Source organism: Xanthobacter sp. 126 (genome assembly GCF_000526175.1).
Lineage (GTDB): Bacteria > Pseudomonadota > Alphaproteobacteria > Rhizobiales > Xanthobacteraceae > Xanthobacter > Xanthobacter aminoxidans.
Genome location: NZ_JAFO01000001.1, coordinates 4,033,506 through 4,148,848 on the forward strand (window position 1 = coordinate 4,033,506; position 115,343 = coordinate 4,148,848).

General features: G+C 66.8%; 96 protein-coding genes and 9 pseudogenes (2 of these 105 cut by a window edge). 60 read left to right on the forward strand and 45 right to left on the reverse strand.

Annotated features, from left to right (window positions below):
* From XAN126_RS0119195 to XAN126_RS0119250, 12 genes are all read left to right on the forward strand, one after another.
* On the forward strand, positions 1–753 hold the 3' portion of the coding sequence (locus XAN126_RS0119195; protein WP_024280186.1) for an ABC transporter substrate-binding protein. Its footprint begins 474 nt before the window's first position; the window shows 753 of its 1,227 coding nt (coding positions 475–1,227); its start codon lies off the left edge, out of view; it ends in the stop codon at positions 751–753.
* A gap of 50 nt (positions 754–803) precedes the next feature.
* Positions 804–1,787, forward strand: a complete 984-nt coding sequence (locus XAN126_RS0119200; protein ID WP_024280187.1) for an amidohydrolase family protein — start codon at positions 804–806, stop codon at positions 1,785–1,787.
* 30 nt (positions 1,788–1,817) lie between these two features.
* Entirely contained in the window at positions 1,818–3,359 is a 1,542-nt protein-coding gene (locus XAN126_RS0119205; RefSeq protein WP_024280188.1) for an aldehyde dehydrogenase, read from the forward strand.
* A 39-nt stretch (positions 3,360–3,398) separates the two neighbouring features.
* Positions 3,399–4,250: a branched-chain amino acid ABC transporter permease gene (locus tag XAN126_RS0119210; protein WP_024280189.1), complete on the forward strand. Its 852-nt coding sequence runs from the start codon at positions 3,399–3,401 to the stop codon at positions 4,248–4,250.
* Positions 4,247–5,236, forward strand: a complete 990-nt coding sequence (locus XAN126_RS0119215; protein ID WP_245272294.1) for a branched-chain amino acid ABC transporter permease — start codon at positions 4,247–4,249, stop codon at positions 5,234–5,236. The genes XAN126_RS0119210 and XAN126_RS0119215 overlap by 4 nt, the downstream gene beginning before the upstream one ends.
* Positions 5,233–5,970 carry an ABC transporter ATP-binding protein gene (locus XAN126_RS0119220; protein ID WP_024280191.1) on the forward strand — a complete coding sequence of 246 codons (738 nt, stop codon included), beginning with the start codon at positions 5,233–5,235 and terminating at the stop codon, positions 5,968–5,970. Before XAN126_RS0119215 ends, XAN126_RS0119220 begins: the two co-directional genes overlap by 4 nt.
* Positions 5,960–6,682, forward strand: a complete 723-nt coding sequence (locus XAN126_RS0119225) for an ABC transporter ATP-binding protein (protein WP_024280192.1) — start codon at positions 5,960–5,962, stop codon at positions 6,680–6,682. Before XAN126_RS0119220 ends, XAN126_RS0119225 begins: the two co-directional genes overlap by 11 nt.
* 176 nt (positions 6,683–6,858) lie before the next feature.
* Positions 6,859–7,476: a TetR/AcrR family transcriptional regulator gene (locus XAN126_RS0119230; RefSeq protein WP_348550916.1), complete on the forward strand. Its 618-nt coding sequence runs from the start codon at positions 6,859–6,861 to the stop codon at positions 7,474–7,476.
* Positions 7,477–7,715: 239 nt separating this feature from the next.
* Entirely contained in the window at positions 7,716–8,948 is a 1,233-nt protein-coding gene (locus tag XAN126_RS0119235) for an FAD binding domain-containing protein (protein WP_024280194.1), read from the forward strand.
* Positions 8,945–9,301: a DUF485 domain-containing protein gene (locus XAN126_RS0119240; protein WP_024280195.1), complete on the forward strand. Its 357-nt coding sequence runs from the start codon at positions 8,945–8,947 to the stop codon at positions 9,299–9,301. The genes XAN126_RS0119235 and XAN126_RS0119240 overlap by 4 nt, the downstream gene beginning before the upstream one ends.
* Positions 9,298–10,962, forward strand: coding sequence for a cation/acetate symporter ActP (gene actP / locus XAN126_RS0119245; RefSeq protein WP_024280196.1), 1,665 nt, complete (start codon positions 9,298–9,300; stop codon positions 10,960–10,962). Before XAN126_RS0119240 ends, actP begins: the two co-directional genes overlap by 4 nt.
* A gap of 90 nt (positions 10,963–11,052) precedes the next feature.
* Entirely contained in the window at positions 11,053–11,406 is a 354-nt protein-coding gene (locus XAN126_RS0119250) for a hypothetical protein (protein ID WP_197024127.1), read from the forward strand.
* Between the two features lie 97 nt (positions 11,407–11,503).
* On the opposite strand, the gene XAN126_RS0119255 is transcribed toward XAN126_RS0119250, so the two are convergent.
* Both XAN126_RS0119255 and XAN126_RS27305 read right to left on the reverse strand, forming a co-directional pair.
* The gene (locus XAN126_RS0119255; protein WP_024280198.1) at positions 11,504–11,791 is read right to left on the reverse strand and encodes a hypothetical protein; all 288 of its coding nucleotides are present in this window, start codon (positions 11,789–11,791) and stop codon (positions 11,504–11,506) included.
* A 254-nt stretch (positions 11,792–12,045) separates the two neighbouring features.
* Positions 12,046–12,594, reverse strand: coding sequence for a helix-turn-helix domain-containing protein (locus XAN126_RS27305; protein WP_024280199.1), 549 nt, complete (start codon positions 12,592–12,594; stop codon positions 12,046–12,048).
* 434 nt (positions 12,595–13,028) lie between these two features.
* On the opposite strand from XAN126_RS27305, the gene XAN126_RS0119265 reads away from it, so the two are divergent.
* The 4 genes from XAN126_RS0119265 (at position 13,029) to XAN126_RS0119280 (ending at position 16,467) form a co-directional block, all read left to right on the forward strand.
* The gene (locus XAN126_RS0119265; protein ID WP_081762858.1) at positions 13,029–14,528 is read left to right on the forward strand and encodes an ATP-binding protein; all 1,500 of its coding nucleotides are present in this window, start codon (positions 13,029–13,031) and stop codon (positions 14,526–14,528) included.
* 11 nt (positions 14,529–14,539) lie between these two features.
* Positions 14,540–15,178 carry a response regulator transcription factor gene (locus tag XAN126_RS0119270; RefSeq protein ID WP_024280201.1) on the forward strand — a complete coding sequence of 213 codons (639 nt, stop codon included), beginning with the start codon at positions 14,540–14,542 and terminating at the stop codon, positions 15,176–15,178.
* A gap of 105 nt (positions 15,179–15,283) precedes the next feature.
* Entirely contained in the window at positions 15,284–15,664 is a 381-nt protein-coding gene (locus tag XAN126_RS0119275; protein ID WP_024280202.1) for a response regulator, read from the forward strand.
* Between the two features lie 287 nt (positions 15,665–15,951).
* Positions 15,952–16,467 carry a DNA starvation/stationary phase protection protein gene (locus tag XAN126_RS0119280; protein ID WP_024280203.1) on the forward strand — a complete coding sequence of 172 codons (516 nt, stop codon included), beginning with the start codon at positions 15,952–15,954 and terminating at the stop codon, positions 16,465–16,467.
* A 180-nt stretch (positions 16,468–16,647) separates the two neighbouring features.
* Here XAN126_RS0119280 and XAN126_RS0119285 read toward each other — a convergent pair whose 3' ends face one another.
* The 7 genes from XAN126_RS0119285 to XAN126_RS0119315 form a co-directional block, all read right to left on the reverse strand.
* Complete coding sequence (locus XAN126_RS0119285) at positions 16,648–16,935, reverse strand: hypothetical protein (protein WP_024280204.1); 288 nt, start codon at positions 16,933–16,935, stop codon at positions 16,648–16,650.
* 133 nt (positions 16,936–17,068) lie between these two features.
* Complete coding sequence (locus XAN126_RS0119290; RefSeq protein ID WP_024280205.1) at positions 17,069–18,709, reverse strand: Na+/H+ antiporter; 1,641 nt, start codon at positions 18,707–18,709, stop codon at positions 17,069–17,071.
* Between the two features lie 154 nt (positions 18,710–18,863).
* Positions 18,864–19,700, reverse strand: coding sequence for an alpha/beta hydrolase (locus tag XAN126_RS0119295; RefSeq protein WP_024280206.1), 837 nt, complete (start codon positions 19,698–19,700; stop codon positions 18,864–18,866).
* A 191-nt stretch (positions 19,701–19,891) separates the two neighbouring features.
* Positions 19,892–20,410 carry a lipase family protein gene (locus XAN126_RS28775; protein ID WP_051460645.1) on the reverse strand — a complete coding sequence of 173 codons (519 nt, stop codon included), beginning with the start codon at positions 20,408–20,410 and terminating at the stop codon, positions 19,892–19,894.
* 95 nt (positions 20,411–20,505) lie between these two features.
* Positions 20,506–21,642, reverse strand: a complete 1,137-nt coding sequence (locus tag XAN126_RS0119305) for an MFS transporter (protein ID WP_155982457.1) — start codon at positions 21,640–21,642, stop codon at positions 20,506–20,508.
* 129 nt (positions 21,643–21,771) lie between these two features.
* On the reverse strand, positions 21,772–22,317 hold the full coding sequence (locus XAN126_RS0119310; protein ID WP_024280209.1) for a DsbA family protein: 546 nt from the start codon (positions 22,315–22,317) through the stop codon (positions 21,772–21,774).
* On the reverse strand, positions 22,314–22,862 hold the full coding sequence (locus XAN126_RS0119315; protein ID WP_024280210.1) for a peroxiredoxin: 549 nt from the start codon (positions 22,860–22,862) through the stop codon (positions 22,314–22,316). The genes XAN126_RS0119310 and XAN126_RS0119315 overlap by 4 nt, the downstream gene beginning before the upstream one ends.
* A 191-nt stretch (positions 22,863–23,053) precedes the next feature.
* Between XAN126_RS0119315 and XAN126_RS0119320 the strand changes: the two genes are divergently transcribed.
* The 12 genes from XAN126_RS0119320 (at position 23,054) to XAN126_RS0119375 (ending at position 43,165) form a co-directional block, all read left to right on the forward strand.
* A complete protein-coding gene (locus XAN126_RS0119320; protein WP_024280211.1) occupies positions 23,054–24,403 on the forward strand; it encodes a cytochrome c in 1,350 nt (449 codons plus the stop codon).
* Positions 24,400–24,894 (forward strand): (2Fe-2S)-binding protein, encoded by a 495-nt coding sequence (locus XAN126_RS0119325; protein ID WP_024280212.1) that lies wholly within the window; start codon positions 24,400–24,402, stop codon positions 24,892–24,894. The genes XAN126_RS0119320 and XAN126_RS0119325 overlap by 4 nt, the downstream gene beginning before the upstream one ends.
* Positions 24,891–27,134 carry a molybdopterin cofactor-binding domain-containing protein gene (locus XAN126_RS0119330; protein ID WP_024280213.1) on the forward strand — a complete coding sequence of 748 codons (2,244 nt, stop codon included), beginning with the start codon at positions 24,891–24,893 and terminating at the stop codon, positions 27,132–27,134. Before XAN126_RS0119325 ends, XAN126_RS0119330 begins: the two co-directional genes overlap by 4 nt.
* A 54-nt stretch (positions 27,135–27,188) precedes the next feature.
* A complete protein-coding gene (locus tag XAN126_RS0119335; RefSeq protein ID WP_024280214.1) occupies positions 27,189–27,965 on the forward strand; it encodes an SDR family oxidoreductase in 777 nt (258 codons plus the stop codon).
* Between the two features lie 19 nt (positions 27,966–27,984).
* On the forward strand, positions 27,985–29,100 hold the full coding sequence (locus XAN126_RS0119340) for an FAD binding domain-containing protein (protein ID WP_024280215.1): 1,116 nt from the start codon (positions 27,985–27,987) through the stop codon (positions 29,098–29,100).
* 172 nt (positions 29,101–29,272) lie between these two features.
* Positions 29,273–31,252 (forward strand): FUSC family protein, encoded by a 1,980-nt coding sequence (locus tag XAN126_RS0119345; RefSeq protein WP_197024068.1) that lies wholly within the window; start codon positions 29,273–29,275, stop codon positions 31,250–31,252.
* A gap of 24 nt (positions 31,253–31,276) precedes the next feature.
* Positions 31,277–31,483 (forward strand): DUF1656 domain-containing protein, encoded by a 207-nt coding sequence (locus XAN126_RS0119350; protein ID WP_024280217.1) that lies wholly within the window; start codon positions 31,277–31,279, stop codon positions 31,481–31,483.
* Complete coding sequence (locus XAN126_RS0119355) at positions 31,480–32,379, forward strand: HlyD family secretion protein (protein WP_024280218.1); 900 nt, start codon at positions 31,480–31,482, stop codon at positions 32,377–32,379. Before XAN126_RS0119350 ends, XAN126_RS0119355 begins: the two co-directional genes overlap by 4 nt.
* Before the next feature lie 249 nt (positions 32,380–32,628).
* The gene (locus tag XAN126_RS0119360) at positions 32,629–34,926 is read left to right on the forward strand and encodes an FdhF/YdeP family oxidoreductase (RefSeq protein WP_024280219.1); all 2,298 of its coding nucleotides are present in this window, start codon (positions 32,629–32,631) and stop codon (positions 34,924–34,926) included.
* Entirely contained in the window at positions 34,923–36,347 is a 1,425-nt protein-coding gene (locus XAN126_RS0119365; RefSeq protein ID WP_245272295.1) for a cytochrome ubiquinol oxidase subunit I, read from the forward strand. The genes XAN126_RS0119360 and XAN126_RS0119365 overlap by 4 nt, the downstream gene beginning before the upstream one ends.
* 2 nt (positions 36,348–36,349) lie before the next feature.
* Positions 36,350–37,378 carry a cytochrome d ubiquinol oxidase subunit II gene (cydB, locus tag XAN126_RS0119370; protein ID WP_024280221.1) on the forward strand — a complete coding sequence of 343 codons (1,029 nt, stop codon included), beginning with the start codon at positions 36,350–36,352 and terminating at the stop codon, positions 37,376–37,378.
* Between the two features lie 663 nt (positions 37,379–38,041).
* Positions 38,042–43,165 carry an ATP-binding sensor histidine kinase gene (locus tag XAN126_RS0119375; RefSeq protein WP_024280222.1) on the forward strand — a complete coding sequence of 1,708 codons (5,124 nt, stop codon included), beginning with the start codon at positions 38,042–38,044 and terminating at the stop codon, positions 43,163–43,165.
* Positions 43,166–43,231: 66 nt separating this feature from the next.
* Here XAN126_RS0119375 and XAN126_RS0119380 read toward each other — a convergent pair.
* Positions 43,232–43,819, reverse strand: a pseudogene (locus XAN126_RS0119380) (DDE-type integrase/transposase/recombinase); the annotation flags it as partial.
* Positions 43,820–43,840: 21 nt separating this feature from the next.
* On the opposite strand from XAN126_RS0119380, the pseudogene XAN126_RS29180 reads away from it, so the two are divergent.
* From XAN126_RS29180 to XAN126_RS28465, 3 genes and pseudogenes are all read left to right on the forward strand, one after another.
* Positions 43,841–43,987, forward strand: a pseudogene (locus XAN126_RS29180) (ABC transporter substrate-binding protein); the annotation flags it as partial.
* Between the two features lie 344 nt (positions 43,988–44,331).
* Positions 44,332–45,690: a site-specific integrase gene (locus tag XAN126_RS0119385; protein ID WP_024280224.1), complete on the forward strand. Its 1,359-nt coding sequence runs from the start codon at positions 44,332–44,334 to the stop codon at positions 45,688–45,690.
* Between the two features lie 63 nt (positions 45,691–45,753).
* Entirely contained in the window at positions 45,754–45,906 is a 153-nt protein-coding gene (locus XAN126_RS28465; RefSeq protein ID WP_155982356.1) for a hypothetical protein, read from the forward strand.
* 203 nt (positions 45,907–46,109) lie between these two features.
* On the opposite strand, the gene XAN126_RS26540 is transcribed toward XAN126_RS28465, so the two are convergent.
* From XAN126_RS26540 to XAN126_RS0119405, 3 genes are all read right to left on the reverse strand, one after another.
* Positions 46,110–46,331: a DUF2783 domain-containing protein gene (locus tag XAN126_RS26540; RefSeq protein WP_024280225.1), complete on the reverse strand. Its 222-nt coding sequence runs from the start codon at positions 46,329–46,331 to the stop codon at positions 46,110–46,112.
* A gap of 9 nt (positions 46,332–46,340) precedes the next feature.
* A complete protein-coding gene (locus tag XAN126_RS0119400) occupies positions 46,341–47,945 on the reverse strand; it encodes an FAD-dependent oxidoreductase (protein WP_038226580.1) in 1,605 nt (534 codons plus the stop codon).
* 108 nt (positions 47,946–48,053) lie between these two features.
* On the reverse strand, positions 48,054–48,593 hold the full coding sequence (locus XAN126_RS0119405; RefSeq protein WP_024280227.1) for a VOC family protein: 540 nt from the start codon (positions 48,591–48,593) through the stop codon (positions 48,054–48,056).
* 203 nt (positions 48,594–48,796) lie between these two features.
* Here XAN126_RS0119405 and XAN126_RS0119410 point away from each other — a divergent pair, with 203 nt between their 5' ends.
* Positions 48,797–49,261 carry a MarR family transcriptional regulator gene (locus tag XAN126_RS0119410; RefSeq protein WP_024280228.1) on the forward strand — a complete coding sequence of 155 codons (465 nt, stop codon included), beginning with the start codon at positions 48,797–48,799 and terminating at the stop codon, positions 49,259–49,261.
* Between the two features lie 9 nt (positions 49,262–49,270).
* On the opposite strand, the gene XAN126_RS0119415 is transcribed toward XAN126_RS0119410, so the two are convergent.
* Positions 49,271–49,738 (reverse strand): MarR family transcriptional regulator, encoded by a 468-nt coding sequence (locus XAN126_RS0119415; RefSeq protein ID WP_024280229.1) that lies wholly within the window; start codon positions 49,736–49,738, stop codon positions 49,271–49,273.
* A 200-nt stretch (positions 49,739–49,938) separates the two neighbouring features.
* Between XAN126_RS0119415 and XAN126_RS0119420 the strand changes: the two genes are divergently transcribed.
* The 5 genes from XAN126_RS0119420 to maiA all read left to right on the forward strand — a co-directional run bounded on the left by XAN126_RS0119420 (position 49,939) and on the right by maiA (position 55,678).
* Complete coding sequence (locus XAN126_RS0119420) at positions 49,939–50,907, forward strand: MBL fold metallo-hydrolase (protein WP_024280230.1); 969 nt, start codon at positions 49,939–49,941, stop codon at positions 50,905–50,907.
* A 94-nt stretch (positions 50,908–51,001) separates the two neighbouring features.
* Positions 51,002–52,237: an ABC transporter substrate-binding protein gene (locus XAN126_RS0119425; protein WP_051460646.1), complete on the forward strand. Its 1,236-nt coding sequence runs from the start codon at positions 51,002–51,004 to the stop codon at positions 52,235–52,237.
* 28 nt (positions 52,238–52,265) lie between these two features.
* Positions 52,266–53,633 (forward strand): homogentisate 1,2-dioxygenase, encoded by a 1,368-nt coding sequence (gene hmgA / locus XAN126_RS0119430; protein WP_024280232.1) that lies wholly within the window; start codon positions 52,266–52,268, stop codon positions 53,631–53,633.
* An 82-nt stretch (positions 53,634–53,715) separates the two neighbouring features.
* A complete protein-coding gene (gene fahA / locus XAN126_RS0119435) occupies positions 53,716–55,035 on the forward strand; it encodes a fumarylacetoacetase (protein WP_024280233.1) in 1,320 nt (439 codons plus the stop codon).
* Positions 55,036–55,042: 7 nt separating this feature from the next.
* Positions 55,043–55,678: a maleylacetoacetate isomerase gene (gene maiA / locus XAN126_RS0119440; protein ID WP_024280234.1), complete on the forward strand. Its 636-nt coding sequence runs from the start codon at positions 55,043–55,045 to the stop codon at positions 55,676–55,678.
* Positions 55,679–56,265: 587 nt separating this feature from the next.
* Here maiA and XAN126_RS0119450 read toward each other — a convergent pair.
* The 12 genes from XAN126_RS0119450 to XAN126_RS0119505 are packed head-to-tail and all read right to left on the reverse strand — an operon-like array spanning position 56,266 to position 66,139.
* A complete protein-coding gene (locus tag XAN126_RS0119450) occupies positions 56,266–57,489 on the reverse strand; it encodes an acetyl-CoA C-acetyltransferase (protein ID WP_024280236.1) in 1,224 nt (407 codons plus the stop codon).
* Positions 57,490–57,515: 26 nt separating this feature from the next.
* Positions 57,516–58,400: an MBL fold metallo-hydrolase gene (locus XAN126_RS0119455; protein ID WP_024280237.1), complete on the reverse strand. Its 885-nt coding sequence runs from the start codon at positions 58,398–58,400 to the stop codon at positions 57,516–57,518.
* A gap of 50 nt (positions 58,401–58,450) precedes the next feature.
* A complete protein-coding gene (locus XAN126_RS0119460; RefSeq protein ID WP_024280238.1) occupies positions 58,451–59,068 on the reverse strand; it encodes a glutathione S-transferase family protein in 618 nt (205 codons plus the stop codon).
* Between the two features lie 32 nt (positions 59,069–59,100).
* Entirely contained in the window at positions 59,101–59,883 is a 783-nt protein-coding gene (locus XAN126_RS0119465) for an alpha/beta fold hydrolase (protein WP_024280239.1), read from the reverse strand.
* Positions 59,880–60,356, reverse strand: coding sequence for a nuclear transport factor 2 family protein (locus XAN126_RS0119470; RefSeq protein ID WP_024280240.1), 477 nt, complete (start codon positions 60,354–60,356; stop codon positions 59,880–59,882). Before XAN126_RS0119470 ends, XAN126_RS0119465 begins: the two co-directional genes overlap by 4 nt.
* Positions 60,357–60,394: 38 nt before the next feature.
* Positions 60,395–61,144, reverse strand: a complete 750-nt coding sequence (locus XAN126_RS0119475) for an ABC transporter ATP-binding protein (RefSeq protein WP_245272296.1) — start codon at positions 61,142–61,144, stop codon at positions 60,395–60,397.
* A complete protein-coding gene (locus XAN126_RS0119480) occupies positions 61,141–61,893 on the reverse strand; it encodes an ABC transporter ATP-binding protein (protein WP_024280242.1) in 753 nt (250 codons plus the stop codon). The genes XAN126_RS0119475 and XAN126_RS0119480 overlap by 4 nt, the downstream gene beginning before the upstream one ends.
* Positions 61,890–62,768: a branched-chain amino acid ABC transporter permease gene (locus tag XAN126_RS0119485; protein ID WP_024280243.1), complete on the reverse strand. Its 879-nt coding sequence runs from the start codon at positions 62,766–62,768 to the stop codon at positions 61,890–61,892. The genes XAN126_RS0119480 and XAN126_RS0119485 overlap by 4 nt, the downstream gene beginning before the upstream one ends.
* Complete coding sequence (locus XAN126_RS0119490; protein ID WP_024280244.1) at positions 62,765–63,634, reverse strand: branched-chain amino acid ABC transporter permease; 870 nt, start codon at positions 63,632–63,634, stop codon at positions 62,765–62,767. Before XAN126_RS0119490 ends, XAN126_RS0119485 begins: the two co-directional genes overlap by 4 nt.
* A gap of 3 nt (positions 63,635–63,637) precedes the next feature.
* Positions 63,638–64,750, reverse strand: a complete 1,113-nt coding sequence (locus XAN126_RS0119495; protein ID WP_024280245.1) for an ABC transporter substrate-binding protein — start codon at positions 64,748–64,750, stop codon at positions 63,638–63,640.
* Between the two features lie 44 nt (positions 64,751–64,794).
* The gene (locus tag XAN126_RS0119500) at positions 64,795–65,466 is read right to left on the reverse strand and encodes a 3-oxoacid CoA-transferase subunit B (protein ID WP_024280246.1); all 672 of its coding nucleotides are present in this window, start codon (positions 65,464–65,466) and stop codon (positions 64,795–64,797) included.
* Positions 65,459–66,139 (reverse strand): 3-oxoacid CoA-transferase subunit A, encoded by a 681-nt coding sequence (locus tag XAN126_RS0119505; protein WP_024280247.1) that lies wholly within the window; start codon positions 66,137–66,139, stop codon positions 65,459–65,461. Before XAN126_RS0119505 ends, XAN126_RS0119500 begins: the two co-directional genes overlap by 8 nt.
* A gap of 383 nt (positions 66,140–66,522) precedes the next feature.
* Between XAN126_RS0119505 and XAN126_RS0119510 the strand changes: the two genes are divergently transcribed.
* The 6 genes from XAN126_RS0119510 to XAN126_RS0119535 all read left to right on the forward strand — a co-directional run bounded on the left by XAN126_RS0119510 (position 66,523) and on the right by XAN126_RS0119535 (position 72,972).
* Positions 66,523–67,320 carry an IclR family transcriptional regulator C-terminal domain-containing protein gene (locus tag XAN126_RS0119510; RefSeq protein ID WP_024280248.1) on the forward strand — a complete coding sequence of 266 codons (798 nt, stop codon included), beginning with the start codon at positions 66,523–66,525 and terminating at the stop codon, positions 67,318–67,320.
* 278 nt (positions 67,321–67,598) lie between these two features.
* On the forward strand, positions 67,599–68,795 hold the full coding sequence (locus XAN126_RS0119515; protein ID WP_024280249.1) for an acetyl-CoA C-acetyltransferase: 1,197 nt from the start codon (positions 67,599–67,601) through the stop codon (positions 68,793–68,795).
* Between the two features lie 20 nt (positions 68,796–68,815).
* Positions 68,816–70,126, forward strand: a complete 1,311-nt coding sequence (locus XAN126_RS0119520) for an acetyl-CoA hydrolase/transferase C-terminal domain-containing protein (RefSeq protein ID WP_024280250.1) — start codon at positions 68,816–68,818, stop codon at positions 70,124–70,126.
* Positions 70,127–70,130: 4 nt separating this feature from the next.
* A complete protein-coding gene (locus XAN126_RS0119525; protein ID WP_024280251.1) occupies positions 70,131–71,294 on the forward strand; it encodes an acyl-CoA dehydrogenase family protein in 1,164 nt (387 codons plus the stop codon).
* 29 nt (positions 71,295–71,323) lie between these two features.
* Entirely contained in the window at positions 71,324–72,148 is an 825-nt protein-coding gene (locus tag XAN126_RS0119530) for a MaoC family dehydratase N-terminal domain-containing protein (RefSeq protein ID WP_029877451.1), read from the forward strand.
* A complete protein-coding gene (locus XAN126_RS0119535; protein WP_155982357.1) occupies positions 72,148–72,972 on the forward strand; it encodes a CoA ester lyase in 825 nt (274 codons plus the stop codon). The genes XAN126_RS0119530 and XAN126_RS0119535 overlap by 1 nt, the downstream gene beginning before the upstream one ends.
* Before the next feature lie 411 nt (positions 72,973–73,383).
* On the opposite strand, the gene XAN126_RS0119540 is transcribed toward XAN126_RS0119535, so the two are convergent.
* The 5 genes from XAN126_RS0119540 to XAN126_RS0119560 all read right to left on the reverse strand — a co-directional run bounded on the left by XAN126_RS0119540 (position 73,384) and on the right by XAN126_RS0119560 (position 78,718).
* Entirely contained in the window at positions 73,384–74,397 is a 1,014-nt protein-coding gene (locus XAN126_RS0119540; RefSeq protein ID WP_024280254.1) for an IS110 family transposase, read from the reverse strand.
* Between the two features lie 321 nt (positions 74,398–74,718).
* Positions 74,719–75,756: a TRAP transporter substrate-binding protein DctP gene (gene dctP, locus XAN126_RS0119545; RefSeq protein WP_024280255.1), complete on the reverse strand. Its 1,038-nt coding sequence runs from the start codon at positions 75,754–75,756 to the stop codon at positions 74,719–74,721.
* A gap of 21 nt (positions 75,757–75,777) precedes the next feature.
* Positions 75,778–77,064, reverse strand: coding sequence for a TRAP transporter large permease (locus XAN126_RS0119550; protein ID WP_024280256.1), 1,287 nt, complete (start codon positions 77,062–77,064; stop codon positions 75,778–75,780).
* Entirely contained in the window at positions 77,061–77,600 is a 540-nt protein-coding gene (locus XAN126_RS0119555) for a TRAP transporter small permease (RefSeq protein WP_024280257.1), read from the reverse strand. Before XAN126_RS0119555 ends, XAN126_RS0119550 begins: the two co-directional genes overlap by 4 nt.
* A 242-nt stretch (positions 77,601–77,842) precedes the next feature.
* Complete coding sequence (locus XAN126_RS0119560; RefSeq protein WP_029877454.1) at positions 77,843–78,718, reverse strand: LysR substrate-binding domain-containing protein; 876 nt, start codon at positions 78,716–78,718, stop codon at positions 77,843–77,845.
* Between the two features lie 136 nt (positions 78,719–78,854).
* On the opposite strand from XAN126_RS0119560, the gene XAN126_RS0119565 reads away from it, so the two are divergent.
* Positions 78,855–80,054: a CoA transferase gene (locus XAN126_RS0119565; RefSeq protein ID WP_024280259.1), complete on the forward strand. Its 1,200-nt coding sequence runs from the start codon at positions 78,855–78,857 to the stop codon at positions 80,052–80,054.
* The gene (locus XAN126_RS0119570) at positions 80,051–80,857 is read left to right on the forward strand and encodes an enoyl-CoA hydratase-related protein (RefSeq protein ID WP_024280260.1); all 807 of its coding nucleotides are present in this window, start codon (positions 80,051–80,053) and stop codon (positions 80,855–80,857) included. Before XAN126_RS0119565 ends, XAN126_RS0119570 begins: the two co-directional genes overlap by 4 nt.
* A gap of 97 nt (positions 80,858–80,954) precedes the next feature.
* Here the strand turns inward: XAN126_RS0119570 and XAN126_RS0119575 are convergent, their stop codons facing one another.
* On the reverse strand, positions 80,955–81,782 hold the full coding sequence (locus XAN126_RS0119575; protein ID WP_024280261.1) for an oxidoreductase: 828 nt from the start codon (positions 81,780–81,782) through the stop codon (positions 80,955–80,957).
* 76 nt (positions 81,783–81,858) lie between these two features.
* Here XAN126_RS0119575 and XAN126_RS0119580 point away from each other — a divergent pair, with 76 nt between their 5' ends.
* Together XAN126_RS0119580 and XAN126_RS26545 are read left to right on the forward strand one after the other, a co-directional pair.
* A complete protein-coding gene (locus XAN126_RS0119580) occupies positions 81,859–82,794 on the forward strand; it encodes an AraC family transcriptional regulator (protein WP_024280262.1) in 936 nt (311 codons plus the stop codon).
* A gap of 83 nt (positions 82,795–82,877) precedes the next feature.
* Positions 82,878–83,012 (forward strand): annotated as a pseudogene (locus XAN126_RS26545) (transposase); the annotation flags it as partial.
* A gap of 1 nt (position 83,013) precedes the next feature.
* Here the strand turns inward: XAN126_RS26545 and XAN126_RS28780 are convergent.
* Positions 83,014–83,178: pseudogene (locus XAN126_RS28780) on the reverse strand (transposase); the annotation flags it as partial.
* Positions 83,179–83,911: 733 nt separating this feature from the next.
* Between XAN126_RS28780 and XAN126_RS0119590 the strand changes: the two are divergent.
* Positions 83,912–84,679, forward strand: a complete 768-nt coding sequence (locus tag XAN126_RS0119590; protein ID WP_155982358.1) for a helix-turn-helix transcriptional regulator — start codon at positions 83,912–83,914, stop codon at positions 84,677–84,679.
* 221 nt (positions 84,680–84,900) lie between these two features.
* Here XAN126_RS0119590 and XAN126_RS28470 read toward each other — a convergent pair whose 3' ends face one another.
* The gene (locus tag XAN126_RS28470) at positions 84,901–85,311 is read right to left on the reverse strand and encodes a hypothetical protein (protein ID WP_155982359.1); all 411 of its coding nucleotides are present in this window, start codon (positions 85,309–85,311) and stop codon (positions 84,901–84,903) included.
* A 435-nt stretch (positions 85,312–85,746) separates the two neighbouring features.
* Here XAN126_RS28470 and XAN126_RS26550 point away from each other — a divergent pair, with 435 nt between their 5' ends.
* Positions 85,747–90,513 (forward strand): autotransporter domain-containing protein, encoded by a 4,767-nt coding sequence (locus XAN126_RS26550; protein ID WP_024280265.1) that lies wholly within the window; start codon positions 85,747–85,749, stop codon positions 90,511–90,513.
* 340 nt (positions 90,514–90,853) lie between these two features.
* Here XAN126_RS26550 and XAN126_RS0119605 read toward each other — a convergent pair whose 3' ends face one another.
* Positions 90,854–91,498 (reverse strand): TetR/AcrR family transcriptional regulator, encoded by a 645-nt coding sequence (locus tag XAN126_RS0119605; protein WP_024280266.1) that lies wholly within the window; start codon positions 91,496–91,498, stop codon positions 90,854–90,856.
* A 206-nt stretch (positions 91,499–91,704) separates the two neighbouring features.
* On the opposite strand from XAN126_RS0119605, the gene XAN126_RS0119610 reads away from it, so the two are divergent.
* The 4 genes and pseudogenes from XAN126_RS0119610 to XAN126_RS0119625 all read left to right on the forward strand — a co-directional run bounded on the left by XAN126_RS0119610 (position 91,705) and on the right by XAN126_RS0119625 (position 95,982).
* On the forward strand, positions 91,705–92,919 hold the full coding sequence (locus XAN126_RS0119610; RefSeq protein WP_245272297.1) for an efflux RND transporter periplasmic adaptor subunit: 1,215 nt from the start codon (positions 91,705–91,707) through the stop codon (positions 92,917–92,919).
* A 6-nt stretch (positions 92,920–92,925) separates the two neighbouring features.
* Positions 92,926–95,004 (forward strand): annotated as a pseudogene (locus XAN126_RS0119615) (efflux RND transporter permease subunit); the annotation flags it as partial.
* A pseudogene (locus tag XAN126_RS0119620) lies at positions 94,998–95,576 on the forward strand (TolC family protein); the annotation flags it as partial. The pseudogenes XAN126_RS0119615 and XAN126_RS0119620, both read left to right, overlap by 7 nt.
* Positions 95,577–95,709: 133 nt before the next feature.
* Entirely contained in the window at positions 95,710–95,982 is a 273-nt protein-coding gene (locus XAN126_RS0119625) for a hypothetical protein (protein ID WP_024280268.1), read from the forward strand.
* 490 nt (positions 95,983–96,472) lie between these two features.
* On the opposite strand, the gene XAN126_RS0119630 is transcribed toward XAN126_RS0119625, so the two are convergent.
* From XAN126_RS0119630 to bktB, 4 genes are all read right to left on the reverse strand, one after another.
* Positions 96,473–97,696 carry an ABC transporter substrate-binding protein gene (locus tag XAN126_RS0119630; RefSeq protein ID WP_029877459.1) on the reverse strand — a complete coding sequence of 408 codons (1,224 nt, stop codon included), beginning with the start codon at positions 97,694–97,696 and terminating at the stop codon, positions 96,473–96,475.
* A 126-nt stretch (positions 97,697–97,822) separates the two neighbouring features.
* Positions 97,823–98,623 carry an enoyl-CoA hydratase/isomerase family protein gene (locus XAN126_RS0119635; protein WP_024280270.1) on the reverse strand — a complete coding sequence of 267 codons (801 nt, stop codon included), beginning with the start codon at positions 98,621–98,623 and terminating at the stop codon, positions 97,823–97,825.
* Position 98,624: 1 nt separating this feature from the next.
* Positions 98,625–99,872 (reverse strand): CoA transferase, encoded by a 1,248-nt coding sequence (locus XAN126_RS0119640; RefSeq protein ID WP_024280271.1) that lies wholly within the window; start codon positions 99,870–99,872, stop codon positions 98,625–98,627.
* A gap of 70 nt (positions 99,873–99,942) precedes the next feature.
* Positions 99,943–101,127, reverse strand: coding sequence for a beta-ketothiolase BktB (bktB, locus tag XAN126_RS0119645; RefSeq protein ID WP_024280272.1), 1,185 nt, complete (start codon positions 101,125–101,127; stop codon positions 99,943–99,945).
* 141 nt (positions 101,128–101,268) lie between these two features.
* Between bktB and XAN126_RS0119650 the strand changes: the two genes are divergently transcribed.
* Positions 101,269–103,227, forward strand: coding sequence for a GAF domain-containing protein (locus tag XAN126_RS0119650; RefSeq protein WP_024280273.1), 1,959 nt, complete (start codon positions 101,269–101,271; stop codon positions 103,225–103,227).
* 557 nt (positions 103,228–103,784) lie between these two features.
* Positions 103,785–104,768, forward strand: coding sequence for a LysR substrate-binding domain-containing protein (locus XAN126_RS0119655; RefSeq protein ID WP_029877461.1), 984 nt, complete (start codon positions 103,785–103,787; stop codon positions 104,766–104,768).
* Here the strand turns inward: XAN126_RS0119655 and XAN126_RS27980 are convergent.
* Positions 104,653–104,940: a DUF2274 domain-containing protein gene (locus XAN126_RS27980; protein WP_081762860.1), complete on the reverse strand. Its 288-nt coding sequence runs from the start codon at positions 104,938–104,940 to the stop codon at positions 104,653–104,655. The genes XAN126_RS0119655 and XAN126_RS27980 overlap by 116 nt on opposite strands.
* A gap of 83 nt (positions 104,941–105,023) precedes the next feature.
* Between XAN126_RS27980 and XAN126_RS26555 the strand changes: the two genes are divergently transcribed.
* From XAN126_RS26555 to XAN126_RS0119670, 3 genes are read left to right on the forward strand one after another with little or no spacing between them, the layout of a single operon-like run.
* Positions 105,024–106,334 (forward strand): tyrosine-type recombinase/integrase, encoded by a 1,311-nt coding sequence (locus XAN126_RS26555; RefSeq protein ID WP_024280275.1) that lies wholly within the window; start codon positions 105,024–105,026, stop codon positions 106,332–106,334.
* Positions 106,331–107,266: a tyrosine-type recombinase/integrase gene (locus tag XAN126_RS0119665; protein WP_024280276.1), complete on the forward strand. Its 936-nt coding sequence runs from the start codon at positions 106,331–106,333 to the stop codon at positions 107,264–107,266. The genes XAN126_RS26555 and XAN126_RS0119665 overlap by 4 nt, the downstream gene beginning before the upstream one ends.
* Entirely contained in the window at positions 107,263–108,264 is a 1,002-nt protein-coding gene (locus XAN126_RS0119670) for a tyrosine-type recombinase/integrase (RefSeq protein ID WP_024280277.1), read from the forward strand. Before XAN126_RS0119665 ends, XAN126_RS0119670 begins: the two co-directional genes overlap by 4 nt.
* 118 nt (positions 108,265–108,382) lie before the next feature.
* On the opposite strand, the pseudogene XAN126_RS0119675 reads toward XAN126_RS0119670, so the two are convergent.
* Positions 108,383–109,396: pseudogene (locus tag XAN126_RS0119675) on the reverse strand (TrbI/VirB10 family protein); the annotation flags it as partial.
* Between the two features lie 20 nt (positions 109,397–109,416).
* On the opposite strand from XAN126_RS0119675, the pseudogene XAN126_RS0119680 reads away from it, so the two are divergent.
* Together XAN126_RS0119680 and XAN126_RS26560 are read left to right on the forward strand one after the other, a co-directional pair.
* A pseudogene (locus XAN126_RS0119680) lies at positions 109,417–109,782 on the forward strand (ATP-binding cassette domain-containing protein); the annotation flags it as partial.
* Positions 109,779–111,027, forward strand: a pseudogene (locus tag XAN126_RS26560) (SfnB family sulfur acquisition oxidoreductase). The pseudogenes XAN126_RS0119680 and XAN126_RS26560, both read left to right, overlap by 4 nt.
* Before the next feature lie 323 nt (positions 111,028–111,350).
* On the opposite strand, the gene XAN126_RS0119690 reads toward XAN126_RS26560, so the two are convergent.
* The 4 genes in view from XAN126_RS0119690 to XAN126_RS0119705 are tightly spaced (at most 23 nt apart) and all read right to left on the reverse strand, a layout consistent with a single transcriptional unit that may run on beyond the window.
* Positions 111,351–112,118, reverse strand: coding sequence for an ABC transporter ATP-binding protein (locus XAN126_RS0119690; RefSeq protein ID WP_024280280.1), 768 nt, complete (start codon positions 112,116–112,118; stop codon positions 111,351–111,353).
* A complete protein-coding gene (locus XAN126_RS0119695; protein ID WP_024280281.1) occupies positions 112,115–113,188 on the reverse strand; it encodes an ABC transporter substrate-binding protein in 1,074 nt (357 codons plus the stop codon). The genes XAN126_RS0119690 and XAN126_RS0119695 overlap by 4 nt, the downstream gene beginning before the upstream one ends.
* 19 nt (positions 113,189–113,207) lie before the next feature.
* Positions 113,208–114,230, reverse strand: a complete 1,023-nt coding sequence (locus XAN126_RS0119700) for a hypothetical protein (protein WP_245272298.1) — start codon at positions 114,228–114,230, stop codon at positions 113,208–113,210.
* A gap of 23 nt (positions 114,231–114,253) precedes the next feature.
* Positions 114,254–115,343: the end of a TonB-dependent receptor gene (locus XAN126_RS0119705; protein WP_024280283.1), read on the reverse strand. It continues 1,157 nt past the right edge of the window; 1,090 of the gene's 2,247 nt are visible here — the last part of the coding sequence; the start codon falls outside the window, past its right edge; the stop codon is at positions 114,254–114,256.

A 115,343-nucleotide genomic window follows, 5' to 3' on the forward strand; every position in this document is an offset into this window, starting at 1 on the left:
GCGCGGGAGCTCCAGTACAAGAAGATCGTCGCCATCGCCGATGATTTCGCCTTCGGCCAGGAGCAGACATCAGGTTTCCAGAGGACGTTCGAGGCGGCCGGCGGCACCCTCGTGAAGAAATTGTGGGCGCCCCTGAATGTCGCGGACTATGGCTCCTACATTTCGCAGATCGGCGAGCCCGATGCCGTCTTCGCCGCCTTCGCCGGTGCCAACGGCCTGCGCTTCCTGCGGCAGTATTCGGAGTATGGCCTGAAGGGAAAGATCCCGCTGGTCGGCTCCATGACTACAGTGGATGAGGGCGTGCTGCACAGCATGGGTGATGAGGCCATCGGCATCATCTCCGCTGGCTGGTATTCCGCCGCTCTGCCCGGCGAGGCTAACGCGCGCTTCGTAGACGCGCTGCGCAAACAGACGGGCGTCGATCCCGGCTTCTATTCAGAAGGCGCCTATTCGGCCGGCCTCGCGCTGGAGGCCGCGCTGAAGGCGGTGGATGGCAAGATCGAGGACAAGCAGGCATTCATGAATGCCCTGCGCAAGGTCGACATCAAGGACGATCCGCGCGGACCGTGGCGGCTCGACAGCTACGGGAACCCCATCGAGAACATCTACATCCGCAAGACGGAACGTCGCGACGGACGGCTGATGAATACGGTGATCAAGACCTACGAGAACGTCTCGCAGTTCTGGACCTACAAGCCGGAAGCCTTCCTCGCCGCCCCGGTCTACTCGCGCAGCGAGCCCACCAGGCTCTGAGCGCGCGCCGCCCCGCGCCCCCCTGCCCACACTCTTGCGAGCACGGTTCCATGATCGTCGACGCCCATAACCACGTCATGCCGGAGGCCATCATCCGGCACCTCGAAAGCCGCGAGGATCTGTTCGGCGTCCGGGTCGACCGCGCAGAAGGCGCGACACGCCTCGCCCATCGCGAAGGCTTCGCCTATCCCCTGTTCGAGGAGTTTCTCACCCCCGCCGCGAAGGTTGAGGCGCTGGACCGGCGCGGCCTTGATGCCGCGATCATCTCGCCCTCGCCCACTTTGTTCTTCTACCGCGTTCCGCCGCAGGCGGAGGCGGAGTTCGTGCGGCGCCTGAACGACGAGATCGCGACCTTCGCCGCCGCCGCCCCCCAGCGACTGCGGCCCATGGGCACCCTGCCCATGCAGTCGCCAGACGCCGCAGTCGCCGAGCTTGAGTGCATCGTCTCCGACCTCGGCATGCGCGCGGTAATGATCGGCTGCCACATCGACGGCGCCGCGCTCTCCGAGCCGAAATTCCGCCCCGTCCTGCGGCGTGCGGCGGAGCTCGGCGTGCTCATCCTTACCCATCCCTATTACTTCGGAGCCAAGCCCGGTTTCGAGAAATACTACCTCACGAACCTTGCCGGAAATCCGCTCGACACCGCCATCATGGCGGCAGACCTGATTTTTGGCGGGGTGATGGAGGAGCTTCCCGACCTGAAGGTCGCGCTCTCCCATGGCGGCGGCTTCCTGCCCTATCAGATCGGCCGGCTCGTCCACGGCTGGAAGGTGCGGCGCGAGGCGCAGACCATCGCGACCTCGCCCAAGGAGCTGTTCCGGCGCTTCTATTTCGACACCATCACCCATGATGCCGGGGCGCTCGCCTATCTCATCGATCTCGTCGGGCCGGAGCATGTGCTGCTCGGCACCGATATTCCCTTCGACATGGCGGACGAGACCGCGCTGGACACGCTCGATGCCGTGCCCGGCCTCTCCGCCGATGCGCGCGCCCGCATCACCGGCCTCAACGCCTGGGCACTGACCGGCGGCTGACCGCCGCTTCCCGACCCAACGGAGACACACATGGCACTCACCCCGAAACCGGCTTCGGCCGGAACGCCCCGTCACGACCTCATCAAGGGCCTGTTCATCGACGGCCGCATGGTCGATCCCGGCCCGCGCGCGCTCATGAACATCACCGCCCCGCGCGACGGCACCACCATCGCGCGGGTGATCGAGGCAAGTGCGGAGGATGTGGACCGCGCCGTCGCCAGCGCCGACGCGGCGTTCCGCTCCAAGGAGTGGCGCGGAATGTCCGTACGCACCCGGGCGCGGCTGGTGAACAAGCTCGCCGACGTGATGGAGGCCCATCTCGACGAGCTGTTCGAGCTGGAGACGCTGAACAACGGCCGCCCGGTGCGCGAGACCCGCGCCCAGCTCGCCCGCGTGCCCGACCTCTTCCGCTACAATGCCGGCCTCGCCATGGCGCGGCGCGACGATGTGATCCCGGTGGAGGGCGACTATCTCACCTACGCCCGCCGCCTGCCGGTGGGGGTGGTGGCCAATGTGACGCCCTTCAACCACCCGCTGCTGATTGCCTGCCGCAACCTCGCCCCGACCTTCGCCTCCGGCTGCACCACCGTGGTGAAGCCGTCCGAATACACGCCTCTGACAACGCTGCGCCTCGCCGAGATCTTCTCGGAAGCCGGCCTGCCGCCGGGCGTGTTCAACGTGGTGACCGGCCCCGGCGCCGTCACCGGCCGGGCGCTGTCGGAGCATCCCGGCATCCGCAAGCTGGTGCTCACCGGCGGCACGGAAGCCGGACGCCGGGCGGGTGCGGCCGCCGCCAGCAATTTCGCGCGCCAGACGCTGGAGCTGGGCGGCAAAACGCCGGTGGTGGTGTTCGACGATTTCGACCTCGACCAGGCGGTGAACTATGCCGCGTTCGGGGCCTTCGTGGGCGCCGGGCAGACCTGCGTCTGCGCCGCGCGGCACATCGTGCAGCGCTCCATTTACGATGCGTTCGTCGAGAAGCTCGCCGCCAAGGCCAAGGCCATCGCCGTCGGCGACCCCTTCGATGCCGCGACCCAGATGGGGCCGGTGATCTCCGAGCGGCAGCGGGCGCGGGTGCTGGCCTTTGCCCGCATCGGCCTCGAGGAAGGCGCGTGGCTGGTGGCGGGCGGGCGCGTGCCGCCAGCGCTCGAAGGCAGCCACGGCTTCTATGTGGAGCCCACCGTCTTCGCCGACGTGGACCCGCGCATGCGCATCTTCCAGGAGGAGGTGTTCGGCCCGTTCACGGTGGTGACGCCGTTCGACACAGAGGACGATGCCGTGCGCATCGCCAACGACAGCCCCTACGGCCTCGCCGCCGCCATCCGCACCCGCGACATCGCCCGCGCCCACCGCGTCGCGGACCGGATCGAAGCCGGCATTGTCTGGATCAACGATCATCACCGGGTAGACGCGGCCTCCCCCTGGGGCGGGTTCAAGCTCTCCGGCATCGGCCGCGAGTTCGGGAAGGAGGCGTTCGACGCCTATTTCGACGTGAAGGCGGTGATGGTCAACGTCGGCGACCAGCCGTTCGACTGGTTCGACATGAGCGCCCCCACCCAACGGCTGAACTGAAACCACCCGCCCCCGCGGCGGCCCCTGGAGGTGGCCTCCATGTTCTGGATCAACGGTTTCCTGAACAGTTTCGCGTTCGGCGCGATCCTGTTCCTGCTGGCGGTCGGGTTTTCCCTGATCTTCGGCCTCATGCGGGTCGCGAACCTCGCCCACGGCGCCCTGTTCATGCTGGGCGGCTACATCGCCACCTCGGCGGTGGGTCTCGGGTTCGCGGGGGCGGTGCTGGTGGCCGGGGCGGCGTGCGCCGTGTTCGGCGGCATCCTCGAGCGCACGCTCATCCGCCGGCTGGCGGGGCGCGAGCTGGCGCAGGTGCTGGGCACGCTCGGCCTCGCCTTCATCATCGCCGACCAGTGCCTGCTGGTGTGGTCGGGCGATCCCATCGCCCAGCCGGCGCCGGAGGCGCTGCGCGGCGCCGTCGGGTTCGGCGGCATCGTCTTCCCCGCCTATCGGCTGGCGCTGGTGGCGCTGGCTCTGGTGGCGTTCGTCGGCATCTGGGCGCTGGTGGAGCGCACCACCCTGGGTGCCCGCATCCGCGCGGCGGTGGACGACCGGGAGATGGCGCGGGCCATGGGCATTCCCGTCTCGCGTCTGTTCACCACCGTGTTCTGCCTCGGCGCCGGGCTCGCCGGCGTCGGCGGGGCGCTCGCGGCGCCCATCATGTCGGTCTATCCGGGCCTTGATTCCGAAATGCTTCCGCTGGCGCTGCTCGTGGTCATCCTCGGCGGCATTGGCTCCCTCGCGGGGGCGCTGGCGGGCAGCCTCGTCATCGGCCTCGTCTACACTTTCGGGCAGATGCTTCTGCCCGATCTCGCCTACGTCATTCTGTTCCTGCCCATGGTGGTGGTGCTCGCCGTGCGGCCCCAGGGCTTCTTCGGGAGGCAAGCGGCATGAAAAGCCCCGGCATGAAGACCCTCGGCATCCTCCTGCTCTGCGCGGCGGCGGTTCCCCTTGTGCTGCCCGGTCCCTTCTATCTCTCCATCGCCACGCAGGTTCTCGTCTACGGCCTGTTCGCGGTGAGCGTGAACCTCATCGCCGGCTATTGCGGCATGGTCTCGCTGGGCCATGCGGCCTTCCTCGGCATCGCCGGCTATACCTTCGCGCTGCTGACCACCAGCACCGGCTGGCCGCTCTGGGCGGCGATCCCGGCGGCGGTGGCGCTGTCGGTGGCGGCGGGCGCGCTGTTCGGGCTCGTGGCGCTGCGCACCTCGGGCCTGAGCTTCCTGATGATTACGCTCGCTTTGGGGCAGATCGTCTGGGGCGTGGCCTTCCGCTACGTGGACCTCACCAACGGCGAGAACGGCATTTCCATGCCCCGCTTCCAGGGGCTGCTGGCCAACGGCACGGGGCTTTACTACCTGTGCCTCGCGGTGACGGCGAGCTGCCTCGCGCTCGTCACCATCCTTGCCGGCTCGCCGCTCGGCGCCTCCATGCAGGGCGTGCGCGACCAGCCGCGGCGCATGAGCACGCTGGGCTATGACGTGTGGCGCATCCGCTATGCGGCCTATGTGCTCTCCGCCGGCATCGCAGGCATCGCCGGCGTGCTCTACATGCTGCTGTTCCGCTTCATCAGCCCGCACACGCTTTCGCTGACGGTCTCGTCGGAAGCGGTTCTGATGGTGATTGCCGGCGGGCTCGGCACCACCTTCGGCCCCATCGTCGGTGCGGCGCTGGTGGTGCTGCTGAAGAATGTCGCCAGCGCCTATACGGATCGCTGGCCGACGCTGCTCGGCCTCATCTTCCTCTTCATCATCGTGGTGGTGCCCGAAGGCCTCCTGCCCGGCGCGCGGCGGCTGATGCGGACCTTCGGCAGCCGCCTGGCCACGCGGCGTGGCCCGACTCCGATCCCCGCCACCCCCATCAAGGAGGCCCGCCCGTGACAGCACTCCGGATCGACGATCTGCACAAGAGCTTCGGTGGCCTCCACGTCATCCAGGGCGTGAACTTCACCGTGGAGCCGGGCGAGCGGCGCCTCCTGCTCGGCCCGAACGGCGCGGGAAAGACCACGCTGTTCAACCTGATCGCCGGCGATCTCAGGCCCACCGCCGGACAGATCCGCCTCGCCGACGAGGATGTGTCGGACCTGCCCACCTTCCGGCGCGCGGCGCGCGGCATCGGCCGCACGTTCCAGATCCTCACCCTGTTCGCCCGCGAGAGCGTGATCGGCAACGTCATCATGGCCCTGTTGGGCGGACGGCCGCAGCGCTGGAAGCCCTATGGCGCTGTGGCGACGGACCCCGCCTTGCGGCGCGAGGCGCTCGACGTTCTGGCGCGGGTGCGGCTCGACACGCTCGCCGACCGGCCGGTCTCGGAGACCTCCTACGGCGAGAAGCGCCGGCTGGAGATCGCCATGGCGCTGGCGCAGGCGCCGCGCATCCTCCTGCTGGACGAGCCGCTCGCCGGCCTGTCGAAGGAGGAGCGCGGGACGGTGAGCGCCCTTCTCGCCGAACTGCCGCGCGACCTCACCATCCTCATGATCGAGCACGACATGGATGTCGCGCTCGCCTTCGCCGAAAAGATCGCCCTCCTGCACTATGGCCGCCTGATCGTGGACGGCACGCGCGAGGAGGTGATCGCGGACCCGAGGACCAGGGAGGCCTATCTTGCCCAGTGACGCCGCGCTCTCGCTCTCGGCCCTCAACGCCTTCTACGGCGACAGCCACATCCTGCACGACGTCTCGCTGGAGGTGGCGCCGGGGCGCATCCTCGCCTTGCTCGGCCGCAACGGTGCGGGCAAGACCACCTGCATGAATGCCCTCGCCGGCCTGCTCCCCACCCGCACCGGGCGGATCGTGCTCAATGGGCGGGACATCTCCGGCTGCTCGCCCGAGGCCATCTGCCGGGCCGGGCTCGCGCTGGTGCCGCAGGGTCGGCGCATCTTCCGCAGCCTCAGCGTGGAGGAGAACCTTGCGGTCGCCCGCTGCCCCCGGCCGCCGGACGGGCGGGTGGCGTGGACGGACGAGGACATCTACGGCCTCTTCCCCCGTCTTAGGGAGCGGCGTCGGCATCCGGCCGGGCTCATGTCCGGCGGCGAGCAGCAGATGCTGGCCATCGGCCGGGCGCTGGTGACCGCGCCGCGCGTGCTGCTGATGGACGAGCCAACGGAAGGCCTCGCGCCGCAGATCGTCGCCGAGGTGGGCGCCATCGTCGGCCGGCTGCGGGCCGCCGGGCTTTCGGTGATCCTGGTGGAGCAGCACATGGCCTTCGCCCTGAAGCTCGCCGACGAGGTGGTGGTCATCAGCACCGGGCGGGTGGTGGACAAGGCACCGGCGGCGGCCTTCCAGGCCGATCCGGCCCGGCTGGAGGAGCATCTGGGCGTCCACTGACGGCCTGACAGAAACGGCACCTGACCTTCCGGCATCTCGTCGCAGGGTGATGAATCGCACGCGAGCCGTGCTAGGATTGATCGTCCGATAAAGACCGGGTGCCCCCATTGCCGTCCTCAAAAGCCCCCTCCCCCCAGCGTCGTCGCCTTTCCCCTGCGGATCGGGAGCGGGATATCGTGGCGGGGGCCGTGGCCTTCTTCGCCGAATTCGGCTTCGACGGGGCGACGCGGGATCTGGCTCAGCGGCTCGGCATCACCCAGCCCCTGCTCTACCGCTACTTTCCCGGCAAGGATGCGCTGCTCGACCGGGTCTACCAGGAGGTTTACCAGAGCCGCTGGCAGAGCGAGTGGGAAACCGCCATCGCCGACCGCTCCATCCCCATCGAGGAGCGCCTGAAGCGCTTCTACCGGGCGTATGCCGCCGTCATCCAGACCTACGAATGGGTGCGGTTGTTCATGTTCGCCGGGCTCAAGGGCCTCGACTTCAACAGCCGCTATCTCGCCTTCCTGCGGGCCCGGCTGTTCGAGCGCATGGTCATCGAGATCCGCGCCTCCAGCGGCCTCGACGAGACCGCCCCGGTGAGCGAGGAAGAGATCGAGCTCATCTGGTCGCTGCACGCGGGAATCTTCTACATCGGCGTGCGCAAGTTCATCTACGGCATGCCCATCCCCGCCGATCCCGAGGCCGACATCGACGTGAAGGTCAACGCCTTCCTGAACGGCGCCCCGGCGGCCTTCGCCTCGGTCATCGGCCCGGCCAAGCCGGCGCGCAAGAAAGCCGCGACGCGGAAATAATCAATTGATAAATTAATTTGACGCCGGTCAAATTCCGCGTCACTATCTATCATCCGATAAATAATCGGACGGCGTCGCCCAGCCCGGCACAGACCGGCCAACGGCGATCCGACGCGACCACACGCAGGCTCGCGCGGGCCGGCCCTCGCACAGGCGAGCGGCCTGCCGCCTTTCAGGAGCCGAGGGAGGACACCATGCCAACGAACACCCCCGCCGCAGGTCCGGCGGAGCGCCCCGCCATGCGCGCCGCGAAGCCCAAGCGTGCCGTCATCATCGGCGGCTCCATCTGCGGCCTCTTCGCCGCGCTCCTGCTGCGCAAGGCCGGCTGGGACGTGGCCGTCTTCGAGCGCATCGGCAGCGAGCTCGCCGGCCGCGGCGCCGGCATCGTCACCCATCCCGAGCTGTTCGACGTCATTGGCAAGACCGGCCTCGATGTCACCGGAGCGCGGGTGGGCGTGGGCGTCAGCGGACGGCGGGTGTTCGGGCCGGACGGGCGGATCACCGACCAGCTCGACCTGCCGCAGGTTCTCACCTCCTGGGGTCACCTCTACCGCCTGCTGCGCTCCGCTCTGCCGGACGACAGCTACCACCACGGCCGCAACCTCGTGCGCGTCGAGGACGGCGCCGAGCGCGTGCGCGCGCACTTCGCCGATGGCGCGGTGGAGGAAGCCGACCTGCTGGTGGGCACGGACGGCCTCTTCTCCACCGTGCGCGCCGCCTTCCTGCCGGATACCAAGCCCACCTATGCGGGCTATGTGGCCTGGCGCGGGCTGGTGGACGAGAGTGCGCTTTCGCCGGAAACCCGCGCTGCCCTCTGCGGCCACTTCTCCTTCAGCCTGCCCCCCGGCGAGCAGATGCTCGGCTATCCCGTCGCCGGCGCGGACGAGCAGCTCGACGAAGGGCACCGACGCTACAATTTCGTCTGGTATCGCCCCGCCGCCAGCGACGGGCAGCTCGCCGAGCTGCTGACCGACGTGGACGGCACGCGGCATCCCCTCTCCATTCCCCCGCACCTCATCCGGCCCGAGGTGGTGGCGGGCATGCGGGCGGATGCGCACAGCCTGCTGGCGCCCCAGTTCGCCGAGGTAGTGGAGCGCACGCAGCAGCCCTTCCTGCAGGCGATCCAGGATCTGGAGAGCCCGCGCCTGCGCCTCTCCTCCCATGTGGTGATCCTCGGTGATGCCGCTTTCGTCGCCCGCCCTCATGTGGGTATGGGCGTGACCAAGGCCGCCGCCGATGCCGCCGCCCTCGCCGCTGCCCTCGCCGACAGTACGGACGTGGAAGCGGCGCTGGCCGCCTTCGAGGCCAAACGCCTCGCCTTCGGCCGCGCCGTGGTGCAGCGGGCACGGCATCTCGGGGCCTATATGCAGGCGCAGATTCTCGACGAGGAGCAGCGCGCCCGCGCCGAGCGGCACCGGCACCCTGACGCCGTGATGAGCGAAACCGCCGTCGCCACGGGGCTTGCCGCATGAAGCCCGACGGCGCCTTCCCCCCTCGCCCGCACGCGCGGCCGCTCGATGCCGCCGCGCGCATCGAGGCAATCCGGCAGAACCCCAACTTCCGCCGCCTCGCCGCCATCCGCGCCCGGCTCGGCCTTTCCATGGCCGCGCTGATGTCGACGCTCTATTTCGCTTACATCCTCACCGTGGCGCTGAAGCCCAGCGCCCTCGGCACGCCGGTGTTGCCCGATGCGGTCTCCACCTGGGGGATCGTCGCCGGTGTCAGCCTGCTCGGCCTCGGCTTCGTGCTGACGGCCATCTACGTCGCCGTCGCCAACCGCACCTTCGACCGCCTCACCCAGAACCTCAGGGAGGACGTGCATTGAGATGGACTCCGCTCGTCCGCGCGGCCCCCGCCGCCCTCACCTTCGCGCTCGCCTGCGCCGCGAGCCCGGCCTGGGCTGCCGGCGCCATCGAAAGCGGCACCCGCCAGCCCATCAATCCGGTGGCGATCAGCCTCTTCCTGCTGTTCGTCGCGGTAAGCCTCGGCGTCACCTGGTGGGCAGCCCGCAAGGGCACCGGCGGCGCGCAGGATTATTACGCAGCCGGCGGCGGCCTCAGCGGCTTCAAGAACGGCCTCGCCATCGCCGGCGACTACACCTCCGCCGCGACCTTCCTCGGCGTGACGGCGCTGGTCTATTCCTCCGGCTATGACGGCATGATCTACGCCATCGGGTTCCTCGTGGGCTTCCCGATGATCCTGTTCCTCATCGCCGAGCCGCTGCGCAATCTCGGGCGCTACACCTTCGCCGATGTGGCGGCGTACCGGCTCTCGGAAGTGCCGGTGCGGGTGGTGGCGGCCACCAACACGCTGGTCATCGTGCTGCTCTATCTCATCGCCCAGATGGTGGGGGCGGGCAAGCTCATCGAGCTGCTGTTCGGCCTGCCCTACTGGGTGGCGGTGGGCCTCGTGGGCCTGCTGATGATGGCCTATGTCACCTTCGGCGGCATGCTGGCCACCACCTGGGTGCAGATCATCAAGGCGGTGCTGCTGCTGACAGGCTCGGTGGTGATGTCCCTGCTCATCCTCGGCCATTTCGGCTTCAGCCTGGAGGCGCTGTTCGCCCGTGCCGCGGCGCTGCACCCCAAGGGCGCGGCCATCATGGCGCCGGGCGGGCTGGTGAAGGATCCCATCTCGGCCATCTCGCTGGGCGTCGCCCTCGTGTTCGGCACCGCCGGGCTGCCGCACATCCTCATGCGCTTCTTCACCGTGGCGGATGCCCGGCAGGCGCGCACCTCCGTGCTGGTGGCGACCGGCTTCATCAGCGTCTTCTACACACTGCTGTTCGTGCTCGGATTCGGCGCTATCGCCTTCGTCATGTCCGATCCCAGCTTCAAGGACGCGACCGGCGCTGTGGTGGGCGGCACCAACATGGTGGCACTGCACCTCGCCCACGCGCTCGGCGGCTCGGTGCTGCTCGGCTTCATCTCGGCGGTCGCGTTCGCCACCATCCTCGCGGTGGTGTCCGGCCTCACCATCGCCGGGGCGTCGGCGGCCAGCCACGATCTCTATGCCCGCGTCATCCGGCGCGGCAAGGCCTCGGAGCAGGAGGAGGTGCGGGTCTCCAAGGCGGCGGCGGTGGTCATCAGCCTGCTCGCCATGGCCCTCGGGCTCCTGTTCGAGAACCAGAACATCGCCTTCATGGTGGGCCTCGTCTTCGCCATCGCGGCGAGCGCGAACTTCCCCGTCATCGTGCTGTCGGTGTCCTGGCCCGGCCTGACCACGCGCGGCGCCGTCACCGGCTCGGTGACGGGCCTCGTGGTCGCCCTCGTGCTGGTGGCGCTGAGCCCGAGCGTGTGGACGACGACGCTGAAGCTCGGCCCGGCGCCGTTCCCCTATGACAACCCCGCGCTGTTCTCCGTGCCGCTCGCCTTCCTCCTCTCGATCCTCGTCTCGCTGGCGGATCGCAGCACGGCGGCCCAGCGCGTCCGTGCGGCCTTCGCCGCCCAGCACGTGCGCGCGCAGACCGGCTTCGCGGTGGACTGAAACGCCAGACAAACAGGGAGAAACCCAATGAACATCAGCACCAACCCCACCTACGCCAACATCGAGGCGCCGCTTGCATGGCCCGAGGCCATGCGGGCTGACCTCCACGCCAGCCGCGGCAACGGGCGCGTCGGCAGCCGCCTGGTCTCGCAGAGCGAGCGGGTGAGGGTGTGGCACCTCGCCCTCAAGCCCGGCGAGCGCATCGGCTTCCACACCCATGTGCTCGACTATTTCTGGACAGCGGTGACCGGCGGTCACGCCCGGTCGCATTATGCCGACGGGCGGGTGGCCGAAGTGACCTATGAGGCCGGCGACACCAAGCACCACCATTTCGGCCCGGGCGAGTTCATGATGCATGACCTCACCAATATCGGGGACACCGAACTGGTGTTCACCACCGTCGAGTTCCTGGACAGCGACAACCCGCCGCTGAAGGTCGACTGAATCGCGGGCCGGCCGCTGACCGCAGCGGAACAGACCCGGACAAATAGAAAAGGGGCCGCCAAAGCGGCCCCTTTTTTTGCGTCGCGGACGGCTCGCGTCAGTTGTCGTCGGCGTCGTGGGCCGGGCCCGACTGGGCGTTGCCGGTCGCGAACGGGCGCTCGGAGACATAATAGGGGCCGGGGGTGCCGAAGGCGCTGGGACGCTCGAGCCGGCGCTCCTCGCGGGCCACGGCCGCCGGGGAGGTGGGGAACAGGCTCCCCTGGGCGGAGACCGCATACTGCTCCACGTTCTCCTTCTGGATGGTCGGGTCGGCGAAGGCCGAACCCACGGACGAGACGAGCACCACGGCGACACCGGCGGCGAGGACAGTAGACTTGATGGACATGGCAAGCACTCCGTTGTTGATGAAATCAATTTAGAAGATGCTGCCGAGCACGAATATTATCCCGTGATTTAATCTTTTCATATGCTTCGATAGATCCGTATACGTGGGTATGACCTCCCATCTCCGGAACGAGAGCCGCACCGGACTGCGCCCGTCGCCGGAGCGCCAACGGCCAGAGGCCGGCGCGTTGCCGCACCGGCCTCTGGCCGTTCGGATCGAAAGGAGACGAGCGCGCGTCGCGCCTACGCGCAGTGCTAGGCCTGATGGGCAGAGCCAAGGGCGCGCGGCACCGCCGCGCCGCCGCGTGGCGTGCGGGCCGTCTGTTCCGACCTCCAGCGATGCGGGGTCGTGGCGGCGAAACGTCGGAAGACGGTGGTGAAGTGGGCCTGGGTCTGGAAGCCGACGCTAAAGGCGACCTGCGCCAGCGGCTCATCGCTTTCCATCATGAGCTTCTGGGCGCTCTCCACGCGCAGCCGCAGCAGGTATTCGTGCGGCTTAGCGCCCGTCGAGATGCGGAACTGCGCGGCGAAATGCATCCGGCTGAGTCCCGCAACGCGGGCCATCTCGGCGAGCGTCAAGGCCTCGCAATAGTGCTCCTCCATGAAGGACAGCACCCGCTTGAGGCGCCACGCCACCAGTCCAGCCCGGGCGCGCGCCGGCTTCGGATCCTGCGTCGGCGTGGCGTGCTCATCGGGAGCGGTGTGCGGGGCGAGCAGCCCGAGGCGCAGGACCTCGGCATTGAGGTCCGCATGGGGCTGCGCCGGGAGTACGGCGGCGGCGGATGGCGCGGCATGGAACGACATGCTGGAGACCCCGAATGCTGAAGGGCGGTTCGGCCCAGTTCCTCCGTGCAGCCCGGACCGGCACCGGCGCGTGAGCTGCGGCGCCGAGCCGTTCGGGCAGAAAGACTTGCGCTTCGCCGATTGGAAACCCAGCATCCGCGACCGGCGTTTTTTGCTCCATTCTACTTGGGGTTCAGCGCTCATATGATCGGGTGCGCGCGGGCATACCTTGGTATAGGCGGCTAGACTTTGTGTTTAGCGGGCTTGAGCCGACCGCCCGTTTTTGCTGCACTACTGCCTCACGAGCCGGCAACCACGCCGTTCAAACTGGCAAGATCGAGGTATATGTCGGTGATACCGAAGCACGACGCCGGGCAGCCGGCAGCCGCACAACAGACGTCCGACCGCTGCGCTCCGGCACATCGCCAGGCGCAAACCACACTCTCGAGGGCATGATGTCGGGTCTGGCCGGTCCGTTGTCCAGCAATAGTGCGGATGTCCCCGCCCGGGGGTGGACCGGCTGGGTCCTGGTCGCGCTGCTGTGTCTCTCGATCTTCCTGGTGGATACGCTCTCGCCGCTCGATATGGCCATTGCCGTGCTCTACGTGGTCGTTGTGCTCTTGAGCGCGGGCCTGTTCGGGCGCACGGGACTGCTGGTCGTCGCCGGGGCCTGCGTCATGCTGACGATGCTGAGCTTCGTCATCATGCACGCCACCGACTACAACATCTCCTCCACCATGCGGTGCTTCGTCAGCGTCGCCGCCATCACAGTCACCACCGTTCTCTCGCTGCGCAACCAGCAGGCCACGGGCGCGCTGAGGGAACAGGCCGCGCTGCTCGATCTCTCCCACGATGCCATCTTCGTGCGGAACCCCGCCGACACGATCGTCTACTGGAACCACGGCGCCGAGCAGCTTTACGGCTGGACCCGGGCCGAGGCCCTGGGGCAGCAGGCCGGCGCGCTGCTGAAGACCGTCTTTCCGTCCTCCCGCGCGGACATCATGGGCATCCTGCTCAAGACCGGGCAATGGGAGGGCGAGATCGTCCAGACCACCCGCGACGGGCGCAAGCTCGTCTGCACGAGCCGCTGGTCGCTCCAGCGCGATGCGCGCGGGCGGCCCATGGGCACCATGGAGACCAACCACGACATCACCGAGCGGCAGAAGGCCGAGCAGGAACTGAACCAAGTCCGCAGTGACCTTGCCCATGTCACCCGCGTCAGCACCATGGGCGAACTTACTGCCTCCATCGCCCACGAGGTCAACCAGCCGCTCGCGGCTGTGGTGACCAACGGCGAGGCCTGCCTGCGCTGGCTGCGCCGCCCGGTGGCCGACCTCGGCGAGGCGGAAGCCTCCGTCACCCGCATGATCGCCAACGCCCGCCGCGCGAGCTCGGTGGTGGAGCGGCTGCGCGCCTTCGCCCGGCGCGGAGAACCGCTGCGCGACGCGCTCGACAGCGCCGAGCTGGTGGAGGATTGCGTGCTGCTGCTCGGGCGGGAACTGTCGAACCACCGCGTCCGGCTCGAACTCGCCCTCGCCCCCGACCTGCCGCGCATCGAAGGCGACCGCATCCAACTGCAGCAGGTGCTCATCAATCTGGCCCTCAACGCCATCCAGGCCATGGACGAGGTTCCCGAGGGCCAGCGCGTCCTGAACATCCGCAACGCGCTCGAAACACCGACGTGGTCGATGGATGGCACTGCGGAGCTGACCATTTCCGTGCGCGATACCGGACCGGGGATTGCGCCGGACGTGTTCGCCTCCCTGTTCTCGCCCTTCGTTTCCACGAAGCAGGACGGGATGGGCCTCGGCCTTTCCGTCTCGCGCTCGATCGCGCAGGCCCATGGCGGCCGGATCGACGCCACGCCTCATCCCGAGGGGGGAATGTGCTTCACCCTCACCATGCCCCTTGCGAGCACGCCCCCCTCTTCCAACACCAGGGACATCCGCCCGTGACCAGTCGACCGCTGACCCGCCCGGCGCCGCCCCCGAGCGCTCCCGTCGTGATCGTCGTGGACGATGACGCCAGCCTGCGCGACGCGCTGTCCAGCCTGTTCCGCTCCATCGGCCTCGAGGTGGCGCTCTTCGCTTCCGCCGCCGAGCTTCTGGCCGCCAAGCTGCCGGATGCGCCGCGCTGCCTGGTGCTGGATATCCGCCTGCCCGGCTTGAGCGGGCTCGACTTCCAGGCGCAACTGGCACGCTCGGACATGGAGCTGCCCATCATCTTCATGACCGGGCACGGCGACATTCCCATGAGCGTGCGCGCCATGAAGGCAGGCGCGGTGGACTTCCTCACCAAGCCGTTCCGCGATCAGGACATGCTCGATGCGGTCTCCGCCGCTATCGAGATCGACCGGGGTCGCCGCGCCGAGCGCGCCTCCTCCTCGAAGCTGCGCGCGCTTTACGACACGCTGACCGAGCGCGAGCGGCAAATCATGGCGCTGGTGACCTCCGGCCTTATGAACAAGCAGGTCGCCGCCGAGGTGGGACTGAGCGAAATTACCGTGAAAATTCATCGCGGTAATGTCATGCGCAAGATGGAGGCCCACTCCCTCGCGGATCTGGTCCGGATGGCGGAGGCCCTGGGGCTCAGTGCGAAAAGCTAGAGTTGCAAACGTCTGTATGATTACGGGTTGGGCAGGCGGCAGGCTATATAGGGTCAGACCGGCGCGTCATCGCGTGCCGAATAATTGCACGTCGAGGTACCCCGAGTGTCACGCGCGCCAACCATAACGATTATCGATGACGACGAATCCGTTCGCGTCGCTACGGAAAGTCTCGTCCGCTCCCTTGGGTTCGGCGCGCGATCCTTCGCGTCCGCGGAGGACTTCCTCGGCTCCACGGAGCGCAGCAGGACCGCGTGCGTCATCACCGACGTCCAGATGCCGGGCATGAGCGGCGTCGAGCTTCAGAGCCGGCTGCGCGCCGAAGGCGACCCGGTGCCGCTGATCTTCATCACCGCCTTTCCCGAGGATCGCATCCGCCGGCAGGTCGACGCGGCCGGCGCCTACGGCTTCCTGGCGAAGCCGTTCGACGGGAACGAAATGATCGATTGCATCGATCGCGCGCTGCAGGCTTCCCCGCGCCGCTGACGCGCCGACGCGCTCGCGGCCTTTCGCGCCCTGCCACCTCTGCCCCCAAAATCTGCGCTGCGGCGACCCTCACGGGTTCGCGCGCACGCGCCTGCGCGCCTTCGAAGCCTGAGCGCCGGCACCGCCCCTGCCCCATACCCTCGTATGATCCAGGCAAACGAGCGCCCAATTCTTTCGTCCGCGCCCCGGTCCTATGGTGACCACCGTGACATTCACAGAGCGGTCGCCGCGGCATCTCAGCCACCACCCGACCGCTCCCCTACCGCTTTTCCATAAGGACGACACCCATGGACAAGACCATTGCGAAACTGCGCCAGCAGGCACCGCTTCGGACCCCCACCGATCTCGGCGAAGACGCCACGCGGGACATTGCCGGCGCCCTCACCGTTCTTCTGGCAGATATGTTCGCGCTTTATCTGAAGACCAAGAATTTTCACTGGCACATGTCCGGCCCGCACTTCCGTGATTACCATCTTCTGCTGGACGAGCACGGCGACCAAATATTCGCCACCACCGATGCCATCGCCGAACGGGCGCGCAAGGTGGGCGGCACCACGCTGCGGTCGGTGGGCCACATCGCGCGCCTCCAGCGTCTCCTCGACAACGACGCGGACTACGTGACCGCCGAGGACATGCTGGCCGAGCTCGGCGAGGACAACAAGCGCCTCATCACCTTCCTGCGGGAAGCCCATGTGGTCTGCGAGAACTACAACGACGTCGCCACCACCAGCCTCATCGAGGTCTGGATCGACGAGGCCGAACGCCGCGTGTGGTTCCTCTTCGAAGCCACCCGCTCGCACTGACCTTTCACTCCCCTTCCTCCCCGCCTGAGCCCGCCGGTCAAACCCGGCGGGCTTTTTTTGCGCGCGCGTCCCCAGGCGGGTTGCAGGGCAGGCCTTCCAGCACATCCGCCCCCCACAAAGCGAGAAGGCCGGCGTCCTCAGGGGACGCCGGCCTTTTCGTTGCAGCGCATGTCGGGTGGCTCACGCCCCCGGCGAAGTGGCATCCTGGGCCGGACCCCAGTGGGCGTCCGGCTGGGCCGGCTGGCCGATGAACGGACGGGCGGAGTTCATCGCCCTCAGCTTCGCGGCGGAGGGCATCTGGAAGATGTTGAACGGCTGGACCACGGCGCCCGACTGGGCATCGAAGAAGGTGGTCTCGCCGCGCGCTTCAGTGGGGAAGCTGGTGTCCGCGTGGGCGGTGCCCGCAACACCGGCCACCACGAAGGCGAGAGCACCGAACGCCATGATGAACTTAGAATTCGCAGTCATGAGAACCTCCTGTGTTTTCGATGATTCAGTTTTACATTCCGCGGCATTCGCTGGTATCGAACTCAAATTCATTCCATGAATATCGATGTTTCGCCGGACTATACGTCGGTTTACTTTTCGTCACTCCGCCCCCTCAACCATCGGCCATGCCGGGTGCGATGAGCAGGGCGACCTCCTCGGCATCGGTCTCCCGCAGCAGCTTGTGCGCCAGATCGATGGGGATGCGCCGGCGCTGGACGAGGCCGACGATGGATCGGCGCTCAGCCTGAATGGCGAGGAGATGCATCCGCCGCTCTTCCGGCCAGGCGGCCGTTCCGCCATCGACGCCCTCGGCCTGAAGCTGGTTGAGGCGATGCCGGTAATGGTCGGCGACGATGGAGGCGACGGTCGGCACGTCGGCCCCGGCCGTCTGCGTCTCGGCCGTCTCCGCGAGCGCGTCCAGGGCGGCCTGCAGCGCCTCGGCGCGGGCCTCGCGCTCCTGCGCCGCATCGGCCAGGTCGAGCGGCAGATCGATGCCCCGCAGGAGGATCGGCAGCGCCACGTTGGCGAGCGCCAGAGACACGAGAATGACCGCGGCAGCGATGAACACGGCGAGATCCCGCGCAGGAAAAGGTATGCCACCCGTCAAGACCAACGGCAGGCTGAGCGCCGCGGCGAGCGTAACGGCGCCGCGCACCCCGCCGAACGCCATCACCGCCACCAGGCGCCATCGGGGAACGGGGCGCGGCGCGCCGCTTTGCCTCCGGCCGACGGGCCAGCAGCAGAGGGCGGCGAGCACCCACGCGAAGCGCAAGGCTGCGAGCGCGAGAACCGTGGCCGCCACATAGAGCCCGAGCCACCCCACGGCGTGGTGTCCGCCCTCGGCGATGCTGCGCGCCGCGCCGCTGAGGATGCCCGGCATCTGTTCGCCCAGCAGCAGGAACATGACGCCGTTGAGGGTGGATTGAAGCGTCTCCCACACCGCGCCGCGCCTCAGGCGCGTCAAGGGAAGCGCGCGGCCCGACACCTCGATGCGGCTCATCATCATGCCTGCGGCCACGGCGGCGAGCACGGCGGAGCCGCCGGCCGCTTCGGCCAGCAGATAGGCGCCGTAGGGAATGAGCAGGCTGATGAGGATCTGGCCGGAGGTATCCTCGCCCACCCGGCGCACCATGAAGGCCTTGGCCGTGGCCACCATCCAGCTGAAGGCGATGCCGATGGCGATGCCGCCCCCGGCCGCCCAGACAAAGGCGGCGAGGGAATCGAGCACCGGCACCGTCCCCGTCACCACCGCAGCGATGGCGAGGCGCAGGCAGATCAGCGCGGCGGCATCGTTGAAAAGGGCCTCGCCCTCCAGCAGGCGCAGCACGCCGCGCGGAATGGGAATGTGCCGCGCCACCGCGCCGGCAGCCACTACATCGGTGGGGGACAGGACGGCGGCGAGCGCGAAGCACACGGCCAGCGGCATCGCCGGAATGAGCCAATGGAGCATCAGCCCCACGCAGCCGACCGTGGCCACCACCAGCCCCAGCGCCATGGACAGGATGAGCGGCGCATTCGCCGCAAGATCCGTCTTGGACACGCGCCACCCGTCGAAGAACAGGAGCGGCGGCAGGAAAATGAGGAAGAACTGATCCGGCTTCAGCGGCGCGCCGAGGCTGGTGACGGAACCGATGGCGGCGCCCACCGCAACCTGGATGAGTGGCAGCGCCACGCGGTCGCCCAGCACGCGGCCCATCCAGTTGGTGAGCACCACGCCGGCAAGCAGCACGAGGATGTAGCGAATGTCGGTCATGCGCACCACCGGCCTGTCTCGGCGCCGTGCGCACGCGGCGCGTGCGTGGGCGCGCTCACGTTCCAGATCTTCGTCGGACGTCTCGTCCGCCCGCGGGAGCGGACGGCAGCGCCGGTGCGGGACGATCGCAACCGGCGCTGCGCGCGTCAGCCCGTCAGGCCTTCACGAAGGCGAGCAGATCGGGATTGATGACGTCGGCGTGGACGGTCAGCATGCCGTGGGGATAGCCGGCATAGACCTTCAACGTGCCGTTCTTCAGCAGCTTCACGCTCAGCCGCGCGGCATCATCGATGGGTACCACCTGGTCGGCATCCCCGTGCATGACGAGGGTCGGCACGGTGATGAGCTTGAGATCCTCGGTCTGGTCGGTCTCGGAGAAGGCCTTGATACCGTCATAGTGCGCCTTGGCGCTGCCGGTCATGCCCTGGCGCCACCAATTCTGAATCACGCCCGGCACGGGCGTCGCGCCGGGCAGGTTGAAGCCGTAGAAGGGGCCGGACGCCACATCCAGGAAGAACTGGGAGCGGTTGGCCGCGAGCGCGGAGCGGAAGCCGTCGAACACCTCCAGGGGCGTTCCGCCGGGATTGGCCGCGGTCTTCACCATCAGCGGCGGCACCGCGCTCACCAGCACCGCCTTCGCCACACGCCCCTGCGGCTGGCCGTGCCGCGCCACATAGCGGGCCACCTCGCCGCCACCGGTGGAATGGCCGATATGCACGGCGTTGCGCAGGTCGAGATGCTCCATCACCGCGGCGGCGTCAGCGGCGTAATGGTCCATGTCGTGGCCCTCGCTCACCTGCGCCGAACGGCCATGCCCGCGACGGTCGTGCGCGACCACCCGGAAGCCGTGTTGCAGGAAGAACAGGATCTGCGCATCCCAGTCGTCGGAGGAGAGCGGCCAGCCGTGATGGAAGACGATGGGCTGCGCGTCCTTCGGACCCCAGTCCTTGTAGAAGATGTCGACGCGGTCTTTGGTGGTGACGTAAGCCATGATCCTGTTCCTCTCGCTGTGTTCCACGATGAAACTGTCCGTGACGGCAGGCAGGGCACAGCCTGAGATCCAGCACCGACACAAGATCACTCTAGAATAGGGAGAGGGAAAATGGGCTTATACGCGGGTATATTGGATCGCACATCAATATAGGGGGGCGGACTTTTTCAGCGTCCCCTATCCCGGCCGCCTCAGCGGCCGGCCCGCAAGCAGCCGTTCGGCACGGGCGCGCCCGAAAGCCGCGCGAGAAGCCAAGAGACGGCCATAGGCGCCACAGCCTTGACCACCCCGCCATGGGACGCCCACGGCACTTCCACATAGGTGACGGACGTCCCGGCCCGGCACAGGCGCCCCACATAGTCCCGCGTCGTGGCCGGCTCCACGAGGGCATCAAGGCTCCCCTGCGCGAAGAAGACCGGCACGCCCTTCGGGTCCGGATTGGAATTGCGCGCGATCAGCTGATCCCAGCCGGGCCGCCGGTCGGCGGCGCTGCGCAGGAAGCCCGTCTGGGCATAGCCCAGCGCGGAGAGGCCGAGCACGACATCGCCCACCGGATCGAGGCTGCAATCGGCGGCGATCCCGTCCACCGTCGCGAGCGCCTGCGGGCGGACGATGCCGTCGAGCGGCCATCCATAGGCCTGGCCCCAGGACCATGCGGCGAAGGAGGCCACGACCTGCCCCGGCGGGGTGCCGATATCGTCGCGCAGCAAGCGCCGCAGCTCCGTCGGCGCGGCCGCCGCGGCGACACCGGCGAGATGCAGCTCCGGCGCATAGCTCCTTGACCCTTCTTCCGGCCAGCGGCCGATCAGTGTGAGGGATCGGCCCGGCGGCTGCGGGCCGCGAGCAGCTGGAGGCCGACGGCGAAGGCGGCGAACGCCGTCCCCAGCACCGTGACGAGGAACCAGCCGCCGGCGCCCCAGGCGAACGTCGCCGTGGCCGAGCCGATGGAGCCGCCGAGGAACATGGCGCTCATGAGCACCGTGTTGATCCGCGCCCGCGCCTCCGGCCGCAGGGCGAAGACGATGTGCTGGTTGGAAACGAGGGCACTCTGCATGCCGAAATCCAGCAGCATCACGCCGACGATCAGCCCGACAAGCGATCCCCACGCGCCGAACACGACCCATGCGGCGAGCGTGACGATGGAGCCCACCATCACCGCCAGCTTTGGCCCGCGCTTGTCCGCGAACCGGCCGGCCAGCGGCGCGGCGAGGATGCCGACGGCGCCCACCAGGCCGAACAATCCCGCCACCTCGGCACCGAGGCCGAAGCGCGGCTCGGCGAGCCGGAAGGCGAGGATGGTCCAGAACACGGTGAAGGCCGCAAACAGCGCCGCCTGCGTGATCGCCGCGAGCCGCAGCGCGGGAAAATCCAGCCACTGCTGCCACACGGAATGGAGCAGCCGGTGATAGCTCAGGCGCGAGTCCGGCTTGCTGCTTGGCAGCGTCACCGCCATCAGCACCGCGCCGCCCAGCGCCATGGGTGCCGCAAGCCACAGCATCTCGCGCCAGCCGCCGTGCGAGGCGACGAAACCGGCGACGGTGCGGCTGAGGAGGATGCCCGTCAACAGCCCGGCCATCACCGTTCCCACCGTCGCGCCCCTTTTCTCGGGCGCCGCGAAATGGGCGGCGAGGGGCACGATCTGCTGGGCGACCGTGGAGGCGAGCCCCACCGCCAGCGAGGCCGCCACGAGCAGCAGCGCCGTGGGCGCCACCGCGGCCAGCACCAGCGCCGCCGCCAGCAGCACGAACTGCACCACGATCAGGCGCCGGCGTTCCACGAGGTCGCCCAGCGGCACGAGCAGCACGAGGCCGATGGCGTAGCCGAGCTGGGTGGCGGTGGGAATGGCCCCCGTGAGGGCGCCCGGCAGATCCTGCTCGATCAGCGCGAGCATGGGCTGGTTGTAATAGATGTTCGCCACCGCGAGGCCGGCCGCCGTGGCCATGGCGAGCGTGGCGCCGAACCCCAGCGTGCCGGGCTCAGGCGCGGCGTCGGCGAGCGCGGGCGCGCCGGGACGCAGGGTTGAAGTCTGCTTGAAGATCATGGTTGCCTCCTCGGGCGGGTGCATCCGGGCTCAGGCCGGGACGTCGATCTCGGCGGCGGCGGCAGCGCGATCGAGCACCTCGATCAGGCTCTGCCTGTCCCTCGGCCCGTCGTAGCGGACACCGTTGATGAAGAGGCACGGCGTGCCGTTCACGCCGGCGCGAGCGCCGCCCACGAAGTCCTGCTGGATGATGGCGTCGTACTGACCCTGAAAGGCCGCCTGCAGCACGCGGCGTTCAATGCCGAGCTGCGCGCCATAGGACGTGAGGCTCGCCACATCGAGCGCGTCCTGGTGCTCGTAGAGCATGTCATGGGCGGCCCAGAACACCCCGGACGCGGCGGCCGCCTCGGCGAACTGCGCGGCGCGCAGGGCATGGGCGTGCATCTCGGTCAGCGGGAAATTGCGGAACACGAAGCGCAGCCGCGCGCCCATCGCCTCCTGCACGGCCTTGAGCACCGGATAGGCCTCGCCGCAATAGGGGCATTCGTAATCGCCGTACTCGATCAGGGTCACCGGCGCATCGGCCGGCCCAGCCACCTTGTCGGTGGCGCTCACGGGAGGAAGACGTCGCGTCATGCCTGCGCTCCATAGGTGTTCGAGGTGGGGGTGTCCGAGGCGGGTGTCTTGGGGATGGGAACGAGCGTGTCGAGCGCATCGAGAATGCCGTCCGCGCCGGGGTTCAGGCCGAGCGGCGAGAGATAGCTCCAGCGGATGACGCCCTCGGCATCGATCACGAACAGCGCCCGCTCGGCGACGCCATCCTGCGCGCGGTAGGCGCCATAGCGCCGGGCGACCTCGCCCTTGGGCTCGAAATCCGCGAGCAGCGGGAAATGCAGCTTGCGCGCCTCAGCGAAGGCCGCGTGGCACCACACGCCGTCCGTGGAGATTCCCACCAGCTGGGCGCCGGAGCGGTGAAACTCCGGCAGCATCTCGTTGTAGAGGCCCATCTGGTCGCCGCACACCGGGCTCCAGTCGGCCGGATAGAAGGCGAGGATGACGGGCGCACCTCTCAGATCGGAGAGGGACAGCCTCTGGTCGGGCGTGGCCGGCAGGGTGAAGTCAGGCGCGGCCTGGCCCGGCTGCAGCAAGGCATGTGTGGAAGCGTCGTGCGGATCAGTCATGTGCGTGCCTCGTCCCTCTCTGCGTCGCAGGTGTCCAATGTCGACTGCGAGAGTGTCGGGGGGACGGGCCGGGGGAAATCGGCCATTGGCGTGGCCCGCTCATACTTGGGTTTGGCGGGTGCCCCTTTAGTGCGTTTCGGAAAGATGAGGGCGCCGGGCAGCCGCATGGTGCACCCCCAGAAAGGGTGCGAATGATGATGAAGCGCGTGCTGCTCCTGTCCCTCGTTGCCGCCGGCTGCGGCGCGCTCGCCGCGCTGGCCTACGCCTGGCATGGCGAGATCGCTCCGGTTTCGCCCCCGCCCGCCGGCGCGTTCGAAAGCGCGCAGATTGAGCGGGGCGCGGCGCTCGCCCTCATCGGGGATTGCCGCACCTGCCACACCGCGCCGGGCGGGACGACCTTCGCCGGTGGCCTCGCCATGCCGACGCCCTTCGGCACGATCTATTCCACCAACATCACCCCCGATCCCGAAACCGGCATCGGGCGCTGGCCGCTCGCCGCCTTTGTGCGGGCCATGCGCGAGGGCGTGGACCGCGAAGGCCGGCACCTCTATCCGGCCTTCCCCTACGACCATTTCAGCCTGACCACAGACGCAGACCTCGCTGCGCTCTACGCCTTCCTGATGACCCGCGCGCCGGTGGTCGCCACGGCACCGGCGAACCAGCTGCCCTTCCCCATCAACATCCGGCTCGTGCTCGCCGGCTGGAAGCTCCTGTTCCTCCATCCCGAGCCCTTCGCGAACGATCCCGCGCGCGATGCCGCGTGGAACCGGGGCCGCTATCTGGTGGAGGGCCTCGCCCATTGCGGCGCCTGCCATACGCCGCGCAACCTGATGGGCGCGGAAATCCGCTCCCGCGCCTTTGCCGGTGGCGTGGCCGAGGGCTGGACCGCTTACCCCCTGAGCGCGCAGTCGCCCGCCCGCGTGCCGTGGACGAAGGCGGCCCTCGCCCAGTACCTGCGCGAGGGCTGGCAGGCGGATCACGGCGTCGCGCTCGGCCCCATGGGGCCGGTGACGGAGAACCTCGCCGAGGCCCCTGCGCAGGACATCGAGGCGATGGCGGACTATCTCGCCTCGCTCGGCACGCCCGCCAGCAAGACTGCCATGCCGAAGGCGCCCGCGCCCGATGCCTCCGGCCAGCGGCCGCAATCGGCGGGCTGGCAGGCGGTCGCCATGGCCCTGCCCGCGGATGCCGGCGCGGGCCGTCGCGTCTTCGCCGCCGCTTGCGCCGCCTGTCACCAGGCCGGCCGGCCGCTGCCGCTCGGCGGCGTGGACATCGCCCTCTCCACGGCGCTTGCGGCCGAGACGCCGCAGAACCTGCTCAACCTCATCCTGCGCGGGGTTCCGGCCGCGGACGGCGTGGCGGCGCCCGTCATGCCGCCCTTCGCCGCCATGGACGACACCGCGCTGACGGCTCTTCTCGACTACCTGCGCCGTGACATCGCCGCGCGGCCGGCCTGGCCGGATCTCGCCGCCGCCATCACAGCGGCCCGCCACGCCGCAGCTCCCCAGACCAACGTGAACCCCGCGAAAGGCGCCCCATGACCACGTTCACCGTCAACGGCACGCGCCGCACCATCGCCGCCGCGCCGGACACGCCCCTGCTCTACGTGCTGCGCGGCGAACTCGAATTGAACGGCGCGAAATTCGGCTGCGGCCTCGGCCAGTGCGGCGCCTGCACGGTGCTGGTGGACGGGGAACCCGTCTTCTCCTGCGTCACGCCGGTGATGCTGCTGGACGGGCGCGCGGTGCGCACGCTCGAGGGGCTCGGCAGCGCCGAGGCGCCGGGGCCGGTGCAGGCCGCCTTCATCGCCGAGCAGGCGGCCCAGTGCGGCTATTGCATCGCCGGCATGGTCATGCGCGCGCAGGCCCTGCTGGAGCGCGATGGCGACCCGGACGACGACCCCATCCTCGCCGCCCTCGAACCCAGCCTGTGCCGGTGCGGAACCCATGTGCGCATCGTCCGCGCTGTGAAGCGCGCCGCCCGCACCATGGCCGGCAAACCGATGGCAGGCAAGGCGGAGGCTGTGCGATGACACAGGCCCTCTCCCGCCGCGCGGTGCTGCGCGGCACCGGCGCCCTCATCCTCGCCTTCAGCCTGTCGGGCCGGGCCTTCGCCCAGACCGAGACTGGCGCGAGCGCGACACCCCTGCGGGGCCTGCCCGGCAGCCTCGATGCCACGCCCCGGCTCGACGCCTGGATCCGCATCGCGCCGGACGGCAACGCCACCATCTTCACCGGCAAGGCGGAGCTGGGACAAGGCATTCGCACCGCTCTGCTGCAGGTGGCGGCGGAGGAACTGAAGCTGCCCCTCTCGCGGCTCGACCTCATAACCGCCGACACCGGCCGCACCCCCAACGAGGGCTACACGGCCGCCAGCCACTCGGTGCAGGATTCCGGCACTGCCATCCGCAATGCGGCGGCGCAGGTGCGCGAGATCCTCATCGGCGAAGCCGCGCGCCGGGCTGGCGTCGCCCGCGCGGGCCTGACCGCCCGCAATGGCATCGTCACCGGCCCCGCCGGCCTTCAGCTCTCTTATGGCGAGCTGGTCTCCGACACCTTGCTGCACGTGGATGCCGCACCCACCTCGATCCTCACCGATCCGCGCGACTTCACGGTGATGGATCGCCCCGTGCCGCGCGTCGACATCCCGGCGAAAGTCACGGGCGGGGCGGCCTATGTGCAGGACATGCGCCTGCCCGGCACGGTCCACGGCCGCATCGTGCGTCCGCCGAGCTACGGCGCCCGGCTGGTCGCGCTCGACGCCGGGCCGGTGGAGGCGATGCCCGGCGTGCTCAAAGTGGTGCGCGACGGCGCCTTCCTGGGGGTGATCGCCGAGCAGGAATGGACGGCGATCCAGGCCATGCGCCGGCTCGCCACCCTCGCCCGGTGGGAGGAGACCGCACAGCTTCCCGACGAGGCGCGCCTGCCCGAAGCGCTCATGGCCCTGCCCACGCGGGACACCATCATTCTCGAGGTGGGGCAGCCGGATGCGCCGTCCTTCACCCTCGATACCCTGTTCAGTCGCCCCTATCTCGCCCATGGCTCCATCGGCCCCTCCTGCGCCATCGCGCATCTGGAGGGCGATGGCATGACGGTGTGGACCCACACCCAGGGCGTCTATCCGCTGCGCGATGCCCTCGCGGGCCTCCTCGCCATGTCCCCGGAGAAGGTGCGCTGCATCCACGCGGAGGGGGCCGGCTGCTATGGCCAGAACGGCGCGGATGATGCCGGCGCCGACGCGGCGATGCTCGCCCGCGCCTTCCCTGGCCGGCCGGTGCGCGTGCAGTGGATGCGCGAGCAGGAGCATGCCTGGGAGCCGTTCGGACCGGGCATGGTAGCCCGCGTGCGCGCGGCGCTGGGGCCGGACGGCGCGATCACTGCATGGCAGCACGATGTGTGGAGCCAGTCGCACATGATGCGCCCCGGCCCGCCCGGCACCCTCCTCGCCGCCCGCGACAAGGCCGAGCCGTTCCCCCCGGCGCCGCCGGTGGACCTGCCCATGCCGGAAGGCGGCGGCGACCGAAACGCCGTGCCGCTCTACGTGCTGCCCAATGCGCGAGCGGTGAACCACTTCCTGCCGGAGATGCCGCTGCGCGGCTCCTCCATGCGCTCGCTGGGCGGCTACCTCAACGTCTTCGCCATTGAGAGCACCATGGACGAGCTCGCCCGCCGGGCGGGGCAGGACCCGGTGGATTTCCGCCTGCGCCATCTTCAGGACGAGCGGGCGAAGGCGGTCATCACCACCGCCGCCGAGCGCTTCGGCTGGAAGGACCGGCCGAAGCCCCCCGCCGGAGGCGGCTACGGCTTCGCCTTCGCGCGCTACAAGAACCTCGAGGCCTATTGCGCCATCGCGCTGGAGGTCGCCATCGATGCGGACACTGGCTGCCTCCTCGTCACGCGCGTGGTGGCGGCGGTGGACACCGGGCAGGTCGTGAACCCGGACGGGGTGCACAACCAGATCGAGGGCGGCATCGTGCAGGCGACGAGCTGGACGCTGTTCGAGGGCGTGCGCTTCGATCGTCGGCGCATCACCTCGGTGGATTGGGCGGCCTATCCCATCCTGCGCTTCTCCCGCATGCCCCGTGCCGTGGAGGTCCACATCGTCCCGCGGCCGGGCCTGCCCTTCCTCGGCGCGGGGGAGGCGGCGCAGGGGCCCATGGGGGCGGCGCTGGGCAATGCCATCCGCGACGCCAGCGGCCAGCGCCTCGCCACCCTGCCCCTCGACGCAAGCCGCATCCGCCATGCCATGATGGATCCACCGCCGCTCCGCTGAACGGAGCCAGATCCCGCGCCGGGCGCGGCATCGCCACACCCACAGGAGACAGCCATGAAGATCGATCTCTCGGGCAAGACCGCCCTCGTCACCGGGTCGAGCGAAGGCATCGGCTTCGCCATCGCCAAGGGGCTTTCGCAGGCCGGGGCAACGGTCGTCGTCAACGGGCGCGCGGAGGCGAAGGTGGCCGAGGCCGTAGTGCGCATCGGCGGCACGGCACGCGGGCAGGCCATCGACCTCGGCACCGCGGAAGGCGCCGCCGCGCTGGTGGCGGCCGAGCCGGCGTTCGATATCGTCGTGAACAATCTCGGCATCTTCCAACCGTCCGACTTCTTCGAGACCGACGACGCGGTGTGGGACCGGCATTGGGCGATCAACGTCATGTCGGGCGTGCGCCTCGCCCGCGCCTACCTGCCGGGCATGGCGGAGCGCGGCTGGGGGCGCATGCTGTTTCTCGGCTCGGAATCCGCCTTCAACATCCCGGCGGACATGATCCACTACGGCGTCAGCAAGACGGCCGACGTCTCCCTCGCGCGGGGCCTCGCCAAGCGCATGGCGGGCACAGGCGTGACCGTGAATTCCATCCTGCCCGGCCCCACTCTGTCGGAGGGCGTCGCGGCCATGCTGAAGGACGCGGTGGCGGCGGGCAAGACGCTGGAGGAGGCCGGCGCCGACTTCGTAAAGGCCCACCGGCCGAGCTCCATCATCCAGCGGCCGGCGAGCGTTGAGGAGGTCGCCAACATGGCGGTCTACATTGCCTCGCCGCTCGCCTCCGCCACCACCGGCGCCGCCTTGCGGGTCGATGGCGGCGTCATCGATTTCATCGTCTAGCGTTCTGGAGAGACAGGCCATGCCCCCTCGCATCCTCATCGTCGGTGGCTCCATCGGCGGCCTGTTCGCCGCCGTGCTGCTGCACCGCGCCGGCTTCGACGTGCGCGTGACCGAGCGGTCGGTGCATGGGCTGGAGGGGCGGGGCGCCGGCCTCGTCGCCCAGCGCGAGGTGTTCGACATCCTGCGCGAGGTGGGCGTCGAGCACCTAGCGCATGTGGGGGTGACGGCCCACGAGCGCATCTACCTCGACCGGGCAGGCTCCATCATCCATCGCCAGCGCACGCCCCAGACCCAGCTCTCCTGGGACGTGCTGTTCCGCACCTTCCGTCACCTCCTGCCGGATGATCGCTACCACATCGACCGGCAGGCTATTTCCGTGACACAGGAGCCCGGCGATGCCCGCGTGACCTATTCCGATGGCACCGAGGAGCGGGCGGATCTCGTCATCGGCGCCGACGGCGTCGGCTCGACGCTACGCGGCGCGGTTGCGGGCCCCGAGTCCCGGCCAACTTATGTGGGCTACGCCACCTGGCGCGGCCTCGTCCCCGAGGCCGAGGTGCCGGCGGTGGCCGCCGGGCAGCTCTTCGACCGCTTCGCCTTCTACGAGATGCCGGGATCGCACATTCTCGGCTATCTCGTGCCCGGCCCGGACGGCTCCACCGCCGTCGGTCGGCGGCGCTACAACTGGGTCTGGTACCGGCGCTACACGCCCGACGAACTCGATGGCGTCCTCACCGATTTGGACGGCGTGCGCCGCCCCTTCTCCCTCGCGCCCGGCCGCGTGCGCCCGGATGTAGCGGGCGCGATGAAATCCGATGCCGCCCGGCTGCTGCCCCCGGCCTTCGCCGCCGTGGTGGCGGCCGAGCCGCGCCCCTTCCTGCATGCTATCTTCGACTACGCTCCCCCGCAGATGGTTTCCGGCCGCGTCGCGCTCATGGGCGATGCGGCGTTCGTCGCCCGGCCGCACACCGCCATGGGCGTGGCGAAGGCGGCGGGCGATGCCTTCGCGCTCCGTGGTGCGCTCACCCACACCCAGGATATTGACGCCGCCCTCGCCGCCTATGCCGCCGAGCGTGCTCCGGTGGGGGCGGCGATCGTCGCCTACGGCCAGAGCCTCGGCGGCTCGCTCGGCTAACCCGATAATGTAATCAAACCAAGGTAGGCCCCCACTACCTTGCGTATAATTGGCCGTCGCCCGGCAGGACCTATGCTCAACAGAGCCACGATGGGTTCAGCAAGGCACGGCATCCATGAGCTCCACTGCACAAGGCACTCTCGACAGTCGCCCGGAGACAAATTCCGGGGCCTTGCGCGCGCGTCTTCGCTCCTGTGGTCCTCGCGCCTTGTTCGGCGTCCGGCTTGCGGCGTCGGTTTGTCTGGCGCTCTACATCACCTATGCGCTCGAGCTTCAGAACTCCTTCTGGGCGGCGACGACAGCGGCCATCGTGTGCCAGCCGAACCTCGGCACGTCCCTGCAGAAGGGACGCTGGCGAATCATCGGAACGGTGGCGGGCGCGCTGGCCATGGTGACGGTGCTCGGGCTCTTCGCCCAGAGCCGATACACCCTCGCCTTCTGCCTCGCCGCATGGTGCGGCGCGTGCGGCGTCGCCGTCGTGGTGCTCCGGAACTTTGCATCCTACGCCGCGGCCCTGGCCGGCTTTACCGCAGCCGTGATCTTCGCCGACACCATCGCCGATCCGACGTCAGCCTTCTTTTTCTCCATGGTCCGTGTCAGCGAAATCTGCATCGGCATCGGATCGACCCTCTTCGTCATCCTCCTCACCGATTTCGGCGCCGCGCGCAGGACCTTTGCCGGCCTTCTGGAAGATCTGGCCCGCCAGTTGGTCCGCGGCTTCCGCTCGACCCTCGCCCCGCCGCAGGACGCGCGCGAGGAACGCGTCAGCCCCAGGGACGTCCTGCGGAAGCTGAGCCTGTTTCAGGCCGCAGCCGATGCGGCCATGGCGGATTTCCCGTATCTGCGCTCGCGCAGCGGTCATCTGCGCGATGCCGGGGCACGCCTGATGGACGCGGTGCTCGGCTGGCAGAAGATTACCCTGGAGCAGGAGGCTTCCGGCCAACGCGGCGACACCGTTCGCGCGTGCCTGGACACCCTGCTCTCCCGCCTCGACCCGGCCGATATGGGCCGAGACCCGGAGCGGCTCCGCAGCGCCTGCGCGGAGGCTTTGCAGACCCTTGAGGTGCTTCCGCGCGATGACGCCGGCGCCTCAATTCTAGCCGACGCGACCCGCGACCTCCTCCTTTGCCTGCGCGAAACGGCAGGAAGCATCGCCCTGCTCATGGGTGCAAGAGCGGAACGTCGGGCCGCACCGTGGACCATCGTCATCGGCGATCCGCTCCCGCCCCTGCTCAGCGGCTTCCGTGTCTTCTCGGCGGTCGCCGCGGCGGCAGCCTTCACCATCGCCACCGAATGGCCGAACGGTCCTCTCGCCATTGCCTTCGTCGCGATCGCCGTCCTGATCTTCGCTCCGGCGGGCGATCAGGCCCGCGTGCTCGTCACGGACTACACCATCGGCTCCATCCTCGTGACGGTGATCGGCTGCGGGCTCTATTTCGGGGTCATGCCGTCCATCTCCACCTTCCCGCAGCTCGCTGTAATGCTGGCGCTCTTCCTGGTGCCGGTCGGCTGGATGCAGGCGGGCAGCTGGCACACGCCGCTGTTCCTGGCGATGTCCGTCAATCTCCTGCCTCTGATCGGGGTCGGGAACCCGATTTCCTATGATGCGTCCACTTTTTTCAACATCGCGCTGACGATCATCCTTGGCAACATCATCGGAACGCTGTTCTTCATCATCATTCCGGGTCTGTCGCCCGAGGTGCGGACGCGGCGCCTCCTCGCCCTCTCGGTCCGCGACTTGCGACGGCTCGCGGGCCGGCCACAGACCCCGGACGCCACGCGCTGGACTGCGGTGATGACACGCCGTGTCGAGGATCTGCCGCCCCAGGCGACGGACGAACAGGCTGGCTCTCTCCTGCCGCTCTTCGTCCTCGGACGGGCTCTGATCCTCCTGCGCGAAGCACCGGCGAGCGAGGCGGATCGACTGCTGATCTCGGACGCCAGTGCCGCGCTTGCGGAGGGACGGGTGGAGCTTGCGCGCTTCGCCTTTGGCGGCATGGAGCGCGTGCTCTCGGAGCGGGTAGCCTCCCAGCCCTCCGAGACGCCGGCGGGCCTGCCGTCGCTCGTGCAGATCAAGATCATCACGGACGCGCTCGATGCCTGTTCAGACCTTCTCGAAGGGACGGACAGTCAGCGCGCCAACCCCGGCTAGATCAGGAAAGACGAGACCAACCCCATGTTCTCGGAACTCAATCTCCTCGGCGTTCTGTTCTCGCCCTTTGCAGCCATGATGCTGGCGGCGTGGCTCATGACCATCCCGCTCATCATGCTCGGCAACCGCACCGGCCTGTCGCGCGTGGTGTGGCACCCGGCCCTGTTCAATCTCGCGATCTACGTGATCGTGCTGTCCCTCACCGTCCTGAGCATAGGAGCAGGTTCATGACCGCCATCGACATCCCTGCCGAAAAGGGGACCTCCGTTTCGCGTCGCGTGATGGGCGTGCTCCTAACCCTCGCCGTTGTCGGCGTCGCCGGCGTCCTCGGATGGCGGATGTGGGAGACCTACATGACCACGCCCTGGACCCGCGACGGCACCGTGCGGGCCTATGTGGTCACCGTCGCGCCGCAGATCTCGGGGCGCATCGTCGAGCTTCCGGTGAAGGCCGACCAGTTCGTCCACAAGGGCGACCTCCTGATGGTCATCGAGCCCTCCGACTACCAGATCGCGCTCGCCAATGCAGAGGCCGCCGTGGCCCGCGCCAAGGCCGATCTCCAGAACAAGAAGGCAGAGGCGGAACGGCGGACGAAGCTGAGCGCCATCGCCGCCTCGGAAGAGGAAAAGCAGAGCTTCGCGGCCTCGGCGGACATGGCGGTGGCGGCCTATCAGCAGGCCCTCGCCGATCGCGACCAGGCGAAGCTCAACCTCAGTCGCACGCGCATCGTCTCGCCGGTGAACGGCTATGTCACGAACCTGCTCACCCAGGTGGGCGACTATGGCACCAGCGGCCAGCGCGCGCTCTCCGTGGTGGACAGCGACAGTTTCTGGGTGGACGGCTATTTCGAGGAGACCGTCCTGTCCGGCATCCATCTGGGCGACACGGCGAAAGTGGCGCTGATGGCCTATGGCGCGCCGCTCACCGGGCATGTGAGCGGCATCGGCCGGGGCATCGCCATCCCCAATGTGGCGCCGGACGTGTCCGGCCTCGCCTCGGTCAACCCGGTGTTCACCTGGGTGCGCCTCGCCCAGCGCGTGCCGGTGCGCATCGCGCTCGATCCGGTGCCGCCGTCTGTCACCCTCTCCGCCGGGCTCACCGCGACGGTCACCATCACCGGCAAATGATCACCGGCGCGCACGGACGGCCCGCCCCGCAACGGGCGGGCCGCGTCCGTTTCCCGTCGCCCGATTTTCCTCCGGCATGACTGTGCGGCGCCATACCAATGTATGCGCCGGACATATGTGAAGCCCATTTATTCCAGCCGACCCCGCAGGTCATCATTGGCTCGTCTTCCGGTTACTTCCGAACCGGCGACGCGCGCCGTCGAGCAAGACGGGCGCAAGAGCTTCTCACCCCTGCTGCGGGAGCCGCCCATGGGCATCGCGAAAACCATCCGTCCCTATCACGAGCCCGCCGGCGGCTGGGGCGCCCTGAAGGCCATGGGCAGCGCGCTGGTGGAGCAGCACGTCGCCGTGTCCGGCATGGCCACCCTCGCCCGCATGAATCAGCCCGGCGGCTTCGATTGCCCCGGCTGCGGATGGGGCGATCCTAAGCACACCTCGCCCTTCGAATATTGCGAGAACGGCGGCAAGGCCGTCGCCTGGGAGGCGACTGCGAAGCGCTGCACGCCCGAATTCTTCGCCGCCCACACCGTCACCGCGCTCAGCGCCCTCGGCGATTACGAGCTGGAGATGGAAGGGCGCCTCACCCACCCCATGCGCTACGACGCGGCAAGCGACCGCTACGTGCCGGTGCGCTGGGAAGAGGCCTTCGCGCTGGTGGGCCGGCATCTCAATGCTTTGCCCGATCCGAACATGGCGGATTTCTACACGTCGGGCCGCGCCTCCAATGAAGCGGCCTTCCTCTACCAGCTCTTCGCCCGCGAATACGGCACCAACAACTTTCCCGACTGCTCCAACATGTGCCACGAGGCGACCAGCGTCGGGCTGCCCCAGTCCATCGGTGTCGGCAAGGGCACGGTGCTCCTGGAGGATTTCGCGCGGGCGGACTGCATCTTCATCTTCGGCCAGAACCCCGGCACCAATTCGCCGCGCATGATGAGCGACCTGCGCAACGCATCGCGCCGGGGCGCCACCATCATGTCGTTCAATCCCTTCCGCGAACGCGCGCTGGAGCGCTTCCAGGCGCCGCAGAACCCGGTGGAGATGGCGACGCTGACCTCCACGCCCATTTCCTCGCGCATCTTCCAGGTGCGGGTCGGCGGCGACGTGGCGCTCATCAAAGGCATGATGAAGCATCTCGTCGCGGCGGATGAAGCGGCCCGCGCGCAGGAACTGGTGCCGGTGCTCGACTGGGACTTCATCCGCGGCCACACCGCCGGCATCGATGCCCTCATCGCCGACCTCGCGGCGACCTCGTGGGAGGATATCGAGCGCAAGAGCGGCATCGCCCGTGCCGACATCGAGACGGCGACCGAGGCCTATATGCGGGCGGAGCGGGCGATCCTGGTCTACGGCATGGGCATCACCCAGCATCGCCACGGCACGCAGAATGTGCAGCAGATCGCCAACCTCGCGCTGCTCAAGGGGAATGTGGGGCGCGAGGGCGCCGGCATCTGCCCGGTGCGCGGCCATTCCAACGTGCAGGGCGACCGCACGGTGGGCATCACGGAAGTGCCCTCCGACGCACTGCTCGACGCGCTCGAGGCGCGCTTCGGCTTCACCCCGCCACGGGCGTTCGGCCACAACGTGGTCACCGCGCTGGAGGCCATGCTGCGCGGCGAGACCAAGGTGTTCATCGGCCTCGGCGGCAATTTCGCGGCCGCGATCCCGGACTGGCAGCTCACCCAGGAGGCCATGCGCCGGCTGGACCTCACCGTCCACATCGCCACCAAGCTCAACCGCAGCCATCTCGTCCACGGGCGGGACGCGCTGATCCTGCCCTGCCTCGGGCGGACCGAGATCGACATGCAGGCGAGCGGGCCGCAGTCGGTCACGGTGGAGGATTCCATGTCCATGGTCCACGCCTCCACCGGCCACAATCCGCCGGCCTCCGACCATCTGAAGAGCGAGCCGGCGATCATCGCCGGCATGGCGCGGGCGACGCTCGGCAGCCGCTCCAAGGTGAACTGGGAGGCGCTGACGGCGGACTATGCGCTGATCCGCGAGGACATCGAGGCGGTGTTCCCGATCTTCCAGGGGTACAACGCGCGCATCAAGGCGCCGGGCGGCTTCCACCTCACCTCCACCGCCCGCGAGCGCATCTGGGCGACGGCCTCGGGCAAGGCGAACTTCATCGTCTGCAAAGGCCTGTACGAGGACCCCAGCGTCAGCGGCCACCCGCTCTGGCTCACCACCGTGCGCAGCCACGACCAGTACAACACCACGCTCTATTCCCTCTCCGACCGCTATCGCGGCGTCCATGGCGCGCGCGATGTGATCTTCCTCGGCGAGAAGGAGATGGAAAAGCGCGGGCTGAAGCCGGACGACCGCGTCGACATCGTGACCCTCTCCACCGACGGGGTCGAGCGCGCGGTGCGCGGCTTCCGCGTGGTGCTCCATCCGTTCCCGGAGGCGAGCTGCGCGGCCTACTACCCGGAAACGAACCCCCTCGTGCCGCTCTACGCGCACGACCCACAGAGCTTCACCCCGGCCTCGAAGGGCGTCCCCGTGCGCCTCGTGAAATCCGCCCCCTTCATCGGAGCGAAATGACCATGGACGCCCTCGCGCTCTCGCGCCTGCAATTCGCCTTCACCGTCGGCTTCCACATCCTGTGGCCGACACTCACCATCGGCACCGCCTGGTTCGTCACCCTCCTCAGCTTCCTGTGGTGGCGGACGGACAAGACCGTCTACCGCGACCTCATGCGCTTCTGGATGCGCCTGTTCGCCCTCGTGTTCGGCATGGGGGTGGTGACCGGCATCGTGCTGAGCTACCAGATCGGCACCAACTGGGCGGCCTTCTCGCGCTCCGTCGCCAACGTGCTCGGCCCGCTCCTCGCCTATGAGACCATGACCGCCTTCTTCCTGGAGGCGGGCTTCATCGGCATCATGCTGTTCGGCGAATCCCGCGTGTCGAAGGGGACGCACTTCTTCGCCTGCCTCATGGTGGCGGGCGGCGCGCTCATCAGCACCACCTGGATCATCGCCGCCAACAGCTGGATGCAGACGCCGGCGGGCGCCCTCGCGGATGCCGGGGGCATCTTCCATGTGGTGGACTGGTGGCAGGTGATCTTCACCGCCTCATTCCCCTATCGCCTTGCCCACATGGTGTGCGCCAGCTTCCTCACCTGCGCCTTCATGATTGCCGGCGTCTCCGCCTTCCATCTGTGGCGCGGCCAGCATGTGGCCGCCTCGCGCACCGCCTTCTCCATGGCGCTTTGGCTGGCCCTGGTGCTGGCGCCGCTCCAGATCTTCATCGGCGACCTGCACGGCCGCAACACGCTGGTGGAGCAGCCCACCAAGCTCGCCGCCATGGAGGGCCTGTGGGACACCACCCGCGGCCCGGCCATGACCGTCATCGCCTGGCCGGACATGGCCGCGCAGAAGAACCTCTACGCGCTCGAAATCCCCCACCTCGCCAGCCTCTATCTCACCCACAGCTGGGACGGGGAGGTTCAGGGCCTGAAGGCGGTGCCGCCCGCCGACCAGCCCAACGTGCCGATCGTGTTCTTCGCCTTCCGCATCATGGCCGGCATCGGCATGCTGCTGCTGGCCACGGCGCTGACCGGGCTGGTGCTGCGGATGCGCGGACGGCTCTACGACACCCGATGGTTCCAGTACCTCGCCATGGCCACCACCTCCCTCGGCCTCGTCGCCGTGCTCGCCGGATGGACGGTGACGGAGGCGGGCCGGCAGCCCTGGATCATCTACGGGGTGCTGCGCACCGCCGATGCCGTGGCGCCGGTGGCCGCCGGCGCGGTCACCACCAGCCTCCTCATCTTCTTCGCCGTCTACAACCTGCTGCTCGTCGCCTTCCTCTGGTTCGCCGGACGGGTGGCGTTCAAGGGCCCCACCGACACGTCGCCCGAGGTGGCGGAGCGCCCCGGCATGGAGCGCGCCAGCGTCGGCCTCTTCACCAACTCCCCCACCCTTCCGTCGCCCGTCCCCGGCGTCGGACAAGCGAAGGCCTGACCATGACCGAGCTGATGCAGGCGGACCATGTGCCGCTCCTCTTCGCCGCCGCTGCCCTCTTCTGCGTCACCGTCTACGTGCTCGCGGACGGGCTCGACCTCGGCGTCGGCATCCTCTTCCTCGCCGCCCCGCGCGATCAGGACCGCGACGTGATGATGGCCTCCATCGAACCCGTCTGGGACGGCAACGAGACGTGGCTGGTGATGGGCGGCACGCTGCTGTTCGCCGCCTTCCCCGCCGGCTACTACATCCTGCTGCCGGCCTTCTATCTGCCCATCATGTTCATGCTGTTCGCCCTGATCTTCCGGGGCGTCGCCTTCGGCTTCCGCCTGCAGGCGACGCGGTTCCGGCCGGTGTGGGATGCCGCCTTCTTCGCCGGTTCCTTCCTCACCACCTTCTGCCAGGGGCTTATCCTCGGCGGGCTCATCGATGGGGTGCCGGTGGAGAACGGCATGTTCGCGGGCGGCGCCTTCAGCTTCCTGAGCGTGCTCGGCGTGCTGTGCGGCATCGGCCTCGTGGGCGGCTATGCGCTCATCGGCGCCGGCTGGCTGATCTGGAAGGCGGAGGGGCCGACGCAGGTGTTCGGCCGCGAGATCGCCCGCGCAGCGCTCATCCTCACCGCCGCGATGATGCTGCTGGTGAGCCTGTGGAGCGCCTGGAGCGTGCCCGAGGTCGCAGCCCGCTGGTTCGCTTTGCCGAACCTGTTCTGGCTCGCGCCCGTGCCGCTCCTCACTCTGGCGGTGATCGCCTGGATCTGGTGGGCGATCTGGAACGGCCGCGAGGCGCAGACCTTCGCGCTCGCCCTCATGCTGTACGCCCTCGGCCTGTTCGGGCTCGTGGTGAGCCTGTGGCCCTATGTGGTGCCGCGCGAGGTCACCGTCTGGGACGGCCTGTCCGATCCCCGCTCGCTCGCCTTCCTCGGGGTCGGCGTCATGGTCATCATCCCGGTGGTACTGGCCTATCAGGCCCACGCCTACTGGATCTTCCGGGGGAAGGTGCAGCACGAAGGGGGGCACGGCGGCTACGGCTGACGACCGCCCGCCCGGTTCGCGATCGCTCGCCCCGAAGCCACATGGCGCGGGGCGAGCGATCGCGTGAATGCTGGCTGTTCCTGTCCCGGGCCCGCCTGTGATCTCATACCCCCAGCGCCCAAAGCAGAAGCACCGCCGCCGTCATCGTCTCCCATGACGCAATCGTTCAAAGCGACCGGCATATTCGACAAGAGACCGATCCCGAACACCGGCAACATGGCTACGATTTTCCGGGACGCATCAGATGCGAGGATCGATGACCATGAGCTAGGCGCCTGCGCGTCGCCTCGGCGGCAATTTGAGGCCGCGGTGGTGGCGGCACTCGCTCGCTTTCGACCGGACCGCTGGCGCGGCGCGCCCGGGCGATGCCCGACATGTGATCGACGCCCCCTCCCCGTCGCGTCGGTGCCGACCATAGCCACCTTGACGCGGGCGCCCGTTCCAGAATATTTAATCGAACGATAAATAGCCGGTTTTCGGGTCTCTCCGGCGCATCGACCGCCAGCCGCAAGCGCCAACGGCGCGCTGGACGCTCTTGCAACAACGCACTACAAACAAGAAACAACACATATTTTTCGCACATTCATGCAATGAACGGATGAAAGATCGCCAGTGGACAGCGTGCGAGACATAGGCGGCAACAGCGCCCCGCTCCGCAGCGGGATGGACGCCGCATCCTTCGACCGCCTCGCGCTGACGTCGGAGGGCGCCGTTGACGGCATCGAATCCTGTCTCGCCGAGGACGAGCTGACCGGTGAACGCTGGCGGGTGAAATCCGCTTTGCGGGGCAGTCCGGCCGCGGCCCTGCTCGATCGGGAGGCGGCCCTGGCGCAGGGTCTCCCTTCCGACGTCGTCGACCCACCCCAGCGGCTGGAGCATCGCAGCCGGGTGATCCTCATCTACCCGGATCGCCCGATGGCGAGCCTCGACGACCTCGCCCCCAGCACGCTCGCCCCGCAGGCGCTCCTCGATCTCGGCATGGCCATCGCCGCCGCGCTCTCGCGGCTGCACGCGCTCGGCACCATCCATGGCGGCCTCAAGCCGCCGAGCGTGCTTCTGGAGGAGCGGGGACGGGTCCGCTTCCGCCATCTCGTCGGCCCCATAGGCACCGATGCCCCGCACGCGGCCGGGTTCACGGCGGCCGACGCCATCGCCTACGCCGCGCCGGAGCAGGCGCGGCTCCACCGCCCGGCTAGTGACGCACGCAGCGATCTCTATTCGCTGGGCGTGCTGCTCTATGCGCGGCTCGTCGGCCGGCTGCCGCTCCAGGCGACCAGCATGGCGGAGTGGCTGCACGCCCATGTGGCGGTCGAACCGGTGCGGCCCGGCACCGTGCGCGGCGACGTCCCGCCCATGCTCGACGCCATTCTCATGAAGCTCATCGACAAGGATCCGGAGCAGCGCTACCAGAGCGCCGAAGCGCTCCAGATCGACCTGCGCCTCGCCCGCGCCGCGCTAGCGGCCGGCGATGGCGCGGCGACTTTCGCCCTCGGCCGCGGCGAGTTCGCCCGCAAGGGGATCGAGGCGCGCGGACTGTTCGGCCGGGCGCTGGAGCTGTCGCAGCTCGTGGAGGCCTTCGGGCGTGTGTCCCGCACGGGCCGGAGCGAGCTGATCCTGCTGCGCGGCGAGGCGGGGGCAGGCAAGTCCTCCCTCGTCGAGCAATTGTCGAAGGCCTGGCTGCCGGCAGAAGCCCAGTTCGCGGCCGGCAAGAGCGTCCTGCTGCAGGAGGGCATGCCCTACGCCCCGTTCGCCCAGGCGCTGCGCACCCTGGTCATGCGGGCGCTGGGCGAGAGCGCCGACGTGCTGGACGGCATCCGGGAGCGCCTTGCCGCCCAGCTGTCGGGCTACAGCAGCCTGCTGATCGACCTCGTACCCGAAGCCGAATTCATTCTCTCGGACGGGGGCGCCCTGCCCGAGGTGGCCGCGAGCATGGCGCAGGCGCGCGTGATGCGGATCGTGCTCCAGACCCTCAAGGCCTTCGCGACGCCGTCCCGGCCGCTCGTCCTGTTCCTTGACGACCTGCAATGGATGGATGCGGCGAGCCTCGGCGCCCTGCAGGCGTTGTGGCGCGAAGCGCCGCCGCATGCGCTGCTGATCGGCAGCTATCGCGAGGAAGAGGTCGCCCGGCATCCGGAGCTAGCCAGCCTGCTGGCCGAGGCGCGCACCGGCCCGCTGCCGACAACGGAGATCCGCGTCGGCCCGCTGTCGGGCGCGGAGACCCTCGAATTCGTCGCGAGCGCGCTGAACGGCGCACCGGCCGAACTCGGCGAGCTCGCGGACAGCATCCATCGCAAGACGGGGGGCAATGCCTTCTTCGTCCGGCAACTCCTGCAGAAGCTGTTCGATGACCGGGTGATCGCCTTCGATCCCGAGGCGCAACGCTGGCGCTGGGATGCGCTGCGCTTCGGCGCGTACAATTCGGTCTCGGACTTCATGCTGCAGCGGCTCGACGCATTGCCGCCGATCCAGCGTGGTGTCCTGCAGCGGCTCGCGAGCGTCGGCGGGCGGGTTTCAGGCGAGACCTTTGCGCACCTCGTCGGCCAGTCCGAGGCCGAGGCAGGGCATGTGGCGGTCGAGCTCGTGGAAGCCGGCCTGCTCCTGCGGCGGGATGCGGACTACGTCGTCGCCCATGACCGCGTGCTCGAAGCCGCCTACGCCTCCATTCCCGAGCCGGACCGCCCGGCCGAGCATCTGGCCATCGCCCGGCGCATGATCGCCATCGAGCGCGACGGCGACGCCGACTGGGCCTTCGCCATGGCGGCGCAGATCGAGCGCGCCGATCGCACCACGCTGGATGAGGCGGAGCGCCTGAGCTTCGTGAGGGCCTTGCGCACCGCGGCCCGCCGCGCCCGCAATTCCGGCGCTGTTCACGTGGCTGCCGGCCATATCGAGATGGCCCGCAGCATCATGCCCGACGTCTGGCAAGTGAGCCATCGCGCCTTGTTCGCGGAGGTGAAATGGCTCCATTGCGAAATCCTCATCGCCCTCGGGCGCGTCGATGAGGCTCTGCCGGCCATCGAACGCTCGCTCGCCATCGCCGCCACCCCGGTGGAGCAGGCCGACCTCTACCGCCTGAAGGCCATCGCCCGGACCATCCGGTCGGACTACGAAGGTGCGATCGACGAGGCCCTGGCGGGGCTCGCCCTCCTCGGTGTCGAACTCGAGCGGTCCGTGACGGACGAACAGCTCGCGCAGGCCTATCAGGCGTGCAGCGCCCGCCTCAACGCCCTCGACGTGTCCCACCTGCGCGACCTGCCGGAAATCACCGATCCCGCCATGCGGTCGGCGCTCGCCCTGCTCTCTGCCCTGAGCGCGGCCTTCTTCGTGCGCGGCGGCCTGCGCGTGCTGCATCTCATCAAGATCGTCGAACTCACCCTCGACCACGGCATGACGCCGGAGGCGGCCTACGGCTTTGCATGGTTCGGGGTGTTCAGCGCGGATCTCTACGGGGCCTACGAGGACGGGTTGAACTACGCCATGATGGCGCAAGAGATCGTTCAGCGGGACGGCTATGAGGCGCAGCAGACGGCGATACTGCTTGCCCTCGACCAGGTGAGCGTCTGGACGCGGCCGCTGCGTTTCGCCCTTGACCGTGCGCGCGAGGCGGCGCAGATCGGCCTCGCAGCCGGCGATCTCGGCTGGGCCTGCTATGCCCGCAATCACATCGCATCCAACATGCTCATGGTGGGCGCGCCCCTCTCCGCCGTGCGGGAGGACATTGAGGAAGGATTGGCGTGGACGCGCCAGTACAGGTATCGCGACATCGAACTCATCTTGGCGGCGCAGTTCCGCTTCGTGGATACGCTCGCATCCGGCGACTACGACGGCGCACAGGGCGTTCCGGAAGCGGAAATCACTTCGCTGGCGACCCTCTTCTGGGTCCGCCATTATGCAGGCGTCACCGCCTTCCTGTTCGGCGATTTCGAGCGCGCCGTCCTCCAGCTGGAACAGGCGGCGGCGCTGAGCTGGGCAGCGCCGGCGCATATCGACACCGCCTCATGCGCGCTCTTCCTCGCCCTCGCATTGGCCCGCACCAGCGCAGGCGCGCCCGCCCGGAAGGTGGCGCTGGGGAGGATCGACGAGTTGCGGCGGCGCTTTGCCGATCGCGCGCGGCTCAATCCGTCCACCTTCGAGTGCAAGCACCTGCTTCTGGAGGCCGAGGCAGCGCGGCTCTCCGGCATCCCTGCGGACGCGCAGCGCCTGTACGAGCAGGCGGCAGACGCCGCGGCGGCCAGCGGTTTCGTCCATGAGCAGGCGCTGGCCTACGAGCTGGCGGCGTATTGCTGCCGGGAGGCCAGGCTAGGTATTCCCACCTCCGGATATGTCCAGGCGGCGATCAGCCACTACCGTCACTGGGGCGCGCAGGGGAAGGCGGACCAGTTGCTGCGCAGCTTCCCCCTCCTGCTCGACGGCGGCGCCGGCGCGCGCCAGCACCGGGCCGGCGACGGGACGGCAGATGTCGCGGGCGTCCCGGCGGGACAGGGCGGCCTCAACCTTGAAGTGATGACCAAGGCCGCGCAGACGCTGGCCGAGACAGTCGGGCTCGATCAGGTCATCCGCACCTTGATGCGGGAGATGATCGTCCATGCCGGCGCCCAATACGGCCTTCTGATCCTCATGCGCGACGGCGATCCGGTGATCGAGGCCTCGGCGCGCGTCGAAAACCAGCAGGTGGAAGTGGACGTCCACTCCGCCGTTCCCACCGCACGGGATCTGCCGCTGGCCATGCTCAACACGGTCATGCGTACGCGCAGGACGGCGGTCTTCGCCGATGCTGCCATCGAGGACCCGGTCCTGCGCGCCGCCGGCCACGGGGGGGCGCCCGCGCGCTCCCTCCTCTTCATGCCGCTGATCAAGCGCGGCAGTCTCGTGGGCGTTCTCTACCTCGAGAACAACCTCGCGGCGGACGTCTTCACGCCGAACCGCACGGCGCTGCTGGAACTGCTGGCGACGCAGGCGGCCATCTCGCTCGATGCCGCCCGCCTCTACAACGATCTCGTGGACGAGAACACGCGGCGGGCGAGCGCGGAGTTCGATCTCAGGGAGACGCGCGCGGAACTAGGTCGCGCCTCCCGCATGATGGCCATGGGCAATTACGCGGCCTCCATCGCGCACGAGATCAACCAGCCCCTGACCAGCATCGTCGCGAGCGCCGATGCGGCCATGCGCTGGCTGCGGCGCGCCGAGCCGGACGTGGGCGAGGCCTTGCAGGGCGTGGAGCAGATCCGGGCCTCGGGCATGCGCGCGGCGGGCATCGTCAAGTCCCTGCGCGCGCTGGCCAAGCGCACCGCGCCGGTGCTGGAGCCGATCCGCCTCGAAGATCTCACCGAGGACGTGATGCGGCTGGTGGTCAAGGATCTCCAGTCGAACGGTGTCGAGCTGGTCGACCTGCTGGCGGTGGACCGGCGCCATGTGGAGGCCGATCCCGTCCAGTTGCAGCAGGTCGTCTTCAACCTCATCACCAACGCCATTCACGCCATGGAGGCGGTCGATCCCGGCCGGCGGCGCCTGACCATCAAGACCTCTCGGGACGCGGGGATGGTGCGCCTGAGCATCGCCGACACCGGTTGCGGCATGAGCGAGGATGTTCTCGCCCGCATCTTCGAACCCTTCTTCACCACCAAGCACGCCGGCATGGGCGTCGGGCTGTCGATCTGCCGCTCCATTATCGACGCGCACGGCGGCGTACTCAGGGCGCACTCGACCGTGGGAGAGGGAAGCGTCTTCTATTTCAGCCTGAAGACCCTGGATGACGCCGCCCAGACAGAAATGGATGCGCAAGCCTGAGTGAAGGCACCAATCATGCCCTGGAGGACGCTTGCATCTTGTGTCGCATGGCACTCAGGGGCACGCGTCCGCCCAGGCGAGGATGGCAGTGGAGGTGAACTCGCTCCCGTTGTCGCTGACGATCATCTTCGGCCGGCCGCGCTCGGCCACAAGGCGATCCAGCTCCCGGGCCACTCGCACGCCGGAGAGCGAGGTGTCCGCCAGCAGGGTGAGGCATTCCCGGGTACAGTCGTCGACGACGGTGAGGATGCGGAAGCGACGGCCGCAGGTGAGCTGGTCCGACACGAAGTCGAGCGACCAGCGCTCGTTCGGCCGCATCGGGATGGCCATGGGGGCCCGCGTCCCGATGGCCCGCTTGCGGCCACCACGGCGCCGCACCTTGAGGCGCTCCTCGCGATAGAGCCTGAACAGGCGCTTGTGGTTGACCGTGAAACCCTCCCGCTTGAGCAGCACGTGCAGGCGCCGATAGCCGAAGCGCCGCCGCTCGTGGGCGATGGCCTTCATGCGCTCGCGCAGGACGCTGTCGTCGGCCCGCTTCGCTCGGTATCGCATGGTCATGCGGCAGAAGCCGGTGGCTTTACACGCCCGCCGTTCGCTCATCCCGCGGTGCCCCATGCGATGGGCGACGGCTTTGCGCTCGGCAGCGGGCGTCAGGGCATGAAGTTCGTCACGACCTTCTACTGGGATCGCAACGATGAGACGCGCGCATTCGCCCGGCGGTTCAAGGAGCGCACGGGACAGATGCCCTCGCAGGTCCATGCCGGCATGTACAGCTCGACCCTCGCCTATCTGCGCGCCGTGAACACTGCCGGCACTGATGATGGCAAGCCGCGCGTCTCATACCGTGTCGAATTTTGGAGAAGACAGGATTCGGTCGCTGGTACGCGAGGACAAAAAAGGGGGGCCTGCCACCCAAATGCCAATACAACTTTTAATTGAAATGGCGCACCCGACACGATTCGAACGTGTGGCCTCCGCCTTCGGAGGGAGTACTAGTAGCTCCGTCGAATTTACGATGGAGCGCTAAATAATGCGCTATCATACTACGAATAAAAAAGATTTTGAGACGCATCTTAGCCGAGACTATCCTTCTGCTCGCTACGATTTTCGCCCAGCTGCTTACGTGGTTCTTACGCGAGACGGGGCGGTAAGGTCGGAGGAACACCATGGCTAAGCTCACCAAGAGGGCAGTCGACGCAGCAGAAGCCGGCGCCAAGGATTATGTGATCTGGGACGACGAGCTCCCTGGCTTTGGCCTCCGGGTTTTCACGTCCGGAAAGCGAAGCTACGTCCTTCAGTATCGGTCGGCTGGCCGATCGCGCCGGTTCACGATCGGGCTGCACGGAGTGTGGACACCGGAACGCGCGCGCCAGGAAGCCAAGGCGCAATTGGGCCGGATCGCGCAAGGCGACGACCCCGCCGAAGAACGGCTGCTCGATCGCAAGGCGCTCACGGTCAAGGAACTCTGTGACCTCTACCTCGCCGATCTGCAAACGGGTCTCATCCTCGGAAAGGGTGGCCGCCCCAAGAAGCCGGGCACGATCGCCTCCGATCTCGGCCGCATCCACCGTCATATCGTTCCCCTCCTCGGCTCGCGTCGCGTCAGGGACCTGACGAAAGCCGACATCACTAAGGCCATGAAGGACATCATGGCGGGGAAGACCCGCGTCACCGTCAAGACCAAAAACCTGCGCGGCAAGTCCATCGTGAGGGGCGGCGCCGGCACCGCGACGCGGACAACTGGGCTGCTCGGCGGCATCCTCACTTATGCGGTCGAGGCCGGGATCATCGAGACGAACCCCGCGCACGGTGTGCGGCGACCGAAGGACAATGTCCGAGCCCGGCGGCTGAGCGAAGCCGAATATCGCGTCCTCGGCGACCTCCTCAAGGCAGCGCCCGAGAAAGAGAGCTACCGGATGTCGGTCGAGATCATCCGCCAGATCGCGCTCACCGGATGCCGCCGCATGGAGATGATATCGCTGCAATGGGATGAAGCCGATACGGCTTGCAGTTGCCTGCGCCTGAAGGATAGCAAGGAGGGAAGCTCCGTCCGACCCATTGGGCTACCCGTAGTGGAATTTCTGGAGAAGCGTCGGAAAGAGGCGATCGGAGATTACGTCTTCCCCGGCCGGGGCGGCGAGAGTGCATTCGGCAGCTTCCCCAATCACTGGAGGAAGATCTTCGCCAACTCGCCCTTAGCCGATGTCACCCCTCACATCCTGCGCCACAGCTTCGCCAGCGTCGCGAACGATCTTGGCTTCACGGAGGCCACCATTGCCGCCCTGGTCGGCCATGCGAAGGGATCGGTCACGAGCAACTACATCCACACGCTCGACACCGCCCTGATCATGGCAGCCGATACGATCTCCGGCTACATTCAGGGGCTGCTCGACGGAGTTGAGTTCAAGCAGACCGCCTATGCGTTGGATCGCGGCTCCCGGAAAGCGGCATTGACCCGGTTTCTCCAGAGGGCTGCTGGCGATGAGGAGGCGGAACATGCTGAATGCGAGCATGTTGCCGCGTGAGGCCGGAGAGCTTCCCTATGCCCTGGACTGGACAATCGATAGGGCGCCCGTGAGCATGGCGGCGTGACCGACCAAATCGCCCGAATGCGCATCATGATGGAGAATGAGAAGCCCGCCATCTCTCGCCGCCCGGACATCTCCACTATAGGCGGCAAGCGGCTACGATTGATCGTCATCTCGGATGGCGCCCTGAATTCCGCACGTTCCTCGGCGTGATCATGCACCGAGCAAAGCGGGATGGACAGACGGGAGCTTTCGAGGGAAATCATCGCATTGCTCTCGACAGCAGTCTCGCCGCCACCAGGACTATTGACGGTGCTGATGCTGGCGTCATGACGTCGGGCCGGCTTACCGTCGACGCCGCGAGACCTATGCCGGTTCACATTCTACGGCAGAGGATCTCGTCTGCAGGGATTAACCTACGCCGTCGCCGCCGTCAGGGCTTCGCTCAGCACTGTCCGCACGCCGATATGGTTGGCGAGGATGAGGATGAGGCGGCAATTCATGTCCTGCGCCGCCTCCTCCGTGAGGTGGCGCTGGCGCTCAATCAGCTCCTCATAGAAGCCGTCCGGGTCGGGAATGTTGGGGGTGAGGACGAGGCGGGGCCCGCCGTGGCCGGCGCGGGTGGTGTGATCCAGCATGGGTGCTCCTCAGGCGACAATGGCGCGGCGCAGGGCCGCCGTGATCTTCTCGGGGTCGAAGGTGCGCCAGCGCGCCGCGACATGCTGGTCCGGCCGGATCAGATAGGTGGTGCCGGGAGCCGCATCGTAGCGGTCGGCCAGCAGCCCCTTCACATCCAGAAGGTCATGGCCGACCCGGAGCACGCCCGCGCGGACGGCCCCGGCCTCGATCGCGGACACGGGCGCATCGCCGAAGGTGAGCACCGTGAAGCCCTGGCCCAGCAGCGGCAGCAGCCAGCCCTCCCGGCCATCCACCACCACCGGCGCGTCCGCGCAGGCGGTTCCCGGCGCCATCAGGCCGGCGAAGGCGTCCTCGTCCGGCGTGTTGAGCACGGAGTGAAGATAGGGCGTCGGCATGGAGAGGCGGCCGGAGTTCACCAGCGGCCGGGCGAAGGGATGCGCGCCTGCCAGCTCCAGGACGGCATTGCGGAAGCGCCGGCTCATTGCGTTCTTCGGCGTGATGAAATCCGTGGAGCGGGTGGAATGGGCGATGTTGTCGTCCGCCGCCAACGCCCGCTCGTCGTGGTAGGTGTCGAGCAGGCGCTCGGGAGCGATGCCGTCGAGCACCAGCTTCAGCTTCCAGCCGAGATTGTCCACGTCCTGCACGCCCGAATTGGCGCCCCGCGCGCCGAAGGGCGAGACCTGGTGGGCGGCATCACCGGCGAAGATCACGCGGCCGTAGCGGAATTGGTCGATCCGCCGGCAGGCGAACTGGTAGACCGAGGCCCATTCCAGCTCGAAGTCCGCCTCCGGCCCCAGCATGGCCTTGACGCGGGGAATGATGTTCTCCGGCTTCTTCTCCTCTGCCGGATCGGCATCCCAGCCGAGCTGGAAGTCGATGCGCCACACGTCGTCCGCCTGCCGGTGCAGCAGAACCGACTGGTTGCGATGGAAGGGCGGATCGAACCAGAACCAGCGCTCGGTGGGAAAGTGCGCCTTCATCACCACGTCGGCGATGAGAAAGCGGTCCATGAAGGCCTGCCCGGTGAATTCCGCGCCCACCATCCTGCGGGTGTCGGAATTGGCGCCGTCGCAAGCCACCACCCATTCGGCTTCCAGCAGGAACACGCCATCCGGCGTCTCCACCGTCAGCGTGGCCACGTCGGAGTCCTGATGGAGCGAGATGAGCTTGTGCTTCCAGCGCAGGTCCACGAGGGGCGAGGCGGCGCAGGTCTCCACCAGATACTCCTCCAGATAATACTGCTGGAGATTGATCATGGCCGGCATCTTGTGGTCCGGCTCTGGCAGAAGATCGAACTGGTAGCGCAGGTCCTCCTCGAAGAAGACCTTGCCGATGCGCCAGGAGATGCCCTTCTCCACCATGGGTGCGGCGCAGCCGAGCCGGTCCCAGATCTCCAGCGGGCGCTTGGCGTAGCACACAGCGCGCGAGCCGACCGAGACGGTGTCGTTGTCGTCCAGCACCACGGTGGGAATGCCGCGGCTGGCGAAATCGAGCGCTGCGGTGAGGCCCACGGGGCCAGCGCCGATCACCACCACCGGGTGGCGCGCGAGCCGGCCGGCTTCCTGCTCGGCCGAGATGCGGTAGGCGAACTTCGGATAGCTGTAGGTGCTCATCATCGGAGCAGGTCTCCCGAACGTTTCCCAACAATGGATCCGGGCCTTTGCGGCCTCTCGTCATTCACGCGCGTGCCGCCTGCGGGGCAGGCTGGCGGCAGGCGCCGGCTAGTGCGCGGAGAATTCCTTCTCGTGCAGCCAGGCGGCGTGGCGCGGGGGCTTCTTGGTCCGCGCCCATTCCTCGATCATGGCCGGCGCCACCGACTTCAGGCGCGCCAGCACCTCCGGCGTGGTGGTCCAGGCGGCAAGCTCCAGCCGGTGGCCGGAGGGATCGAAGAAATAGATGGACTTGAAGATGTCGTGGTCAGTGGGGCCGATGACATCGACGCCCGCGGCCTCGGCCTTGGCCTTCACGGCCTCCAGCGCGGCCACGTCCCCCACCTGGAAAGCGATGTGCTGCACCCATTCGGGGGTGTTGGGGTCGCGCCCCTGGGGCGGGGAATTGGGCAGCTCGAAAAAGGCGAGGATGTTGCCCGCGCCCGCATCGAGAAAGATGTGCATGTAGGGGTCAGGCGCCTTGGTGGAAGGCACCTTGTCCTCCGCGATGGCGCCGACCAGCTCCATGTCCAGGATGTCGCGGTAGAAATCGACGGTCTCCTTCGCATCCCGGCAGCGATAGGCGACGTGGTGGATCTTCTCGACGAGCATGCCGTCCTCCCGTTCGTTGTTGGGCTGTGTGGGCCGAGACAAAAGTAACTAGTGTTACTATTTGGCGCAAGCGCATTTCGTTGCAGGTGAGACGATTTCGTCCGGGCAGGCGCGTCTGCCTCTCACAGGCAAGCGCTGGCCCATGTCCGCGGCGGTGGTGTATAAGTCACCGGCGTTATCAACAGGGTGGGAGGCCGGCGGGCATGGCGAAACACGAAGGCGTGCCGTTCGCGCTCGGCGCCTTCTTCCCCTATCGCCTTGCGGTGCTGGCGGAGCGGGTGTCGCTGGCGGTGGCGCAGCTCTATGCGGATCGCTTCGGCATCAGCCGCGCCGAATGGCGGGTGCTGGCGGCGCTGGGCGCCAACGGCGCCATGGCGGCGAAGGACATCAGCGCCTATTCCACCCTCGACAAGATGCAGGTGAGCCGCGCCGTGGCCCGGCTGGAGGAGGCGGGCCTCATTACCCGTGCCGCCGACGATGCCGACCGGCGGGCCAAGATCCTCACCCTCACCCCCGCCGGCCGGACGCTGTTCCGCAAGATCGTGCCGCTGGCGACGGCGCGGGAGCAGGATCTGCTGCAGGATCTCGACGCCCAGGAACGTGAGGCGCTGGAGCGGGCCATGGACAAGGTGCTCGCCCGTGCCCAGGGGCTGATCGAGCGGGGCTGAGGGGAGGCCTCAGTCCGCGCACTGCACCAGGTCGAAGCTCTTTTCCAGCTTGTCCATGAGGTGGTCGAGCTGGGCCTGCTCCTCCACCGTGAGGCAGGAGAGGATGGCTTCCTCACGCTTCAGCAGCAAGGGCACCAGTTCGCCATAGACGGCGCGGCCCTGCGGGGTCAGCTCCAGCATCACCTCGCGGCGGTCGGCGGCGCTGTCGAGGCGCGCCACATAGCCCATCTCCGCCAGCGCGCTCACCGCGCGGCTGATGCGCGACTTGTGGGTGCGGGTGCAGCGGACCACGTATTGCGCGCTGCGCGGCGCATCATGCAGGCCGAGGGTCGCCAGAACCCGCCATTCGGGAATGTCGATCTTGTAGAGCGCCATGTATTCGGCCGCGAGCGCGGTGGAGAATTCCGCAGCCAGCCGGTTGAGGCGAAACGGCATGAATTTCAGGAGGTTGAGCTTCTCAACCTTGCGCTTCGACATGGCCTTGGACCCGTAACGTGAGACAACGGCCCCGCCGGGCCCTTGACTGTTGCAGTTGCAACTGCATAACATCGTCTCAGTCGCAACCAATTGCGCTATATCAAACAGCCGGGGAAGAGGGAAGCGCGCGGGAGGATTTCGGCCGGCCCGATGTCGGGCCTTCCATTCCGCCCGGTGGCCCCTTGAGGGAGGAACGCCGCGTGAGCACCGCCGCCGCAACCAGGACCTTCGCCAGCCAGGGCGACCTTGCCGAGAAGAAGGAAACCTTCACCGAGCTGGCGGACGGCGTCTTCGCCCTCACCGCCGAGGGCGATCCCAATTCCGGCGTCATCATCGGCGACGACAGCGTGCTCGTCATCGACGCGCGTGCGACGCCGGTGATGGCGAAGGAGCTGGTGGCCCGCATCCGCGCCGTCACCGACAAGCCCATCCGCCATGTGCTGCTCACCCATTATCATGCCGTGCGCGTGCTGGGCGCCGCCGGCTTCGAGGAGCGCATCAACGTCATCGCCTCCGACGTCACCCGCGACATGATCGTGGAGCGCGGCGCGCAGGACATGGCCTCCGAGATCCAGCGCTTTCCCCGCCTGTTCCGGGCGCAGGACACCATTCCCGGCCTCACCTGGCCGACGATGACGTTCCACAAGGAAATGACCCTTTGGCTGGGCTCGCGCGAGGTGCGCATCATCCATGCTGGGCGTGGCCACACCCGCGGCGACACCATCGCCTGGCTGCCGAAGGAGAAGGTGCTGTTCGCCGGCGATCTCGTGGAATACGGCGCCACCCCCTATTGCGGGGACGCCCATTTCCGCGACTGGCCGCAGACGCTGGACCGGCTGGAGGCCCTCGGCCCGCAGAAGCTGGTGCCGGGCCGCGGTGAGGCGCTGGTGACGCCGCAGGCCATCAAGGCCGGGCTGGACGAGACCCGCGCCTTCCTGCGCGATGCCTTCGCCATCGCCGAAGCGGGCGTGAACGCCGGCCACGACCTGAAGACGGTGTATGCCGAGGCCATGCGCCAGATGCGTCCCAAGTACGGCCACTGGGTGATCTTCGAGCATTGCATGCCGTTCGACATCGCCCGCGCCTATGACGAGGCGCAAGGCATCGACAACCCGCGCATCTGGACCGCCGACCGCGACATGGAGATGTGGCAGGCCCTGGAGGACTGACCTCCCCGGCCGGCCTCACAGCCGAACATACGCGAGAACTTTGGAACCGGCGCAGCGTCGCAGGAACGACGGCGCACGCCTTCGGGAGGACAACATGCAGCTTTTGGGTCATGTGCTGAAGTCGCGCGCGGCGCTTGCCGCTTTGGCCTTCGCCGCCTCCGCCTTCGGGCCGGCGGCGGCGCGTGCGCAGATTTCCGACAATGTGGTGCGCATCGGTGTGCTCGGCGACATGGGCGGGCAGTTCGCCGATATCGGCGGCCGGGGCTCGGTGGTGGCGGCGGAGCTTGCCGCCGAGGATTTCGGCGGCAAGGTCGCCGGCGTGCCCGTCGAGATCATCTCGGGCGACCACCAGAACAAGGCCGACGTGGGCGGCGCCACCCTGCGCAAATGGTTCGACGAGGGCGGCGTGGACGCAGTGGCCGACCTGCCCGTCAGCTCCGTCGCCCTGGCCGCGCAGGAGATCGCCCGCGAGAAGAAGAAGACGCTCCTCATCTCCGGCGCCGCGGTCTCCGAACTCACCGGCAAGGCCTGCTCGCCCTATTCCACCCACTGGGCGGACGACACCTATGCGCTGGCCAATGCCACCGGCAAGGCGGTGACCGCCTCGGCCGGCGGCAAGAGCTGGTATTTCATCACGGTCGACTATTCCTTCGGCCACGCCATGGAGCGCGACGCGGCGGCCGCCGTGGCCTCCGCCGGCGGCAAGGTGCTGGGCAATTCGCGCCATCCGCTAGGGGCGCCGGACCTCTCTTCCTTCCTGCTGCAGGCGCAGGCCTCCAAGGCGCAGGTGATCGGCCTCGCCAATGTGGGCGGCGACACCAGCAACGCGGTGAAGCAGGCGGCCGAATTCGGCATCACCTCCGGCGGGCAGAAGCTCGCGGGCTTCCTCGTGTTCCTCACCGACATCAAGGCCATGGGCCTGCCGCTGGCCAAGGGGCTGCTGGTCTCCACCGGCTTCTACTGGGACCAGAACGAGGAGGCCCGCGCCTTCGCCAAGCGCTTCGAGGCGAAGGTCGGCCGCATGCCCACCAAGCAGCAGGCCTCCGTCTATGCCTCGGTGAAGCATTATCTGAAAGCCGTGGCTGCCGCCGGCACCGATGACGCAGGCAAGGTGAACGCCCAGATGCGCGCTTTGCCGGTGGACTATTTCGGCCACGCCGCCAGCATCCGCCCGGACGGCCGCGTGCTCTACGACCTCACCCTCTACGAGGTGAAGAGCCCCGCCGAGAGCAAGGGCCCGTGGGACTTCTACAAGCCCGTCACCACGCTGCCCGCCAGCGAGGTGTTCCGCCCCGCCGGAGAGACCGGCTGCGCGCTGGGCAAGTCCTGACGGCGCGTTTCAGATCCGGGAGATTTCCATGAAGCTCGATCCTTATGCGGCATTCCAGGGCCCGGCCGTGCGGTCCAGCGTGCGCGCCCCCGGCTACATGTCCGGCTTCGGCAATTCGTTCGAGACGGAAGCCATCGAGGGCGTGCTGCCGGTGGGCCGCAACTCGCCGCAGAAGGTCGCTTTCGGGCTTTATGCGGAGCAGCTCTCCGGCTCGCCCTTTACCGCACCGCAGGCGGTGAACGAGCGCTCCTGGCTCTACCGCATCCGTCCCACGGTGAAGCATTCCGGCCGCTACCGGCGGGTGGACAAGAGGCTCATCCGCACCGCCCCCATGGCGCGGGACGAGAGCGATCTGGCGCTTGGGCAATATCGCTGGAGCGCCATTCCCCTGCCGGAGGAGAAGCTCACCTTTCTCACGGGCCTTCGCACCCTCACCACGGCGGGGGATGCGGACAGCCAAAGCGGGATGGCGGCGCATATGGCCTTCGTCACGGCGTCCATGGAGAACGAATACGTCTTCAACGCGGACGGCGAACTGCTGGTGGTGGCGCAGCAGGGCGCCCTGCGCTTCCGCACCGAATTCGGCGTCATCGACATCGCGGCGGGCGAGATCTGCCTCATCCAGCGCGGCGTGATCTTCAAGGTGGAGCTCATCGACGGGCCGGCCCGCGCCTATGTGTGCGAGAATTACGGCGCCACCTTCACCCTGCCGGACCGCGGCCCCATCGGCGCCAACTGCCTCGCCAACCCGCGCGACTTCCTCATCCCCGTCGCCGCCTATGAGGACAAGGAGGAGCCCTCCCTCCTCTACGTGAAATGGGGCGGGGAGCTGCATGTGACCGAGATCGGCCAGTCGCCCCTCGACGTGGTGGCCTGGCACGGCAATTACGCGCCCTACAAGTACGATTTGCGCACCTTCTCGCCCGTCGGCGCGCTGCTGTTCGACCACCCGGACCCGTCCATCTTCACCGTGCTCACCTCGCCCTCGGGCACGCCGGGCACGGCGAATATCGACTTCGTGCTCTTCCCCGAGCGCTGGATGGTGGCGGAGAACACGTTCCGCCCGCCGTGGTATCACCGCAACATCATGTCGGAGTTCATGGGCCTCATCTTCGGCGTCTACGACGCCAAGCCCGAAGGCTTCGAGCCGGGCGGATTCTCCCTGCACAACCTGATGCTGCCCCACGGCCCGGACACCGCCGCCTTCGAGCACGCCTCCACCGGGCCGCAGACCCCGGTGAAGCTGGAAAACACCATGGCCTTCATGTTCGAGACGCGCCTGCCACAGCGCGTCACCGCTTATGCGGCCGGCGTTCCGCAATTGCAGGCAGACTATGTGGACTGCTGGGCCGGCCTGAAGAAGCGCTTCGATCCCACCCGCAGCGACGCGTGGTAGAAGCGCGCCGCCGTTCGACCGCTCGCGCCGTGTCCGGCGCGGGGCCTGACCTCTTATGCCCTTCCAGCCTTCCGGATCTGCCATGATCGACGCGACCCATGATCCCGCTCGCCAAAGCTGGGTGGCCTCGGCCAACGGCCATGCCGATTTCCCCCTCCAGAACCTGCCCTTCGGCATCTTCAGCCCACCCGGCGGGAGCCCGCGCGCCGGCGTCGCCATCGGCGAGGAGATCCTGGACCTCGGCGCGGCCCTCGCCCTCGGCCTGATCGACGGCGCGGCGAGGGAGGCCGCGCAGGCGGCGGCGGGTGTCACGCTCAACGCCTTCTTCGCGCTGGGCGCCGGCCCCCGCCGGGCCCTGCGCGCGCGCCTCGTGGAGTTGCTGGATACCGACGGCCCGGAACGCGCGGACGTGGAGCGCCATGCCGACGCGCTGCTGCACCGGGCGGCGGACTGCACGGTGCACCTGCCCGCCGCCATCGGCGACTATACGGACTTCTATGCTGGCATCAGCCACGCCACCAACGTGGGCAAGCTGTTCCGGCCCGACAATCCGCTTTTGCCCAACTACAAATACGTGCCCATCGGCTATCACGGACGCGCCTCCTCCATCGGCGTGTCGGCGGGCGCGGTGCGCCGGCCGAACGGCCAGCGCAAGCGGCCGGACGAGACGGAGCCCACCTTTGGCCCGTCCCGCAATCTCGACTATGAGCTGGAGCTGGGCGTCTTCATTGGCGCCGGCAACGCTCTGGGGGAGCCCATCCCCATCGGCGCGGCGGGCGACCATATCGCCGGCTTCTGCCTGCTCAACGACTGGTCGGCGCGCGATATCCAGGGTTGGGAATACCAGCCGCTCGGCCCGTTCCTCGCCAAGAACTTCGCCACCACCCTCTCGCCCTGGGTGGTGACGCCCGAGGCGCTCGCCCCCTTCCGCATCGCCCAGCCCCCGCGCCCGGAGGGAGACCCCACTCCGCTTGCCTATCTGATGGACGCGGACGACCAGTCGACCGGCGCCCTCGACCTTACCCTCGACGTGCTCATCGAGACGCCGGCCATGCGGGCGCAGGGGCTGGCGCCACACCTGCTTTCCCGCGGTTCGTCGCGCGACCTCTACTGGACCTTCGCCCAGCTGGTGGCGCACCATGCCTCCGGCGGCTGCAATCTCAATCCCGGCGATCTACTGGGCACCGGCACCATCTCCGGCCCGACGCCGGACAGCTTCGGCAGCCTGCTGGAGCTGACGCAGGGTGGCAGGGCGCCGCTCACCCTCGCCTCAGGGGAGGAGCGGCGGTTCCTGGAGGATGGCGACACCCTCATCATCCAGGGCCGGGCGACCCGCGACGGCTTCGCCTCCATCGGCTTCGGCGCGTGCCGCGGCACCATCCTGCCCGCCCCGGCGGTGTGAGGCGGCCGTGCGGCTCTTCACCTACTGGCGCTCCTCGGCGGCCTACCGGGTGCGCATCGCGCTGGCGCTGAAGGGGATCACTGTGGAGCAGGTGCCGGTGCATCTGGTGCGCAACGGCGGGGAGCAGCATGCCCCCGCCTATCGCGCCCTCAATCCGCAGGAGCGGGTGCCGGCGCTGGAACTCGACGACGGGACGGTGCTCATCCAGTCCCCCGCCATCCTCGACTATCTGGAAGAGACCCATCCCGCCCCGCACCTGCTGCCGACGGATGCGGTGGCGCGGGCCAAGGTGCGGTCCGTGGCGGCCATCATCGGCTGCGACATCCACCCGCCCAACAACTCCTCCCAGCTCGCCTATTTGCGCCAGGCCCTCGACCAGGACGAGGCGGCCGTCTCCGCCTGGATCGCCCGCTGGGTCACGGATGGCTTCCGCGCGGTGGAGGCGCTGATCGGCGACGAGGGCTATTGCTTCGGCCCCGCGCCGGGACTGGCGGACGTCTTCCTGATCCCGCAACTCTATTCCGCCCGGCGCTTCGACGTTCCGCTGGAGACCTTTCCCCGCATCCTGCGCGTGGAGGCCCTGGCGGCGACCCACCCCGCCTTCGCCGCCGCTCATCCCGCCAGCCAGCCCGACGCTGAGTGAAAGGGCGCAAGCGAAATCCCGCTTCATAGGCCCGAACCGGTTCTACCGAGGTTGCCATGAAGATTATGGGAGACGGTGTCTCGAAGGGACGTTATGTAACGGTCCGCATCTTGAATGAATAGCCTGCTGAGGCCGGAGTTCTGTTGCCTGTGGCCCCCCTTCTCTGGGGTCGCCTCATTCAAAGGATACCGAAAGCCCGGAGCAAGGGCGGGAGCCCCGGTCTCGGCCTTCAAGGGTCCGGCGACGCGCATTGGTACGCCAACAGCCTTGATGTTCTGCCGGATCTCAATGATCCGCCGCCCCGAAACCTCTTCCAGCAGTGTGCCGAAAAGGCCTGCATTTTGGCTAGGAACAGCTCGATGGCATCCGGATCAAAGGGCAATATCCCCTCCCGAATGACCTTGCCCTCGCCATTCACCACGCAAACGTGCGTCGCCTCGAGCGACACATCCAGTCCCGCATAGCAGTCCATAGTTCGCCTCCGTCGCCGATCGGGTCGGAGCACCACGCGCCGCAGTCCCGGATCGCAGGAGGACATCGTCGCGACCGCCAGATCGCTGGCGAAGGGGCACTGGTCATTGCCCCCGCTAACCGATGCGCTCGAAAATCGCGGCAAGGCCCTGCCCTCCGCCGATGCACATGGTTTCGAGCCCGTAGCGCACACCCCGGCGGTCCATCTCGCGAAGGAGGGTGGCGAGGATGCGCACGCCGGTCGCTCCCACTGGATGGCCAAGGGAAATGCCGGAGCCGTTCACGTTGATCCGCTCCATGTCGACTGAGCCGAAGCGCCACTCGCGCGTGCAGGCCAGAACCTGCGCCGCGAATGCCTCGTTGAGCTCGATGAGGTCCATGTCGGCCAGCGTTAGCCCGGCCCGGGACAACACCTTCTCGGTCGCCGGTACTGGTCCGATCCCCATCACGTTCGGAGCGACACCCGCCGCCGCCCAGCCCACCAGACGGGCGAGTGGCTTCAGGCCCAACGTGTCGGCCATGGCCCGTGTGGTGACAAGGCAGGCCGCGGCTCCATCATTCTGCCCGCTGGCGTTGCCGGCAGTGACGGTCGCGGCCGGATCCTGGGCGCTCCTGATAGGCCGCAATTCCGCAAGAGAGGCGAGACTGGCGTCCGCACGGGGATGCTCGTCTCGTTGGACTTCCACGGGAGACTTCCCGCCGCGCCCGGGGATCGTCACCGGGACGATCTCTTCGGCGAAGCGGCCATCTTCTGCCGCAGCCACCGCCCGGCGGTGCGACTGGAGGGCCAGTTCGTCCTGCTCCTCGCGTCCGATGCCGTAGGCCCGGCGAAGATTTTCCGCGGTCTCCAGCATGCCGCCCGGAACGGGATAAAGCTCGCCGCCCGCCGTCACGCGGCCGCGTGCGAGGCGATCGTGCAGCGCGCTCGGGCGGCCCTTCGCGCCCCAGCGGACATCTTCCGAGTAATACTCTGCCCGGCTCATGCTCTCGACGCCGCCAGCAATGACCAGGTCGCACGCTCCCGTCTGAACCCGCATCGCCGCATCAAGCACAGCCTGCAGGCCGGACCCGCACCTGCGGTCCAGCTGCAGACCCGGCACGGTGACGGGAAGCCCCGCGTCAAGCGCGGCGACGCGGCCAATGGCAGGAGCCTCCCCGTTCGGATAGCACTGGCCGAAGAGGACGTCGTCGATCCGCGCGGGATCGATCCCCGTCCGGTCAATCAGAGCCTTGATGACGCAACCGGCCAGCCGGGTCGCCGGCACGTCCTTGAACATGCCGCCATACCGCCCCACTGGGGTGCGCAGCGGCTCACAGATAACGGGATCGCGATGGCTCATGGGGCTTTTCTTATCCACGGCAAGGCTCACCACGTCGCCGGTTCGAAGGTGTATCCCTCGCCCTGGCGGCGGATGTAGCCGCAGTGGGGCGCGCCGAAATGCATGGGCATCACCAGCGTGCCGCGCTCGGCCTCCCGCGCGAGCAGTGCGGCGCGGGTGCGCCGGGCCGCCTCGGGCAGCGCGCAGTAGGTCGTGTTGAGCTTGGGATCGACGATCTGCGCCGGGCTGTGCATCACGTCGCCGCTGAACAGACCTTCCTCGCCGCGCGAGCGGATGCGGTAGGTCTGGTGGCCCACGGAGTGCCCCGGCGCGGACTCGATGGAGAGCACGTCGGCGATCTCGCCACGATCGGGAATGAAATCGGCAAGGCCGGCCTCCACCACGGGGCGCACGCTGTCGTCAAACGCGGCATCGATGATGGGGTCTGAGGCCTTGGCGAGGGCCTCGATGTAATGGTCGTATTCGAGCTTCGGCAGCAGGTACCGGGCATTGGGGAAGGTGGGGGTCCACCGTCCGTCGGCGGACAGCACCGTGTTCCAGCCCACATGGTCGCTGTGCAGGTGGGTGTGGACCACGTGTGTTACTGTGTCGGGCGCGGCGCCCGCCGCTTCGAGCCAGGGCAGCACGAGGCTGTTGAGCTGGTTCATGCGCGCCGCCGCCCGCGGCTTGCGGTTGCCGACACCGGTATCGATGACGATGACGTTGCCGCCGGCATGCACAATCCAGAGCTGGATGGTGACGATGAGCCGGTTCATGTGCGGTACGTAATGGCGCGGGGCGAGCCAGCCCGCGTTGTCCGCCAGCAGTCCCGGCGCCATGTCCGGGAACAGGAAGGCCGGATCATGGGTGGGCGCGGCGTATTCCAGAAGGCGGGTGACGCGGACTTCCCCCACCGTGCGCGACTGAATCATGGAAACCTCGATCGTTCGGGGCGTGCGTGCGGACGGGTCGGGCCGACGGCTCAGGAATCGTCCACCACCGGATTGGCCTGCACAGAAGGTCGCTCCAGGAAGCCCGCGTGCCAGGCCGCCAGCACCGGCCGCCCGTTGCGCCACTCCAGGAAGGGGAAGCGGAAGTCGAGATAGCCGAGCGCCGTGCCGATGGTGAGGTGTCCGATGTCGAACGGACGGTCGGCGAGCAGCGTCACGTCGGCCTCCAGCCGGGCGAGCACCCGCTCCACCTTGCGAGCGTTGGCCGTGACGAGGTCGGCCGACTGCATGCCCTCGCCGCGCCAGCGCTCGATGAGCCACAGGAGGCCGAGGTCCATCAGGCCGTCGCCGAGCGCCTCGTTGCGCAGCGCGATGAGGCGCTCCGGCCAGACGGTGGGGAACAGGCGCGGCCCCGTGTGCAGGGTGTCGAGATATTCGCAGATGACGTGGGAGTCATAGACCACGGTGCCGTCGTCGAGCACGAGCGTGGGCAGCTTGCTCAGCGGGTTGTCGTCCATGAGCTCCTCATGGGCCTTGAACGGCGAGGCCACCGTACGCACGCAGGTGACCTGATCCTGAAGGCCCATCTCGTGGATGGCGATCATTGCCTTGCGCACGAACGGGGAACGAGGGGACCAATGCATCTTCATGGGAGGAAGGGCTTTCGGTTGTCGGCGTCGCCTCACGCGGCGCGCCAGAACGCATCGAGTTCCCGCGCCACAATCGCGGGGGATTGATGGGCCATCACATGCCCACTCGGCACCACCGCGAAGCGCGCATCGGGAATTGCGGCCGCGGCCGCGGCGATGAGCGCGGGCGGGCGCAGCGGGTCCTGCGCGCCGGCGAGCAGCAGCGAAGGGCAGCGCACCGCGCCAAGCGCCGGCCGGGAATCGAGCCCGGTCAGCATGCGATAGGTGGCCGCGTAGCTCGACGGATCATTGCCGAGCCAGCGCGCGCGATAGGCCGGGAAGCGGTCATCCTCACGCAGTGCCGCCGGATAGGTGAGATCAAGCTCGCCGTCGGCGATGGAATCCATGCCGCCGGCTTCCAGCGCATCCGCACGCGCATGCACCGCCTCCCGCCGCTCGGGCGCGATGCCGAGGGCCGGACCCAGGAGCGCGATCCGCCGTACCCGGCCGGGATGGCGCGCCGCCGCATGCAGCGCCACCGCGCCGCCCACCGCCATGCCGCACAGGTCCACCGGATCATCGATGGACAGGGCGTCGAGCAGCGCGACCAGGTCCGCCACCAGCACATCCATGGCGCCAGATCCGCGCAGCTTGGAGGCATGGCCGAACCCGCGCACGTCGTAGCGCAGCACCGTGCGCCCTTCCGCCACCAAGGGCAGGAGCGGTGCCCAGCTCTCCAGCGCTCCGCCCATCTCGTGGATCAGGACCAGCGGCAGCGGCCCGTCGCCCTCGCGGACGTAGCGCGTGCCGCCGCCGTTGACCTCGATCCAGTTCATTCTGCCGCCCTCGCCGCCGGCGCGCGACCCGGGAACGGCCGCCCGGCCCAGCCCTCGCTGAGCGGCGAGAGGAAATAGAAGGTGATCCTGCGCGAGGCGAAGCGCCAGCGGCCGTCCACGCGGCGCATCACGTCGTCATAGTGGCCGGCCGACACGAAGGAGACGCCATCGGTGACGGAGAGATATTCCATGGAGATGCGGCCGGTGGCCACGTCGCCATCGATTTCCACCGTGCCGTTGGTGCAGAAGTGCCAGAAATCCTCGGCGAGCTTCGGCACGCGTTCGCTGAAGAAAGCGCGCAGCGCGTCGTGGCCGCTCACCGCCTCCAGCCCTTCGAACACGCCGTCCGGCGTGAAGAGCGCGACGAACGCGTCCCACCTGCGCTCGTCGAGCAGCTGGCAGTAATGGGCCCGGAGCTGCCCGATCTCCAGCTGGTCCTCGATGAGCTGAAGCCGTTGCTCGATTGTCTTCATGTGGTCCCTCCCCGGGGCTCGTTTGTCGTGGCTTCGGCTCAGAAGAGCGTCAGCAGCTTGGCGTGGTCGGCGAGATCCGCCGGCGTGCCCTCGTAGATCATCACCCCGGACTTCATGGCCACCACCCGGTCGGAGATGGCGAAAGCCTCGCCCACGTTCTGCTCCACCAGCAGGATGGACATGCCGCGGCGCTGCTGGATGACGCGGATGGGCGCCAGCAGGTCCTGGAACAGCTTGGGCGCGAGGCCGATGGAGGGCTCGTCCAGCAGCAGGATGCCAGGGCGCGACAGCAGCGCCCGGCCGATGGATACCATCTGCTGCTGGCCGCCGGACAGCTGGCCGGCGCGCTTCAGCCAGAAATCCTTCAGCTTGGGCAGCAGCTCCAGCACCTCGTCGATGCGGGCGCGGCCCTCGCCGGCGCCGAGGCTCGCGGACCACAGGGCCAGGGTGAATATCTCCTGCACCGTGAGACCGGGAAACACGCCCCGGCCCTCGGGCACATAGGCCACGCCGTCGCGTGCCATGAGGCTCGGATGAGGCTTCAGCGCGCGCCCGCGCAGCATCACCTCGCCGGTGTCCGCCGCGTGCAGTCCGAACAGGATCTTCAGCAGCGTGGACTTGCCCGCCCCATTGTGCCCGACGAGGCACAGCACCTCCCCGGCAGCAAGCTGGAGATCGACGCCGCTCAGCACCTCCCGTCCGGCGTAGGAGGCCCGCAGGCCACGCACGGCGATGGCGGGCGCGGGAATGGCGGAGGTGTCGGGAAGGACGGAGACGGCCATGTTCATTCCCTGCGCTCCCCGAAGTAGATGGCGATGAGCTTCGCATCGCCCAGGATCTCGTCCGGCGTGCCCTCCGCGAGCTTGCGGCCCTGGTCGAGGAAGGCGATGCGGTCGGCAAGCTCGGTGACGATGTCAAGGTTGTGCTCGATGAGGCAGACGGTGACGCCGGCCGCCGTGGCTTCCTTCACCAGCTTCACGAAGCGCGAGCGGGAGGCAGGGTCGAGCCCCGACGCCGGCTCGTCCAGCAGCCAGATCGGCGCGCCGGTGGCGATGATCCGGGCCATGGAGAGGAACTTCGTCTCCGCATAGGAGAGGTCGATGGCCCGCGTGCCGGCGAGCTCGGCGAGCCCGGTGGCGTCGAGCGCGCGTTCCACCTGGAGCCGCCGCGCCGCCGCGCCGGAGCTGCCGCCCGGCTGCCACAGCCAGGGGGTGGGCTCGATGGCGGAGAGCACGTTGTCGTAGACGCTCATGGAGCCGAACAGGCGCAGGTCCTGAAAGCTGCGGGTGATGCCCTTCAGCGCTACCCGGTGCGGCTTGAGGCCGAGGATGGAGGCGCCCTTCAGCTCCACCGTGCCGCGATCGGGGGCGAGGTGGCCGGTGATGAGGTTGAACAGGGTGGTCTTGCCGGCGCCGTTGGGGCCGGCAAGAGCCGTGACGACGCCCTGGTGCAACTCCAGCGTCACATCCTGGACGGCGGAATTGCCGCCGAAGCTGCGCGAGAGTCCGCGCGCGGAGAGCAGGATCGGCGTGTTCATCTTGCCCCCCGCGAAAGGCCAACGATGCCGCTCGGACGGAAGATCATGAGCACCGTCATGAGAGCTCCATAGATGAACTGCTGCACCGTACCGATCTCCGTCGACGGGATGAAGGGCAGGAAGGACAGCGCTGCCGGAAGGCTGAGCAGCGCGATGACGCCGACGAGTGGCCCCGTCAGGGTCCCGGCGCCGCCGATGATGACCATGGCCATCAGCACGACGGACTGCTCAAGGGTGAAGCTCTCGACGTTGACGAACGCCATGTGGAAGGCGAACAGCGCGCCGGCGATACCGACGAAGAAGCAGCCGACGACGACCACCAGCGTCTTCAGGGCGCGAACGTTCTTGCCGAACGCTTCCGCCGCGCTCTCGCTGTCGCGCAGGGCCATCAGCGAACGGCCGAAGCTGCCTCGTATGAGCGTGCGCACCGCCGCCAGCGTCACGCCGAGGCAGACGAGTGCCAGGACGAGGAAGGCATCGGGCGAGGCCACGTCGAAGCCCAGGATTCGCGCCGGAGGGATGCCGACCAGTCCACCGACGCCGCCGGTGAGGCTGTGGGCCTCGGCGAAAATGGTACTCGCCATCATTTGCAGCCCGAGCGAGGCGGCGACGAAATATTCGCCACGCACCCGCAGGGCGGGCAGGGCAAGGCAGAGCGACAGGGCCCCCGCCACCACCGCGGCCGCGAGCGCCGCCACCAGGAAGTCGGGAGTGGCGCTGAGCGCCACCTGGGCGGCCACATATGCGCCGATGCCGAAGAACATGGCATGGGCGATCGAGAAGATGCCGGCATATCCGATCAGCAGGTTCAGGCTGCTGGCCGCGATACCGAAGATGGCGATCAGGGTCGCGAGGTTGACGAGATAGGCAATCATCGCGCACCAGCCTTCCCCATGAGCCCATTGGGGCGGAACAGGATGAAGGCGAACAGCACCACGAAGCTGGCGGCCTGGCTCCACTGGGTGTCCACCACGGCGACCACCAAGTTCTCGACGAGGCCGAGGAAAAGGCCCGCCAGAGCCACGCCCCGGATGGAACCAATGCCACCGACCACCGTCGCCGCAAGGGAGACCAGCATCACGTGGGCGCTGTCCGCCGGCTGAATGCCGGTGGTGATCGTGGTGAGGATCGCGCCCGGCACGGCAAGAGCCGAGCCGACCACGAAGGCGAGCGCGGAGAGGCGCCGTGCGGAGAGGCCATAGGCCCGCAGCAGCTCCGGGTTCTCGGACAGAGCCCGCAGGCCGAGGCCGGCGTGGGTCCGTTCCAGGAACAGGCTGACAGCGACGAAGACCACTACGACTACCGCCAGCGCGACCCAGAACACGGGGGCGATATAGAGCCCCGGCAGCACTTGGGCGGCCCGCGTCAGCGGCACCGAGATCGTGGCGAAGCCGCCGCCGAAGAAGAACTGGATGAGCGCCTGCATGGCGATGCCCGCGCCGAACGAGGCGACGAACACCGTGAAGAAGGAGCCCTCATGCTTCTGGATCGGCCTGTAGACCAGAGCATCCATGAACAGGCCGAAGGCGACGGCGACCAGCAGCGAGCACAGGCTCGCCAGCGACCAGTGCAGACCCAGCTGCAGAGCCGCGAGGAAGGCGTAGCCAGCCAGGATGAAGGTGGCGCCGTGGGCTACGTGGAAGACGCGGGTGGCGCCGAAGATCAGCGCGAATCCCGCGGCGGTCAGCGCGTAGAGCATCCCGGTCTGGATGCCCGCCACCGCAAGCTGGCTCAGGAGCATGGATCAGCTCGCCTTCTCGAACTTGCCGTCATGCACGCGGTTGAGCTGGGTCGGCATGTCGATGGCGCCGCTGGCCGAGAAGCTCGCTTTCCCGCCGACCAGATCGAAGCTCCCGGTTGCAATGGCTTCCTTCAGCGTGTCGCCCGTCACCGGCTTGCCCTCCTTCTCCAGCCGCTCGATGAGCTGGGTGTAGAGCAGTACGGCGTTGTAATAGTTCTGCGCGTAGGTGGTGGGATTGTCCTTGTACTTGGCGCGCCAGCCATCCACGAAGCGGCGCGTGAGGGGATCGGCCGCATCCCAGTCGGCGACCTGCGAGGTGAACATCACGCCCTCGGCTTCCGGCAGCGCCGCCACCGAGGGCGTGCCGCCCACCGAATAGGTCATGATCGGCTGGGTGATTCCATTGTCGCGCAACTGCTTGAATATCTGGGTCTGCTGCGTTCCGTACGAGGCGACATAGACGAGGTCCGGCTTGGCTTCGCGGATCTTGGCGATCATCGCGGAGAACTGCTGGGCAGAGGGCGCCGCGCTGAACTCGCCCACCAGCGATGCGCCGATGGCGGGCAATCCCTCCTGCAGGCCCTTGCGGAGGGCGTTGCCGAGCGGATCGTCCAGATAGACCAGGGCCACGCGCTTGATCGCGTTGCGCTTCATCCAGCCGAAAGCGGTTGGCAACTCCTGGTTGGCGAGGGGGATGATGTTCCAAAAGTAGGGGGAAAGGCCCGCAAGGTCGGGGCCGACGCCGCCGCCATTCATCATCAGGACCTTGGCGCGCGTGGCGATGGGCTCGGCAGCCTTGGCGACGCCGGTGAGGCCCACCAGTACGTAGGGCGCCCGGTCGACGTTCGCGAGCTTCGACATGCCCACCGCCCCGCCCTGGGGCGTGCTCTGGCTATCTTGCGCTTTGAGCACGATCGGCTTCTTGAGGCGCTTGTCCGCCGCCACATGCTCCAGCCCCAGAGCGGTGGCGCCGCTGTAGATCGCACCAAGCTCCGACAGAAGACCGGTCATCGGGAACAAGGTGCCGAGCACGTAGGGCTCGTCATCGGCGCGCAGCGCCGACGGCAATGCGGCGCTCGCCAGCATCGCGGCGAGAACGGTACGTCGGTTGATCATCTTGGCTTCCTCCCTAAGGGACGCTGTTGTTCGCGTTTTTTCGTTCAAACAAGAATCGGGGCTTCGGTCACGTTCTGCAGTTCGGCGGGAGTCAGCCCTTCGACAAGCTCCACCAGCCTAAAGCCCTGCTGTGTCACATCCAGCACCGCCAGGTTCGTATAGATGCGCGACACCACCCCAGGGGCGGTCAGCGGATAGATGCAGCTTTCCACCAGGCGCGGCTCGCCCTCCTTGGTGGTGTGCTCCATCATCACCCACACCCTCTGGGCGCCGAGCGCGAGATCCATGGCGCCGCCCACTGCCGGCGCGGAATCGTTGCTTGAAGTGGCCCAGTTGGCGAGGTCGCCGTTCGCCGCCACCTGAAAGGCGCCCAGCACGCACAGGTCGAGATGGCGTCCCCGGATCATGGCGAAGCTGTCGGCCTGATGAAGCATCGCGGCCCCCTTCAGCAGGGTCACGTGCTGCTTGCCGGCGTTGATGAGGAAGGGGTCGATCAACTCCTGGGCCGGTGCCGGCCCGAAGCCGAGCAGACCGTTCTCGGACTGGAAAATGACCTCGCGGTCTGCCGGGACGTGGTTGGCGATCAGGGTCGGAATACCGATGCCAAGGTTGACGTACCAGCCGTCACCGATGTCGGCGGCGGCACGTCGTGCCATCTCCTGGCGCGAGCGGGGGCGGCAGAGGCGCGCTTCCGCGCTCCTGGTATCTTCACGCATGGGCGGCCTCCGCCGGATGATGCACGATTCGGTCCACATAGATCCCGGGGGTCACGATCGCCTCCGGATCGAGCTCTCCCAGGGCGGCGGTATGCTCCACCTGAGCGATTGTGAGCGCAGCGGCGGGCGCCATGACCGGGTTGAAGTTCCGGCCTGCGCTGCGATAGATGAGATTGCCCCAGCGATCCGCCCGCCACGCCAGGATCAGCGCCACGTCGCCATGCAGCGCGTGCTCCAGAACACAGTCGCGCACGCCTAGACGACGCGTCTCCTTCCCCTCCACGAGCCGCGTTCCGGCCCCGGTCGGGGTGAAGAAAGCCGGAATGCCCGCACCGGCAGCCCGCAGCCGCTCCGCGAGGGTGCCCTGCGGCACCAGCTCCAGCTCCAGCCGGCCGGATTTGTAAAGCTCCTCGAAAATCACCGAGCCCGGGATGCGCGGATAGCTGCACACCAGACGCCGGACCCGTCCCGCCGCCAGGAGCCGCGCGAGGCCGACCTGCCCGTAGCCGGCATTGTTGGCAACCACCGTGAGGCCCGATGCGCCCTGCGCGATGAGGCCCTCGATGAGAAGGTCGGGTTGCCCGACGGCACCGAAGCCTCCGACGAGGATGGTCGCGCCGTCCCTGACCCCATCGAGCGCTTCCGCGACCGAGGGAACGAATTTATCGATCATGTCCTCCCACCCATCCTGGCCGGCTGATGGCATCGTCTTGATGCCGTCCCGATTATTCATTTGTCCGTCTATTGGACTTTTGTCCGAATAGTAGATAGCCACACGCCCACCCTGTCAAGCCGCCCGACTCACCTCTTGGCACCAAGGGCCGGACGTGTCCGCCGGGGCGGGGCTCCGCTTCGGGCACGCCACCGCACAGCATCCCGGCCGGGGGAACGCCCGCGTCCGCTGATTGGACAAGTGTTTGTATGCTGATCTAGATTGTGCGGCACTGACATCTGGGCACTCGACCGCGGGAGTCGCGGCGCAAGACGCTCTGCCAAGTGGCGGGCCGCGACCGCCTCCAGCGTGCGACATCCCGCGAATTCTGAAAAGAGCGATTCGTGATCAAGAAGGTGACGGAAGACGAGAAGCGCGGCCCGGAATTCGTCACCGCGCTGGAGCGCGGCCTCAATGTCCTGGCGGCGTTCGGGCAGGCGCCGCGCCGCATGACGCTCACCCAGGTCGCAGAGCTCACCGATCTCAGCCGCGGCACCGCACGCCGCTTCCTGCTGACGCTGCAGGCCCTCAATTATATTGACGGCGACGGCAAACTGTTCTGGCTAACGCCCAAGGTGCTGCAGTTCTCAAACGCCTATCTGACCGCGTTCGGCCTGTCCGAGGCGGGCCGCAGCGTCATCCGGCGCCTGACCGAGCATATCGGAGAATCCTCGTCCATGGCGGTCTTGGACGGGCACGATGTCGTCTACGTGGCGCGGGTGGAAACCCGGCGCATCTTCTCATCCGGGATCGAGGTTGGCTCGCGGCTGCCTGCATTCTGTTCGTCGCTCGGGCGCGTTCTGCTCGCCGGTCTGGATGATGCTGAGTTGGATGGGTGGCTGGCGGAAGAAACCTTCGTCGCCCCCTCTCCCCGCAGCATCACGGACCCGCAGAAGGTGCGCCAGAAGGTGATCGAGGCACGGCGGCTTCAGTACGCCGTCATCGATGGGGAGATGGAAGTGGGTGTCCGCTCCATCGCCGTACCCATACAGGACCGTTCGGGCCGGACCGTTGCCGCCTTGAATATCGGCACCACCGCGGCCCGCGTTTCCCTCGACCACATGCGAAAGGTGTTTCTCCCCGTGCTGCGGGAGGCCGCGCACGAAGTTGAGCGCACCATGCGCGACTGGACCCAGCCCTAGGCATTCGCGCGCCGCTCTCGCACCCACAGTGCTTTCCCTCACCCGCCCGAAGCCGTCGCTTGCACACGCGAGCAGCTCCCGCCGAAGCGTGCGACGAACTGTAATTGTCCAGTAGACGGACATTAGTCCATCTACTGGACATAACGCCTGCCTTGATGCATCTTGCGCTGGCGCGCCCCTCGCGAGGGCGCTGCCCAACCATCAGACGCACGGCGGCGGAAGGGTCCTCCCCGGATCCCCGTCCGTTCCTCGCCGGCGCAGCACGAGGAAACGCAGCAATGAGACGCGCGGCCATCGTAAGCCCTGTGCGCACCCCCGTCGGCACATTCGGCGGGAGCCTGAGGCCGGTGCCCGTCGAGCAGCTCGGCGCGCTCGTCGTGAAAGAGGTGCTCGCGCGCACTGGTCTCGACCCCGTGCTCGTCGAGGACGTCGTATTCGCACAGTCCTATGCCAGCAGCGAGACGCCCTGCGTCGGGCGCTGGGTCGCGCTCCAGGCCGGACTGCCGATCGAGGTTCCCGGCATGCAGCTCGACAGACGCTGCGGAGGCGGTCTGCAAGCCATCACCACGGCGGCCATGATGGTTCAGACCGGCGCGTGCGATGTCGTGCTCGCGGGTGGCGTCGAGAGCATGAGCAACATCGAATTCTACACGACCGACATGCGCTGGGGTCGCCGGGCGGGCACCACCCGCCTTTACGACCGGCTCGATCGCGGCCGCGAACGCTCGCAGCCGTCGGAGCGATTCGGCGTGATCTCCGGCATGATCGAGACCGCGGAAAACCTGGCGCGACAGTTCCAGATCACGCGAGAGGAGGCGGATGCTTTCGCGGCCCGCAGCCACCGGCGTGCGGCGGCCGCATGGACGGAAGGCCGCTTCGACGCGGAGGTCGTACCGGTCAAGGTGCCGAAACGCCACGCCGACCCGCTCCACGTCATCCGCGACGAAGGGATCCGCGAGGAGGCAAGCCCGGAAAGCCTCGGCAAGCTTAAGCCTATCATGCCCGGCGGCACTGTCACGGCCGGCAACGCCAGCCAGCAGAACGATGCCGCCGCGGCGTGCCTCATCGTCGCCGAGGACAGGCTGGCCGCCCTCGGCCTTGAACCTTTGGGCTTCCTGGCCGGATGGGCCGTGGCGGGCTGCGACCCGGCCACCATGGGCTACGGCCCGGTGCCGGCCACGCGGCGCCTGTTCGCCAAGACCGGGCTCTCATTTGACGACATGGGGCTCGTGGAGGTGAACGAGGCATTCGCGTGCCAGGTCCTCGCCGTGCTGAAAGGCTGGGGCTGGGACGATCAGGATCGGCTCAACGTCAACGGCTCGGGCATCTCCCTCGGCCATCCCATCGGGGCGACCGGCGTGCGCATCATGACCACGCTGCTTCACGAGATGAAGCGCCGCCGCGTGCGCTACGGGCTGGAGACCATGTGTATCGGCGGCGGCCAGGGTGCCGCCGCCATCTTCGAGCGCGCGTGAACGGGCCCGGATCGCCCGCCATGGCTATCGAACTCGCGCCCCAGGCGCTCGACTTCTCCACCCTGCTGCGCCCCCGCGACCATATCGTCTGGGGGCAGGCTTCCGCCGAGCCGACGACCCTCACCGCGCGCCTCCTCGACCAATGCGCAAGCGTTCCCGGTCTCACCGCCTTCATCGGCATGAGCTGGGGAACGCCGCTCGACCAAGCTGGCGCGATGCAATTCCAGTCGTATTGCGGCGCGGGGCACAATCGCGTGCTCGAACGCCAGGGCAAGCTCGACATCCTGCCGTGCCACTACTCGGATCTGCCGGGCATTCTAGCCCGTCGGATCGATGTGCTGCTCCTCAATCTCGCCGAGGACGATGCCGGACGCCTCAGCTTCGGCACCGCGCTCGAATATCTGGCCCCGCTGGTGGACCGCGCCCGCCTCGTCATCGCCGAGGTCAGCGATCAGACTCCCTGGACGCACGCCGAGCGAGCCCTGTCCGCAAAGAACGTCCATATCATCGTGCGCACGTCCCGACCTCCGGTCCAGGCCCCCGTCCCGCAGCCCGGCGCTACGGAACGGGCCATTGCGACCCACGTCGCCGGCCTGGTGGAGGATGGCGCCACACTGCAGATCGGGATCGGCGGGCTTCCGGAGGCGATCCTCGCTGCGCTCGCGGGTCACCGGGATCTCGGCCTTCACTCCGGGCTCGCATCCGAGGGCGTCGCGCTCTTGGCCGAGGCAGGCACCCTCACCAATGCGCGCAAGAGCGTGGATCGCGGCATTGCAGTGGCCGGACTTGCGGCCGGCGGCCCCCGGCTCATGCGGTACGTGAACCGCAATCCGCGCTTCAACCTGCGCGGCACGGACTACACGCACGCGCTCGACGTCCTGAGGGCACAGCACAAGTTCACCGCCATCAATGCAGCGATCGAGGTGGATCTCTCCGGCCAGATCAACGCCGAGGTCGCAGGCGGGCGTTACGTGGGCGCGGTGGGCGGCGCAGCCGATTTTCTGCGCGGTGCGCACGCCTCCAAGGGCGGACTGCCCATCGTGGCGCTGCCGGCGACGGTGAACGGTCGCGATGGCGCCCGCAGCCGCATCGTGACCCGACTGAACGGACCGACAAGTACCGCTCGCGCCGATGCCGGCATAATCGTGACCGAACATGGCGTCGCGGACCTGCGCGGCCTCGGGCTGGCCGAGCGGCGCCGGCGGATGCTCGATATCGCCGCTCCCGAGTTCCGGACAGCGCTGGAGGCGGGCGAGGAAATCCACAGTGCGCCCGTCGCCGCACCACGCGCGGGCGGATCAGCCGATAATATTAAATCCATCGAGGCCTAGGGATATGCAGACCATCGGAAGCGACCAGTTCCAGGACATCCGCGACGCCGTGCGCGCCTTGTGCGCGGATTTTCCGGCCGAATATCACCGCAAGGTGGACGAGGCGCGCGGCTACCCCGAAGAATTCGTCGATGCGCTGACGAAGGCCGGCTGGATGGCGGCACTGATCCCCGAAGAGTACGGCGGTTCCGGTCTCGGCCTCACGGAAGCGTCCGTCATCATGGAGGAGATCAACCGTGCGGGCGGCAATTCCGGCGCATGCCACGGCCAGATGTACAACATGAACACGCTGGTGCGGCACGGCTCCGAGGCGCAGTGCCAGAAATACCTGCCGAAGATCGCAGCCGGCGAGTTGCGTCTCCAGTCCATGGGGGTTACCGAACCCACAACCGGCACCGACACAACCAAGATCAAGACTACAGCGGTCAGGAAGGGCGACCGCTATGTCATCAACGGTCAGAAGGTCTGGATCTCCCGCGTCCAGCATTCCGACCTGATGATCCTGCTCGCGCGCACCACGCCGCTGGCGGAGGTGAAAAAGAAGTCGGAAGGCCTGTCCATCTTCATCGTCGACATCAAGGCGGCGATGGCAGACGGCATGGAGGTTCGCCCCATCCTCAACATGGTGAACCACGAGACCAACGAGCTGTTCTTCGACAATCTGGAGATCCCCGCAGAAAACCTGATCGGCGAGGAGGGACAGGGCTTCAAATATATCCTGACCGGCCTCAACGCCGAGCGCACGCTGATCGCCGCCGAATGCATCGGCGACGGCTACTGGTTCATCGACAAGGTGACGGCCTACGCGAACGAGCGGGTCGTGTTCGGGCGCCCTATCGGCCAGAACCAGGGCGTGCAATTCCCCATCGCCGAGGCCTTCATCGAAGTTGAGGCGGCGAACCTGATGCGGTTCGAGGCCTGCCGGCTTTACGACGCGCACCAGCCCTGCGGCACCCAGGCCAATATGGCCAAATACCTTGCCGCCAAGGCCTCGTGGGAGGCGGCCAATGCCTGCCTGCAGTTCCACGGCGGCTTCGGCTTCGCCTGCGAGTACGACGTGGAGCGCAAGTTCCGCGAGACGCGCCTCTACCAGGTGGCCCCCATCTCCACCAATCTCATCCTCTCCCACGTGGCCGAGCACGTGCTCGGTCTGCCCCGGTCCTTCTGAGGAGACGCGCCGTGAGCCACGACATCGACATGGAGCACCTGCGCAGCTGGATCGGCCGGGAAGACGTCGCGGCCGAGCCGGTGACGGCCGATCTCGTGCGCAAGTTCCGAGCAACCTTCGACGAGGAACCGGGAGACCCGCGCACCGGTGAGGCGGCGCCGCGCCTTCTCCACTGGTGCCTCACCCAGCCGGCAGCGCTCACCTCGGCGCTGGGCCCAGACGGCCACCCGGCGCGCGGCGGCTTCCTGCCCCCGGTGCCGCTGCCGCGGCGCATGTGGGCAGGCGGCAGCCTGGTCTTCCATGACGACATCCGCGTTGGCGACCTTGTGCGCCGGGTCTCGCGGGTGGAAGAGGTGACGCTCAAACAGGGCAATACCGGCCCGCTCTGCTTCGTCACGGTGAAGCACGAGCTCGATGCGGCAGGGCGATCGCTCCTCACCGAGCGCCAGGGCATCGTCTATCGCAGACTCGAGGTGGCTGCGCCGCCGAAGGCGCCGGAACCCGCGGCCGAGGGCGCCCATCGCCGCGAGCAGGCCCTCTCGCCCCCCCTGCTCTTCCGCTACTCGGCGCTGACCTTCAACGGCCACCGCATCCACTATGACCTGCCCTATGTCACGCAGGTCGAAGGCTATCCCGGGCTGGTGGTCCACGGGCCGCTGCAGGCGACGCTGCTGCTGCGGTTCGCCACCGCAATCCGCGGCACGTCGCCCGCCCGCTTCTCCTACCGTGGCCTCTCCCCTGCGTTCGACACGGCTCCGCTCACCGTGAATGCGACGCCCCAGGGCGCGACGCTCCGGCTGTGGACCGCCCGTCCGGGCGGCCCGGTCGCCATGAGCGCAGAGGCGCAATGGTGATGGGCGTGCTCGACTTCGTCGTCCCACTTTTCGTCCCGGGGCACCGGCCCGATCGCTTCGGCAAAGCCGCTGCCTCCGGGGCCGACGCTGTCATCATCGACCTTGAGGATGCGGTCCCCCCGGACGCCAAGGCAGGCGCGCGCGATGCGCTGACGGCCGACCTTGCGATCCCGGTCATGGTCCGCGTCAATGGCATGGGCACACCCTGGCATGCCGAAGACCTGGTGGCGGTCGCCCGCCTTTGCCCCGCCGCCGCGGTGCTGCCCAAGGCGGAGGACCCCGCCATCCTCGACGCCGTCGCGGCGACCCTCGGCCCGGCGATCCCGATCGTCGCCCTCATCGAGACGGCGCGCGGTCTCGCCGCCGCCCGAGCCATCGCGGCCCATCCGGCGGTCGCGCGCATCGTCTTCGGTTCCATCGATTTTTGCGCCGATCTCGGCTGCGCCCATGTGCGGGAGGCGCTGCTGCTGGCCCGTGCGGAGCTGGTGCTGGCGGCCCGCCTCGCGGGCGGCCCCGCCCCGGTGGATGGGGTGACCACCGGGATCGACGATGAGGCGCTTATCGCTGACGATGCCCGGTACGCCCGCGGACTGGGATTCAGCGGCAAGCTCGCCATCCATCCGCGGCAGATCGAGGCCATCCGCTCCGGCTTTCTACCGGACGCCGCCGAGATTGCTTGGGCAAAAAGAATACTCGCATCCGGGGAGGGGGCGACCGCGGTCGCCGGAGCTATGGTGGACGAACCCGTTCGCATTCGAGCGCGAATGATTCTCGCTACGATTGAACTGATGGGGTGGATGCCCCCTCCGGCCGGCATCGTATGATGTCTGCGCAGCGCCTTGGGGCGCTTTCAGGGGAGGAGCACATGCCCAGATGTTCATGTCCTCGCGATCGACCTGGCGAAGCGGAGCTTCCAGGTGTGCGGCACGGATCGGGGCGGGGCGTGTGTGGATGCCCCCGGTTTTGCAAGGGGACTTTCTGACGGACTTGGGCAGCTTGGCGCTTCTATCGGTCGTGTGTCAGGCCTCTGGTCGTGGCCTGTGCCACGGGGCCGGTATGCAGTTCGAAGAACAGGGTCCACATCGGTTCAGAGAGCTTTGAGCTCGAGCCCCGAGACTGGTTTTCCCCGTCCTGAACATTGAAGTCCTTGCCGCATAAGTCGTCAGCCGATCTCCTTGCCGGGGTCCAAGGACCCCGAGGCGCTTGCCGGTTTGCCTTCGCTGGAAGGCGCCTGCTCACGCCATCCTGTAATTCTGCTCCCTTGTCATTATCGCCCAAACGATCCGAGCCATCTTGTTCGCCAGGGCGACGGCGGCGACCATGCGCGGCTTGCGGCCAACGAGCCGTCCGAGCCAGCTGTCCGGCAGGATGCCCTTGCGGATGATCCATCGGATCCGACTCATGGCGCCGACGATAAGAAGCTTGCGGATATCGGTTCGTCCCATCTTGCTGACCCCACCGAGCCGCGTCTTGCCGCCCGTCGATCGCTGCTTCGGCACAAGCCCCAGCCAGGCCGCGAAGTTCCTGCCGCTCGAGAAGGCGCGCAGATCGGGGGCGAAAGCGAGGACGGCGCCAGCCGTGACAGGACCGACACCGGGGACCGTGCAGAGACGGCGCATCTCGGCATTCTCCCGGGTCGCGTCCCTGAGGCGACCATGCAGCTCTTCGATCTTGCCCGTGAGAACGTCGATCTGATCGAGGTAGAGCTGGACGATCTCCCTGACGGTGTCCGGCACCTCCGCCCCTGCTTCAGCGAGCAGTTCGATGATCTGCTTGAGGTGAGCGGGTCCTTGGGCGACGACCAGCCCGAACTCCGCCAGATGGCCACGCAGGGCATTGATCAGTTGGGTGCGCTGGCGGACGAAGCACTGGTGGGTCCTGAAGGCCACGGCACGGGCCTGATGCTCGGCGCTCTTGACCGCCACGCAATGCATGTTCGGACGCAGCGCCGCTTCGGCGATCGCGGCTGCGTCAGCGGCATCGTTCTTCTGCCGCTTCACAAACGGCTTCACGTAGATCGGCGGGACCAGCCGTACGTCGTGTCCAAGGCCTTGTGCAACCCGGCCCCAATAGTGGCTCGTGGCGCAGGCCTCCATCGCCACGATGCAGGGCGGTTGCGCGTTCAACAGCTGGATCAGCTTCGACCGGGACACCGTCCGATTGAATAGAACCGCTCCGCCCCGATCCGTGCCGCAGACCTGGAAGCTCCGCTTCGCCAGGTCGATCGCGAGGACATGAACATCCGGCATGTGCTCCTCCCCTGAAAGCGCCGACAAGGCGCTGCGCAGACATCATACGATGCCGGCCGGAGGGGGCATCCACCCCATCAGTTCAGGTGTAGTGAATGCTCACGTATTGAGAACCTTTATCGGAGTGATGCACCAGGCCGCCGCGAGATCAGGTCTCCAAGGTCATTCATGCGATAGTCATGGGCCGGTCTTGCGGCTTGGCAAGTACTTTGTGCCGCCACATATCGAGGATCGTCAGGGCGGCACATTGAGCGTGCCCGCTTGGATTTCGCGACACGGGATGCCCGCATCACGCCGACTTGCTTCGCCCCGTGCCGCGGCCTATTGCGATGCCTGCGTAAGCGCAGACCGAAACGCCTTCAGCGCCGCGCTTCCGGGCTTTCCCCGGGCGTCCAGCGCCGTGGCCCAATCCTCCGCGACCTGCACCATGACCGCTTCGACCTTGTCCTGATCGGTCGCGTTGAGGCGAACGATCTTCACGCCGTCCTTCTTAAGTCGATCAGCTGCATCTGCTTCTTCCCGGTCGAAGGCCTTGCAAGCCCTGCGTGTGGTCTCGTCTCCGGCCCGGGTCAGAACCTCTCTGGAAACCTGCGGCAGGCTGTTCCACTTAGCTTCGCTGATCGAATAGCTCACCACGACGGTGCCGAAGTTCTGCCCGCTGGTCACCGACTTTGTTACATCCGTGAGCTTGTAGGATTCGACGCTGATGAGAGCAAGGAGTGCCCCGTCGACGGTGCCGCGCCCGAGCGATTCATAGATCTCAGGCGGAGCCATGCGGACGGGCACCATACCGAGCTTGCGCAGCGTCAGATCCTGGGCGCCGCCCGCCGCCCGGATCTTCTTGCCCGCGAGATCCTGAAGGCTGACAGCCGCCACTGAGGCACCGAGAATGGCCTGGTAGGGAGGAAGGGCAACGATAAATAAAGGACGAATTTTGTTCGGCTTGAACTCCTGCTCGTAAAGGAAGCCTCCCTCCTTCACGAGCTGCCAGTAAGCGGTCATCACCTGGCAGGCGCTTGAGAAGGCCCCGGGGAGCTCGGCGACCGCCGAAAGCGGCATCTTGTCCGCCACGTAAGACGGGCCGACATAGCCGACGTCCACGAGGCCGGACTGGGTCAGCTGAAGAAAGTCCTTCGCTTTTCCAAGCTGTTCTGCGGGAAAGTATTGGATCTCGATACTCCCCTTCGACAGTTCCCGGACAAGCTCAATCCAGGGCTTGGTGGCAGACGCGGAAATGATGTGTCCCACCGGCAGGGAATCCGCGACGCGCAGGGTCACTTTCGACTGAGCGTCCGCAGCCCCACTGGTCACGGCAAGAGCCAGCGCGCCGAGCATCGTCGCCTTGATTTTCTTCAGCATTGTTTCCTCCTCTTGTTGTTGTCAGCGCATCATGCTCGGAAGCCAGAGCGCAATCCCCGGGAAGGCCACGAGGATGGCGATGGCGATGAGATGGGCGACAAAGTGGGGCAGCGTCCCGCGGAACACCTCGCCGACCGGGCGATTGGCGTAGCGGGCGACGACGTAGCAATTGAGCCCGATGGGGGGCGTGATCATGCCGATCTCTGCGGTGACGATCTTGATGACGCCGAACCAGACGAGGTCGAAACCCAGAGAGGACATCAGCGGCACCACCACCGGCACGGTGAGCACCAGGATGGCGATTTGGTCCATGAACGACCCAAGCACGATGTAGCCGCACAGGACCAACACCAGGATCACCCAGCGTGATACGTCGAGAGACCCGACGAAGGCGATCAGATCCTGCGTCACCTGGGTAATCGCGAAGAAATAGCCAAACACACTTGCGCCGAGCAGGATGACCATCACCATGGCGCTGCCGTGGGCGGCGCGCAACAACGCCTGCTGGAGGCCGCCCAGGGTGAGCCGGCCCGAATACCACAGGAGCAGGAACCCCATGAAGGCGCCGACGGCGGCGGCCTCGGTCGGAGTGGCGGCGCCGGTATAGATAATGCCGGTCACGGCGGCGAAGAGGAGAAGCAGCGGGCCGACCACCTTGAGCATGGCGATCTTCTCGCGCAGTGGCACCGCGGGCGCGGAGGGCGCATGTTCCGGGTGTCTCCAGGCGAGCACATAGACAGTCGCCATGATCGTGAACATCACGAGAAGACCCGGCAGAAGGCCGGCGATGAGCAATTGGCCGATGTTCACATTGGCGAGCAGGCCGTAGACGACCATGGCGACGCTCGGCGGGATTAGCATGGCGAGCGTGCCGGAGATCGACACGACGCCGGCCGCGAGGCTCGGCTCGTAGCCCTGCTTTATCATGGCGGGAAGGCTGGTCGCCGAGAGGGTCGCGGCGGAGGCGGTGCTGGTTCCGCAGATCGCGCCGAAGCCGGCACCAGCAAGGGCGGTCGCCATGCCGAGGCCGCCGCGCAGGCGCCCGACCCAGGCGGCTGTGGTCCTGAACAGGTCATCCGCCATCCCGCTCTGGAGGATGAACTCGGCCATCAGAAGAAAAAGCGGGATGGTGATGAACTCGTAGGTCCCCGCGAGGGTGAGCGGCGTGGTTTCCAGAATGCCTATAAGGCCGTCGAAGCCGACCACCAGGAGGAGGCCTGCCGCACCGGCGATGAGCATCGCGAAGCCGACCGGCGCGCCGAGCGCGAGGAGCCCGAACAGCGAGCCCATGACGAGCGGGAGGGTCATTCGAAAGCTCCCTGGGTTTCAAGATGGTGGGCGCCCGGCGACGCTTCCTCCGCAGTGCCCAGCAGGTCCGCTATGGTGCGGGCGAGAAGGCGCAGGGCGAGCATGCCACCACCGAGTGGAACGAGGGCCGCGGACGGCCAGGTGGGCCAGGGGACGATGCCAACGGTCACATCCGCATTCATGAAGCTTGCGGCAGCGCGCAGGGCGCCGGCGTAGGCGATAAGCGCGAACACCGCGAAGGCGAGGAGGTTGCACAGAGCGTCGGTGTACCGGCGTACCGATCTTGGGAGCATGCGGTGGAGCACGTCCACATTCACCTGGGCGCCGCTGCGAAAGCTGTCGGAGAGCACAAGGAAGAACAAGGCTGGTGTCAGGTAGAGGGTGATGACATCATAGGACCAGACAAACGGTCGGCTCAGGAAATAGCGCGCTCCGACGTCCATCGTGACGATGAACATGAGCGCGAAAAGACAAAGAGTGCCAATATAAGTGGTCGAGCGCTCGATGGCGCGAAAGATGCAGCCGAGCCGCGTCATTGGCATATCCCTCCCGTTGTTTTTTGTTCTTCCGGCGAGTTCGCCGGTGCCGTGTTTGAGGCAAATTGAGCTTTGTCCGGCAGCATGTGCGGGACGAGCTGGGCCAGCGGCACCGCGAGGCCATATCTGCCCTTGGCGCTTCGACTTAATCGAAGCTAGCGAGGGACCCAAACCGGAACCAGCGATTAAAATGACGCAACTGTTGAGCAAAACGAAACAGAACAGATCGGGGGATTTTGGCGTCAGGATGTGTGCGGCAGCACGTCGTGCCCCGCGGTGAGCCAACGTTTGAGCTGGCTGAGGGCTTCCAGCTTCTGGGTCTGCAGCGGGCTCACCAGGTAATAGGTGAAGGTGCCTCGATCGAGCGAGGTCCTGATCGGAGTGATTAGAGTGCCCATCTCGAGTTCGCCGGACACGAGGACGTGCTGCGCCAGGGCAACACCGCGTGCCTCGACGGCAGCCTGATAGGCGAGGGCCGAGCTTTCGAGTTCCCGCGTCCGCTTGACCCGTCCCAGATCGAAGCCCGCAGCCTGGCTCCAGAGCGACCAGTCATCGGGACGCGCCCGGACGAAGAACAGCACCTGCTGGGCCAGCCACGCCAGATCGGCGCCGTCCGAAGCGCCGGGCAGGGCGGGGTTGCAGACGGGAATGAGGACATTGGGAACCAGTGGTATTTTGTCGAGGTCCGGCCACGCGCCGTCGCCGAGCCGGATGGCGGCGTCGAATTCCCCAAGCTCGCTCCATTCGGACACCGTTGTCAGGCGGACATCGAATTGCGGATGCGCGAGTTGGAATTGCGAGAGCCGGGGGATGAGCCAGCGCGTGGCGAAGGTGGTGTAGGAGCGCAGGCGCAATACCGACCGCCCCGAAGACGAATGAAGCAGGGCGCTTGCCCGCCGCAGGCCGTCGAAATGAGCACTCACGCGCTCGTAATAGGCCGCGCCTACGGAGGTCAGCGCGAGGCCTCGGCCCTGCCGGGCAAACAGCGGGACACCGAAGTGATCTTCCAACTGCCGGATCTGCCGGCTCACGGCGCCGGACGTGACGAACAACTCGTCCGCCGCGGACCTGACACTCCCCGTTCGCGCGACGATCTCGAAGGCGAGGAGCGCATTCATGGGAGGGAGGTCTCGCAAGGAATCGTTCCAATTTATTCAATTGTTGCGCAATTTTAATCGATTGTCCGTAGGTCACAAGCCCATACAAGTTGGCCTTCGAGACAGCGGCGGAAGCTGTCGAGGAGCCTCCAAGCCCATGCTCGAACGTGCCCTTTCGGGACTGACTGTCCTCGATTTCGGCCAGCTGATCGCTGGCCCGGTTTGCGGCATGTGGCTCGCCGACATGGGAGCTACGGTGGTCAAGATTGAGCCGCCCTCGGGCGAGCTCGCTCGCAAGCTCGGCCCTCCGTGGCAGAATGGCGAGAGCCTGGCCGCGCTGACGTCCAACCGGAACAAGCTGGGGCTGAGCCTCGATCTCAAGCGCCCTGAGGCGCTCCGCGTCGTCCATCGCATGATCGGGGCGACCGATGTGCTGATCGAGAACTTCCGGCCCGGCGTCGCGTCGCGTCTCGGCATCGACCATGCCAGCCTCAGTGCTATACGGCCTGGTCTGATCTCCTGCTCCCTCTCTGCCTACGGCCAGAGCGGACCATGTCGTGACCTGCCCGGCGTTGACGGCATCGTCCAGGCGGCAACGGGCATCATGAGCGGTATCTTTGCCCCGGACGGCAGCCCCAGCAAGGTACCACTGCCGCTGGCAGACATGACCGGGGCGCTGTTTGCCGTCGTGGCCATCCTCTCAGCCCTGCGGCGCCGCGATGTGACTGGCGAGGGCGCCCACCTTGACGTCAATCTCTACAATTCAATGCTCATGCTACAGCAGCTGAATATTGCCGCTTATCTCGGCTCGGGCACGCTGTCGGCGCCGAGCGGGAGCGCCGCGCCCTATGCCGCGGTGAATGAGGCCCTGCCGACCTGCGACGGCTGGATCATGGTCGGCGCCTATCAGGACGCACGCTGGCGCGCCCTTTGCTGCCTGATCGGCCGTTGTGACCTGATCGACGACCCGCGCTTCGCCACCAACGCGGAGCGGGTCGCGAGCCGGGCTGCGCTGCGGGAGATACTCGATCCCATCTTTCGAACGCGAACCAGCGCCGACTGGATGGCCGTGCTGCAGGATGCTGACATCCTCGCCGCTCCGGTCGCGGACTATGCCCAGGTGGCTTCATCCGAGCAGTATGCCGCGTGCGGCATCGAGATCGAGATTGATCATCCCAAGGCGGGGTCCTTCCGCATGCCCGGTTTCGCCTTGAGCGGAGCACCCGCGGAGCGTGCCTCTCCTCCGCCCCTCATAGGCCAGGATTCCCGGGCCGTCCTCGCCCGCTTCGGCTTCGCGCCAAGCGAGATCGAAACGCTGATCTCGGATGATATCGTTTTCACAGGAGAAGCCGTTTGACCGCCCCCTTCCTCAAGATCGAGCGCGAAGGACCGCTCGTCATCCTGTCCATGGACGAGCCGGAGACCCGGAATGCGCTCTCGCGCCCCGAGCAATGCTTCGAGATCATCGAGGCGTTGGCCGAAATCAACGGCGACACGAGCATTCACGTGGCCATTCTGACCGGCGAAGGTCCGGCTTTCTGCGCCGGCGGCAACGTCAAGGACATGCAATCCCACCAGGGCTTCATGGCGGGAAACCCGACCGAGATCGGCGAGCGCTATCGCCGGACCCTGCAGCGCCTTGCGCTTGCGCTCCACGGCCTGGAGGTGCCGGTGATCGCGGCCGTGAATGGCCCCGCCATGGGGGCCGGCCTTGACCTTGCCTGCATGTGCGATCTGCGCATCGCGGCGCATGAGGCGAAGTTCGCCGAGACCTTCGTGCGCCTCGGCATCATTTCGGGTATCGGCGGTGCCTGGTTCCTGCCGCGGGCCATCGGACAGGCGCGCGCGGCCGAGATGGCATTTACGGGACGGATCATCGACGCCGCCACGGCCCTCGACCTCGGGCTGGTCTCCGAGGTCGTTCCCCGCGAGCACCTGTTGACGCGCGCGCGGGAGCTGGCCGACGAGATCTCGCGAAATTCCGGCATCGCGCTCCGCTATACCAAGAGGCTTCTGCGCCTCTCCGAGCGCAACGATCTGGCGAGCAGTCTCGACGCGACGGCCGCCCTGCAAACGCTCGCCCACCAGACCCAAGAGCACAGGGACCTGGTTGATCGCTATCTGAGCGATCTGGAGCGCCGAAGGGCGCCGTCCGCTTAACGGTGAGACAGACGCGCAGGGCCGACCCCTGAGCGTCTGAGCCGGAGAATGTACCTCGCCCGCATTGAACCTGTCGGGCACAGGCGATGCGGCGCTGTCAACCATCGGTCGAGACGGTCAACGATTTCCATGCCTCAATCTCTTGCTTCAGGCGTTCGATCTTGTCCGACACGAGACCAAGGGCATCGCTGCCCAGCAGGAGCTGCGGGGGAGGGCTGCTGGACGCGACCAGGTCCAAAACGGATGCCGCAAGCTTGTCGGGATCGCCAAGCTGCTTGCCGCTCTTGGACTGCCGCGCCTGCCGGATCGGATCGAACAGCGCATCGTAGTCGGCGATCGATCGCTCGGTCCTGATCATCGAGCGGCCGGCCCAGTCGGTCCGGAAGGAGCCGGGGCACAGCGCCGTCACATGGACGCCGAACGGCGCCATTTCCGCGCGCATGACCTCCGAAATGCCCTGAAGGGCGAACTTGCTCCCGCAGTAATAGGCGATGCCGGGCATGGTGATCATGCCACCCATCGAGGTCACGTTCACGATGAACCCACTGCGCCTTTCGCGGAATCGCGGCAGGAAGGCCTTGGCGACCGCGACCGCGCCGAAGACGTTCACGTCGAACTGGCGCCGCATCTCCTCCATGGGCGATTCCTCCAGAATTCCCTCGTGACCGTAGCCGGCATTGTTGATCAACACGTCGACCGGCCCGTTCTCCTCCTCGGCCTGACGGACCACGTTGGGGATCCGGTCGAACTCCGTGACGTCGCACAGGATGGAACGCGCCTCCGGCAAGCGCTCCGCGAGGCTGGCCCGCGACTGTTCCGAGCGGACGGTGCCGACGACCTTATGACCTTGGCGGACCGCGGCGGCCGCGATCGCCAAGCCGAAGCCCGAGTTCGCGCCGGTGATGAAGAATGTTTTCCCTGACATGATCGCGCCTCTTTCCTTGATATATCCGTGTGATGACTGATAGTCTTCGATGGGGCGCTTATCGATTTCCATAACTATGAGTATCTTGCTCGATCCTATGAACACCAGGAAAGAGAGGCCGGAGCGACGCGAGCTGGTGGCCATGGCTCGGGGGCTTGCTCCCCGCCACGGCTACAATGCGACAGGGCTTGAGAATGTCCGCATCCTGCGGACCGAGGCGGTGCTTCGCGACGTTCCGGTGCTCTACAGGCCGGGCGCGGTATTCGTGCTGCAGGGCCGTAAGCAGGGCATGCTCGAGGGCGAGATCTATCTCTATGACGAGGAGCACTATCTCGCCGTGTCGGTGCCCGTTCCGTTTCGGATGGAATCAGTGGCGAGTGCCGAGCGCCCCCTGCTTGCCGTCTATGTTGAATTCGACATGAACCTCGCGGCCGAGGTCGCTTCAGAGGTCGGCGCGCGGCGTCCCGAGGCGAGAGCGGGCCGGGTGAGGGGGCTGGTGTCGAGCCGGATGGAGCCGGAGATCGAGGATGTCGTGCTGCGTCTTCTGCGGACGTTGCGCGATCCTGTCGAGTGTGCCGTTCTGGGCGCCGGCATCCTGCGTGAGCTGCATTACCGAGTGCTGGTCGGCCCCCAAGGCGGCGCGATGATCGCGGCCCTGCAGCAGCGGGGCACGTCCGGGAAGATCGTGCAGAGCCTCGCCCGGCTGCGCGAAAGCTACGCTTCTGAAATTTCCGTCGCCGCTCTGGCAAGCGAAGCGGGCATGAGCGTTCCGTCCTACCACGTCCACTTCAAGGCCCTCACCGGCAGCACGCCCATCCAGTATGTGAAGGCTATAAGACTTCACGAGGCGCGGCTGATGATCGCGCGCCAGGATGGGACGATCGCACAGGTCGCCGCGTCGGTCGGCTATGCAAGTCCCGCCCAGTTCAGCCGCGACTTCAAGCGGCATTTCCGGCGTACCGCGTCCGAAGAGGCCAGATGGGTTCGGCAGCATCTGGGGGAGCTTGGCTGAACTGACGTGCCCCCCGTTTTTTAGGCCGATGTGGGCTGGAATTTTCCTCTTATGATCCCAGACTCGGGGACGAGGAGAGTCCCATGAAGACGTCGAAGTTCACAGAGGCGCAGATCGCGCTCGTGCTGAAGCAGGTAGAATACGGAACACGCGTGGCGGAGGTGTGTCGGAAGGCGGGGATTTCGGACGCGACGTTCTACAACTGGCGCAAGAAATACGCCCGTCGGGCAGGACATGGAGCAGGAAGCGGCGGATGAACTCGTCCGCCGGGAGCGTCATGGCCTTGATCCAGTCGTTGCCCGAGGTCTTGGCCCGGGCGCGATAATCCTTCCAGCGGAAGGTGACGCCGCGCGCATTCATGGAGACGAGCCGGCTGTTGGAGACGATGATCGAGAGCGAGATTCTGCGCGATGCGTGTGAGGTAAGCGACCTGGTCTCGGATGGACGCGTCCGCCTCCTTGCCGATCAGGGTGACGAAGCTGTCGTGTACGAGGTCTTCGGCCGTCGAGCTATTTCGGACGATCCGCTGGATGACGCGCGCAAGCCGCCCTTTCTCCGAGAGATAAAGTCCGGCCATGTTGCTTGCGCGGGTCATCGCGATTCTGCTCGTGAACATTGTTTCCAGAGGATGTCCAAGCCGCATGGACACGGATCCACACCAAAGCAACGCCTATAGTTTTTAATTCCTACAGTTCGAGACAGTTAATGGTGCGATCGGGAGCGCCGGAATTGGCATGCTTTCGATTTTCAGGCCAGCTTAACCAGGAGTTTTATCTCGCGTTGAAGCGCTCCCCACAAGCGGACCTTGGATACCTGCGCGGCAGCGGATCGGCCCCGCTGTCCTCACGGTACCGACCGTCGATTCGTTGGCGACATGAGAGACGCTGCCTTGTGTCGGCCTCGTCGACGAGGGCGCCGATCAGCTGGATGCTGCAGAACCGGCGTGCAAAGGCGAGCGAACGGTCTTTACGCCATGCGCGTCTGAGGCCTGATATCGCGCCTTCCAACACCGCGCCGTTTAGCCTATCGCCTTTTGAAAGGTTCCGTGGTGTTAGTCGACAGAGCGAGAGCTCCGCGTTTGATGCGGCGCGGATGAAGGCTGGGATCGCGAGTGCCCGTGAACATCGAAGCCATACACCTCCTTTGGGACGAATTGTCTGACTTCGATGCGGGCCAATCGTCGATGGCGGCGGCTCATCTCATGGCGGTGCTCAGCGAAGCGGCGGGCGCCTGGAACGCCACTTGGGCCGGCGCCATCCGCCTTGCAGATGTCGCGACCTCCGATCCCCTTCGGGGCTGGCGCGTCGCGGCCGTGCAAGCCTGGCATCCGGTCCCGCCGCACCGGGATGAACAGCATTTCAAGGAGATCATGGAGGTCTGGGACCGCCGCGAGATCGATCCTTCCTTCCTCCTGCCGATGCAAAACGTCGGCACGTTCCGGACCTATTCATTCCGCCGGGAACTGCCTGCGGACTGGTTCGAGACGCCCTTCTATCAGCGGCACTACGGTTCGGTGGGCACGCACGACGCGGTCTTCGTCGCCTTTCCCCTGAATGCCGATTGCGAATCCCACTTCGGCTTTTACTCGCGCAAGACCTTCACCGATGAGGGGATCGCGCAGCTCGTCCACGCGCTACGCGGCATTAAGTGGTTTCACCGCCATCTCATGTTGGGGCACGGCCTCATTATGGCCTCTTCGCCTCTAACGCTGGCGGAGCGGCGGGTGCTGCACATGCTGCTCACCAAGGCCACGGAAAAGGCGATCGGTCGCGAGCTGGAAATCGCCACCTCCACGGCCCACCAGCACGTCACGCGCATCTTCCGCAAATTCGGCGTGCGCAGCCGCGCGGAACTCATGAGCCTGTGGCTCAATGGCGCCAGCTAAGTGGTTCTTCGTGCGGGCGTATCCTCTATTTAGAGGACATGAAGTGATGCCCGTCATCGCCTACCCTACCGGCATATTGCAAATCGTGTTCGTCGCGATGGGCAAGCCTTGGGGGGTGGGTCATGTCTGCGCGTCGGGAAACCGCCACCAATAAGGGGCGGCACGGCTGCTGCATCGTCCTGAAGGTTCGCACGTCCGGAACGGGTGCCGGCGCGGGGATTTCATCCCGTCGCATTTGGCTGGCCGGGGCGTCGCTGCTTTGCCTGCTCGCCGTCGCGGGGGCTGTTCCGATCGATCGCGCACGAGCCCAGACCTTCGGCGGAAGCGGCGGGGCCGGCAAGGACCAGGTGCCCGGCGGCGCCGGCGGTGCCTATGGCGTGGCAGGGGCCGACGCCGAAGACGGCAAAAGCGGCGGCGGCGGCGGCGGCGTGGGCGCCGCAGGCGGCAAAGGACTTCTTAGTGGCGGCGCGGCCGGCACAGACGGTGGTGGCGATGGCGGGCAAGGGGAAGGCTTTGGCGGCTCCGGCGGCGGCGGCGGAGGCGGCGGCACCTTCCTGACCACTGGCGCCGACCAGCAGGTGACGACCGCCGCGACGGGTGGCCAGGGTGGCAGCGGGGGGTCGAGTCGCCATGGATCGGCTGACATCACTAGCAGCGGCGGCGGGGGAGGCGCCGGTGGCTTCGGTATCGTCACGACGGCGCCTCTTACCCTCGACGTTTCCGCCAAGGTGACGGGCGGCACGGGTGGCGGCGGCGGGGGGGGAGCCGCCTACATCGCTGGCACAGCAAATTCCGCCGGCGGCGGGGCGGGCGGTGATGGCGGGTATGGCATTTATTTCAAGCCAGGTGGCCTCCTTACCAATAGCGCGATCATCTCCGGTGGCGATGGCGGCGATGGAGGCGTCAGCCCGTCGTATGGTGGATATGCCGGCAGCGGCGGCACGGGCGTTGCAGTCTCTGGATCGCAGATCGGAAGCCTCACCATCACCAATGGTGGCTCCATCCTAGGCGGCGATGGTGGCGAGGGAGGAGGCATCTCCCGGCCTGACCGCCCGGGAGAGGGACCCATGGTTGTCGGCGTGTCCGGCGCGGGCGGGGCCGGCATCACGGGGTATGGCTACGACCTGACCAACACCGGCAGCGTCATCGGTGGGATCGGCGGCCAGGGTGGATCGATGTTCATCGGCCCCAAGTCCAACGAGCCTGGCGCGGGAGGCGCGGGCGCGCAGGGCGGCGTTGGCGCAGGCGGATCCAATTTCACCATCCACAACACCGGCGTGATCGGCGGCGGCGCGGGCGGCGCGGGCGGAGCCGGCAGCGACAGCCAATTCGCACCGGTGGTGCCTGTGGGCGAAACCGTCTCCCAACACTTTACCGTTCCGGGATCATACGCCACCCTCGCCGGCAAGGGGGAGCCGGGCGATGACGGCGGCAATGGCGGAGCCGGCGGCCTCGGCGGTCTGGGAGGGGCGGGCATCAGCGGCACCTCCTTCACCGCGATCAACGAGACGACGCTTTACGGAGGCGCGGGCGGTCTCGGCGGCGATGGCGGACGCGGCGGCGCGGGCGGAACCGGGGGACCCGGGATCTCTTTGGATTCGACGATCAGCGTCCCGGGTGTGGTGCTCTCCAGCACGGCCGGAACCGGCGGCACGGGCGGTGCAGGCGGCAACGGGGGTGAAGGCGGGACCGGGGGAGCCGGGGGCGTCGGCGTCACCGGCACGCTCTTCGATCTGACGAACCGCGGAACGCTCACAGGCGGCGCGGGAGCCAAAGGCGGCACCGGGGGCGCCGCGGGCGTCGGAGGCCAGGGCGGCGTGGGCGGCAACGTACGAGTTGACGTCGGTCCCGCTGTGGGTGATGCCGCCGGCAGGGGCGTAAGCGGCAGGGGCGGCGACGGCAATGTGGGGGGAGCCGGTGGCGCCGGCGGCACGGGTGGTGCCGGCGGCGCAGGCGTCAGCGGCAGTTCCTTCATCGTGACGAATGCGGGATCGATCGCGGGTGGCGCAGGAGCCGAAGGCGGCACCGGGGGTGAAGGCGGCGCAGGCGGCTCTGGCGGGTCGGCCGGTTCCTTCCATCCTGGCGGCAGCGGCGACTTCGAAAATTCTGTGAACGTCTCAGGTGCCGCCAAAGGCGGCGGCAATGGTGGGCGCGGCGGTGACGGCGGCGCGGGCGGTGACGGCGTCACCGGCACGGCTTTTTCCATCACCAGTTCCGGCACGATCAGCGGCGGCAAGGGCGGTGATGGCGGCGCGGGCGGGAGCGGCGGCAGCGGCGCCATACCCGCCAAAGGCGGGACGGGCGGAAGCGGCGGGAACGGGGGCAATGGCGGTGTCGGCGTGAGCGGCTCCAGCTTCACCCTCACCAATACAGGCACGATCATCGGCGGCGACGGAGGAATGGCCGGCCTGGGGGGCCTGGGAGGGGCTCGCGTGGAGGGCGGCGGAAGCGGCTTTGCCCCCGCCGGCGACCCAGGAGTGGACGGCGTTGGCGGCCTCGGCGCGGTTGGTGTCATCTCCACCGGCGGTTCCACCATCAAGAACGCCGGCTCCATCGTCGGCGGCCTTTCCGGCGATGGGGTGACGCGCGCCAATGCGGTGGAGCTGTCCGGCGGCGGCAACACGCTGGAGCTTCAGGCGGGCTATTCCTTCACCGGCAATGTGCTTTCCACCAGCGGCACCACCAATGGCGGCGATGCCCTGAAGCTCGGCGGCACGGACGCGGCCGCGTTCGACGTGGGCCACGTGGTGCCGACCCTCTCGGGCTCGCTGTCCGGCACCCAATATGTGGGCTTCAACGCCTTGTCGGTGGTGGGCGGCGAGTGGACCGGCACCGGCACCAATGCCAGCGGCCTGAGCTGGACCCTCACGGGCGGCGTGCTTGCCATCGCCGATGCGAAGACCTTGGAAGGGGCCGGCCCGTCCTTCCTCACCACCACTTTCGACGGCGGCACCCTGCGCACGACTGCCAGCCTCACGCTCTCCGGCGACCTCGTCCTGCTGGCGAACGGGGGTACCCTGGAGACCGCGGGCGGCACTACGGCAACGCTGGACGGCGCCCTTTCGGGCAGCGGCGCCTTCACCAAGACCGGCGACGGCACGGCGACCCTCACGAACGCCAATGCCGGCTTCACCGGCCGGACGGTGGTCGACGCCGGCACGCTGGCCTTGTCGGGCGCAGGCTCCATCTCCAGCTCAAGCGCCGTGGCGGTGAATGCCACGTTTGACATCTCCGGCATCGACGGCACTGGCACCACCATCGAGACCCTGTCCGGCAGCGCCGACGGGGCGATCGCGCTTGGCACGAAGGTGCTCACCGTCAACCAGGGCGCCGACGCCACATTCGCCGGCGTCATCTCCGGCAGCGGCGGCTTCACCAAGGAGGGGGTGTCCACCCTCACCCTCACCGGCGCCAATGCCGGCTTCACCGGCCAGACGGTGGTCGACGCCGGCACGCTGGCCTTGGCGGGCGCAGGCTCCATCTCCAGCTCAAGCGCCGTGGCGGTGAACGCCACGTTTGACATCTCCGGCATCGAAGGCGCCGGCACCACCATCAAGACCCTCTCCGGCAGCGCCGACGGGGCGATCGCGCTTGGCACGAAGGTGCTCACCGTCAACCAGGGCGCCGACGCAACGTTCGCCGGCGTCATCTCCGGCAGCGGCGGCTTCACCAAGGAGGGGGTGTCCACCCTCACCCTCACCAGCGCCAATGCCGGCTTCACCGGCCGGACGGTGGTCGACGCCGGCACGCTGGCCTTGTCGGGCGCAGGCTCCATCTCCAACACCACCGCCGTCGCGGTGAACGCCACGTTTGACATCTCCGGCATCGAAGGCGCCGGCACCACCATCAAGACCCTCTCCGGCAGCGCCGACGGGGCGATCGCGCTTGGCACGAAGGTGCTCACCGTCAACCAGGGCGCCGACGCCACATTCGCCGGCGTCATCTCCGGCAGCGGCGGCTTCACCAAGGAGGGCGCGTCCACCCTCACCCTCACCGGCGCCAACACCTATGGGGGCGGGACGACCATTTCCGCAGGCACGTTGCAGGTCGGCGATGGCGGCACTTCGGGCTCCCTCTCCGGCGATGTGCTGAACAATGCCGCCTTGGTCTTCGATCGCTCAGACGTCTATGGCTTCAGCTGGGGCCTTTCCGGCTCCGGCACGATGACCTTCCGCGGCGGCGGCACAGTGCAGCTCGGATCGTCCGGCACCTTCAGCGGCGGTACGTTCGTCGAGGATGGTACGGTCACCCTCGCCAATGCGGCCCTCGGCGCCTCCGTCTTCACCGTGCAGACCGGCGGCGTTCTGGCCGGCCAGGGCACAATCGGCGGTCTCGTGGTCAATTCAGGGGGCGTTGCGGCGCCGGGCAATTCGCCGGGCACCCTCACCGTAAAAGGCGACGTCGCCTTCAATTCCGGCTCGGTCTACCGGGTGGACGTGACCGCCGGCGGCGCCCACGACCTCATCGATGCCACGGGTGCCGTCGCCCTGTCTTCCGGCGCATCCGTCGCCGTGAATGCCGGCGGGGCGGCGTTCCTGCCGGGAACGGCCTACGCCATCATCACCACCTCCGGCACGGTCACCGGCACATTCGGTTCGCTCACCGGCGACTTGCCCACCAGCACCTACATCTTCCTCGATCCGGGCCTCTCCTACGACACCCACAATGTCTATCTGGGGCTGGTCTATAACGACATCGCGTTCACCACCTTCGCCCGCACGCCAAACGAGGCCGGTGCCGCCAGCGCCGCCCAGCACCTCGGCGACGGCAATCCCATCTATGACGCCATTCTCGCTCTGCCCAAGGGCGCAACGCCGGGGGCCGCTTTCGCCGCGCTCTCGGGCGAGGCCTATGCTTCTGCCAGCACGGTGATCGTGCAGCAATCGAGCTATGTCCGCGATGCGGTGGGCGCGCGCATGATCCAGGCGCTCCCGCCGGAAGGCGCCCCGCCGCTTGGCTACGCCACGCCGGTGAAGGCGCCGGCCACCGCGCATCTCGGGGCGGGCCTCACCCCCACCTTGTGGGCGCTGGGTTATGGCGGCTGGGGCGACACCAACGGCGACACCAATGCGGCCGCGGTCTCCAACACCATTGCCGGCTTCCTCATCGGCGCCGACGCGGCGGTGAGCGATCATGCTCGCGCCGGCGTCTTCGGCGGCTATGGCCGTTCCAGCTTCAATGTGGCGGACCGGGCCTCCTCCGGCTCCATCGACACTTACGACATGGGCCTATATGGCGCGGCCCAATTCGGCCATTTTGCCGCGCGCGGGGCCTTGGCCTATGGCTGGCATGATGTCTCCATGGACCGCACCGTCGGCTTCCCCGGCTTCTATGAAGCGCTTTCCGGCGGCTATAGTTCAGGCTCTTTCCAGGCCTTCGGCGAATTGGCCTATGGCCTCACCTTCGGCGCCTTCGATGTGGAGCCGTTCGCAGGGCTGGCCTATCTCAACCTCGATGGCGCCTCCCTCACCGAGACCGGCGGGGCGGCGGCGCTCGGGGTCAGTACAGCATCGTTCGAGACGACCTATTCGACGCTGGGCGTGCGGCTCGCCACCTCCATTGGTGTGTTCGGGCGGCCTTTGACCCCGAGCGTGACCCTCGCCTGGCAGCACGCCTTCGGCGACACGACGCCTTATGCGAGCATGCTCTTTGCCGGCGGGACGACGCCCTTCCAGGTGGCGGGCGCCCCCATCGTGGAGGATGCCTTGCTGGTGGGCGCGGGGCTCGGCTATGCCGCCTCGGAGCTTGCCACCCTCTCGGTCAAATATAACGGGCAGATCGCCTCCGGCGCATCACAGAACGCGTTCTCGGCGGAGTTCGCCTGGAAGTTCTGAGGTACGTCTTATCTTAGGAATGGCTCACCGTTTGAGGCCGATCAAGCTGACCCATTGGTCGACGAGGCGCCAATACTGCCTCGTGTTGACGTGTCCTCCACTATGGTTACGGCTCGGCCAAAGCCAATCGCTGCCCATTGCGCGCCGGATCGCGAGCCAAGCCGCAAGTGCGTCCTTGGTCGGCTCGGTGATCTCAAAGGGGACTAGCTGCCCGGTCTTGTGCTGGATGACAACTGAGCTGGAGCGGACACTGCTGCTCGCTGAAACGGCTATACCTCATGTTCTGGTTCTCTCAATGGGCCAGAACGATCTTCAAGCTCGATTGGAGGCGTGGGGCACGTCACTGTCTGGGGATAATGCCCCGGGCGAGCAGCTCAAAACAGTCCCGCAGATAGCGCGCGCGGTCGCGAGTCCCCGGCCACGCTTCCGGCCCGGGGTGGAGGATCGCACCGAATGCGACATCAATGATCAGCTTGGTAAGGACCTGCGCATCATCGACCATGATCCGCCCGCGCGACCGCTGACGTTCCAACCAGTCGGCGACTTCGGAGAACGCCTGATCACGCCCGTGCGCTTCAAGAATCTGCTTCAGTTCGGGAGTTTGGGCGGATTCCACGAGTGCCACGCGCATGAAGGCGCGGCGCGCCTCGTCCGCCCGCTCATCGAGGTCCATGCGGAAGATTTTCATCAAGGCATCGACGAGAGGCATGTCGTCGAGCTCCGGTCTCACATCGACCATGGCGCCGCGATGCAGCTCAGTGATGGAGCGAAAGAGCGACAGCTTGCCGGGAAACAGCCGGTAGATGGTTTTCTTCGAGATCCCGCAGCCCGCGGCGACCTCGTTCATGTTCATCCCGGCATAGCCCTTCGTGCACAGGATCGCGAAGGCCTCGCCGACCACGCGCTGCGCCACCTCCTCGTCAGGGGCCACTTTCGGCCGGCCGCGCCCTCTTGCCGATTGGGGCGACGCGGACAGCGTTTCCATGTCGATTCCTTGCCTTTCGTTTCTCAAGGTTTCACCTGCTGGCAAAGCGACTTGCGCACTTTGGACGGCGAATTGTCAAGCGTTGACAGCCATCATGTCACAAAATAAGAAACTTATTGGTTTCCTTATTTTGGATGGCAGTGTTGGCGACTCCTTGTGTGACTCCCTCCGCGCCTCGGCCGGCACCATTGGTCGCCCTCGCGGCGATGCTGATCGCTGGACTCCTGACGGGTTGCGAGCGTCAGCAGGGCGGGGGTGGCGGCCCGCCCCCAGGGCGCAGCCGCCCCGAGGTGGGCGTCGTCACCGTCCACCCCCAGTCGGTGGCCATCACGGCCGAGATGCCGGGGCGCACCACCGCCTCCCTGGTCGCGGAGGTCCGCCCACAGGTGGGCGGCCTCATCAAGGCGCGCCTGTTCCAGGAAGGATCGGAGGTGAAGCAGGGCGAGGCGCTCTACACCATCGACCCGGCGAGCTACCAGGCGTCCTACGACAGCGCCGTCGCCAGCTTGCAGAAAGCCGAGGCCGCGGTGCCGAGCGCGCAGGCCAAGGTCGAGCGCTATCAGACGCTCATCAAGCAGAATGCGGTCAGCAAGCAGGATTATGACGACGCGACCGCTTCCCTTGCACAGGCAAAGGCAGAGGTCGCCGCCGGCAAGGCCAGCGTCGCGACGGCGAAGATCAATCTCGACTATACCGTGATCACCGCCCCGATCTCCGGGCGCATCGACAAGTCGTCGCTCACGCCAGGAGCCCTCGTCACCGCGGGTCAGGACACGGTGCTCACCACCATCCGCACCCTCGATCCCATCAATGTGGACGTGACCCAGTCGAGCACCAACCTGCTCAACCTGCGCCAAGCCATCAAGGAGGGGCGGATCAAGGTCTCCGGGGACAACGTCACGGTACGCCTCAAGCTGGAGAACGGCACCCTTTATCCGCATCCGGGCACCCTTGAATTCAGGTCCTCCTATGTGGACACCACCACCGGCACCTATGGGGTGCGGGTCGAGTTCCCAAACCCGGACCGGCTGCTGCTGCCGGGCATGTATGTGCGCGCCCTCGTGGAAGAGGGCGTGGCGCCCGACAGCTTCCTCGTCCCCCAACGCGGGGTCACGCGCAATACCAAGGGAGAGCCGGTCGCCTTCGTGGTGAATGCCGACGGCAAGGTGGAGCAGCGCGTGCTCACCGTGGGCCGCAGCGTCGGCAACAGCTGGCTTGTCGAGAACGGGATCGCGGACGGCGATCGCGTCGTCGTCGAGGGCAGCCAGTTCGTCCGCTCCGGGCAGGACGTGGCGGCCGTCGAGGTGGTGGTGGACGACACCACCGGTGAGGTCCGCGACCGCCGCCAGCAGGGCACGCTGCCCGACGGCGCGACGACCCACGCGGCGGCGCGCACCACTCCTGCAGCCAAGGCGGATTGAAGCGCCATGTCCCGTTTCTTCGTCGACCGGCCGGTCTTCGCCTGGGTGATCGCCATCCTCATCATGCTGGGCGGCCTGCTCGCGCTGCGATCGCTGCCCATCGCGCAATATCCGCAGATCGCGCCCACCACGGTACGCATCACCGCGAGCTATCCGGGCGCGGATGCCCAGACGGTGGAGAACTCGGTGACCAAGGTCATCGAGCAGGGCATGACCGGGATCGACAATCTCGACTACATGACCTCCACGTCCACCTCCACCGGCGAGGTGACCATCACCCTCACCTTCACCAGCGCCGCCGACCCCGACGTGGCGCAGATGCAGGTGCAGAACAAGCTGCAGCTGGTCCAGTCCCAATTGCCGAGCGTGGTGCAGACCAACGGCCTTTCGGTCGACAAGGCCTCCGACAGCTTCCTGGTGGTCATCGCCTTCGTGTCGAAGGACGGGCGCATGTCCTCCATCGACATCGCCGACTATGTGGATTCGTCCCTCAACGACACCCTGAAGCGGGTGGAGGGCGTGGGCTCCACCACCCTGTTCAGCTCGGCCTATGCCATGCGCATCTGGCTCGACCCGGACAAGCTTCACAAATACCAGCTCATGCCCGGCGACGTCGCCGCGGCCATCGAGGCGCAGAACACCCAGATCTCTGCCGGCCAGCTCGGCGGCCTGCCCCAGCGCAAGGGTCAGCAGCTCAACGCCTCCGTCACGGCGCGCAGCCGCCTGCAGACGCCGGAGCAGTTTCGCAACATCATCCTGAAGAGCGCGACCGACGGCTCGCTGGTGCGCATCAATGACGTCGCCACCGTCGAGCTCGGCGCGAAGAGCTACACCACCTCGGCCACCTACAATGGCAAGCCGGCAGCCGGCCTCGCCATCAAGCTCGCCACCGGCGCCAACGCCATCAACACGTCGCAGGCGGTGAAGGCGACGATCGAGCGCCTGTCCTCCACCTTCCCGGAAGGCATCGAGGTCCACTATCCCTACGACACGACGCCGTTCGTGGTGCTCTCCATCGAGGAGGTGGTGCGCACCCTGTTCGAGGCGATCGCGCTGGTCTTCATCGTGATGTTCGTGTTCCTGCAGAACATCCGCGCCACCCTCATCCCCACCATCGCCGTTCCGGTGGTACTGCTTGGCACCTTCGGCGTGCTCGCCATCTTCGGCTATTCGGTGAACACCCTGACCATGTTCGCCATGGTGCTCGCCATCGGCCTGCTGGTGGACGACGCCATCGTGGTGGTGGAGAACGTCGAGCGCGTGATGCAGGAGGAGAGCCTGCCGCCCAGGGAGGCGACACGCAAGTCCATGGGCGAGATCTCGGGCGCGCTGGTCGGCATCGCCACCGTGCTCTCCGCGGTGTTCGTGCCCATGGCCTTTTTCGGCGGATCGGTGGGCGTCATCTACCGCCAGTTCTCCGTCACCATCGTCGCGGCCATGGTGCTTTCCGTGCTGGTCGCGCTGATCCTGACGCCGGCCCTGTGCGCCACCATCCTGAAGGCCCCGAAGGGCGGCCACGGAGAAAAAGGCGGGGCCTTCGGCTGGTTCAACCGCATGTTCGATCGCGGGGCGGATGCCTACCGCAGGGGAGCCGGGGGTGTCATCGCCCGGCCGGCGCGCTTCATCGTGGTGTTTCTCGCCCTCACCGCCGCTGCCGGCTGGATGTATGTGCGCCTGCCCTCCTCCTTCCTGCCGCAGGAGGACCAGGGCATGCTCATCACCTCCGTCCAGCTACCCGTCGGCGCCACCGCCGACCGCACCCAGGAGGTGCTGGACGCGGTGACCCGCCACTATCTCGAAGCCGAGAAGGAAGCGGTCGAGGGCGTGTTCACCATCGCCGGCTTCAGCTTCGGCGGCCAAGGCCAGAACATGGGCATCGCCTTCCTGAGCCTCAGGCCGTTCGCGGAGCGCACCTCGGCCAATTTGTCGGCCCAGGCGGTGGCGGGACGGGCCATGGCCGCCTTCTCGAAGTTCCGCGATGCCATGGTCTTCGCCCTGGCTCCACCCGCCATCCAGGGCATGGGCAATTCCAACGGCTTCACCTTCTACCTGCAGGACATCAACGGCGCGGGCCACGACAAGCTCAGGCGGCCCTCTATCCGGATGTGAGCCTGTCCGGCAACATCGACACCACCGGTTCCAAGTTCGGCGACCTCGGCAAGTCGTCCTCTATCTCCTGGAGCTTCGGCCCGAGCATTAGCGTGCCGATCTTCAACGCGGGGCAACTGCAGGCGGCGGTGGAATATGCCCAGGCCCAGCGGGATGAATATTTCCTGACCTACCGCTCGGCTGTCCTGACGGCTCTGGAAGACGTGGAGAACGCCTCCGTCGCGCTCCAGCAGGAGCGGCTGAAGAGCGGTAGCCTTGCCGCCTCCGCAAGCTCCTACCGGCAGGCGGCGACGCTGTCGCGCGCGCTCTACCAAGCCGGCTCAACCAGCTTCCTCGACGTGCTCGATGCCGAGCGCTCGCTCTATTCCGCCGAGGATTCGGCACTTCAGAGCCGGGTGGCCATCGCCACCGACTATGTCAGCCTCAACAAGGCCTTGGGCGGCGGATGGAATGGCGAGGTAGACACTCATACACCGGAAATGGTGGACGACTTGGGTCCTCGCTTCGTCAGGTCTGACTGGGCAAATCGCTTCCTCAAAATAGACTGATCCGGCCGGTCGCTATGCTGCATATCTCAACCTAACGGATCGCACCTATGAACTGATGGGGTGGATGCCCCCTCCGGCCGGCATCGTATGATGTCTGCGCAGCGCCTTGTCGGCGCTTTCAGGGGAGGAGCACATGCCGGATGTTCATGTCCTCGCGATCGACCTGGCGAAGACGCGGCTCGGTGGGGTCAGCAAGATGGGACGAACCGATATCCGCAAGCTTCTTATCGTCGGCGCCATGAGTCGGATCCGATGGATCATCCGCAAGGGCATCCTGCCGGACAGCTGGCTCGGACGGCTCGTTGGCCGCAAGCCGCGCATGGTCGCCGCCGTCGCCCTGGCGAACAAGATGGCTCGGATCGTTTGGGCGATAATGACAAGGGAGCAGAATTACAGGATGGCGTGAGCAGGCGCCTTCCAGCGAAGGCAAACCGGCAAGCGCCTCGGGGTCCTTGGACCCCGGCAAGGAGATCGGCTGACGACTTATGCGGCAAGGACTTCAATGTTCAGGACGGGGAAAACCAGTCTCGGGGCTCGAGCTCAAAGCTCTCTGAACCGATGTGGACCCTGTTCTTCGAACTGCATACCGGCCCCGTGGCACAGGCCACGACCAGAGGCCTGACACACGACCGATAGAAGCGCCAAGCTGCCCAAGTCCGTCAGAAAGTCCCCTTGCAAAACCGGGGGCATCCACACACGCCCCGCCCCGATCCGTGCCGCACACCTGGAAGCTCCGCTTCGCCAGGTCGATCGCGAGGACATGAACATCTGGGCATGTGCTCCTCCCCTGAAAGCGCCCCAAGGCGCTGCGCAGACATCATACGATGCCGGCCGGAGGGGGCATCCACCCCATCAGTTCACAGTCATCTTCTGGCTCTGATTGGTGAGTCCCGAACCTAACCATTCACCAGAACGCATTTTGACTGTTCTAGAGGCTGAAATGCCGCGTCTGCTGGGACGGTCCCGATCTGCCGATAATAATCCCACGGCCGCTCGGATTCTCCCGGCTGCTTTACTTCAAACATATACATGTCATGAACCATGCGGCCGTCCTTGCGAATATACCCCTTCTTAAAAAAGGCATCGTTGACAGGCAGCTCGCGCATTTTAGCCATGACCGCTTCCGTGTGATCGGTCCCTGCCGCTTCAACCGCCTTAAGATAGTGAAGCGTCGCCGAATAGACCCCCGCCTGAAGCATGTTCGGCATGGCTTTCATGCGTTCATGGAACCTTTGCGAGAACCTCCTCGTGTCGTCGTTCATGTCCCAATATGTGGCCTCCATGATAACAAGGCCCTGCGCCTGCGCGAGGCCGAGACTGTGCACGTCATTGATCATCGCCGCCAGGGCGGCCAGCTTGATGCCCTTCGCGACAAGGCCGAATTCAGCCGCCTGCTTGATCGCGTTAACGGTGTCTCCGCCCGCGTTCGCCAGCGCCAGCACCTTGGCGCCCGACGCTTCCGCCTGCAGCAGCGCAGCCCCGAAATCGTTTGTGCCAACCGGAAGACGAACAGACCCCAGAACCTTCCCGCCGCTCTGGCGCACAAACGCACTCGCATCCTTCTCGAGGCTGTGGCCGAAGGCATAGTCGGCGGTCAGAAAGTACCAGGAGTTGAGGCCGCTTTTGACTAGACTCGCGCCGACACCGTGGGCAATCGCATACGAATCATACGTCCAATGCACGACGAAGGGTCCGCATGCCTCGTTGGTAATCCGCATGGAGCCGGGCGAACTCAAGGTGAGGATTTTGTTTTTTTCCTTGGCAACCTCCAGCACCGCCAAGGCCGGAGATGACGATGCCACATCCAGGATGGCATCGACTTTGTCCTCGTCAAACCAGCGCCGCGCGATCGCGGCCCCGATGTCGGCCTTGTTCTGGTGATCAGCGTAGACCAGCTCCACCGGCTTCCCCAAGACACGGCCGCCGAAGTCGTCGATGGCCATCTGTGCGGCTGTCACGGCGCCCCGGCCGGTTATGGTAGCGAATACACCGGACATGTCTTCAATGACGCCGACACGCACCACCCCATCGGAAATCTCACCCCCCTGCGCGGAGCCGATGTCGGGGTAGGACAGTATTCCAAGTGAAGCGATCAGAAGACACCATATCCCGCGTTTCATGTCATCCTCCCATTATAGGACCGATTATTATTTTAAGTTCCCGATGATCTACGCCGCGTGCCGGAGCAGGTGCCTTGCACCGGCACCAGCCCTCGTTGTGCGAATGGCCAGGTCATCCAGCGACGCTCAGGTCGAGCCGATGCGATCGGTGGACACGGCAGGCGGCGTGAAGACGGGGCGCCTTTTCTCCACAAAGGCCCGGAGGCCCTCGCGCGCGTCCTCGCTCACAAAGGTTCGCTGGCCCAATGAGGCCTCGGCCGCGAATGCGTCGGGCCAGTCGAGGTGCCGAAGGCTCAACGCTGCCTCCTTGATCGTCCGCACGGCCCCCGCGCTGTTCGAACGAATGCGCTCGGCAACCCGGAGGGCTTCGGCCTGAAGCATGGCGGGAGGCACCACACGATTGATCACGCCGATCCGCGCCATGTGCTCGACATCGAACCGATCGCCTGTCAGCATCACCTCCATGGCGTGGGCATAGCCGACCTGCCGGACCAGCCGGACCAGGGTTCCGCCGGCCGGGACGAAGCCCAGTCCAGGCTCTGGAAGGGCGAACGACGCGGTGCTCGATGCGACGCGTATATCCGTCGCGAGCATGAGCTCGAACCCGCCGCCGAGGCAAAGCCCATTGATGGCGCAAACTACCGGCTTGTAGAATGGACCCGCCTTGAGGTGCGCTTCATCCCACTCGGAGATATCAAAAGTATTGGCCGCCAGTGCAGGGATCGATTCGGTCAGGTCGGCGCCGACGCTGAAGGCGCGCTCGCCGGCTCCGGTCAATATGACGACATCCACCGCATCGTCGCGTGCGAGTTCGTTGAAGGCATCGCCGAGCTCGCGATACATCCGGAGCGTCAAGGCGTTGAGCTTGTCCGGACGATCAATCGTCACCACGGCGATGCGATCAAGGATTGTGAGGCCGATGCCCATTTCAGATCACCCCTTCGCGGCGCAGATGGTCTACATCGTCGTTCGCCATCCCGAGCATCTCGCGGAGAACCAGATCGGTGTGCTCGCCCACCCGGGGAGCAAAGCCGCAGGGATTTCCCGGGGTCCGTGACAACTTGACAGGAAGGCCGAACATGCCCACCTCGCCGCCCGGATACTTCACCCGGGAGATCATTTCGCGGGCTGCGATGTGCGGATCCGCGACAACTTCATCAATGCTCTTGATGCCGCACATGGGCACCCGATCGCCGGCCAGAGTCTCAAGCTCCGCCTTGGTGCGGTGCGCGAGCCACCGCTCGATCAGCGGCCGGACGCGCCGCTCGTACACGGCCTGATCAAAGCGCTTCTCCATCGTATCGATTTCCGGATCCGACGCCCACTCGGGTTCTCCGAACATTGCGCACGTTTCTTGCCAGAACTTGTCAGTATATCCACCGAAGAAGACGTAGCCGTCCTTGCACGGAAACTGGCCATAGGGCCTGACAAACGGATGATCGTTCCCCAATGGACCCGCCACAGTGCCTTCCACCGTGTAGCGGACCACTGCGTTCTCGGTTAGCGCGAGCGAGCAATCCTGCAGGGAAATGTCGACGAACTGCCCCTGGCCGTTCTGCTCCGCCTCGCGCAGCGCCGCCAGAACCCCGATGGTTGCGAATAGAGTTCCCGAAAGGTCGCCGATGATGGTCCCGATGCGGAGCGGCGGCTGCCCCGGCAGGCCATTCATCGACCAAAGCCCGCTGGTCGCCTGGCCACTGTTGTCGAAGCCCGGGCGCCGCGAATAGGGGCCGCTGGCGCCGAAGCCGCTTATCGCGGCATAGACGAGGCGCGGATTCTCCGACGCCAGTTCCGAATAGCCAAGACTGAGGTTGTCCATGGTCCCGGGGCGGAAATTTTCGACAAGGATATGGCTTTTCCGCGCCAGCTGTTTCAGCAGCTGTTTTCCATCCGCTGATTTCAGGTCGATCGTAAGTCCGTATTTGTTTCGATTGAACTGGGCAAAGAATGCGCTGAACCGTGTTCCATCTTCTCCGACGAAGGGAGGGAACGTGCGCGCATAATCGGCATCTTTCGGATGTTCGATCTTGATGACGGTCGCACCTAGATCGGCAAGCATCATCGAGCAAAAGGGCCCCGCAACGACGCGCGTGACGTCGAGGACGATGATGCCACTGAGCGGACCCGAGCCTCCCCGTCCCGGCAAACCGGACGGCGATGGAGCAACTGACGACATAGGCGTCCTCCCAATCCCAATCTTGCTTGTTTCGATCGCACCGCCGGTCAGGGCGAACGGCCGTTGCGCCTTAATTGATGCGCTCGAGCGCAAGGGCGATGCCCTGCCCGCCTCCGATGCACATGGTGACGAGCCCGCGTCGGCCTTCGGTGCGCTGCAGCTCATGCACGCACTTGACAACCAGAATTGCCCCGGTGGCGCCGACCGGATGCCCCAGTGCGATCGCTCCCCCATTCGGGTTGGTGCGATCCGCCGGAAGCCCCAGCTCGGCGGCGACGGCTATTGCCTGGGCCGCGAAGGCTTCGTTGGATTCAATGACGTCGAAGTCATCAATGGCGAGATCTATCCGATCGAGGAGCTTCCTGACCGCCACGATGGGGCCGATGCCCATGATCTCCGGCGCCACCCCGGAATGCGAATAGCCGAGGATACGTGCCATCGGCCTCAGGCCACGGCATTCGGCCCATTGCCTGCCGGCAAGGACAACCGCGGCCGCACCATCGTTGAGTCCGGATGCATTGCCCGCCGTCACCGTGCCGCCGGCGTCGAAAGCCGGCCGCAACGATCCGAGCGAGCCGGCGGATACGTCCGCCCGCACGTGCTCGTCTTCCCTCAGGAGGCGCGCGGTGCCGCCGTCCGCTATGGGCACCGGCACGATCTGGCTTTCGAACCTTCCGTCGGCTGTGGCGTGCGCAGCGCGCGCGTGGCTCTGCGCTGCAAATTCGTCCTGGGCCGAACGGGAAATGTTGAAGCGCGTGGCTAGGTTTTCCGCTGTGTTGCCCATGTGGCCGTTGCCGAAAGGATCAGTGAGGGCGCCGACCAGCATGTCGGTAAGCCGTGCTGTGCCGATGCGATGACCTGCACGCAGTCCGCTCATCGCGTGGGGCGCCCGCGACATGGATTCGGCACCGCCGGCGATGGCGGCCGTGCAGTCATCGAGCAGAATGCCCTGTGTTGCCGATATGATCGCCTGGAGCCCCGATCCGCAGAGCCGATTGAGGGTCAGGCATGCCGTCTGGGTGCCCAACCCGCCCTGCAGCGCCGCCACGCGCGACAGGAACATGTCTTCGGGGGCCGAATGGATGACGTTGCCGAAGATCACATGACCGATGTCCTGCGGATCGATGCCGCAGCGCGCGACCGCTTCCCGCGTGACCATGCCCCCCAGCTGCGTCGGCGGGATGTCCTTCAACGCGCCGCAGAAGTCGCCGATCGGAGTGCGTGCGGCAGCCAGAATGACGACATCGTTGACCATGGGGCCTCCCGGCGCGAGAATGCCTCGCCTCTTTCGAAGCAAGCTACGGGGCGCCGCGCCCCCTCCCCTATGTCGTTTTTCTCCACATTCCCTCAGGTTTTATGTGTTTACTCCATAGGTGGCCGTCGATAGGCTCTCGCCATGCCTTCCTTGAGCATGAGCGTGGCCGAGCGGGACGCTGCCGTTCTCAGGCAGATCCTGCGTCTTCTTGCGGAGAATGCGGAGCCTGAGGCGGTCAGGATTGCGCTGGAAGTGAACGCCGGGGTTGAGCCGCTTGCGGGCGACATCAGGACGGCTGTCGATGTCGCCGAGCAGCTCGCTTATCACAAGAAGCGCGAACGTGAGCTGATCGCGTTATACGACACGGCACGCGATATCACGGCCTCCGGGTCGATCGACAAAGTTCTTCGATCCATAGTCGTGCGAGCAAGACAGCTCATTGGATGCGACATCTCCTATATTTCGGCCCTGGAGGACGATGGCGTCGAGTTTACGGTGCGGGCAACGGAAGGGTGCATCACTCCGACATTTGAAGCCATGAAGGTCCCGCGTGGCTTCGGCATTTGCTCCCAAGTCTTGGAGAGCCGGCAACCGTGTCATTCGGCGAATTACCTTGCCGACCGAAAGCTTCCCCGGCACCCGAAGATCGACGCCGTGGTTCAGGCGGAGGGAATCATTTCGCTCCTCGGGGTGCCGCTGGAGATCGAAGGGCGCGTCATCGGGGTGCTGTTTGTCGGCGACCGATTCGTGCGCAGCTATCCCCCACCCGAGGTCGCGGGGCTGTCTTCCCTTGCAGCACTCGCGGCGATCGCCATCCGCAATGCGCGCCATCTGGATGCGGCGCGCATTGCATTGGCCAGTGAGCAGAGGATCAACGACGGGCTCAACGCAAAGGCATTGGATATCCAGGCGGCGGGCGACGCCCACGAGAGGATGCTGGATCTTGTCGCGCGCGGTGGGCGTTTGGAAGACCTCGCAACGCTATTGTCCGGTCAGCTCGACTGCCGCGTCGGCATTGTGGACCAGCGGGGGCGAGCGCTATGCGTTTCGGGCTCGGTCCAGGGCATCGCCGCCCAGGATCAGCCGGACGTCGCACATGCCGCCTGGCAGGAAGCCATTCGCAATGCGTTGCGCAGGAGCGCCGCATCCCCGCGGTCGATGCTGATCAACGGCAACGGAGCCATAATGTGCCGCCTTGCAATGATCCGGGGCGGCTCGGATCTGTTTGGTGGTGTTGTTGCCTGGCGGCTGCACGATCTGCCGGAGGCGGAGGTGCGCACGCTGGAACGCTGCGCCATGGTTTCAGCCATCGTGCTGCTGTCGAACGACCGCCTCGTCCAAGCTGCCAACCGCGACATCCATGATCTTGTGGCCGACCTTCTGCGCGAACCGCCAAACAACGCACCGGCCGACCTCCTTTCTGCGCGCCTGGCCGATCGCGGGCTGCAGCTGACCTGGCCCCTTGGCCTGTATCTTGTGGAACTGGACGGCATTCGGCCGGATCCTCTTGTTGCGTCGGTCCGGTCCCGCCTTCAGCGCCAGGGCGTGCTCGCATCGGACTATGAAGGGGATCTCGTTGTGCTTTCCTCAGGCGCCGAGATGGAGCGGATCTCAGAGACTCTCCAGGCTATTGTGGCCGAAGTTTCCGGCATCAACGCGAATATTGTGATCTCGGAGCCCATTGCGACCCTCGGGCAGATGCCGCAACGATACCGTTCAGCAAAATGCTCGCTTCATTTGTTAAGGGCACTCGGCCACAGAGGAAAGATTGTCCACGATGCCATGCTGTCGATTTATGCGGCTGTTTTTCGCGATCGCAGCAAGGACGACATCGCACATTTCGTCGATCGGTCGATTGGTGCCTTAAGGGCATACGATGAAATTCGATCGACACGCCTGGCCGAGACGCTCCTGAAATACCTCGATAATAGCTTACGTCTCCAAAGGACGGCGGATGAGCTCGGAATTCATGTGAACACTCTGCGCCAGAGGCTTTCTGCCATCCGGGAAATCTGCGGAGATTGGGATGATCCGTCTCGTGTACTAGAAACGCATCTGGCGCTGAAGCTTCACGCCTTGGCCGGATCGACCGTAATCTGAGATTGCGGTCGTGAGGCTGACGACCCTGATCCTGTCAATGCCCGCCGTAAAGATCTTCTGCCCACGAGTTCAGCAGAATCAAATCGACGCGCGCAGCTGGCCCGGAGGATTTCGGTGAAGGTATATAACCTCGTGTTTCATTGTATAGCTGTATCATATCGAGTAATGCTGCGAGTATCGTTACTGCCAATCGAGAGTAAAACCAACGTGTTTTTCGGTATGAATGATTGACCCCGTTGCGAGGGGGATCGGCGTGTAATATTCGGCGCCGACAGAGGAACAGCTTTCCGTGCCGATTGACAAGCCGGGTGAGGGGGAGATCTGAGGTGAATATTTAGGCCTGGTGCGGCCGCAACCCACGTTGCGGGTGAACGGTTGAGGCGAATTCGGACGGGGTCCGCGAGCCGGCGGCGAGCAGCCTTGATCGCCCGCGCGAACAGGGGCCGGAGCCCCTCTAATTGGGTCGGCCTCATATGGCGCGACTGACAATCTACGGTTGCAACAGATGCTTCGAACGGTATAGTCAGGGATCTATTTGATTGAATTCGAGGGGCGTCGTGAAGAAGTCAGCGATCGAGATCGAGATTCGTCATCTCCGATATTTCATCGCCGCGGCAGATGCTGGAAGCTTTCGGAAAGCCGCCGCGGCACTCAAGGTGCAGGAATCTTCCGTCAGTCGTCGGATCCGCGACATCGAGGACCAGATCGGCGCGTCCCTGTTCGTGCGGCACTCCGGGGGAATTAACCTGACGATGGCCGGCCAGCGCTTCCTTCATCGTGCCCGTCATGCCCTGGACCACATTCGGGACGGGGCTGCAGAGGTGGCCGCCATCGGTCGTGCGGAGGGTGGATATCTCAAAATTGGGCTGTTTTCGTCCCTTTCCTCCGGATTTTTGTCAGCCTTGTTTCGAGCATATGATGCAAAACATGGATCAGTTCACATCGACTTCGTCGAGGGTGAAGCATATGAGCACATCAATGCCCTTCGCCAATTTCAGATCGATATCGCCTTTGTCATTGGGTTGAGCGATTTTGGCGAGTGCGACTCAGCTTACCTTTGGTCGGAACAGGTGCTGGTGGCATTGCCTGAAGGCCATCAGCTTGCTGCTTCAGAGTCATTGACATGGCGGGATCTCAGAGCTGAGAAAATCCTTCTCCGAAACACACCAGCGGGCGCGCGGATTCAAGACTATGTTGTCCGGCGAATCCGGGAGGTCGAAGGAGAGGCCCGTGTCGAGGCGCAGGGGGTCGGGCGCTACAAGCTTCTCAATCTCGTGGCGTCCGGCCGCGGAACGACGTTGATCATCGAATCGGAACGCCTGGTGAAGGTCGCCGGGGTGACCTATCGCCCGCTGCACGACGAGGTGGTTTCATTTCATGCGGCCTGGAGGCCGATGAACGACAATCCCGCGTTTCGAACGCTCCTCAGCCTTGCCCGGACGATGGCTCACTCCTCGGAAGCGAACCAAGCGATTGCCCGTCCGCAAGATCAGGAGGCGCTGCGCGCCGAGCCTTCGCAAATCCACGATCCGTCGCGATGAATCGCTCAAGCATCGGCACGATGAGCCGGACCGGATTGGTGATCGGGTTTCCCTTTTCCTCGCCCAGCACCCCCGCATAGGCAACGAGATCCCGATGCAGCTTCGCCGGCAGCTCCACGGTCACCTTCACCGGCTTGTCGTCGAGCACCTCGGAGAGTTTCAGCTTCGGCATGTCAGCCTCCATAAGGTTCGAGAACGAGATCATATTCCGAGTTTGAAACTATGCTGAGTTCTGCATGCATATTGGCTTCTCCTATGGTAAAATCGCCGAAGTCGGTCGGCATAGTTTTGTTCGACTGGGATCGGCCGACACTGGTTTGGCCTATGCACAGAGCTTGTCGAAAGAGGCGCTCTCGGCTCCGGGTCGAGGGTCCACTGGCTCCTTACTTCGAGCCATATTCCGAATACCTCGCTGATCGCGGATATTCGCAGGTATCCTATTGGCATAAGACCTTTTCCATCAGCGAGTTCAGTCGGTGGCTGGACGAGGAAGGAATTGCTGCGCGCGAGATCACGGGCGAACACGAGGAAGCGTTCCTGCGCCACAGCGCCGAGCGCCGATGCCCCAAGCGCGGCGATCCTGCCTCTCTGAGCGGCATCACGGGTTGGCTTCGAGAACAGGGCGTCATCGAAACCAGCGTTGCGGCTTCGACCGGATCGTCCGGGATCCAAGCGGTATTGCGGGAATACGCGGCGTGGCTGCGGGAGGAGCGCGGCCTCGCCCCGTCCACGATGGAGAACTACACCAGATATATAGAACGCTTCCTGACAAGCATCTGCGGCGCCGACGAGCCGCATCTTGCCAGCATCAGCGCAAGCCAGATCACCGACTATATCCGGCGCAACGCCCCGCGCGGCCAGACCTTCTCGCAGGCCAAGAACATCGTCACGTCGCTGCGTTCCTTCTTCCGCTTCGCGCGCTTCCGCGACTACATCCAGACGGATCTTGCGGCGGTCGTTCCCAGCGTCGCCGGATGGTCGATGGCGTCGATCCCCAGAGCGATGCCGGTCGATAGCGTTCGCCGGCTTTTGGACGGGAGCAAGACATGGCGCACGCCGGTGGGGCTGCGCAATCGAGCCATTCTGCTGCTGCTTGCTCGGCTCGGACTGCGCGCGTTGGAAATCGTCCGACTCGAACTGGAGGATATCGATTGGTCGCAGGGCTGGCTGAGGGTGCATGGCAAAGGCCGCCAGGAACGGCCGATGCCTCTGCCGCACGACGTCGGTCAGGCGATTGCATCCTACCTGAAGGACGGGCGTCCGGAATCGCCGAGCCGCAGGATCTTCCTGCGCTCGCGGGCGCCCTTTGATGGCTTGGGGTCGCACGGCGACATCTGCCAGATCGTCCACCGCGCGATCAACCGCGCCGGGATCAAGGGGAAGAACACGGGGGCGCATCAGCTTCGCCATGCGCTTGCCGTGGACATGCTGCGGCAGGGACTGTCGTTGACGGAGATCGGCCAGATGCTCCGGCATCGCAGCGCCCAGGCCACCCGTCGATACGCGAAGGTCGATCTGGACGGCTTGCGCGCCGTCGCCCTGCCGTGGCCGGGAGAGTTGCCATGACCACCCTGCGCGAAGGCGTCGCCGAATATCTGGAGCTTCGCCGTTCCCTTGGCTTCCGGCTGAAGAAGGACGAGCTTTACCTTGGGGACTTTGCGGGCTTCATGGAGCGACGCCATGCCACCTACATCAAGGCGAAGCTGGCGGTGCAGTGGGCGCGCCAGCCGGCTTCGACCGATGCGAACTATCTTGCCGGTCGGCTGCGCGCCGTGCGCAGCTTCGCGCGCTACCGCATCCTGAGCGATCCGCGGACCGAAATACCCGCCACCGACCTGCTGCCGCGCCGACGGTTCACCTTCCAGCCCCATATCTTCAGCGCCGAGGAGATAAAGCGCATCCTGGCGGGGAGTTTGCGACAATGGGGCGGAGCGACCCGGTTCTACTGCCTGGGGCGCTATACGATCTATGGCCTCATCAGCGTGACCGGCATGCGCGTCGGCGAAGTCCTCAGGCTCGATCTCGACGATGTGGATCTCGACCAGGGCGTCATCACCATCCGCAACACCAAGTTCGGTAAATCCCGCCTGGCACCCGTTCACGAGACAACCCGCGTCGCCCTGCAACGCTACCGGGATGAGCGCGACGCCTTCCTGGCCGGCAGGATCGTCAAACCCTTCTTCATATCGACCTACGGGCACCGCGTTGGCCACACCGCGCTGGACCGCGCGTTCCGGCGACTGACCAGAAGGCTCGGCATGCGCAGCGCCTCGGACCCCGCCGGGCCGCGACTGCACGACCTGCGGCATACGATGGCGGTGGAGGTCCTGCGGCGATGCTACAGCACCGGCGCGGACCCCGAGCGCCGCTTGCCGGCGCTGTCCACCTATCTGGGGCACACCCATCTCACCTACACATATTGGTATCTGCACCAGAATCCGGGACTGATGACGGAGGCGGTGGCGCGGCTTCAGCATCGCTGGGAGGCCTCCGCATGAGGCCCGCCGTCCCAACCTTCCCAACGCTGCTTCAGCGGTTCTTCACCCAGCGCCTGATGCAGGAGAAACGGGTCAGCCCCAACACGATCAGCTCGTATCGCGATACGTTCAGGTTGCTGCTGCGCTTCGCGCAAAAGCGCCTCCGCACCACCCCCGACAAGCTGGCGTTCGAGAAGCTCGATGCCCCGCTCATCGCCGCCTTCCTGAGCGATCTGGAGAAAGAACGGGGCGTGACCGTCCGCACCCGTAATCTGCGTCTCACCGCGATCCGGTCGTTCTTCCGCTTCGCGGCCTATGAGATGCCGACGCACAGCGCGCAGATACAGCGCATACTCGCGACACCGGCCAAGCGGTTCGACCGAAAGCTGATCGACTTCCTGACGCGCCCCGAGGTCGATGCGCTGCTCGCGGCGGTGGACAAGACTACCTGGACCGGCCGCCGGGATCATGCGCTGCTGCTGACGACCCTGCAAACCGGCCTGCGCCTGTCGGAAGCGACGGGCCTCCGGCGTCCGGACGTGACGTTCGGCACGGGCGCTCACGTCGAAATCCTCGGCAAGGGCCGCAAGCAGCGCACCGTCCCGCTCTGCAAGCCGGTCGCCGATGTCCTCAAAGCCTGGCTCGACGAACTGAAACCCGCCCCGGACGAGGTGATCTTCCCGAGCGCGCGGGGCGGCCGTCTCAGCCCGGACGCTGTGGCCAGCCTCCTGAAAAAGCACGTCACGGTGGCCGGCGACGCCTGCCCATCGCTCAAGCAGAAGCACGTCACCTTCCACTGCCTTCGCCATACGACGGCAATGGACCTTCTCCACGCCGGCGTAGAGCAGACCGTCATCGCGCTGTGGCTGGGGCACGAGTCCATCGAAACCACCCAGATCTATCTCGACGCCGATCTGGCGCTGAAAGAAAAGATCCTCGCCAAGACGATCCCGTTCGACAGCAAGCCGGGCAAGTTCAAGCCCGACGATAAGCTTCTGGCCTTCCTCAACCGACTATAGGAGAGAAAGTTATGCCGATAATGACTCAAGATAAAACCGATTATATTCATGGATTTACGACCCTTCAGACTGATCCGCTCGGAATAGTCCGGGACTCGGAATATGATCTCGTATTCCGTTAACGGAATACGAGATCCCGTGTCACAATCACCCGCACCGGGTATCCCGGCCGGATGGTCAGCGTCGGGGCGATATTGAGCTGGCGCTGGACGATCTGGCGTCCGGTCTGGCTGATGCTGTCGGAAGCGCCTTGGCGCAAGGCGCTGGCGAGGTCACTGTCGCTGCCTGACGTGCCTGCGCTCGCGCCAACGCTCAGGATGGTGGAGAGCACAGCCGCCTTGAACAGCTCGCCCCAGTGATAGTCGACGCCATCCTCAAGGCCGGCGTAGCCCTCGGCGTCGGCTCCAGGCTGGCGCTCCAGCACGATGGAGCGGCCATTGGGGAAGATCAGCCGGTTCCAGACCAGGAGCACCCGGCGCTGTCCGAAGCCTACGCCATTGTCATACTGGCCGATGATGCGGGTGCCTTGAGGGATCAGAAGGATCCGGCCGGTCGGGCTGTCGTGGACATTCTCGGTGACCTGGGCGGTGATCTGTCCCGGCAGATCGGAGCGGATGCCGGTGATCAGCGCTGCAGGGATGACGGCGCCAGCCTGCAGGATGTTGGCCGAGGCTGGAGCCGCCACGCGGTCGAGGGACACGGTGCGTCGGTCCACCGCCTGGCTGAGGAAGGTGAGCTGCCGCTCCTGGGCCGTCGGGGTCGCCGCCGGCGGGGCAAGACCAACGGAAGTCAGATCCGGGACAGGTGCCGCCGTTGTAACCGACGCCGCGCTCACCTGTTGCGCCCCGACAGGGCTCGCCGGCCGCGTGTTGGTCTGGGCGAATAGCCGTCCGGTCCTTGCCGCCTCCGTCTCCTGCTGCTGGCGCTGCTCTTCGGGACTCAGAGCGGGATTGGGCATGCCTCCCATCGACGGGATCGGCGGCTGCGCTGCGGTCTGGGCATTGAGGATCGGCCGACCGAGGTCGCCGGGCAGCGGTGGCCCGAGCTTGGGGATGCCGGTGTAATCCTTCGGCAGGCTGGCCAACCCGTCCGGCGTGGCTTTGACGTCCGTGGCGTAGAGTTCCTGTCCTGGCCCGTGGTCCTTCCGCGCCTGCCGGTCTCACCTCGGGCGGCGAGCAGCAGATGCTCGCCATCGGGCGGGCGTTGATGGCCCGGCCTCGCCTGATCGTGCTCGACGAGCCGTCCATGGGGCTCGCGCCCCTCGTAGTCCGGGACATCTTCCAAACGCTGAAGCAGCTCAACGCGCAGGAGCATCTGTCGATCCTCGTGGCCGAGCAGAAGTCCACTGTCGCACTCACCTATGCCGACACCGCCACGGTGTTGGAGAACGGCGTGGCGGTGCTGGAAGGAACCGCGGCGGAGCTGCGCAACCGCGCGGATATCAAGGCCTTCTACCTCGGCGAGGGCACGCCCCACGCCGTGTGCCCCCCCATGTTCCATGAAGGAGGACGCACATGACCATCCCGAAGATCGACACCAGCACCGCAGCCAAGGCGGTGCCCGCCGTGCCTCGCCCGAGCACGCCGGCACGGGTGCTGAAGGACGATGCGGAGGCGATCGCCGTCGCCGAGGCGCTCGCCCCCGGCATCGCCGCGGGCGCCGCCGCGCGTGACCGCGACCGGACCTGGCCGCTCGCCGAGCTCGACGCCTTCTCCCAGAGCGGGCTGTGGTCCATCAACGTGCCGAAGGCCTACGGCGGACCCGAGGTGTCCTACGCCACGCTGGTGCGCGTGGTGGAGATCATCTCCGCCGCCGACTCCTCGGTGGGGCAGATCTCCCAGAACCATCTCGGCGTGGTCGCCGCCATCCGCACCGTCTCGAACGAGGCGCAGAAGGCGCTCCTGTTCGCCGAGGTGCTGGCCGGCACCCGCTATGGCAACGCCTTCTCCGAATTCGGCTCGAAGCGTGCGGTGGATTTCGAGACCCGCTTCGTGGATGCTGGCGACCATGTGATCGTGAAGGGGCGAAAGTTCTACGCCACCGGCGCGCTCCTCGCCCACAAGGTGCCCATCGTCGCCCTGGATGATGAAGGTCGCGCCTGGTACGCCATCGCCGACCGGAGCGCTCCGGGCCTCACGGTGATCGACGACTGGAGTTCCTTCGGCCAGCGCACCACCCTCTCGGGCACGGTGATCCTCGACGACGTGAAGGTGCCGAAAACCCATCTCGTGCCCGGCTACAAGGGCTATGAGACGCCTTCCGCCGACGGCGCTAACTTCCAGATCATCCAGGTGGGCGTCGACAACGGCATCGCCAAGGCGGCCGTCGATGAGATCGTGCGCTTCGTCAAGACCCGGACCCGCCCCTGGGTGGACAGCGGCCTCGACCACGCATGGCAGGACCCTTACACCATCCAGGCCGTGGGCGCGCTGACGCTGCGCCTGCATGCCGCCGAAGCCCTGCAGGAGAAGGCCGGCCTTGCCGTGGACGCAGCGGTGGCCAACCCGACGCCAGAGACCGTGGCCCACGCCCAGATCGTGACGGGCAGAGGCGAAGATCCTCTCAACGGAAATCGCCATCGAAGCCACGAACAAGCTGTTCGAGCTCGCCGGCACGCGCTCGACGCTGTCGGAGCACAATCTGGACCGGCACTGGCGCAACGCCCGCGTCCACACGCTCCACGATCCGGTCCGGTGGAAATACGCCATTCTCGGCAATTACTTCCTCAATGAGGTAAAGCCTCCGCTCCACGCCTGGAGCTGAGCCCGGCAGAGGTCCCCACGCAAGGGATCAGGCATCCCGGTCACTCCGGTTCCGGTGCAGGTGCTCCGGAGCCGGTTTTCGCAGTGATTTGAACGAGGGGCAGCAAACCTTGCCGCCCGCCGCAGGTCTAGGACGGGTGACCGGCGGATCAGGCACTCTGGCTCTGATCGAGTCTCGACCCTAGATGACGGATGGCTGAGTGTCGGCTTTCGTCGTCCATCGCAGTGTTAGCTTGTGGCGCTGACAAGACCAGCTCGTGCCCCACGCCAAAAGGCGCCCCCCGGCGAGGGCACAGCGCAGACGCTTTCTCTCGCGGGGGCCGCTCACTGCGGTCCTACGAACCGTCCGACCGGTGTCAACACTTCGGCCATCCGGCCGGCATGTTCGAAGCTGACCCGACGAATCGGCGTGCCGTAGAGGCGGGTGAGATTGTCCTCGTTCAGAACCGATGGTGCCGGCCCAATGGCATGCTCCTCGCCGCTGTACAGGATGAGGGCATCGTCGGCGACGCTGAAGGCATGTTGCGGATCGTGAGTGGTGAACACCACGGTCAGGCCATCCACATCGGCGATCGTGCGAAGCCAGCTCAGCACCTGTTCCTGATTGGCGAGATCGAGGGCTGAGGTTGGTTCATCCAGCACGAGGATGCGCGCCTCTGCCGCCAGGGCCCGGGCCAGGATGACGAGCTGGCGCTGGCCGCCGGACAGGGTATCGAAAGGGCGCTCCGCCACCTCGGCAAGGCCGAAGCGGTCGAGCGCCGCATAGGCCCGCTCCATATCGTGCTGCGACGGCTGGGCGAACAGGCCGATGCGCCGCGCCCGCCCCATTACCACCATCTCCACCGCGCTGAAGCTGAAGGCGGTGTCGAACAGTTGCGGCACGAAGGCCACCTCCCCGGTGGTGGCGATCCGCCCTTCGGTGGGCGCCAGCGCCCCCACGAGGAGCTTCAGCAAGGTGGTCTTGCCCCGCCCGTTGGGGCCCAGCACCCCCAGCACCCGCCCGCCCGCGACGGAGGCGGAGACCCCGCGCACGATCCAGTGCCCAGGCCGATAGGCATAGCCCAGGCGATCAAGGCAGATGCCCGGCGTCATGGCGCAGGCTTCTCCACCTCGGCGGTATTGAACCGGTCATAGAAGGCCGAACCAGCATTCTCTTGCCATTTCAGGGCGAAGCGCACATCCTCCGCGCCAAGCGTGCGGCCGAAGGCGCGCGCATAGGTCGCCGCATAAAGCGCTGGCGTGCGCGCCGGCCCGGGGACCGGGAACAAGACCTCTTCCAGCCATGCGGCGAACAGCGACGCATCCACCGGTGCATTGAAGGTGGTGTTGGCAGGCATCAGATAGACCCGCCGCCTGCGCACCGCGCGCACGCCCTGCCAGCGCGGATCGCGGTACAGATCCGGTGGCGCGGGCATGCCGGGGCCGGCCAGCAGCAGGATCACCTGCGGATCGCGCATCAGCACCTGCTCGATGTCGGCGGATGAATTGAGCGGCAGGTCCTCCGCCACATTGCGCGCGCCGAGCTGCCGCAGCAAGGCATTGAGATAGAGCCTCCGCCCGCCCACCCGCCACTCCCCGGCGATGGGAATAAGCACCATGACCTCCAGCGCCGCCCCTTCCCGGCGGCGGACAGATTGCGCATCGGCCTCTTCCGCCGCGAGCAGTGCGTTCGCCCGCGCGTCGCGCCCCAGCACGTCGGCCAGCTGCAGCCAGGTGGCCCGCGCCTCCGCGCGCATGTCGCCCCGCCAGCCGGGAATGGCGACGATGCGGGGATAGCCGATTTCCACCAGATTGCCCTTCAGCCCCTCAGCCACCACCACTGCATCCGCATCCCGCCGCATCACCTCCTCGGGATCGGGTACCGGGACCGCCCCCGTGGTGCCAAGCGTCGCCATCTGTGGGAAGACGCGGATCAGCGGGTGCCCCTTCGCCTGGTCCCGCAAATAGGACGGAGCCGCGACGATCCGGGCGGGACCATCATCCAGTGTCGTCACCGCCTCCACCACGGGCGCATAGGCGATGAGGCGCTGCGCTGGGCCCGCCTCTACCGTCGCCAACGGCGCCGCCCGCGGCGGATGCCACGCGAGGGCAAAGCTGAAGGCACAGAAGCCTGTAAGTGCCAGCACCACACCTTTGCCCGCCAGCGCTTCCCGGATGCTCATGCCGAACAGCCTCCGCCCATCAGCTGAGGGTGAGATGCGTGAGCGCGCGCTCGAACGGCATGGGATGGTCGGCCAGATGCCGATCCAGCCATTTCATCTCCAGGCAGCGGGCGAGGCCATAGACCTTGGTGCCGCTGCGATCACCGTAGCGCTCGCAAAGCTCCGCGGCCGAGGGGATCGCCGCATAGGCAGCTTGCGTGCGTACAGCCAGATCGGAGACGATCTCCTCGAAGCATTTCTGTTCCAGCATAGCGATATTCTGCGCGTTCACGTTCAGCACCAGCCCGCGCTCCGGCGTGTCCGGCGCCATGCGCAGCAGCTCGATCCATTCGCGCTCCGAGCGGCACCCTTCCCCGGTGGAGATACACGCGCCCATGAGTGCGAGCAGCCAGTCCGGCAGACTGTCGCGCACCGCCTCGTCAATGCGCTCCTCCTCCAACTGGGCCGCCCATCCGGCGTAGAAAAATGGCATGGCGTAGCGCCAGTTTCCCGGGTGCATCGGCAAAGTGTCGAGAAGGTCGTTCAGATCCTTCAGTGTCGTTAGCGTGCTGCGGGCCACGAACAGCCGGGCCCCGAGCGCGAAGCCCATTTCCCCCGCCATGCGCAGGGTGCGCAGGATGAGATCGAAATTGCCCTTCTGCCCGTTCCAATGGTCATGCACTGGTCCCGTGCCGGCGAGGGAGCCGTGGGCGGAAATGCAACCGAACGCGCGTCGCTCGGCAAGCCAGGTCTTCAGCTCCTGGTCCGTGCGCAGGGGCTGCCCGCCCAGGGACATGCGTCGCAAGGGCTCGTACGTGCGGGGGAAGCGCCGGGCCAGATCGTGCAGCAGTTCCAGCGTCCTGCGATCGAAATTGTCCGTGTAATTCACCACATAGCCAATGCGCAGGCCGCCTTGGGCCTCCCACTCAAGGAAGCGAGCGAGAAGGGCATGCAGGCGCTCCGGCTCCAGCGCGGACAGCGTCTTCTTGCCCATGGAGCAATAGCGGCAGGCATGGGCGCAGGCCACGAGCTTGCAGTGGATGTGCAAGGAGGAGAATGCCACTCGCTCGCCCATGGCCTGCCTGCTCAATAGGTGACCTGCGCCGAGAAGGCGAAGGTGCGCGGCTGGCCGAGATAATAGGAGTTCAGCCAGTAGCTTTCGTTGGTGATGTTCTTCACGTCGAAGCGCATCACGAAGTCGCTGGTGTTGGTGATGTGCCGACGCAGGCGGAAGCCGAGATTGGCGGTGACGACGCCGGGCAGGAATTCCGTATTGAGAATGTCCACCGCCTGGTCGCCAGTATAATAGAGCCCGCCCGTCAGGGTCAGTCCCTCCACCTGCGGCACGTCGTATTCCGCTGTTATCTTGGCGAGGATGTTGGCCACGTTCTGCGGGCGCAGCCCGTTGATCGAGACCGTCGTGTCGGAGGACGGGCCCTGCTCCACCTGCGCATCGAGCAGGGTCAGGCCGCCATACACGCGGAAGCCCTCGAACACCGTGCCCGTGGCTGTCATCTCGATGCCTGGGCTGGTCTGCCGCCCGCTCTGCACCAGCGTATAGGTTCCGTCCGAATTATACTGGCTGTATTGCAGGGCCTGATCGATCTTGAACACGGAAAGCGTCAGCAGGGTCTGGCCGATATTGGCCTTGATGCCCGCCTCGTAGGACGTGCCCACATAAGGGGACAGGACCTGGCCGGCATTGGTATAGACCGTGCTGCCCCAATTGGTGACCACCCCGCCCCCCTGGAGGGACTGGCTGTAGGTGACATAAGTGGAGAGCCAGGAATAGGGCCTGAAGGTCAGCGACGCACTGGGCGAAAGATGGCCCTGGCTGAAGGAACTGGTCTCGATTCCGGTGGTCGTATTGTAGTTGATTCCAGTGATCGTGGAATAATTTAGCCCCACGAGCGCGGACCAGCAATCGTTGAACTTGAGGTCGTCCCCGATGACGAAATTCGCGTTGCTGCTGTAGCTTTTTTTCTGTATCGGCCCGACATTGGAGGGATAGAAGAGCGGTTCCGCCTCATAGGTAGGCAGGGCGAAGTTGAAATCGGAATAGATGGAACTGGCGTAGCTGGTCGGGGCCTGGCTGGTGGTGAGCTCGTTGCCGTAGAAGCCGGTGGTGACCTTGTGCTGCCAACCCCAAGTATCGAACTTGGCATCGACCAGGGTG

Bases quoted from the DNA above. Each gene is read 5' to 3' on its own strand.
- XAN126_RS0119200 (WP_024280187.1), top strand. From the start codon at position 804: ATGATCGTCGACGCCCATAACCACGTCATGCCGGAGGCCATCATCCGG.
- XAN126_RS0119205 (WP_024280188.1), top strand. From the start codon at position 1,818: ATGGCACTCACCCCGAAACCGGCTTCGGCCGGAACGCCCCGTCACGAC.
- XAN126_RS0119210 (WP_024280189.1), top strand. From the start codon at position 3,399: ATGTTCTGGATCAACGGTTTCCTGAACAGTTTCGCGTTCGGCGCGATC.
- XAN126_RS0119215 (WP_245272294.1), top strand. From the start codon at position 4,247: ATGAAAAGCCCCGGCATGAAGACCCTCGGCATCCTCCTGCTCTGCGCG.
- XAN126_RS0119235 (WP_024280194.1), top strand. From the start codon at position 7,716: ATGCGCGCCGCGAAGCCCAAGCGTGCCGTCATCATCGGCGGCTCCATC.
- XAN126_RS0119240 (WP_024280195.1), top strand. From the start codon at position 8,945: ATGAAGCCCGACGGCGCCTTCCCCCCTCGCCCGCACGCGCGGCCGCTC.
- XAN126_RS0119250 (WP_197024127.1), top strand. From the start codon at position 11,053: ATGCGGGCTGACCTCCACGCCAGCCGCGGCAACGGGCGCGTCGGCAGC.
- XAN126_RS0119255 (WP_024280198.1), bottom strand. From the start codon at position 11,791: ATGTCCATCAAGTCTACTGTCCTCGCCGCCGGTGTCGCCGTGGTGCTC.
- XAN126_RS27305 (WP_024280199.1), bottom strand. From the start codon at position 12,594: ATGTCGTTCCATGCCGCGCCATCCGCCGCCGCCGTACTCCCGGCGCAG.
- XAN126_RS0119265 (WP_081762858.1), top strand. From the start codon at position 13,029: ATGTCGGGTCTGGCCGGTCCGTTGTCCAGCAATAGTGCGGATGTCCCC.
- XAN126_RS0119280 (WP_024280203.1), top strand. From the start codon at position 15,952: ATGGACAAGACCATTGCGAAACTGCGCCAGCAGGCACCGCTTCGGACC.
- XAN126_RS0119285 (WP_024280204.1), bottom strand. From the start codon at position 16,935: ATGACTGCGAATTCTAAGTTCATCATGGCGTTCGGTGCTCTCGCCTTC.
- XAN126_RS0119290 (WP_024280205.1), bottom strand. From the start codon at position 18,709: ATGACCGACATTCGCTACATCCTCGTGCTGCTTGCCGGCGTGGTGCTC.
- XAN126_RS0119295 (WP_024280206.1), bottom strand. From the start codon at position 19,700: ATGGCTTACGTCACCACCAAAGACCGCGTCGACATCTTCTACAAGGAC.
- XAN126_RS0119305 (WP_155982457.1), bottom strand. From the start codon at position 21,642: ATGGCCACGGCGGCCGGCCTCGCGGTGGCGAACATCTATTACAACCAG.
- XAN126_RS0119310 (WP_024280209.1), bottom strand. From the start codon at position 22,317: ATGACGCGACGTCTTCCTCCCGTGAGCGCCACCGACAAGGTGGCTGGG.
- XAN126_RS0119315 (WP_024280210.1), bottom strand. From the start codon at position 22,862: ATGACTGATCCGCACGACGCTTCCACACATGCCTTGCTGCAGCCGGGC.
- XAN126_RS0119320 (WP_024280211.1), top strand. From the start codon at position 23,054: ATGATGATGAAGCGCGTGCTGCTCCTGTCCCTCGTTGCCGCCGGCTGC.
- XAN126_RS0119325 (WP_024280212.1), top strand. From the start codon at position 24,400: ATGACCACGTTCACCGTCAACGGCACGCGCCGCACCATCGCCGCCGCG.
- XAN126_RS0119330 (WP_024280213.1), top strand. From the start codon at position 24,891: ATGACACAGGCCCTCTCCCGCCGCGCGGTGCTGCGCGGCACCGGCGCC.
- XAN126_RS0119335 (WP_024280214.1), top strand. From the start codon at position 27,189: ATGAAGATCGATCTCTCGGGCAAGACCGCCCTCGTCACCGGGTCGAGC.
- XAN126_RS0119340 (WP_024280215.1), top strand. From the start codon at position 27,985: ATGCCCCCTCGCATCCTCATCGTCGGTGGCTCCATCGGCGGCCTGTTC.
- XAN126_RS0119350 (WP_024280217.1), top strand. From the start codon at position 31,277: ATGTTCTCGGAACTCAATCTCCTCGGCGTTCTGTTCTCGCCCTTTGCA.
- XAN126_RS0119355 (WP_024280218.1), top strand. From the start codon at position 31,480: ATGACCGCCATCGACATCCCTGCCGAAAAGGGGACCTCCGTTTCGCGT.
- XAN126_RS0119360 (WP_024280219.1), top strand. From the start codon at position 32,629: ATGGGCATCGCGAAAACCATCCGTCCCTATCACGAGCCCGCCGGCGGC.
- XAN126_RS0119365 (WP_245272295.1), top strand. From the start codon at position 34,923: ATGACCATGGACGCCCTCGCGCTCTCGCGCCTGCAATTCGCCTTCACC.
- cydB (WP_024280221.1), top strand. From the start codon at position 36,350: ATGACCGAGCTGATGCAGGCGGACCATGTGCCGCTCCTCTTCGCCGCC.
- XAN126_RS0119375 (WP_024280222.1), top strand. From the start codon at position 38,042: ATGGACGCCGCATCCTTCGACCGCCTCGCGCTGACGTCGGAGGGCGCC.
- XAN126_RS0119385 (WP_024280224.1), top strand. From the start codon at position 44,332: ATGGCTAAGCTCACCAAGAGGGCAGTCGACGCAGCAGAAGCCGGCGCC.
- XAN126_RS26540 (WP_024280225.1), bottom strand. From the start codon at position 46,331: ATGCTGGATCACACCACCCGCGCCGGCCACGGCGGGCCCCGCCTCGTC.
- XAN126_RS0119400 (WP_038226580.1), bottom strand. From the start codon at position 47,945: ATGAGCACCTACAGCTATCCGAAGTTCGCCTACCGCATCTCGGCCGAG.
- XAN126_RS0119405 (WP_024280227.1), bottom strand. From the start codon at position 48,593: ATGCTCGTCGAGAAGATCCACCACGTCGCCTATCGCTGCCGGGATGCG.
- XAN126_RS0119410 (WP_024280228.1), top strand. From the start codon at position 48,797: ATGGCGAAACACGAAGGCGTGCCGTTCGCGCTCGGCGCCTTCTTCCCC.
- XAN126_RS0119415 (WP_024280229.1), bottom strand. From the start codon at position 49,738: ATGTCGAAGCGCAAGGTTGAGAAGCTCAACCTCCTGAAATTCATGCCG.
- XAN126_RS0119425 (WP_051460646.1), top strand. From the start codon at position 51,002: ATGCAGCTTTTGGGTCATGTGCTGAAGTCGCGCGCGGCGCTTGCCGCT.
- hmgA (WP_024280232.1), top strand. From the start codon at position 52,266: ATGAAGCTCGATCCTTATGCGGCATTCCAGGGCCCGGCCGTGCGGTCC.
- fahA (WP_024280233.1), top strand. From the start codon at position 53,716: ATGATCGACGCGACCCATGATCCCGCTCGCCAAAGCTGGGTGGCCTCG.
- XAN126_RS0119450 (WP_024280236.1), bottom strand. From the start codon at position 57,489: ATGAGCCATCGCGATCCCGTTATCTGTGAGCCGCTGCGCACCCCAGTG.
- XAN126_RS0119455 (WP_024280237.1), bottom strand. From the start codon at position 58,400: ATGATTCAGTCGCGCACGGTGGGGGAAGTCCGCGTCACCCGCCTTCTG.
- XAN126_RS0119460 (WP_024280238.1), bottom strand. From the start codon at position 59,068: ATGAAGATGCATTGGTCCCCTCGTTCCCCGTTCGTGCGCAAGGCAATG.
- XAN126_RS0119465 (WP_024280239.1), bottom strand. From the start codon at position 59,883: ATGAACTGGATCGAGGTCAACGGCGGCGGCACGCGCTACGTCCGCGAG.
- XAN126_RS0119470 (WP_024280240.1), bottom strand. From the start codon at position 60,356: ATGAAGACAATCGAGCAACGGCTTCAGCTCATCGAGGACCAGCTGGAG.
- XAN126_RS0119475 (WP_245272296.1), bottom strand. From the start codon at position 61,144: ATGAACATGGCCGTCTCCGTCCTTCCCGACACCTCCGCCATTCCCGCG.
- XAN126_RS0119480 (WP_024280242.1), bottom strand. From the start codon at position 61,893: ATGAACACGCCGATCCTGCTCTCCGCGCGCGGACTCTCGCGCAGCTTC.
- XAN126_RS0119485 (WP_024280243.1), bottom strand. From the start codon at position 62,768: ATGATTGCCTATCTCGTCAACCTCGCGACCCTGATCGCCATCTTCGGT.
- XAN126_RS0119490 (WP_024280244.1), bottom strand. From the start codon at position 63,634: ATGCTCCTGAGCCAGCTTGCGGTGGCGGGCATCCAGACCGGGATGCTC.
- XAN126_RS0119495 (WP_024280245.1), bottom strand. From the start codon at position 64,750: ATGATCAACCGACGTACCGTTCTCGCCGCGATGCTGGCGAGCGCCGCA.
- XAN126_RS0119500 (WP_024280246.1), bottom strand. From the start codon at position 65,466: ATGCGTGAAGATACCAGGAGCGCGGAAGCGCGCCTCTGCCGCCCCCGC.
- XAN126_RS0119505 (WP_024280247.1), bottom strand. From the start codon at position 66,139: ATGATCGATAAATTCGTTCCCTCGGTCGCGGAAGCGCTCGATGGGGTC.
- XAN126_RS0119515 (WP_024280249.1), top strand. From the start codon at position 67,599: ATGAGACGCGCGGCCATCGTAAGCCCTGTGCGCACCCCCGTCGGCACA.
- XAN126_RS0119520 (WP_024280250.1), top strand. From the start codon at position 68,816: ATGGCTATCGAACTCGCGCCCCAGGCGCTCGACTTCTCCACCCTGCTG.
- XAN126_RS0119525 (WP_024280251.1), top strand. From the start codon at position 70,131: ATGCAGACCATCGGAAGCGACCAGTTCCAGGACATCCGCGACGCCGTG.
- XAN126_RS0119530 (WP_029877451.1), top strand. From the start codon at position 71,324: ATGGAGCACCTGCGCAGCTGGATCGGCCGGGAAGACGTCGCGGCCGAG.
- XAN126_RS0119535 (WP_155982357.1), top strand. From the start codon at position 72,148: ATGGGCGTGCTCGACTTCGTCGTCCCACTTTTCGTCCCGGGGCACCGG.
- XAN126_RS0119540 (WP_024280254.1), bottom strand. From the start codon at position 74,397: ATGCCGGATGTTCATGTCCTCGCGATCGACCTGGCGAAGCGGAGCTTC.
- dctP (WP_024280255.1), bottom strand. From the start codon at position 75,756: ATGCTGAAGAAAATCAAGGCGACGATGCTCGGCGCGCTGGCTCTTGCC.
- XAN126_RS0119550 (WP_024280256.1), bottom strand. From the start codon at position 77,064: ATGACCCTCCCGCTCGTCATGGGCTCGCTGTTCGGGCTCCTCGCGCTC.
- XAN126_RS0119555 (WP_024280257.1), bottom strand. From the start codon at position 77,600: ATGACGCGGCTCGGCTGCATCTTTCGCGCCATCGAGCGCTCGACCACT.
- XAN126_RS0119560 (WP_029877454.1), bottom strand. From the start codon at position 78,718: ATGAATGCGCTCCTCGCCTTCGAGATCGTCGCGCGAACGGGGAGTGTC.
- XAN126_RS0119565 (WP_024280259.1), top strand. From the start codon at position 78,855: ATGCTCGAACGTGCCCTTTCGGGACTGACTGTCCTCGATTTCGGCCAG.
- XAN126_RS0119575 (WP_024280261.1), bottom strand. From the start codon at position 81,782: ATGTCAGGGAAAACATTCTTCATCACCGGCGCGAACTCGGGCTTCGGC.
- XAN126_RS0119580 (WP_024280262.1), top strand. From the start codon at position 81,859: ATGAGTATCTTGCTCGATCCTATGAACACCAGGAAAGAGAGGCCGGAG.
- XAN126_RS28470 (WP_155982359.1), bottom strand. From the start codon at position 85,311: ATGGCGACTCGACCCCCCGCTGCCACCCTGGCCACCCGTCGCGGCGGT.
- XAN126_RS26550 (WP_024280265.1), top strand. From the start codon at position 85,747: ATGGTTGTCGGCGTGTCCGGCGCGGGCGGGGCCGGCATCACGGGGTAT.
- XAN126_RS0119605 (WP_024280266.1), bottom strand. From the start codon at position 91,498: ATGGAAACGCTGTCCGCGTCGCCCCAATCGGCAAGAGGGCGCGGCCGG.
- XAN126_RS0119610 (WP_245272297.1), top strand. From the start codon at position 91,705: ATGCTGATCGCTGGACTCCTGACGGGTTGCGAGCGTCAGCAGGGCGGG.
- XAN126_RS0119625 (WP_024280268.1), top strand. From the start codon at position 95,710: ATGCCGGATGTTCATGTCCTCGCGATCGACCTGGCGAAGACGCGGCTC.
- XAN126_RS0119630 (WP_029877459.1), bottom strand. From the start codon at position 97,696: ATGAAACGCGGGATATGGTGTCTTCTGATCGCTTCACTTGGAATACTG.
- XAN126_RS0119635 (WP_024280270.1), bottom strand. From the start codon at position 98,623: ATGGGCATCGGCCTCACAATCCTTGATCGCATCGCCGTGGTGACGATT.
- XAN126_RS0119640 (WP_024280271.1), bottom strand. From the start codon at position 99,872: ATGTCGTCAGTTGCTCCATCGCCGTCCGGTTTGCCGGGACGGGGAGGC.
- bktB (WP_024280272.1), bottom strand. From the start codon at position 101,127: ATGGTCAACGATGTCGTCATTCTGGCTGCCGCACGCACTCCGATCGGC.
- XAN126_RS0119650 (WP_024280273.1), top strand. From the start codon at position 101,269: ATGCCTTCCTTGAGCATGAGCGTGGCCGAGCGGGACGCTGCCGTTCTC.
- XAN126_RS27980 (WP_081762860.1), bottom strand. From the start codon at position 104,940: ATGCCGAAGCTGAAACTCTCCGAGGTGCTCGACGACAAGCCGGTGAAG.
- XAN126_RS26555 (WP_024280275.1), top strand. From the start codon at position 105,024: ATGGTAAAATCGCCGAAGTCGGTCGGCATAGTTTTGTTCGACTGGGAT.
- XAN126_RS0119665 (WP_024280276.1), top strand. From the start codon at position 106,331: ATGACCACCCTGCGCGAAGGCGTCGCCGAATATCTGGAGCTTCGCCGT.
- XAN126_RS0119670 (WP_024280277.1), top strand. From the start codon at position 107,263: ATGAGGCCCGCCGTCCCAACCTTCCCAACGCTGCTTCAGCGGTTCTTC.
- XAN126_RS0119690 (WP_024280280.1), bottom strand. From the start codon at position 112,118: ATGACGCCGGGCATCTGCCTTGATCGCCTGGGCTATGCCTATCGGCCT.
- XAN126_RS0119695 (WP_024280281.1), bottom strand. From the start codon at position 113,188: ATGAGCATCCGGGAAGCGCTGGCGGGCAAAGGTGTGGTGCTGGCACTT.